Raw genomic sequence first — 115,343 nt, forward strand, 5'->3', positions numbered from 1 at the left:
CGGGTGCCGCGGTGTGGGCCCTGCTCGGCTCCGGCCTGGCCCTGCTGCTCGCCGGTGCGTTCATGACACTGGTCGCGCGCCGTCGCAGGTCCTAGTCGAAAGGTTCTGATCGACGCACCTGCCCCTGGGCCTCGTTTCCCAGGGGCAGGTGCCCTTTCATGGAAGGAGATGACGGAAAGCGGCGACGAGCAGCATCCGTTGCCGGTCGACGTCGAACCCCTCGTCGAGATCGTCGTCCGGGCGGTACTCCCTGTTGCTGTACGGCCGTCGCGGGGTGATCGACTCGATGTGCACGGAGATGTCGACGAGGTCGGACATCAGATCCACAGTGGACTCATCGGCGCGGATCGGCTTGTTCTGCGAGAACAGCTCGTAGGAGAACCTCATCCCGGCCGTGCCGTCGAACGTGGCCTGCTCGGTGGGCAGCCGCAGCGCCTGGAACACCGTGCGGTGCAGCTCGGCTCCGGTGAGGTGCAACGGCGTCATGACGACGTGCGTGACGCCGAGGTCGTGGCTGCGCACCGAGATCGCCACGGTCGGGCCGCCCGGCGCCGGCGGTACCGGTTGCGGGAACACCGGAAGCTCCGACTTGCGGTCCGCGCGCCACGTCGTGACCAGGCGGTCGGCGGCCTCCACGAGGTCGATGTGCTTGCGTGGCGCGAGCAGTGGTGGCAGCGGTTCCTCGTCGAGGCGGACGATGAACAGGAAGGCGCGGCGGCGGGTCAGCTCGCGGTTGAACGCCGCGGCCCACTCCTCGGTGACCTGCTCGCGTAGCGCGGTGTTCGCCGACCACAGCAGGACGTGGTAGTCGGAGGTGGCCAGCGCGTCGGGCACTGTCGCGTGCTCGTCGAGCCAGGCGTTGACGTTGCGGGCCTCCAGCTCGTCACGCAGCTGTTCGGCGTGCGGGCGGTCCTTGTCCGCGAACGACAGGAACACCTTGGGGCGGGTTTCGAGCGGCACTGGTTCTCCGTTCTTCCTGAGCCTTCTGCGCAGCGGGCCCGCCTTGGCGGGGAAGCCCGCGTCGCCTCCGGTGAGGGCCGAGAGGCATGGCAGGTGAGACAGGGTGTGCGTGCGGCCCAGGTGGTTGCCGGGGACGGGCAGGTCCGCCAGCGGGATTCCCGCCAGGACGTCGCTCGTCACCACCGCGATCCTCGTGACCTTCGGCGGCAGGGCGTCGAGCACCTCTTCCAGCGCGATCAGGCCGGTCAGCTCGGTGAGCAGGCTGCCGATGATCGCCGGGTCGTGTCCCGGGTTCCACGCCCTGAGCTGGTGCACCGTCCTGGTGAGCTCGCTGATGTGCACGTCGGTGGCGATGTGCGTGATCTTGCGGCCGACGATGACGTGGTGCAGCTGGTCCTGCGTGGCGTGCATCATCCACACGACCTGGTCGCGGGGAAGCTTCCTGGTCGTCCTGCGCAGCCAGCGTCGTGCGGCTTTCACGTCGGTCGACCTCGGCGGATCCGCGCCTCGGGCAGCTTCGACGGCGACCACGAGACCTGCCAGGGCCTTCTCCCCGTCGCGGTGGACACGGCGGACCGCGGCGAGGACGCGGCCGTCGGCGTGGTGGGCTTCGTTCCAGCACTGCACCGCCTGCTCTTCGTCTCCCGCGTCGGCGCACGTGTCGCCGAGTTTGCGCAGTGCCAACGCTTTGAGCTCGGTGTGGTCAGTGCGGGCGGACGCCTGGCGGAAGTGCCGGGCGGCCTGGTCGAGCCGTCCCCTCGCGTACGCGAGCTCGCCCGCGGTGAGGTGCCAGAGCGGTGAGTTTCCTTCGCCCAGCAGGCTTTCCGCCGCGGTGAGCTCGTTCTCCGCGATCAGGCGGCGGACCTGGTCGAGACGGCGGTCGGGGCTGAGCGTCTGGGTGGCGTCGGGCAGCTGCGACAGCACTTCCGGGCCTCTGGCGGCCACCAGGAGCGGGAAGAGGCGCCGGGCCGCGCCCGCCTGTCTGGTCATCACGAGCAGGACGGTCAGCTCGTGGAGGACGGCGGGCCTCAGCGCGGGCTCGATCTCGTAGCTCGTGACGCATCTCGTCATCTGCGCCAGTGCTTCTTCGTAGCGGAGATCGCGTCTGAGCGCTGTTGCCCGCTGCAGGAGCTCGGCAGGCGTGCGTGGAGCCGGATCGTCGAGCCTCGGGGCGTGGCTGGCTCTGCGCACGTCGAGGAGGAGTCGGTCGTTGCCGATGGCTTCCAGGTGCTCGGTGCGGCCCGCGCGGCGGAAGTGGCGTTCGGCGGCGTCCAGCTCGCTTTCCGCGGTGGGGTGGTCGTAGCGGTCGGCGGCGGCCAGGGCGGCAACCCGCGCCAGCACCGCCCGCTGCAGCTCCGTGAGGTCTCGCTTCCGCAGTTCGCGCACGTCCTGCGTGGCCTTGGCGTGATCGGTCGCCGCACTGCGGATCTGGGCCCTGAGAACTCTCAGGCCGGTGTCGTCCGCGGTGAGGTACTCGTCGCAGCGCTGGGCGGCTTTTCCGATCGCGCCGAGGCTGAGCAGGGTGGCGCAGTGCTCGTGGGCGATGATCCGGCTGATCCTGACGGCCGCGGTGTAGGCGTGGTCGGCCCCGTGCACGTCGCCGCGGCGGGCGGCCGCCCTGGCCGCTCGGATCGCGTGGGCGAGGGGTGTGCCGGGTTCGGCCTCCAACTCGGTCACCGTCCTTTGTGGCCAGTGATGCGGCGTGCACGTTCGTCCGTGCGTCGCAGATTAACGATCCAGACGGCCGAGCGATCGTTTGTCCATCTTCTGTCCACGAACTGCCCAAACGATCTTGTCGGTGCTCCTCGGCACACTGGACGAGGCACGACCCCGCCCGCTCACTCCAACCCCGAGGAGACCTCTGATGTGCTGGGACTGCGACCACCCCGCCAGCCGCATGGACCAACACCTGGCCACCCTGCGCCGCTGCATCGACGCGCGCGGCTGGGCCGTCCAGGCGATGGAACGCGCCCGAGCCCATCCGCCCTGGGCCTACACCGTGGGCCTGTCGCTGCGGGGACTGCCGGAACTCGTCGTCACGGGCATGCCAGTCCTGGAGGCCGGCCGCCTCCTCGACGACACCGCGGAACACGTGGCCCACAGCTGCGTGCCCTCTCCGGGCCGGCGCTTCGCCCTACCTGGCGGCCCGCTGCTGGAAGTGGTCCGCGTCGAACGCCCGTGGGCGCACCTCCTCGTGTCCGCCCGCCTGTTCGGTGAGGGCATCAAGGCCCTGCAGCTCGTCCACGCCGACGAGGCGGGCCGCTGGCCCTGGGAGCCGTCCTACGAAGGCGTGGCCGGCGGCCAGCCGGTCCTCGGTGTCAGGGCGAGCCCACCGAGCGGCTGATCCGCTCGCCCAGCCCGCGCAGGTGGTTCACGAGCTCGGGTGGTTCGTGGACGGTGAAGTCACACCCCAGCAAGGTCAGGCGGAACGCGAGGTAGTCGATCGTGTCCTCGACGCTGTGCCAGGTGCACGAGCAGTCGTCGAGGGCTGACAGGTCGCCGGCGAAGTCCGCCAGCCGGGCCCGTGCCAGCTCCACGGGCAACCGCAACGTCGCGCGAGCCCGATAGGTGGGCGCCGACTCGTACATCTTCTGCGTCACGTACTGCGTCGCGTCCCCACCTGGCGCGACCCGTGCCGCGAACCTGGCCCCGGTGGCCACCGCTTCGGAGACCCGGTCCAGCCGGAAGATCCGCCAGTCGTCCCGTTCCGCGTCGAAGGCGAGGAGGTACCAGCGCCGGCCGAGCGCTACCAACTGAACAGGCTCGACGTGCCGCTTCGACACCACACCGTCGTTGGACACGTACGCGAACCGCACCCGTTCCCTGGCGTGCACCGCTCCGGCGATCACCGTGAGCTGAGCCGGGTCGACCAGCGAGGCGAACGACGACGCGGAAGGCGCGGTGGCCGACGTGAGCGACGAGACCCGGCGCGCGAGCCGGGGCGGCAGGACCTGCTGCAGCTTCGCGAGCGCCCGCAGTGACGCCTCGGCGATGCCTGCCACGGGTTGCCTGGCAGCTGTGCGCAGCCCGACCGCGATGGCCACGGCTTCCTCGTCGTCGAGCAGCAACGGCGGCATCGCCTTGCCCGCGACCAGCCGGTACCCGCCGGACACGCCCATCGTGGCCTCGACGGGGTACCCGAGGTCGCGCAGCCTGTCGATGTCCCGCCGCACCGTCCGCGTCGTCACGCTCAGCCGCTCCGCCAGCTCGCTGCCCGGCCACTCGCGGGGTGTCTGCAACAGCGACAGCAGACGCAACAACCGGGCCGCATCACTCATGTCCGCCAACCTAGTCCAGAACTAGGACCGGAATCGTCCTATACAGGTCGTACGGTCGCTCCGACAGCGACGAAGGGAATGGACTGATGAACGTCGTGCCCGAGGGCTACCACACCGTGACCCCGTGGATCATCACGAACGGCGGCACGGCCGAGCTGATCGACTTCGTCACGGAGGTGTTCGACGCGACCGAGATCGGCCGCGTCGGCGAGGCCCCGGAGATCGGCCACGCCGAGGTCCGCATCGGCGACTCGGTGGTGATGATGTTCGACAACCCGAAGTGGCCGAAGACCCCTGCCTTCCTCCGCCTGTACGTCGCCGACGACGCGGCGACGCTCAAGAAGGCGAGCGAGCGGGGAGGCACCGTCGTCACGGAGCCGACCGAGCTGTTCTGGGGCGACCGGGTCAGCCGCTTCTTCGACCCGTTCGGCAACCTGTGGTGGGTGCACCAGCGCGTCGCGGAACCGACCCCGGAGGAGCTGAACGCCAGGATGCAGGACCCGGCGTTCATCAAGAACATGGAGTACGTGCAGGGCGCGGACCTCATTCCGCAGATGTGACCCGCTCCCGCTCAGCGGCGGTCAGCGTGGACTCCGGCGACACCTCGCGCCGGGGCCCGCGCATCGTCGCCCACACCATCTTGGGGCTGAGCAGCTTCGCCATGGGCCCGGACAGGGTGAACGCGTCGATGAACGTCCGTGTCACCGCGGCCTCAGTGGTGGCCGTCCGCACCAACCGGTCCACGTACCGCTGCAGCACCCGCCCGGCCAGCGGCAGCGGCTTGCCCACGGCTCCCGGATAAAGGATGTCCTGGTTGGTGGCCATGGCCCAGGCGCCGTCCACGACCTTGCCGATGCTGCGCTGGATCTGCTGAGTCCCGTGCCCGGCCGTCAACCCGGCGTCCAGCGCCTGAGCACTTTGAGCGGCGATCGACATGCCGTGCCCGTAGACGGGGTTGTAGGTGGCCACGGAGTCACCCAGCGCCAGCAATCCCGCGGGCCAGGACTTCAAGCGCTCGAAGAACATCCGGCGGTTGGCGGTGCTGTGCGACCCGTACACGGGCGAGATCGGCTCTGCCGAGGCGATCAGCTCACCCACGACCGGATTGCGCACCGACCGCGCGAAGGACACGAACTCCGACTCGTCGGTGGACGGCTCCCCGCCCCTGGTCCCGGACAGCGTCACGAGCCACCTGCCGTCCTCGATCGGTAGCAGGGTGGCCGTGCAGCCGGGATGCGGATCTCGGGGGTTCGCCTGCACGTTGACGATCGGGAACCCGGAAGCGGCGGCAGCGGGAGCCCGGAAGATCCTGGTGGCGTAGGCGAGCCCGGAGTCGACGCTCTCGGAGTGCACCGGCGGCAGCCCGAACTCGGTCAACCAGGCGGGCAACCGCGAACCGCGTCCGGTCGCGTCGATGACGAGGTTGGCCTCCAACGAGATCTGCTCGCGGGAGATCCGGTCCTCGACCAGCACACCGGTGACGGCGTGCCGATCACCGAGCAGCGCGACGGGTTCGGTACCGGTCAGCACGGTGATCTTGTTGTCGCGCAACGCCTGGCTGCGCACGACCCAGTCCAGCAGGCCGCGACTGCACGAGACGATGAACTGCATCTCGGGAAACCGCGGCACCCAGCCCTGGGCGCTCAGCGACACCAGGTCGTTCGGCACGCCGATGCGGTGCGCGCCGGCGGCGAACAACGCGTCCAGCGTTCCGGGCAAGAGGGACTCGATCGCACGGGCGCCACCCGACATCAGCAGGTGCGCGTGCCGGGCCTGTGGCACGCCGGACCGCGGCGAAGGCCCGTCCGGCAGCTTGTCGCGTTCCACGACGGTGACCTCGTCCACGTGTCTGACGAGGACGGACGCCGCCAGCATGCCCGCGAGTCCGCCGCCGAGAACAACGGCGTGTGTGGGTGCCATCTACTCTTTTCCCCCTGCTGCGTCCACGCGAACGGCGCCGGCGACCGCGGCGTCCACGATCGGCGAGTGCTGGTAGGCACGAGAGATCCGCACCCACCGGTCGTGCTCGGCGGCGAGGTCGGTGCCGTCGACGATCTCCGAGGCGGGACGGCGCTTGGCCGGAGTCCTGCGCCCGCCGGACCCCGCGGCCCGCAGCTGGGCGGCCTCCACGACGGCGGCGACCTCGTCCTTGGGCAGCGAGGCCTGGCGTGCGAGCGAAGTCGCGGTCTCACCGACGGACAGGTCGAAGTACGGCGTGAGTGCCCAGCGCCAGTCGTTCAGCTCGATGATCTGCCTGCGCACGCGGTGGTGCGGGTTGAGGAGCTTGCCCGGCGCCACCAGCACGATGCCGGGGTTCACGTGCACCAGAGCGCGGTGCAGCGGCCGCAGCGCGAAGTAGGTCCGCCAGCGCCGCACCCACAGCGACGGCGACGGGCGGCGCGGTCCGAAGACCGGCAGCGCCATCGCGATCACCAGCGGGATCATGCTCAGCGACGCCATCAGCGGCGCGGTCAGACTCAGGATGTCGAAGCTGCGCTCGCCGAACCAGTTCATCATCAGCACGAACAGCTTGATGACCGCGAACGCCACCGGGAAGAGCCCGGCGAAGCAGTACCACCGCAGGCCGCGCGCGAGCCACGGCCGCGCGGAGATCGCCTCGTCCCGCGCACCCTGCCAGCAGTGGTACGCCTGGCCACCGCAGCCGACCCCGGTGGCCACGAGGTAGATGAACAGGAACACGGCGACTGTCGGCTGCGTGGCGTAGAACGTGTCGAAGTCGACCTGGCGTTCTTCCTGGATCTCGGACTTGAAGAACAGCACGATCATCGCTGCGACGATCGAGGTGTAGCTGACGAGGATCAGCCGGACCCGTTGCCAGGCCTGGGCAGGCGGGTACCGCCAGTACAACACCAGTGCGAACGATGAACCCGCGAAGCCGACGACGAGGCCGTAGACCAGCAACGCGGCGAAGTTCGGCACTCCGCTGACCCAGTTGATCCAGGTGATGTTCGCGGGCGCTGCGAAGAGCACGGCGAACGCGGAGAAGAACACGGTGGCGATCAACGCCACCACCCGCGGGCTGCCCCAGCTCGACCGCAGCGCACGGATCTTGTACGCGAGCAGGAGCAGACCGACGATGCCGCACGAGAGGTAGATCAGGTTAAAGATCGCCACGACGCACCCAGCGAGATCTTCCTTCGAGAGACTCGGCCACCCGGCGCACGTGCGCGGGCTCCTCGGTGGCGGCCGTGTCGGCCCACACGCGGTGTTCCGTCAGGCGTTCCAGCAGGTGGTCGGCGAGGTTCTCGGCCTCGCGCTCCTCGTCCTCGGTGAGCGTCGTCCTGCCCGCGATGATCTGCGCCATCCGCGGCAGCAGGTGCGGCGCGAGCTTGCGCATGCCCTCGCTGCGGCTCAGCGCCACCGGCTGGTGCGCCAGCAGCACGTGCGCGAACTCGTGCAGCAGCACGTGCAGGCGGTGGTACCAGGACGGGGAGTCGGCGCAGATCACGAGGTACGTGCCGTTCTCCAGCAACGCGGTCGCACCGGTCAGGCAGACCGCGTTCGTGATCGCGGCGAAGCGGACGTCGACGGGGCGCCCGAGCCGTTCGCTCATCAGCTCGCAGACCCGGCGGCTCGCGTCCCGGTGCGTGGCGTCGGGCGGCAGGTCGAGGTCACGGGCGACCTCGTCGACCAGCTTGCGCAGTTTCCTGCGGTTCACCCGTCGCCTCCTCTCGATGTCGTCTGCAACGGTCCAGGCAGAGATCTTCACGCCGGTGTCGTCATCAAGTGTGGTCCGCGGATGTACGGCGGCTGTTCAGCGGGAACGACCAGCCCTCGCCGACTTCGAGCGCCTGTCGGAACCCTTCTACCGCAGCAGCCCTGGCCTGCGGGGACAGTTCGCCCGTACGTTCGGCCAGACGGGTGACGAACTCGACGACGCCGAGTTCGCGCAGTGCCAGGAAGTCGGTCAGCTCCGAGTCGACCCGAGCCGCGAGGTCGTCGTCGAAGAAGTAGGCGGGATCGGCGCCGAAGTGGTCGGCGAGGCCGAGGATGTGCTTGAGGCGCGGGTTGTCGCTGGTGTTGCTCAGCAGTTCGCGGATGTAGCTCGCGGAGATGCTGCCGAACTGGCCGGACGAGCTGATCGAGGCCGCGACCTCCTCCGGCGACCAGGGTCCGCGGTCGGGCGGGTGCACCGCCTCGAAGAGCGTGCTCAACGCGTTCGTGCGCCAGCCGGGCTGCTCACCGGGGTGCAGTTCACGGCGGCCGCCGAGGAACACGGCGGGGTGCACACCGAGCGCGCCGGCGAGGTCGACGATGGCCTGGCAGGTCGGGTTGTCCTTCACACCGAGCCGAAGCTGCGAGATGTAGCCGTGCCCGATGTCCCCACCCTGTGACTTCACCGCGGCGGCGAGCGCTACGTTGGTCACCTTGCCCTGGCCGTTGGGCGGGTTGTTGCACAGCTCGTTGAGCACCTCGGCGAACGGCCTCACGCCACACCTCCGCTGGAGCGACCCCTGGCCAGCGATCATTCCACTGTTGTGGAATCCGCAGAGCATATGACATCACAGGGGTTGAATCCACCGCTGTGTAGCCCTATGATCACACTCCGCCGCTTCAACTGTTGTGTCGTGTTTGATCCGAACGACGTCACCTGAGTTGAAAGCGGCAGTTCGGGCCAGTCAAAGCTGATGTCTGGGGGGACTCATGGCGACTGCGCGGATGGGGCTTCCGGTGGGCCACGGTTCTCTGCGCCTGCACGACGAGAGCGCTCCCTCGCGGTGTGGTTCGTGCGCGCAACCAGTGGGTGCGTGGGCGACGGACCGCCTCACGGGCCTGCTGGGCCGCTGGGGCTGGGACGACCAGGCACCCGCGATGTACCGCCGTGCTCAGCGCCGGTGGGAGCAGGTCGCGCTCCTCATGATCGACCTCGACCGCTTCAAGAAGATCAACGACGAGTACGGCCACCCCGCTGGAGACGTCGTGCTGAGCGACGTGGCCGGCGTCCTGAAGACGCACACGCGCTCGTCAGACCTCGTGTGCCGGTACGGCGGCGACGAGTTCCTCGTGCTGCTGCCGCGCACCACCGCGGGTGAGGCGACCGTCGTGGCCGAACGGATGCTGCGTGGGATTCGCGGGTTGCAGACCGAGATCACCACCAACGACGGCTACGGCATGACGTTGTACGGGCAGACCGCGTCGATCGGCGTCGCGGCCCACGTTCCCGTGGGTGACGACACGTTGATCGACCTCGTCCGCGACACCGACGCGGCGTTGCAGCGGGCCAAGCGTCAGGGCCGTGCCCGCGTCCAGGTGCACGATCCGAACGCGTGCGCAGCCGAGCGGAACACCGAGACCTCCGCGCTGCAGCACCTGCTCGCGTTGCAGGACCTGATGAGCAGTGATCAGCTGCCGCACGTCCTGGTCGCGCTGTCCGACGGCGCGAAGGCGTCGGAAGAGCTCGTCGCGACGCTGGGCTCGACGGTGTACAGCACCCTGGAGTCCCTGCAGGACAAGGGTTTCGTACACCGACGTGCCGCACGCTACGAGCTCACCACCGCTGCTCGCGAGTGGATCGCCGACGTGCTGCCGGCCGTGGCGGCGTGGACGAACCGCCACCACGTTCACTGACTGGCGAGCAGGCCTGCAAGGCGCTGTTCGATCTGCTCGATGTTCGCGTGTCCACGTGCGAGCGCGTATGCGTCGTTGCCGCGCACGGCGATCAGCGTCGGAAAGCCGCTCACGCCGAACCGGGCCGCCAGCTGGAAGTCGGCGTCGGGCACCGCGGTCTTGAACGCGACCACGACGGCGTCGGAGTCGAGGCCTAACTCGTCGGCGATCTTCCGGTAGGTCTTCGCGTCGGACAGGCTCAAGCCGTCGTGGAAGAACGCCTTCTGCATGGCGATCGCCAGCTCGGCGGCCCGTTCTGGCGCGGCCTGGCGCAACGCGATCAGCCCGCGGGCCGCGGCCTCGGAGTCCATGACGAACGATCCCTCGTCGAGGACCGCGTTGAAGGCATCGCCGAACCGCGCCCCGGTCTGCGCCGTGACCTGGACGTTGGCCCCCTTGATGAACCCGAACTCGCGGATCGGCACCCGCCGCTGCCCGGTGAACAGTCCACCGGAGACCACCTCGACCGGCAGGTCCGGATGGCGTGCGATGACCTCCTGCAGGGTGCCGGAGAACGCGTGCGACCAGCCGCAGTAGGCGTCGAAGACGTAGACGAGCTTCACGGTGAGAGCAAAGCACCTGGCTCCGTCAGATATTTCCCTCTGTGACGACCCGCACTCCCGTCTCAGCTGGTGAAGATCGTGACGGCCTGCCGGGCGAGCCACCGCTCGGCGTCGTCCCAGGACCAGCCGCACTCCTTGACCAGCGTCCGCCACGCCCCGAACCCGAAGCAGAACCACAGCACGTCCGTGGCCTCGTCGACGCCGGTCTGAGGAATCCCTTGTCCCGCAGGTGTTCCGCGACTTCTTTCAATGCTTGCCGTCGCTGAGCGGTCCGGACGCCGCGAGCAGGTAGTCGCGGGTGCGCAACCAGTCGGGTGCGGCAGCGGGGTCGGCCGCCACGACGCTGTCGGTGGGACCGAGCCTGGCGAGAAGCGTCGTGTGCTCGGTGAGTGAGCCCCTGCGCAGCACGATGCGCCGGGCGGGCTGGCCAATCTCCAGCCTGCGTGCCGGTTCGACCGCCTCGCCGGTGGCCGCCGAGTCCATGCCGAGCGCCGTCGTCAGGCGTCGCACGTCCTCCCGGCTCGGCAGCAGGATGCCGTTCTCAACCTTGGACACTTGGGGACCGGGTGAACCCGGCCCGACGCGCCGCCTCCACGCCCGTGAGCCCAGCCCTCTTCCGATGCGTGCGCAGCAGCGCCCCCAGATCGTCGAGGTCGTGCTGAGCGTCGTCGGAGGGGAAATCGAACTTCCTGTCGGTCGATTGGCCGCAGACGCCGAACGCCTCACGCGGTCGAGCCGACACCCCTGATCCGCCCCTCGCGGAACGCGTCCACGAACAGCCGGTGGTCCTCACGCGTCTGCCGCGCGTAGTCGAGGGCGAACGAGATGATCGAATCGGTGAAGGCCTCCGCGCGGTCGCCGATCACCCCGGCGATGGCCTCCTCGCACTGGAAGGCGACGAGGGTTTGCGCGGAGTCCTCGTCGGCCACGCAGTGCATCTTGGCGGTGGCGCGGCCCAGATAGCCGAGGACCGGGAGCAGGTCGGCGGGCTCGGTCAGGTCGGACCAGTCCAGGTCGGCCTCGTACGGGGAGAGTTCGGCGACGACGTAGCCGACGCCGTCGATCTGGGTGTGGCCGAGCCACGGGTCGGCGTGGGCCTGCAGGGCTCGTTGCGACACGGCGGTGCGGTGGCCGTGGTCGGTGAAGTAGTCGCGGATGCCCTGGTCGGAGACGATTCGGCTCGGGGCGGCGACGTTGGCCTGTTTCATGGAGAGGACGACGTCGTTCTCCAGGGCCTGGGTGCGGCCTTCCACCAGGATGTTGTAGGCGTGGAGGCCGGCTGAGCCGATGCCGAAGCCGCTGCGGCCGATCACGTCCTTGACGGTGTAGGTGCGGCTGCTGGCTCGCTTGCCGGTGGGGATGGTGTCCAGGTAGGAGGCGAAGGCCTCGGCCACGGCGGCGCGCACGGCGGGTGTCAGTTCGTGGATGCCCTCGCGGTCGCGGCGGAACCTGCGCTCGTAGTCGACGATGACGGTCTTCTCGTCCAGCAGGCCGATGCGGGTGGCCAGGCGGGCTCGTTGCAGGACGCGGTGCAGGGCGCCCTCGGTGTTGTCGAGGCGCAGGCTGAAGAGCTCGTCGTTCGGGTGGTCGGCGAACGCGCGGACCTGGGTCACGTAGGCGGAGACGTAGGTGCGGATCAGGTCGGTGATGACGCTGTCCGGCAGCGCCTTGCGCCAGCCGAGGAGGGCCATCGAGGCGGCGAAGCGACGGAGGTCCCACGTGAAGGAGCCGAGGTAGGCCTCGTCGAAGTCGTTCACGTCGAAGACGAGGGTGCCCTCGGCGTCCATGTAGGTGCCGAAGTTCTGCGCGTGCAGGTCGCCCTGGATCCAGATGCGGCTGGTGCGGTCGTCGGTCCACTCGTCGGGCAGTTCGGCCATGTCGGCGTAGAACAGGCACGCGCTGCCTCTGTAGAACGCGAACGGTTCGGCTGCCATCTTGCGGAACTTGTGCCGGAACGCGGCGGGATCGGCGGTCATCAGACCGACGAAGGCCTCCTCGAGCACGTGCACAATGCGGTCACCGCGATCGGCCATGGTGCGCTCCCTCCTGAGGACGCAAATCTCAGCACGAATTCAGGCAGGAATCGAGAAGCCGCTGACCGGAGGGCGCGCCTAGCGTCGACGGCATGTGCTTCATGTTCGGAGCCAGCAAGGAACACGTGCATCGCATGCTCGGGCTCGTCGACGAGGCGAAGCACGACGACGAGGAGGACAACGAGGAGGCACTGGTCGCGGTGGACGACTAGACAGAGCCGTTCGTGCCGGGCACGAACGGCTCCACCTCACGCGTGGCACTCCAGCAGGGTCTCGGCGGATCCGCCGTACGCGCTCGGGTCCACTTTGGAACAGTGCTGCTGGATCCACTCCTGGCGGCCCTTGTCGTCACGGCCACCACCGCGAGGACCACCGCGTTCACCGGGACTGAGCACGAACTTCAGCTTGCCGGAGCTCACCCACTCCTGCAGCTGGCCGACCGACGGCGCGTTGTCCGAACCGGAGAACCCGCCCATGCCGATCACCACCTCGTCCGAGCCCATGATGTACGGCGCGGCCGCCTGCGCCGGACCCGAGACGGCGAGCGTGATCTCGGCACCGCCGCTGTTCTCCTTGGCGTAGTTGAGGATTCGGCGTTGCTCCTCGGTCAGCTCACCGCGGTTGCCGCCCATCCCCGGCATCATGCCGATCTGCGGACGGTTCTGCCGGCCGTTCGGCTGAGCGCCGGGAGGCGGGCCACCACCCAGCGGCATCATCGGCCCGGCGGCGGGCATCACGCCGTTGCCGGTGGCCCTGGCAGCGGTCGCGGCCGACCACACCGCGGGCGTCAGCAGCACCGCGACCAGCGCGGCCACCAGGCCCGCCCGGCGCAGGCCCGCCAGCAGCCCGATGATCGCAACCACGGCGACCCCGAGCACGGCCCACCGCGTCCACCCGTGCCAGGCGGTGTCGCGGGAGACCACGGCGAACGCCCACGCTGCGGTGATCGCGACCGACAGCGGCAGCAGGAAGCGCACGCGGCTCCTGGCCCGCCAGAACATCATCAGCCCCGCGGCGCTGATCGCGGCGATCGCGGGCGCCAGCATCGTCGTGTAGTAGGGATGGAAGATGCCCCTGGCGAAGCTGAACACCGCCGCCGCGACCAGCAGCCAGCCGCCCCACATGAACCAGCCCGCCCGTTCGGGGGCGTTGCCGGGAATCCCCGCCCGCCGTCGCAGGACCCCCGCGACGGCGACAGCGGCCAGCACGAGCAGCGACAACGGCAGCAGCCACGAGATCTGCCCGCCGACCGCCGCGTCGAACATGCGGGCCGGACCGGCCTGGCCGCCGAACATCGCGCCTGGACCCGTCTCGACGCCGTTGGGCCCGTAGAACATCATCTCCGGCTGCTGGCCGCTGCCTCCTCCCCGGTTGCCGCTGCCGCCGAACACCCGGCCGAGGCCGTTGTAGCCGATGATCAGATCCCACGCGCTGCCGTCCGTGCTGCCCCCGATGTACGGCTTGGACCCCGGCCACCAGGCGTGCAGCGCCACCCACCAGAACGACGACGCCACCAGCACCGCAGCCGCGGCCAGCAGGTCGAGGATCCGCCGCTTCACCGGCGCGGACACCCCTACCAGATAAGCCAGCGCGAACGCCGGCACCACGATCCAGGCCTGCAGCATCTTGGTCAGGAACCCGCAGCCGATGAAGAACGCGCACCACAACAGCCACTTCGTCCGAGTACGACTCTCTTCGGCACGCACTGACCGCGTGAACGCATAGGCCGCGGCCACGAGCAGCAACACCAGCAACGTGTCGGGGTTGTTGTCCCGGTTGATCGCCACGGTGATCGGCGTCAGTGCCAGGATCAACGCGGCGAGCAACGCCACCTTCTCGTCGGCCCACAACCGGACCGTGCGGTGCAACAGGAACACCGCCGCCACTCCTTCGATCACCTGCGGCAGCAGCACGGCCCAGCCGTGGAACCCGAAGATCCACACGGCGACAGCCTGCGGCCACAACGCCATCGGCGGCTTGTCGACGGTCACCACACCCGCCGGGTCGAACGAGCCGAACAGGAAGTTGGTGAAACTCGTCGACATTGACTTCGCGGCAGCCGAGTAGTACGCGTTGCCGATCTGACCGGCGCCGATCGCCCACACGTACAGAACCCCTGCCACGAAGCAGATTCCTGCGAGCGCCCAGCGGGGCCAGCGAGAGGGGCGTGCGGGTTCCGGCGTGTCAGCGGGAGAGGCCACTTCTGCAGTGGCGGTCATGCGTGGTCCTTTCGGTCGTCCCGGCGGAACACCCAGCTCCGCAACAGGAAGAAACGCCCCACGGTGCCGATGGCCGACGAGCCGAGCAGCACCATCAGCTCCAGCGCGCGGGGAGGGTTGTGAGCGGCCGCGTGCAACACGAGCAGGGCGGCCGACGTGAACGCGTAGTAGAGGCCGAACACCACGAGGCCCTGCAGATGTGTCCTGCCACGGGCGGTGTTGCGGGCCGTGAAGGTGAAGCGGCGGTTGGCCTCCGTGTTGAAGAGAGTGGTGATCACCAGAGCGGCGAGGTTGGCGGTCAGCACCGGCCACCAGAGCCGGAAGACGCCGTACAGAGCCAGGTTCGCGAGCGTGGAGATCACGCCGATGACCGCGAACGACAGCATTTGCCAGGAGAGCCCGCCCTCGCTGCGGCTCAGTACGGCGTCGGGGTGGATGGCGCGGGGCTGCGGCCGGCGCGGCAGCCCGCGAACGAGCGCCGTGCCGTTGGCCTTGGCCCGCGCCACGCGGATCAGGCCCTTGATGTCGTCGATCGCGGTGCTGACGACGTCGACCCGGCTGTCCACGTCCTCCACCCAGTCCACCGGCACCTCGTGCACGCGCAAACCGTTGTGTTCGGCCAAAAGCAGCAGTTCGGTGTCGAAGAACCACGCCTCGTCGCGAGCCCGGTCGAGCAACGGCCGGACGACCTCTGTCCGCGCCGCCTTGAAGCCGCACTGGGCATCGCTGAACCGAGCTCCGTGCGTCAGCCGGATCAACGCGTTGTAGCCGCGGGAGACGAGCTCGCGCCGAGGCCCGCGAACCGTCCGCGAACCGGGCGCCAGCCGCGAGCCGATCGCGAGATCGGAGTGCCCGTTGAGCAGCGGTGCGACCAGCGGCAGCAACCCGTCCAGGCCGGTGGAGAGATCGACGTCCATGTACACGACGACGGCCGCCTCGCTGGCACCCCACGACTCCCGCAGGGCCAGTCCACGGCCCTTGCGGTCGAGGTGGTGCACGCGCACCCGCTCGTACCGCTCGGCCAGGTCCCTGGCCACCTCCAGGGTTCTGTCGATGCTGGCGTTGTCCACGACCACGATCGACCAGTCGAACGGGAACTGCTCCTCGAGAAAACCGTGCAGCACCTCGACGCAGCCGGGCAGAGCGCGTTCCTCGTTGTAGACGGGGATCATGATGTCGACCGTCCCCGTGGCCTGTGCGGTGCTCACCGCCATTGGTTCTCCGTTCCACTGTGGACGCAGCCGTGACCGCTGCACCACCGAGCGTGCTGACGCGGTCGTGAGAACGTCCTTGGCTTCTGCTGAGAGATTCGTGAGAGGCGGCGGTGTCACACAGCGGACTCACAGGCTTCGTCTCTACCGTCGTTGCCATGCGACTGCTCGTGGTGGACGACGACCCGGACGTGCGGGACAGCCTGCGGCGCAGTCTCGAGTTCGAGGGCTACGAGGTCACCACCGCCGCGGACGGGGCCGAGGCGTTGCGCCTTCTCACCGGCGTCGACCTCGCGATCCTCGACCTGATGATGCCGGGCGTCGACGGCTCGGAGGCCTGCCGGCGGCTGCGTGCGGCGGGAGAGCGGCTGCCCGTGCTGATGCTCACCGCCCGCGACGCGTTGGGCGACAGGGTCACCGGCCTGGACGCGGGCGCCGACGACTACCTGGTCAAGCCGTTCGCGCTGGAGGAGCTGCTGGCCCGCGTCCGCGCCCTGCTCAAGCAGAACCGTCAGCGGACCACCCCGGACCTGCTGCACTTCGCCGACCTGACCATGGATCCGCAGGCACGCGAGGTCACCAGGGCCGGCCGGCGGCTCGACCTGACCCCCACCGAGTTCGACCTGCTGGCGGTCTTCCTCGGCGATCCGGGGCGTCTGTTGACCAAGCAGTACCTCAAACACGCCGTGTGGGGCCACGACCAGGGCACCAACAACCTCGACGTGTACATCGGCTACCTGCGCCGCAAGACCGAGGCGGACGGCCGCTCCCGCCTGCTGCACACCGTGCGCGGCATGGGTTTCATCCTGCGCGAGCAGTCACCGTGAAGGCCCCGGTGTTGCTGCGCGGCAAACTCGCGTTGATCACCGCCTGCGTGGTGGCCGTGGCCATCGGCGGGATCAGCGTCGTCACCTGGCTCGTCACCGAGCACAACCTGCGCACCCAGCTGGACAAGTCGATGCTCGCGAGCCTGCCGGCGCCCGTCGTCGCACCACCGGCACCGGGGCTGAGACGGGAGTTCAAGCTGCGGTGCGACGTGGGCGTGCCCAGCGCGGGGTTGCAACAGGTCCTCCAGGGCATCCAGCTGCTGAAGCTGGACGGCAGCACGTGCGCACCGCCCGGCGTCGACCCGGCCGTCACCGCGCCCGGCGATGATCAGGCGAGCACGACGACGTTCCGCGACGGCCAGACCGCGTCGGGCACGCCGGTGCGGGTCCTGCTGGTACCGCTGGACAACGGCGACGTCCTGATCCTCAGCCGCAGCCTCGTCGAGATCGACGACACGCTGACCGCGCTGGCCGGCGTGCTGGTGGGCGTCGCGGTTCTCGGCACGCTGCTGGTCGCCGGGCTCGGCCTGTGGCTGACCCGCCGCGCGCTGGCCCCGATGGAGCGCCTCACCGAGACCGTCGAACACATCGCCCGCACCGAGGACCTCACCACCCCGGTCACCGTCTCCGGCCAGGACGAGGTCGGCAGACTCGGCCGCGCCTTCACGGCGATGACCCGGGCACTGGCCGAATCCCGCCGCCGCCAGCGAAATCTCGTCAACGACGCCGCCCACGAGCTCCGCACGCCGTTGACCAGCCTGCGCACCAACATCGACCTGCTGGTGCGCAGCGAACGGACGGGTCGTGAGCTGCCGCAGCGCGGCGACGTCCTCGACCGTCTGCAGGCGCAGAGCCAGGAGTTCAGCGACCTGGTCACCGAGCTCGTCGTGCTCGCCCGCGACGACCGCGAGCTCGCCCGCGAGCCCGTCGAGGTCGCCGAGGTGATCGACCGCGCGGTGAAACGCGCCCGCAGCCGTGCCCACGACCACGTCTTCGACGTCGACCGCTCGCCGTGGCGGACCACCGGCGACGCGGCCGCGCTCGAACGCAGTGTGCTGAACCTCCTGGACAACGCGGTGAAGTTCGCCCCGGCGGGTTCCACCATCACCGTCCGCTCCCGGCCGGGCTGGCTCACCGTGACCGACGAGGGTCCCGGATTGCCGGTGGAGCACCGGGAAGTGGCGTTCGAACGGTTCTGGCGTGCCCCAGATGCCCGCGGCCTTCCCGGTTCCGGTCTGGGACTCGCGATCGTGGCGGACATCGTCGCGGTGCACGGGGGTTCCGCGCGGTTCGTGCCGAACGGGCGGGGTGCCTCGGTTCGCCTCAACCTGCCGACGATCGTCGGTGGTTGACGCGGGCGGCTCTGCACCACGGTGGTGGTATGGACCGCACACACCGGCGCCCTGCCCTGCTGATCACCGCGCTGTTATCGGTCGCGATGATCACCGCCGGCAACTCAGCCGCTTCCCCTGACCAGCCAACACATCCGTGGCAGTTCGACCACTGGCCGCAGCAGCAGCCCTGGCAGCAGACCAGGGACGCGGCTCGCGTGGCGGCACTCCCCGGGTTCCCCGGCCCCGTCGACCCGCAGAACTGGGTCAACCCCGACCACATGACGTGGGAACGGGACTACAAGAAGATCCCCGGCACGAACTGGGCAGACCCGTCGGTGCGCGGTTCGGTGCGCAACTTCAAGGGCGCGCTGGTCCTTCTGGACTACCCGAACCAGCCGTTCGTCGTCACGCAGCCCAGGAACTCCACGGTGTTCGGCAACCCGAGCGCCGAGGCCAACGGTGTTCCCCGCGACCGGGTCGCGCAGTTCTACCAGGACTTCCTCAACAAGCCGAACGGCCTCAACCGCGGCCACACCGTGCACGAGTACTGGATGGAGACCTCCGGCGGGCGCTACGGCGTCGAGCTGAAGGCGTTCGGCCCGTACACGATGCCGGGCAAGGACCACGAGTACGCCATGGAGTTCCAGGGTGGCACCGGCTGCCCGGCCGGTGACTTGTGCAACCGCAACATCCGCACCGACGGCCGTGCCGCGTGGGTCGCTGATGTCGGTTCGGAAGTGCCCGCGGGCTACGACTTCATCTACTACCTGTCGGCTGGCCAGGACGAGTCCGGCACGTGGCAGGAGTTCGGGATGATGAAGTTCCGGACCAAGGAGGACGTCACCGACGACTTCGGCCCGCCGGACCCGGCGCTGCCGAACTGGTCGCGCACCCGTTACGTCGACTGGACGTCGTGGGCGGCGGGTTCGTCGATCTGGCCCAACGCGGGCGGCGGTTCGTCCACCCAGGCAGAGAGTTCGGGCCAGGGCGTGTACGCACACGAGCTGAGCCACATCCTCGGCATCGGCGACAACTACAACAACCCGTACGGCAGCCCGCCGCGCCGCGACTACAGCGGCCCGTGGGACATGCTGTCGCGCGGCTCGTTCAACGGTCCGGGCGGCCCGCACTCGCGCTGGGCGATCCCCGCCACCGGTGGCGGATCCCTGGGCGCGCAACAAACCCTGCGCAACAAGATCAAGCTCGGCATCGTCGACGAGCGCAACGTGCTGCGCCTGTCCAGGGAAGCGCTCGCCGGCTCCGGCACGGTGATCGCGAAGATCACCGCCCGCGAGGTCAACCCCGGCACGAACGGCCTGACGGGCATCAACCTGGCGTTGGGCACAGGTGACAAGTCACCCGCGTGCAACGTCACGACCAACCCGTTCTGCGACGGCGGCGGCTACAACAACTACACGCTCGAAGTCGTGGACAGGATGGGTGCCGACTCGTTCACGCCGGACGCGGGTGTGTTGCTGGCCAAGACGAAGAACCAGGACGCGGCACCGTTCACGTGGGTGATCGACGCCAACCCGCAGGACATCGGCATGACCGACTACGTCCTGCCCGACGGCACCAGGGTGCCCATCACGGTCGGCGACTACCGGCAGCTGTCGGACGCCCTGTTCCACGCGGGCACGAACTCGGGCAGCGAGTACGAGTACGTCGACGCGGCCAACCGCCTGCACTTCTACGTGCTGGACGTGCAACGCGACGCGCGCGGCATCTTGTCCTACACGGTGGCGATCCGGTCGCTCGACGGCGCGGGCCCGCAGCAGCGGGGTGTGCGGGTCGGCCCTGCCGCGGCTCGCGTCGACGGCTCCGGCGTCGCGACGTGCCGCTTCCCGCTGACCAACACCGGTCGCACCGCGCCTCCGGCGGGTCAGCACCCCGAGCCCGTCGACCAGTACCTCGACGGTGACGTGTACCGCGTGACGGCGAAGGCGGAGAACGGCTGGTCCGTCTCGGTGCCGAACTCGTTGGCCACGGCCAAGTTCGGCGGCCGCGTCGATGTTCCGGTGCACGCGCAGCGCACCGGTGGGCCGGTGATGTCGAAGGTGACTCTCACGGCCACGTCGGAGAGCAACCCGGCCAAGACCGCGACCGCCACCTGCACGGTGACCGGGCGCTAACGGTTCCGGAGGCGCACCTAGACCGACTCGTCCAGGTGCGCCTCCCACACCTCGTGGGCCTCCGTGTGCGAAGTCGTACCGACGAAGAACGCCTCGGCCAGCGCGTCGAACTCCGGGTCGTCGCAGTCCGCGTTCATGAACTTGGGCTTGTGCACCGCGAACCCGCACGGGTCGTCGGCCGTGCGGTAGGGCACTGCCAGCTGCATGCTCTGCCGGTACGGGCCGTACTGCACGGCCTCGACGATCAACGCGTCCGTCTTGCCCTGGTCGAGGTGGACGTAACCGTCGGCCACCAGCACGGCGCCGATCCAGCTGGGGTCGCCGTCCGCCAGCGCGTCCTGCCCGGCGCGGACACCTTCCGCGTAGTCGTCGTACATCAGCCGGTCCATGCCGTACTCGCCGTCGGCGTGCAGGTAGCCGATCAGCGGGACGAGCGTCTCTCCCTCTGATACGCACCAGATTCCGTGTGCGGTGAAGAACCCGGCCAGCCGGGCTGTCTCGATCATGGCGGACACGATGCCAGGCACGCACGGCCCAAGTGTCCGGAATGGAGAATTCAGCGGGACCGAGCGGGCCTGCGACGCTGCTGTCGTTGCTGTGGAACGGGTCCGGAGGTCAGCATGACGAGACACGCCAGCAGCAGGATGGCGCCGCACGCCACCCACGTCAGCGTCCTGACCGCGGAAACCGCTGCGGGCACGCCGATGCCGAGCAGCAGCAACGGCATGCCCAGCGCGTAACAGATCCCGGCCGCGAACGTTCGCCCAGACCCATTGGCGAGCAGCGGAACCGCGGCGATGCCGGCGAGCACCGCGAACGCGAGCCAGGCGTACGTCAGTCCGGTGTGCAGTGCGATGGTGACGTCCAGGCCGCCCTTCGCCCGGATCGCGAGCTCCGTCTCCGCCTCGTGGCGGAACGCCACGGCGGCCCGTGTGCCCGCGGCTGCGGCTGTGATCACCAACGACGCGCCCAGAATCGTGCGACCGCGCCGGACCGGATCGACTCGTTTCCTGGTGTCCACGCACCCAGTCTGCGGGGTTTCGCGTGCGACTTCGCGTCGCACACGCCGAGGTGCACTCAGTAGTGGTACGGGATTCGCGCCATCGGTTCCACCAGCTCACGCTCCTCATAGGACAGATGTGAGAGCAGCGTGTCCGTGAGAACGTCGACGGCGTCCTGCAGGTCCACGATCCGCTTCGGGTCGCCGACGGTGGCGACGAGCGCGGCGTCGACGCGTTCGAGGACGTCGTGGATGACGTGGTGCTCCTCGGTCAGCCGGTCGAGCACCGGGCCGAGACGCTCATCTCCCCGCCGCAGCTGGGGGTAGAGCGACCTGTCCTCGTGCGTGTGGTGGATCGTCACCAGGCGGCAGTAGCTCTCGCAGTACGCGCCCATGGTCCAGTTGTTCTGGCGCATTGTCATCGTGTTGATTTCCGAACGGGCGTCGCCCACCGCGAGCGTGCCGTCAGCGACCTGCTTCACCAGTGACCGGACCTTGTTCAGCTCCTGCCGCAGGTGGTCGTGCACGTCGATCAGCTGTCGGCCGAGCGCACGGCCGGACGCGGTGTAGACGGCGTCCGCTTCGGGTGCCGGGCCGGTCGGGCGCTTCGACTCGTCCCACGGTCGTTCGGCCGAGAGCCGGGTGCCGTCGTCCGGCGTCGGGATCACGCCGAGCCGGTCAACGGCCGGTGCTTTTGGGCCTTTGCGCTCCTCTTCGACGATCTCGCGCACGGCTGGTGCGACCTCCTCGGCGAACCTGCGCACATCGTCGTCGCTGTTGACCATCAGGATGAACCCGCTGATGCCCTCGTTCAGCGCGAGCCCGGCGAGCTGCTCGGCGGTGAACGCGTCGTCGATGTTGTAGAGCCTGCGGATGTCCCTCGGTGACCGGCCCGCCTCTGCCGCGGCCCTGTCGATGATCGCGTTCATCCCGGCCAGCTGCTCCGGCGGCGCGTACGGGCTCGACGGCAGCCACCCGTCGCCGAGACGGCCGACCAGCCGCAGCATCCGCGGCTTGTACGCGCCGACCCAGATGCCGACGTCGTGCGCGGGGAACGGTCCGGGACGGGCGCCGTTGAGCGAGTAGTGCTTGCCCTGCAGGCGGATCCCGTGACCGGGTGTCCACAGTGTCCTGATCACCGCGATGGCCTCTTCGAGCGCCTCGACCGACTCGGCCGGGGTGCGGTGCGGCCCGTCCATGGCGGCGATGGCGTCCCAGAACGCCCCGGCGCCGAGCCCGAGCTCGACGCGTCCGCCGGTGATGACGTCGAGACTCGCGGCGGCACGCGCGAGCATCGCCGGGGGCCGCAACGGCAGGTTGGCGACGTTGGGAAAGACGCGGACGTTGGTCGTGGCCGCGGCGATTACCGACAACGACGTCCACGTGTCGAGGAACGTCGCGTTGTAGGGGTGGTCCTGGATGCTGACGAGCTCCAGCCCGAGCACGTCGGCGGTCTGCGCGAGCCGCAGCGTGGCGCCGAACTGGTCGGCTGCCGGTGGCAGGAACACCCCGAACTCCAGCGAGTGGCCGTAATCTGGCATGCAGAAAGTATGCCACACAGATGTTCTGTTCTACAGACGTTCTGTCGGGGCTATCATTGGCCGGGTGACCGCCCTCGACGACGACTTCGGCTGGACCCTCGGCGTGATCTTCCGCGCCTACGTCAAGGCGACGAACGTGGCGGTCGGCGACCTGCCGGGCGGCCACCGCGGCTACCAGATCCTCACCGCCGCCACCCGTGACCAGCCCGAAAGCCAGTCCGCGCTCTGCCAGCAGCTGGGCATCGACCGCACGGTCATGACCTACCTGCTCGACGACCTCGAACGCGCCTCGCTGGTGACCCGCCGCCCCGCACCGGCCGACCGCCGCACGCGCCTGGTCGTGGCGACGGAGACCGGCCGCGCCCGCCTGGCCGACCTCGACCGGCGGCTGGCCATGGCCGAGGCGCACGTGCTGGCCGGGCTGGCTCCTGACGAGCAGGCCGCGCTGAAGTCGTTGCTCTCCAAGCTCGCCGTGCACGCCAACGCCGCCGATCCGGTGGACAACGCCTGCCAGGCCCTGCAGGACATCGCCGCCGGCACACCATGATCTCGCTCAGGAGCCTTTTGCCGGTCCTGGCGGTCGTTGCCACCTCCACGACCGCGTCGGCCTGCGGCGCCTTCTGCACCGGCACGGCACTCGAAGCCCGTCCGGCGTCCGGCACGCCGTTGACCCTGGAAGCCGTGCTGACCTCCGACGGTTCACCCGTCGCCGGCGGCCGCGTGGCGTTCTACACGCGAGCCACCGGCCCGACCGGCGGCGAGGAGGGGCGTTTGATCGCGCAGGCCACGACCGATTCGTCCGGCGTGGCACGGCACGTGGTGCAGAGCGGCGAGCAGGCCCTGGCCTACGAGGGCGCGATGCTGAACGGCTACCAGGCCACGTTCGACAACCTCGACGAGTTGAACGGCGTGCGCTACTGCTCGTCGTCGGCCGACGGAAGTCTCCGCGGCTAGCCGAGCACGGCGTTGAGCAACCCGGCACTGCCGAAGATCAGCACCAGCGTGGCGAACAGCCACCCCGCCCGGGCCCCGAGCAGGCGGGCGCTGGGCTGTTGCTGCCCGCGTGCCCTGACGGTGAGCGCATCCGCGCGCAGCACGCAGGCCAGGGCGCCGAGCCAGATCAAGAAGACCAGCAGGAACACCCGGTGGCCGAAGACGCCCGCCGCCAGCAGTCCGACGAGGATCGGTGTGAAGGCCGCGATCCACAGCCGGCGAGTACCCATGGGGCCGATCGTAGGTCCTGGTCAGGCCAGACCCTGGGGGAACGCGAACACTCGGTCCGGGTCGTACCTGCACGCGACGGCCTTGAGGCGGCCGAGGTTGCGGCCGTAGTAGGTGCGCTGCCAGTTCGGCATCTGCGGATCGAGGTAGTTGACGTAGCCGGTCTCGCCGAACATCCGGCCCAGCTCGTCGCGGGCGGTGCCCATCGCCTTGCGGGCAGCGGTTTCGCCGGCGGCGAGGGAGACCTCGACCTGGATGCTGCCGATCGCGTCGCGGTGCGGGTACGCCGTGGACGGACCGTCAGCGATGGCGCCACCCACAGCGTCGATCATGTTGTAGGAGTTGGGGGTTGCGCGGAAGAGCTCCGCCAGGGCCTGAGGGTCGGAGATCGGGCGGAACAGCATGCGCGAGGTCGCGACGTACTCACCGCGGGGCTGCCCGCCGCCACCGCCGCCCCAGCTCGGCTGGCAGGACCTGTCGGCGATGGAGCACCACGCGAACTCCTCCATCGCGGCGAGGAAGGTCTTCTCGGTCTCGCTCCGCCGCGTCGGCTGCGAGCCGACGCGGCGGACCAGGTCGTCGATCAGCGGCTTCGCGTGTGCGGCGGTGCCGATGAAGCACCCGTGGATGCTCGGCGACGAGTCCGGCCCACCGCCGACTCCGAAGCTGGTGGTCATCGCCCGCGGCGCCCGCGCCTGCCAGCGCGGCCACGCGTCCAGCAGCGCGGGCAGTGCCGCGGGGGCGAACTTGAGCCGGAACGTCGTCATGGTCCGCGCGGGCTCGGTGCGGAACGTGAACCGGGTGACGATGCCGAAGTTGCCGCCACCGCCGCCGCGCAACGCCCAGAACAGATCCGCGTGCTCCGTCGGGCTGACGACGCGGTGCACGCCGTCCGGCGTGACGATCGTGGCCTTGATCAGCCGATCACAGGTGAGACCCATCTGCCGCCCGGTCATGCCGATGCCGCCGCCGAGCGTGAGCCCGGAGATGCCGACCGTCGCGCACGTGCCCGCGGGCATCATCCGCCCGGCCGACGCGAGTGCCTGGTAGAGGTCGATGAGGAGGACTCCGGCATCCACGTCGGCGGTGCCGTCGGGGTGGATCTCGATCCGGTTGAGGCCGCGGACGTCCACGACGAGCGCGCCGTCCGCCGTGGAGTAGCCGGGGTAGCTGTGCCCGCCGCACCTGGCGACGATGCGACTGTCCGAGCGCCGGGCTTCTTCGAGACAGCGCTGGACGTCCGCCACCGAGGTCACCCTGGCGATCGCGCTCGGCCGCTGGTGGTCGTACATCGGGAAGTAGCCCAGCTTGGCCTCGGCGTAGCCGGCGTCCCCCGGCCGGATCCAGCGCACGTCCATCGGGGACATTCCGGTGAGCGTGACCGCCGACAACGTTCCAAGACCGGCTGCTTTGAAAAACGATCTACGGCGCACGTCGAATGTCCTTTCTCGGGGAATGGAACGGGAATGTAGGGCAGTGGCGCTGGAGTGAACAACCCCCCAATTCGACCGGTAGTTCAGATGTGTGAACTCCTTGACGACGCGACGCGGTTTCCGTCAAAGTCTGGCCACTCCGGCCTTCGACATATTCGGGAATTGCCATGTCTCATGTCTTCTCTCGCCGCGCCGCACTCGCCGCCGCGGCCACAATGGCGACCACCGCCGCGATCCGGCCCGCGAACGCGACACCGGCGGGGCCACTGCTGCCAACGGGAAAGCAACACCGGATCCGGTCGGGCAGGCAGAGCCTGGTCGTGGCGGAAGTGGGTGCGGCCCTGCGGTCGTGGACCGTGGACGGCCAGGAGATGCTGCTGTCCCACCCGGCCGACTCGATGGGCGACAGCCACCTGGGCAAGATCCTGCTGCCCTGGGTCGACCGGCTCGACGGCGGCAAGTACACCTTCGGCGGCACCATCCACGAAACGCCGATCAGCGAGCACTGGAGCAAGTGCGCGATCCACGGCCTGATGGGCTTCCTGCCGTGGACCGCCACCAGGCACGAACGGGACCGGCTGGTGCTGAGCTGCGTGCTCTACCCGCAGTACGGCTACCCGTTCACCCTGCGGTTCCGGGTCGAGTACGTGCTGAGCCGCGCCGGTCTGCGGGTCTCGGTGACCGCGGTCAACGCCGGGCGGCAGCCCGCGCCGCTGAGCAGTGGCTACCACCCTTACTTCCGGGTCGGCCCGACCATCGACGAGGCCTCGCTGATGCTGGCCGCCGACACCAAGCTGATCTTGGACAAGCGCCTGATCCCGATCGGCCGGGCACCGGTCGCGGGCACGCCGGACGACTTCCGGACCTCCAAGGTCCTCGGCGCCACCAAGATCGACGCCTGCTACACCGACCTGTTGCGCCCTCGGCAGGACAGCGCGGTGGCCTCGCTCACCGGGCCGGACGGCAGGCAGGTCGAGCTGTGGGTGGACGACTCGCACAGGTACCTGCTCATCTACACCGACGAGTACCCGGCAGGCCGTCCGCCGCGCACCGGCATCGCCATTGAACCGGTCACCGCCGCACCCAATGCGTTCAACAGCGGTGACGGCCTCATCGTGCTCGAACCCGGAAAGTCCTACACCGGTTTCTGGGGAGTGCGGACGAACCTGCTCTGATCCTCCAGAAATGAGGATTGCCCTTTAGTGCCGTCTCACTACGAGCAGGCAATTGTGCGAGTGCCGGGAAGAGCAATTGTCTCAATTGGTGTTGCGAGTGGTGCACACCTTCAGGACCGTCCCGCGTGCGGGCGCGGAGGTGAGGAGCGCTGACCCGTTCCGGTAGAACTCTCCCGATTCCACCGCCCTGTTTACGGCAAACGCTATGGTGCGGCGGGGGGAGTCATATGTCCGGATACGAGGTGGACATCGCCGCGCTGCGGCGGCGCGGGTGATCTCGGAGTCGACGCCCGCGCGGATTCGCGGCGCCCAGATGCTCGGCATGATGCCCGATGGCACCGAGATGTACGAGCACTGCTGGAAGAACACCGGTGAGCCCAAGGAGTTCGACTACGAGAAGGCGTACCGCGACGACTCGGGCACGCGGCCGCGGAGGAGCTCATCCGCAACGGCAACACCAACTTCCCGATGACCGGGCAGGCCTCCGTCGCGCAGCCGTGCCCGACCACCGAGAACTGGCAGAAAGCCGTTGGCGGGTACCAGGTCTGGAGCCACCGAGAGCAAGATCGACGAACTGAAGTCCGCCTACGCGCCGGAGAGCACCGGAAAGTCACCGGAGTTCGTCCAAGGGCTGCGCGCCGAGCTGCCCACCGGCACGTTCCTGACCAGCGACCGCCTCGACCAGGCCTTCAGTCACGACAAGTGGTTCGCCAAGGCCTATCTCGTCCCGGACCGCCGCGCCCTCGTGCTCGTCGCCACCGGAACCTGAGCTGACGAACGCAGCCGGGCCAGAGCAGAAGCCCTGCTGCAGCGCGCTGGTGTGCCTCATCGCCTGAACCGCCCGAAACCGCGCGGCGTTCGAACGTGCAGGATTGTTGGTCCACCTTCTGCCCTGCACCTGCGTGTCGCGTCGCGTGCCGGAAACGCTGAGGGCGCTTGCGGCCAAGAAGGGGTGTCCGTGGCGGCCGGCTCCCTTGCCTCGCCACTTCACCGCTGGAGGAACGATGAGGGTGAGGCAGCGAGATGCCTGCCGTGGAGCCGTCGCGGTCGCGTTGACCGCAGGGCTCATCGCCACGGCGACACCTGTCGCCGTCGCCGAGGAACCTTCGACGGGTTCTGGAGAACGCGACCACAGCGTCACACTGGTCACCGGTGACCGGCTGAGGGTCGACGGTGACCGGGTCGTCGGGTACGCGCCGGGGCCAGGCCGGTCGAATGTGCCGTTGCACAAATACGAGGAGAACGGTCACCAGTTCGCGATCCCCGGTGATGCGGAACCGTTGGTGTTGAGCGGGAAGCTCGATCGGCGGTTGTTCGACGTGACGTCGTTGGTGGATTTCGGTTACGACGACTCCAAGCGTGACACCGTGCCCGTGATCGTGCGTTCGGCGGCGGGCGTGCGATCGGGCGGTGTGCCGGCCATGTCCGTGCGGCAGGGCATCGAGGCGCTGGGTGCGGTCAGCGGTGATGTTCCGAAGTCGGGCAGCGCCTGGGATGCCTTGCGCCAGGGTGTCGTCGAGAAGGTGTGGCTGGATGGCAGGCGCCAGGTGTCGGTGGACCGCAGCACCAGGCAGATCGGCGCGGACAGGGCGTGGGAGGCCGGTTTCACCGGAAAGGGCGTGAAGGTCGCGGTGCTCGACACGGGGGTGGACGAGAAGCACCCCGACCTCGTCGGCAAGCAGGTCGCGGAGAGGAACTTCTCCGGCGCGCCGGACCTCACCGACGTGGATGGTCATGGCACGCACGTCGCGTCGACGATCGCGAGCAAGGGGGAGAAGTACCGCGGTGTCGCGCCGGACGCGCAGATCCTCGACGGCAAGGTGCTCGACGACAACGGGGGCGGCGCCGAGTCCTGGATCCTCGCCGGAATGCAGTGGGCGGTGGACCAGGGCGCGCACGTGATCAACATGAGCCTGGGCGGCATGGACACCCCGCAGGTCGACCCGATCGAGGAGGCGTTGGATCGGCTTTCGCGCGCGAGCGGTGCGTTGTTCGTCGTGGCGGCGGGCAACAGCGGACCGGGCGCGGGCACGATCGGTTCGCCCGGCAGCGCCGAGCAGGCGCTGACCGTCGGTGCGGTGAACCGCGATGACACCATCGCCTCGTTCTCCAGCCGAGGCCCGTCCGCGGACGGTGGGGTGAAGCCGGACGTCACCGCGCCCGGTGTCGGCATCGTCGCCGCGAAAGCCGGGACGTCCGACCACGTCGCGATGTCCGGGACGTCGATGGCGACCCCGCACGTGGCAGGTGTTGCGGCGTTGCTCAAGCAGCAGCACCCGGACTGGCCTGGGCAGCGGATCAAGGCGCAGATGGCGGCGTCGGCGAAGGCGAATCCGGACCTCGGGCTGTTCGACCAGGGCAACGGCCGGGTCGACGTGCCGAAGTCCTTGACGCAGCAGGTGATCGTCGAGCCGAGCAACCTGAACCTCGGTCTGCGGCAATGGCCGCACGACGACGACCAGAAGGTGGTCCGCCAACTCACCTACCGCAACTCGGGCGCGGCACCGGTGACATTCGACCTGAACGTGGACGTCAACGGACCCGGCGGCAAAGCACCCGAGGGCATGTTCACGCTGTCCAGCAACAAGGTCACCGTCCCGGCGGGCGGCGCGGTCGAGGTGACGCTCATCGCGGACACCGCGGTCCACGCGCCCGACGGCACCTACAGCGGCTTGGTGAGCACGTCCACCGGAACCCGCACGTTGGTCGCCATCAACCGCGAGGTCGAGAGCTACGACGCCCCGTTCACCGTGCTGGACGCAGGCGGCCAGCCGACCACCGGCTACAAGACCACCTTCATCAACACCGGTACAGGCCACAGGTACGACGCGATCGGGCAGCTCGGCACGCGGCAGCTGCGGCTGCCCAAAGGCGACTACCTGGTGCGGACTCTGATCGACATGGGTGACGAGAGGTTCGCCTACGTCGTGCGCCCGAGCTTCCAGCCCGCGGATGGGACCGCGCTCACGTTCGACGCCAGAACCGCGAAACCGGTCGTGCTGAGGACTCCGGATCCGAACGCCAAGAGCGGGACCGGCTCGATCTCGTTCGTCCGCAACCTGCCGGGCGGCAGGTACTACGACGGCTGGTTCTTCCCCTCCCTGGCCGGCCACCTGTGGACCGCTCAGCTCGGACCCGGCTCGCCGGACTTCTCCACCACGATCGCGGAGCAGTTCGCCGGTACACCCCGCGATGCGAACACGCCGGTGACCTACCGTCTCATGTGGACGGAACGGGGGCGGGTGCCGACCGGGTACGAGCGGACCGCCGAGCCGGCCGAACTGGCCGAGATGACCGTCGGCTTCCGCGACGAGGGACCCGGCAATCTCTACATCGTCGGGGCGGAGCCGATCGCGGACAACGGCGCGGGCGGTGAGGTTCTCAACACCCGGGTTCCGGCAGGCGGGCGCGCGGTCGAGCTGGTGACTGCGTCGGGTGTCCAGTGGTCCTGGAACTACGAACGCACGCACGAGCAACGTGGTTTCCAGTACTTGTCCGGCACGCCGTTCCGCACCGTGCAGGCGGGGCAGAAGTACGAGCTGACGCTGGGCACCCCCGTGCTGGGACCGTCCGTGCCGAGGGTCGAGTACCGCACATTCGCCCGTCTCGGGGACGACATGACGATCGGGGCGCCGCTCTTCACCGACAGCAACGGCGGGCGCTCCCACAGCGCGACCACGGCTGCGCGGATCACGTTGTCCAGGGACGGCACGAAGATCGGTGAGGCGACCGGGCGCAGCCGCTCGCTCTTCACCGTCCCGCCGGGTGAAGGCGCCTACCGGGCGGAGATGGAGCAGACCCGCGACGCCGAGCTGTCGTCGAAGGTCAGTGCGGTGTGGACGTTCAAGTCGCGGCGCACCACGAAGCTCACCGCGTTGGCGCAAACCGTTGTGAGGTTCCTGCCCGAACTGGACGGCAACGGCACCGCGCACGGCCGGACGTTGCTGGTGCCGCTGAAGATCGAACAGCAGGCGGGCACGCCGAAGCTGCGGCAGCTCGCGGTCGAGCTGTCGTTCGACGACGGCAGGACGTGGCGGCAGGCGCCGGTGGTCGGCGGCAAAGCGCTGGTGCGGCACGAAAAGGGCGCACAGTTCGCAACGCTGCGGGCGAGGACGACCGACGCGGCCGGCAACACCGGTGACGTGACGATCACGCGCGCGTACCGGATCGCCGGCTGACCTGGAAGACCCATGGCCTTCGGGCGGTGCGGCCGCAGGGACTGCTGACCCTGCGGCCGCGTTCGGAGGTCAGGCGGGCGGGACGCTGATCGGTTGGGGGCACTGACCGCCACGGGTCGTCAGCAACTCGAAGTGCCACATCTCGTGGGCGTATGCCTGGCACAGCCCGTAGTCCGCTCCGTGCCGGATGAGCCAGTCGGCGGCATTGGTCGGACCGATGTCGATCGCGGTCCCCGTCACGTGCTTCGACTTCTCCGGTGTCTGCACCCAGCGCCGGGCTTCCTTCTCACTGCGGTACCGGGCGACGGCGTCGTCCAGGAGACGCTGCTGGTACTGCGCGCTGCGCCACCCCGACGTCACCTTCAGCTCCACCTTCTGCGCTTGGGCGTCCACCGCGGCCTCCCGTACCGCCGCCAGCAGCGCCGGGTCGAGGTTCGCGATGGCGGCGTGCTCGTTGTCGTTCAACGAGATGCTCTCGTTGTCCGGGATGCTGCCGTCTCCGGGAACGCGCGCCGACGAGCTGACAGACGGTGCCACGCTCGGTACGGGCTCCGGCGCGCAAGCCACCGCCACGAGGACGAGCGCAGCGACGACGAGCGACCGAAGCGCTTTGCCGTCGAGATTTCGATGCATCGCTGTCACGGTTCGACAATGCAGGGGCAACGTCGTCGGATCGTGCGCGAAATGTGCGCGTTGTGCCACGAGATGTCGACAGATACAGGCCGCTACCCGTCCTGCGGCGCCAAGGCCGCGGCAAAGCGCGTCGCGACCGCCGCGACCGCGGCCCGCAGCTCGTCCCCACCCTCGACACGTACCAGCGCCCGTGGCGGACCACGACGGCCCACGGGTCCACCTCTGTCTTCCACGTGTTGCCGGTCTCGCTCCGGTACGCGATCAGCACCCGATGCCTGGCTGCGACGGCGGCGACGAGTGCGCTGGTGATGGCGGGGTCCGGGCGGGCCGAATGCGGTCGGGCGTGGCTGTGGCGTGCTCGCGCAGGGTGGCGGCCTGCCGGCCGACGTTCTCGGGCAGCGCCTGGATGACCTTGTCGAGGGCCGTGCCGACCGGGTCGTCGGCTTCGGTGGCGGACGGCTGGCCGTCGAGCACCGCCATGACCAGCCCCAGCGCCTCGGCCTGGGTGAACACGATCGGCGGCAGCCGCGTTCCGCGCCGCAGCCGGTACCCGCCGTGCGGCCCTCGGCTCGACTCGACCTTGGCGCAAGCGCCGGGCCGGGGTCAGGTGATCGCTCGTGATCAGGCGATCCCGATTCCGATTCCGCCGAGTCATGGCGGTGTGGTGTGAGCTCCGTGGTAGATCCGGTCCCGGAACCCTCGACATCGTTTCTGTCCTAATAGCGCTTCGTTATGTAGACCTGAGCTGCAGGTTCGCCGTTGGGATCGACTGGAGGCGTGCATCTTGCTCGGCTGGAGGTCGGCGCCTATCCGACTCGATCATGAAGATTGCACTCTCATGGCGCGGCAAGAGCACTCGGTGGTGCGTCCAGATGCGAGTGCCGGGCGGACGAAGTGTTCTGCCACAACCATGTTCCGCTTGGTGGTGAGCATCAACAGGTTCGGAGAAGCGAACCTCGCCGGTCCAAATGACTGCTGGATTCCTTGGCGGAGCAGCTGCTCCCCGGCATTCCTTTCGCGGTCGCGCTGCACGACGGTTGTCGGACCGTGTCGCTGTCGTGACATTTTATCGTTCTTTGTGGTGGTGTTCGGACTCCGCTGTGATCAACGATTCTGTGCACTGCACTGCACTGCACTGCGATGTGGGCGTTTCCCCATGCGGGTGACCGTGACCCGTTGAGATTAACGGGACAGACTGACACCCGTTGTGGTGGCCAGTAGGGAACGTGGGCATGCACCGCTACGTGCAGTGATGATGCTCCCGGTCTTCTGGATGAGAAGACGCCACTTTCTGGTTCGTCTGTGCTTTTCGTGTCGCAGCTGAGCGTCTCGCGACGATAGTGTCTCGCGCCGAGGCCGGGGTCCGGCCCTCGTTTCTTCTCCTTCCGAGTGTCGGTCCGGTCGTTCTTCGTGATTGCGCGTGTGCGATGACGTCCACGTTCCACGCTTATCCACCATGAAAGAGGAACTCCACCCATGCATGTCTGGGCTCGACGTGGCCTGAAGTCCGCGTTGATCACGGGCGGAATGCTGGTGCTCGGCACCGGCATCGCTTCCGCCGAGGAACAGGTCAATCCGGACCTGGCACCGTCGCCTCTGGACGGTGGTGCAAGCGTGCCGATCCGCGTCGGCAACATCGGGGTCGGTACCCCGATCGAGCAGGTGCACGTCCCGGTGATCATTGACACCGTGGTCACCACCGACGACCTCCTCCGCGACGTGAGCGGTGAGACCGCGCCGCTGCTGCGCGGCAACGTGGTGGCGCCGAACGTCTCGGTGCCGGTCGACGTCTCGGGCTGGGCCGTGGGCGCGGCCGGTGACTCGCACGTGGTGAACGAGTCGCACCAGGTGCACCAGCAGGGCGGCCCCATCACGACCAGCGGCAGTGGCGAGCCCGTCGCGGGCAACGTCGTCGCGGCGCCGATCACGGCGCCGGTGATGGTCACCGGTCTCGCGCTCGGCACGCTGTCCGACGCCACGGTGGAGAACCACGCCACGCAGGAGAGCGTCACGGGTGGCGCGATCACGACGTCAGGTGACCACACCGCGGCCTCCGGCAACATCGTCGCCGTTCAGGGCGCGGTTCCCGTCGCGGTCAACAACACCGGCGCCGGCTGGGGCGGTACCGGCACGGCGCACGGTGAGACCGTCCAGCACGCGAGCTCGCCCGGCAAGCTGACCACCGACGGCACCGAGGGTGTCGTCTCCGGCACCGCCGCGGGTGCCCCGGTGGCCTTGCCCGTCCAGGTCGACGGCACGGCGGCCGGCTGGGGCGGGATCGGGAACTCGGTGTCGCACAACACGGTTCTCGCGGATGCGGGCACCGACAACGCCGGCCGGGCCACCGACTCGTACGCGACCACTGGTGGTGAGGGCTCGGTCGTCGGCGGCACTGTGTTCACCCCGCAGGTCGCCGGTCCGGTCGCGGTGAACTGCACCTCCGGCGCGTGGGGCGGCATCACCGACGCGAAGTGCGTCAACGACCTCCAGTCCGAGGCCGGTGGCGGCGCGACCACCGACGGCGACGGTTCCCTGGCGGGGGGCTGGGTCGGTGAGGCTCCGGTCTCCACGCCGGTAAACGTCCTCGGCACCGCCGGTGCCTGGGGCGGCGAGTCCTTCGCCACCTCCGCGAACCACGTCACCTCGGCCGCGGGCGGCGACGTCGTCACTGGCGGCGACGACTCGGCGGCGGCCGGCACGGTCCTGCACCCGCAGGTCGCCGGTCCGGTCGCGGTGAACTGCACCACCGGCCCGTGGGGTGGTATCACCGGATCCGAGTGCACCAACGACTACGACTCCGTCGCCGGTGGTGGCGACAAGACCGGCGGTGCCGACTCGCTCGTCGGCGGCACCGTGGCCGACGCCCCGGTCAGCCTGCCCGCCACCGGTTTCAACACCGCGGCGGCGTGGGGCGGCCTGTCCGACTCGGTCGGTGTGAACACCGTCAAGTCCGCGGCGGGCGGTGACGTCGTCACCAGCGGCGAGAACTCGGTCGTCGGTGGCACGCTCGCGCACCCGCAGACCGCGACGCCGGTTTCCGTGCACTGCAACACCGGTGCATGGGGTGGCATCACCTCCAGCACCTGCGTCGACGAGGTCACGTCCGACTCGGGCGGCGGCGACGTCAGCAACGGTGACGGCTCGGTCGGCGGTGGCACCATCGCCAACGTGCCGGTCGGCCTGCCGGTGCAGGTCGCGCACATCGCCGGCGACTGGGGCGGCATCTCCAGGGCGACCGGTGTGAACACCGTGGACGCCGAGGCCGGCGGCAACACCTACAACCACGGTGACAACTCCGTGGTCGGTGGCAACGTCATCGGTGGCCAGGCCGCGGGTGCGGCCGACGTGCTCGGCATCGCGGCCGCGTGGGGCGGTATCCCGACCGCGATCGGCAGCAACACCGAGAAGGTCGCTTCCGGTGGCGACATCGACACCTCCGGCAACGGCGCGGTCGGCAGCGGCAACATCGTGAACCCGGTGCCGGTGGCCGTGGCCGAGGTGTACGGCATCGCGGGCGCCTGGGGCGGCATCCCCACCTCCATCTACAAGGAGGACAAGTCCGTCACCGCCGGCGGTGACAACAACACCGTCGACGACGGCGGCGTGGTCTCCAGCAACATCGTGACCGCTCCGGTGGCTCCGGTGGCGCAGGTGTTCAACATCGCCGGCGCGTGGGGCGGCCACCCGACCAGCCACGTCGACTCGCACACCGACGTCGACGCCGGCGGCGACAACCTCGCGTCCGGTGCGGTGGGCGCCGTCAGTGGCAATGTCGCCGAGGTTCCCGGCGCGCTGCCGGTGCAGGTCAACGCCATCTCCGCCACGTGGGGCGGCAACGGCGAGGCCCTGGGCCACAACCTCACCGACGTCGACGCGGGCGGCCAGACCGACACCAACGGCGACAGCGGTGCCATCAGCGGCAACGTGGCCGAGGTTCCAGTTGGCGGTGCAGGTGCGGTGACCGGCTGGGCGGTCTCGTGGATCGGCAACGTCGAGACCAAGGCCGACAACGACGTCACCTCGCACGCGGGTGGTCCGGTCAACACCTCCGGCGTCAACGGTGCCATCGCCGGCGACGTGATCGCAGCGCAGGCGCAGCCGCTGGCCCAGGTGTTCGGCAACACGATCACGGCGATGGCCAACGGCACCGCGGAGACCGAGAACGTCACCGACATCGCCGCGGGTGGCCCGATCACCACCGACGGTACGGGTGGTGCGGTGTCCGGTGACATCGTCTCCGCCGAGGCGCAGGCCATGCCGCAGATCTTCGGCCTGGCCGTCTCCGCCATCGGTTCGGCGACCAACGGGGTCGTCAACGACCTGACGGCGAAGACCGGTGGCGACGAGACCGCAGTCGGCGACGGCAGCGCCCTCAACGGCGCGATCGTGGACGTCCCCGTTGCGGCTGACCCGGAGGTCTTCGGCTGGGGCGTCGGTGCCCTGTCGCACGTGGACAACACCACTCTCAGCGTGGTGGACAGCGACGTCAGCGGCACCCCGGCCGCCGCATCGCCGCTGCAGATCCCGGTGGGTCTGGTCCCGCAGGTCAAGGACCTGACGCTGCCGGTGATGGCGACCGTGTCGAACCACGTCGCCGATGTCACCGACGTGCAGGTGGGCACGGTTCCGGCCTCGGTGATCCCGATCGACCTCGGCGGCGACGGGCCTGCCACCGCGCGGAGCAACGACTCCGCGCCGCTGATGTCCGACCCCAGCGGCATGAGCTCCCTGTCCGGTGCTGTCCCCGCGGTCGCGGGCAAGACCGCCGACGCGACCGGCAAGGTCGGCGCCACCACCGGTGGTGTCCCCGGCGTGCTCGGAGACGCCGTCGACAAGTGATGCACGTGTCCACACCGGACTTGATCCTCTGTGGACGTTGACAGGAGCGTGAGGGGATAAGAGGTTCACTTCTCACGCTCCTCCCGACCGGAAGGCCGCTCACCGATCACGGTGAGCGGCCTTCCGTCTGCATGGGGGATTCCAGTCACCCGGCTGGGGTATGGCAGAGCGGTCCGATTGCGAGCAACGGCGTCCGGTGACAGGTTGTCCGTTCATCACACTGGTGACGGTTCATCCGGTGGCGGCAGATCGCGATGGAAAGGACCGGCCGATATGGCTCATGTCCGGACGCGGACCGGCGGCCTCGCCCGGTTCGCTGCGCTCAACACCCGATGGCACAGGACCGCGCTGATCGCCTTTCTGGTGATCGTGCTGGGGCATTGGGCGGAACATGTCGCCCAGGCATTTCAGATCTACGCGCTGGGATGGCCGGTGCACGAGGCACGCGGACTGCTGGGGGTGGCTTTTCCGTGGCTGGTGCACTCCGAGGCGCTGCATTACGGCTATGCCCTCGTCATGCTGATCGGACTGATCGTCCTGCGACCCGGATTCACCGGCAGCGGCCGCAGCTGGTGGACCATTTCGCTGGGGGTCCAGGTCTGGCACCACTTCGAGCATCTGCTCCTGCTGCTCCAGGTCGTCACCGGTGTCCACCTGTCCGGCAGGTCCGCGCCCACGAGTATCGCCCAGCTCGTCGTGCCACGGGTGGAGCTTCACCTGTTCTACAACGCGATCGTCTTCCTCCCGATGGTCGTCGGGATGATGCTGCACATGTTCCCGTCCCCCGTCGACCGCGCCGCGATGCGTTGCGGCTGCGCCCTGCCCGCATGGCGCGGCATCGTTTGAGGGGAAAGAGATTGCTGTCACCACTCCGGGTGAATGTCCCGCTGCGGACGCGCGACCTCCGGACGCCTGCTGTTAGCTGTAGGCGGCCAACAGGAATGAACTTTAAAAAATAGTAGTACGAGGTTGCTTTTGATTCTTTGTGGCTGACCCGCGGGAAGTCTGCAAACGTTGTTCTGCACTGGTTTTCGCTCGCCTGGACGATCGGCATGATTGTGGCATCAATCGATTTGCCGTGCGGTCTGTCGTTTGTGGCGGGCGGCTGAGAGCAAATGGCGGTCCAGGTTGACGACGGAAATTGCAAGAGAGCGCCGAACTGCTGTCGTTCGTCCAAGGGCGGCGAGTCGCACTCGCCGGGCTCTGGTGGCGGCACTCGGTCAGGAACTCGAGCAGGTCGACTTCGGGAGGCGCCGGTTCCGGCTGCGGACCGGCTCGGCGCGCGAAACGCTGGAAGGTGCGGGTCGGTCGTTTCTCGAAGGGTTCAACGCGGCCGTGGCCTGGCCGGCCGACGACCGACTGGCCAGTGAGATCGAGCGCATCGACGTTCCACTGCGCGGCTTCGCCTACGAGGGCGCCGGCATGGCCTGCGCGGTCTTGGACATCCTGACGCTGTCCGGCGGGAGGAACACGCGAGCCCTGCTGCGGGGACCGGCGAGCGGCTATCCGCACCTGGTGCACGTGGGGGTGGGCTGGGCGTTCGCCAGGCTGCGACTGCGCCCCGGCTGGGGGCGCGCGGTCGTGAAGGATCCGTTGCTGCGCTGGCTCGCCTGGGACGGCTACGGATTTCACCAGGGCTTCTTCCACACCGATCGGGTCATCGGCGGCAAGGTCGTCGAGCGCGGGCTGACCGAGGACCAGCGAGCCGTCCGCGACCAGGGGGTCGGCAGGTCGCTGTGGTTCCAGGAGTGCGCGGATCCCGAAGCGGTCGCCCTGCGCATCAACGACTTCCCCCGAAACCGCCGGCCTGACCTGTGGAGTGGCGTCGGCCTCGCCGCGACCTACGCGGGTGGCGTGCGAGCTGACGAACTGGAGTCGCTGGCTCTGCTCGCCGGTGAGTATCGGGCCGATCTCGCGCAGGGATGTTCCTTCGCCTGCGAGGCACGCCGGATCTCCGGCGTCGTGCCCGAACACACCCGGCTGGCCGCGCCGATCTTGGCCGGTGTGACCGCCGACGTCGCCGGATCGTGGGCGAACCGTTCGCAGCACGCCCTCGGTCCTGCGAACGGTACGTCCGCGCAGTACCAGCAGTGGCGCGCCGGGATCCGGAATCTGTGGGCCGACAACATGGAAGGGCAGCCGTCGTGAAGGTGCTTTCCGCTCCGGGGTTCCGCCGGTTCGTGCCGAAGATCGCCGCAGCGCTGTGCTGCGTGCTGGCGTGGGTCCTGGCCCAGCCGCCGTCGGTCGCCGCCGAGGACCGCGCCCGTCTTGCCGCCCGCTTCGGGTTCGACCACCACGCGATCAGTCCCGCCGACCGCGACGGCGACCGCCGCATCCGGACGGTGGCACCCGCCTACGAACAGATCCGCAACTGGGTGTCCTCCGTCGGCGCAGGGGCCGGTCTGTTCGCTGTGGACGGTGGTGTCGTCTCGCACGACATCTGCCTCGTCGATCCACGCACCGACACGGTTACCGTCGAACCGGCACCCACCACCGGTGAGAGGTACGCGGCCTTCACCCTCGCACCGACCACGCTGCCGTACGCCGACTACGTCGCCCCGATGGGATGTCTTCCCGCCGACCTCAACGAGGACGGCTGGCAAGACGTGGTCGTCTACTACTGGGGCCGGTCGCCGGTGTTGTTCCTGCGAACGCCGGGCAGTGCGCCCGCGGCGGCCGGGTTCTCCGAACGCGAGCTCGTCAGTCCGCCGCAGGTGTGGAACACCAACGCCGCCACGATCGCCGACCTGGACGGGGACGGCCACCTCGACCTGTTCTTCGGCAACTACTTCCCCGACGGGGCGCGGGTGCTCGACCCCACGGCGCAGCAGCCGGAGCTGGTCATGACCGACTCGCTGTCCGACGGGTACAACGGCGGTACCCACCGCTACTTCCGCTTCGCAGGCACGACGGGTGGGAACGCACCCGACGTGCGTTACGCGGAGGCGGTCAACCCGGTCGAGGGGGACTCGCGGAACACCGGGTGGACGCTCGCGGCAGCAGCCCAGGACATCGACCAGGACGGCCTGCCCGAGCTCTACGTCGCCAACGACTTCAGCCCGGACCAGTTGCTGGTCAACGTCTCCGTACCGGGCCAGATCCGGTTCCGGGAGTCGCACGGCGAACGACACGCGCTGACACCGAAGTCCAAAGTGGTCGGCAAGGACTCCTTCAAGGGCATGGGTGCGAGCTTCGCCGACCTCAACCACGACGGCATGCCGGACATCCTGGTCAGCAACATCACCGAGCCCTACGCGCTGCAAGAAAGCAACTTCGCCTTCATCAGCACGGGCGACCGGGATGCCTTGCGGCGCGGCGTCGCCCCCTTCGACGACCGCAGCGAGGAACTCGGACTGTCCCGTTCCGGCTGGAGCTGGGACGTCAAGGCGGCCGACTTCGACAACGACGGTGCGGCGGAAGTCATGCACGCCACCGGGTTCATCCGCGGCACCACGAACCGGTGGCCGCAGATGCAGGAGGCGGCCATGTCGAACGACCTCATCCTCGGCAATCCCGCGCTGTGGCCGCGGTTCACCGAGGAGGACGGTCTGTCGGGCCACGACCCGAACACGTTCTTCACCCGGAGTGGCGGTGGGCGGTTCATCGACGTCGCCGACCTCGTCGGTGTCGGCACCGACGCGGTCAGCCGCGCCTTCGCGGTCGGTGACGTGGACGGTGACGGCCGCCTGGACTTCGTCGTGGCCAACCAGTGGGCCCAGTCGACGCTGTACCGCAACACGTCGCAGTCGGCGGGCGAGTTCGTCGGACTGAGGTTGCGCCAGCCCGCGGGCGTCGGCACGTGCGCGGAAAGCAACGAAGGCGTGAGCCGACCGGCGATCGGCGCCACCGCCGTCCTGACTGCTCCGGACGGCACGAAGCACTCCCAGCAGGTCTACCCGGCCAACGGGCACAACGGCGTCAACGCTCCCGACCTGGTCTTCGGTCTCGGAGACGTGCGAGACGGCCCGCTGCCGGTTGAGGTGTCCTGGCGGGACGGTTGCGGTCAGCGGCACGCGGCGACGGTGAACGTGACTCCCGGCTGGCACCGGATTCTGCTGCACGCGGACGGCACGACCACGGTGGAGGACAAGTGAAAACGCTGCTACGGAAGACGACGGACCAGAACGGCTCCGCGGGGCACCGCAAGCCGAAGGATCCACGCAGCGCCGCGTTGCGCCGGTTCGGGTTGTCCATCTCGGTTCTCACCGTCGTGGGTCACACGCTGCTCGGCTTCGAGCAGGCGTACCTGACCCCTGTCGTCGCGGTGCTGGTCGCCCTCGGAACCGAGGTTCTGCTGGAGTCCATCGAGGCGGCGTCGCTCGGGCGGAGACCGCGTTACCTCGGTCCGGTGGGCTCGGTGGTCGACTTCCTGCTGCCCGCCTACATCGGCGGCCTGGCGTGCGCGATGTTGTTGTACGCCAACGACAGGCTGATGCCCACCGTGCTGGCCGTGGTGATCGCGGTGGCGAGCAAGTACCTGATCCGGGTGAAGATCAACGGCCGCCTGCGGCACGTGCTCAACCCCAGCAACACCGGCATCGTCGTGGTGCTGCTGGTGTTCCCCTGGGTGAGCATCGCCCCGCCCTACCAGTTCACGGAGTGGACCAGAGGCTTTGTCGACTGGTTGATCCCCGTCATCCTGCTCGCGGCCGGCACGATGCTCAACGCGAAGCTGACGAAGAAGATCCCGCTGATCCTGGGATGGGTCGGTGGGTTCGTCCTGCAGGCCGTGCTCCGCTGTGCGTTCACCGACCTGTCGCTCGTCAGCGCGATCCTGCCGATCACCGGAACCGCGTTCATCCTGTTCACCAACTACATGATCACCGACCCGTCCACGTCGCCTTCCAAGCCGCGCAACCAGGTTCTGTTCGGACTGGCGACCGCGGCGGCGTACGGGGTGCTGATGCAGCTTCACGTGGTGTTCGGTCTGTTCTTCGCCTTGGTTGCGGTGTGCGCCTTGCGCGGCGTGGGCCTCGCCGTCCTCTCGTGGCGGCAGACCGTTGAGGTGCCCGCGCAGGCATCGCAGAAGTACGACGCGGTCGCGCGCGACCGCATCGAAGAAGTCGGCGTGCCGGTTCTCGGCGCGAACGGCCGGGTATGAACGGCGGCAGAGACAAAGGCGCCGTGTGGCGCGGCGACGACGCTGATCCGATCGCGATCGTGGGAATGGCCTGCCGTTACCCGGACGCGGACGATCCGCAGCAGCTGTGGCAGATGGTGCTGGACCAGCGCCAGGCGTTCCGGCGGATTCCGCGGGAACGCCTGGACCTCGCTGACTACTACGACGCCGACCGCACCGCCACCGACCGGATCTACAGCTCGATGGCGGCGTTGATCGAGGGCTGGGAGTTCGACCGCGCCGCGTTCCGGATTCCCGGGCCGTCGTACCGCATGACCGACCCGGCGCACTGGCTCGCGCTGGAGACGGCCGGTCGTGCGCTGGCCGACGCGGGCTGGCCCGGTGCGGAAGGCCTCGCGCGCGACAAGGTCGCGGTCGTGTTCGGCAACAGCCTGACCGGCGAGGTGACCAGGGCGACGACGATGCGGCTGCGTTGGCCTTATGTGCGGCACGTGCTCACGGCCGCGCTCGCGGAGGCGGACATCTCCGCCGAGCAGGCCGGGTTGCTGCTCGGCCGGGCCGAGGCGCACTACCTCGCGCCGTTCCCCGCCGTCGGGGACGAGACCCTCGCGGGTGCGCTGTCCAACACGATCGCGGGCCGGATCTGCAACCACTTCGACCTCCACGGCGGCGGGTACACAGTGGACGGTGCCTGCTCCTCGGCGCTGCTCGCGGTCGTGACCGCTTGCAGGTCGTTGCGGGACGGCAGTGCCGACGTGGTTCTCGCCGGCGGCGTCGACCTCAGCATCGACCCGTTCGAGCTGGTCGGTTTCGCCAAGACCGGAGCGCTGACCGCGGGGCCGATGCGGGTGTACGACGAGCGATCGGATGGCTTCATCCCCGGCGAGGGTTGCGGCGTCGTGGTGTTGATGCGCGCCGCGGACGCACGCGCCGCGGGAGTGCGGGTCTACGCCGAGATCACCGGATGGGGTCTGTCGTCCGATGGCAACGGAGGGATCACCAGACCCGAGAAGCAGGGACAGCTGCTCGCGCTGCGCCGTGCCTATGACATGGCGGGCGTCGACCCCGCCGAGGTGCGTCTGATCGAAGGACACGGCACTGGGACCGCCGTGGGTGACGAAACCGAGCTGAGCGCCCTCGCCGAACTGCGCAGAGGAGCACGTGATCAGGCTGCCGTCGGTTCGATCAAGGCCAACATCGGCCACACCAAAGCCGCGTCCGGCGTCGCGGGCCTGATCAAGGCCACTCTCAGCATCGCGTCGGGCGTGCTGCCACCCACCACCGGTTGTGAACGGCCCCATCACGTCCTCACCAGCGCGGGGTCACCGTTTCGCGCGCTGACCGAGGCGCAACCGTGGCCGGCCGGACCGAGGCTGGCCGGGGTGAGCTCCTTCGGGTTCGGCGGCATCAACGCCCACGTCGCGCTGCGCGATCCCGTCGTGTCACCGCCTCGTACCGTCTCGACGCCGATCAGGTCGCGCCCCCGTCCGACGCCGCGCACCGACGTGTTCGTCCTCGCGGGCAGCGATGCCGCCGAACTACGCGCCACCCTCGAACGGGTCGCGGAGCTGGCTCCCCGGCTCTCCGAGGCGGAGTTGCACGACCTGGCCTGTCAGTGGGGCCGCGACGTCGCGCCCGGTGAGCATCGGGTCGCCCTGGTGGCGAGCACGCCCGGGCAGCTGGCCGAACGGGCGGTGGCGGCGGCTCAGCGCGTCGGATCCGTACCACGAGGCAGGTTGACCGCCGAGGACGGAGTCTTCCTCGGCACGGCCGTCGCGGGCAGGGTCACGGTGTTGCTGCCCGGTCAGGGCGCACCGGTCAGAGCGGAGCTGGGCGCGCTCGGCCGGGACCTCGCGCTGACCGGTGGCGAGCTCAGGCTGGACGAGGAACTGGCGGGGACGCGGGGAACCGCCATCGCACAGCCGTCGATCTTCCGGGCGAGCGTGGCCGCACTGCGCTGGCTCGACCGGCTGGGTGTCCGGGCCGGTGCCGTCATCGGTCACAGCCTCGGTGAGGTCGCCGCACTGGTGTGGGCGGGCTGTTTGTCCATTGGAGACGCGGACCGGCTGGTGCGTGAGCGTGCCAGGGTGATGGAGGTTTTCGGTCCTCGGGATACTGGCATGGCGGCGGTCGTCGCCGATGTGCCGACGGCACACGGGCTGTGCGAAGGCACGGGATTGGTCGTGGCCTGCTACAACGGGCCACGCTCGCAGGTGCTCGCCGGCGCGCGAGCCGCCATCGACGAGGTCGCCGCACGCGCGGCGCGGCTGGGCGCGCAGACGGTGGTCCTGCCGGTCACCCACGGGTTCCACTCGCCCGCGATGGCGGGCGCCGCCGCCGAGTTCAAGCCGTTCCTGCAGTCGGTCGATTTCCGCGCCCCGGCCGCCAGGCTGGTCTCGACGGTGCTCGGACGCACGCTGAGCGCACAGGACGACATCGGCGAGTTGCTGGGACAGCAGTTCACCGCTCCGGTGCGGTTCTGGCAGGCGATGGACGAGGCGCTTCCGGACACCGACCTCTTCTGCGAGGCAGGCCCAGGGCGCACGCTGTCGGCTCTGGTCGCGGGAGGTTGCTCGGTACCCGTGGTCGGTGTCGACGCCGGTTCGCCGGACGACCGGCCGCTCGCCGACACGGTCGCGGCGCTCTTCGCCGCGGGTGCGTTGCACGACCTGAGCCCCGTCTTCACCGACCGGCCCGCACGACCGATCGACATCTGGCGCGACCGCCGGTTCCTGGCCAATCCCTGCTCGTCGGTGTCCAGCGTCAGGCCGATCGAGGTCCTGCCCGCCACCGTGATCACCTCCGCCGAGGTTGCTGCCCCGGCAGAGGAGTCCAGGGACCCGCGGACGGTCGTGCTCGAACTGCTCGCCGAGGCGAGTGAGCTGGACGTGGCGTCGCTCGACCCGCGAGCTCGCCTGCTCGGTGATCTGCACATGACCTCGCTCGCGGTCACCCAGCTCGTCCTCGCCGCGGTCGACGCGGCCGGCCGTGAGCGCCCCGTCGCGCCGCTGGCCATGGCCGACGCGTCGATCGCCGAGCTGATCGAGACCATCGAGAGCCTGCCCGCAGCCGAGGCGGGCGGGGAGAACGAGCCCGTCGCCGGGGTGGCGTCCTGGATCCGGTGCTTCGTCGAGAAGACCGGCCCAGCCGTCGAGCCGGACTCACCGGGCAAAACCCGTCGCTGGCGCACGCACGTGGCAGACGGACGCACGTCCGGGCTGGCCGACGAGATCCATGTGCTGTTCGGCGGATCGGATGCGGGCTCTGGAGACACCGCCGACCTGCTCTACCTGCCCGACCCGACGGCCCCTGAGGTGGTCGGCACGTTGCTCTCGGCGGTGAGCTCGGCGCTCGGCTCCGGCGAGCTGGTGGTGATCACCCACGGTTCGGGTCTGAGTGGATTCCTGCGCAGCCTGCGGATGGAACATCCAGGACTGGGCATCACGCTGCTGCGCGTACCGCCCAGTTCCGACGGAGTTCGTGCGGCCGCTCGCCACGCCGTCGTGGCGGCTGGAGAGTGGCGAGAAGTGGTGCTCGACGCCGAGGGTGTTGCCACCGAACCGAGGCATCGGCCCGTGTGGCACCTCACCGAGGGCGAACTGCCGCTGGAAGAGCAGGACGTGCTCCTGGTCAGTGGCGGTGGCAAGGGCATCGGCTACGAGTGTGCGGCGGCGCTCGCCCGGAGGTGCGGTGCCGCGCTGGCACTGGTAGGCAGAGCCGATCCGCACACCGACGAGCTGCTGCGGTCCAATGTGGACCGCTTGAGGGCGGAGGGGCTGCGGGTCGCCTACGAGTCGGTGGACGTCGCCGACCCCGTGGCGGTGGAGGCGGGCGTGCGCCGCCTGGAACAGTGCCTCGGCCCGATCACGGCCCTGATGCACGCGAGCGGGGTCAACGAACCAGTGAGGTTCGACCCACTGGACCACGCCCGGTTCGCCACCCACCTGGCGCCCAAGACGATCGGGTTGCACAACCTCCTGGCCGCGCTCGACCGCGGGCGGCTCCGGCTGCTGGTGACGTTCGGCTCTGTGATCGGCCGCCACGGGCTGGTGGGCGAGTGCCACTACGCCTTCGCCAACGGGGCGCTGCGGGCGGAGGCGGAACGACTCGCGGTCGAACTCCCGGACTGCCGCGTGCTCAACCTGGACTGGTCGGTGTGGTCAGGTGCGGGGATGGGGGAGTCGCTGGGGGTGCTCGACACCCTGCTGCGCCTGGACGTGACCCCGATCCCGGTGGCGGAAGGTGTGGATCTCTTCCTCAAGCTGTTGTGCGCCAACGATCTGCCTGCCACGGTCGCGGTGCACGGCCGGCTCGGCGGACTGCTCGCCGAGGAGGAAGCCAGGTTCGGCGGGCGTTTCCTGGAAACGGTGTCCGCGCACTGGCCCGAAGTCGAGCTGGTGGCCGACTCCCGGTTGGATCTCGGCCGCGACACGTACCTGCGCGACCACCGCATCGACGGACTGGCCGTGTTGCCAGCCGTGGTGGGGATGGAGGCGATGGCACAGGTGGCCTCCGCGTTGGCGGGCCGGCCGCTGCGGGAGATTGCCGACGTGACGCTGGAGCACCCAGTGATCGTCCCCGAGGACGGTGCTCGCATGGTGCGGGTGTGCGCCTTGCGTCAGGACGACGCCGTCCTGGTGGTGTTGCGCAGCGACGAGACACGTTGTCAGGTGGACCACTTCCGCGCGAGGTTCCCTCTCACGCGGGTCAGCGGCGCGGTTCTGCCAGAAGAGGACCTGGCGGAAGGCGAGGTTCCCCTGAGCGGAGACGAACTGTACGGCCCGCTGTTCTTCCACACCGGCAGATTTCGTCTGGTGCAACGATTTTCGGCCCTGGCCGCACGGCACTGCCGGTTCCGGCTGCACGCACCGGAGCAAGGGCTCGACGACCTGACCCTGCTGGGTGATCCAACCGGCAACGACGCGACAGTGCACGCATTGCAGGCGTGTGTGCCGCACCGGCGGCTGCTGCCGGTCGGCTGTGAGCGTTTCGCGGTCGAACCCGGCGCGGATGCGGCGGTGGAGGTGCTCGCGTCGGAACGGCACGCCGGTGGAGGCGAGTACGTCTGGGACGTGGTGGCGTTGGACTGCGACGGCAGGCGTCGGGTCAGCTGGTCGGGACTGCGGCTGCGCGACACGGGTCCGTTGCCGGCGTCCGGGCCGTGGTCCGCCGCACTGCTCGCTGTCTACTTGGAACGGTCGGTGCTCGCGCTGGTTCCCGCTCCCCGGTTGACGGTGCGGGTCGGTGCGGGCGACAGGTTCGGTGAGAACCGGTCTTGCCACGCCGGTCCCGCGGATCTGTCCGGACGGGAATGCCGCAGTTACCAGAACGGGATGGTGTTGAGCGTCTCCGCCGCTGCCCGCGTCGCGTGCGACTGGGAGGCGGTCGGGCTGAGAACCGGCGACGAGTGGCTGCGGCTGGTCGGCTCACGGTTCGAACCGTTCATCGAGCAGCTCCGCACGATGCTGACCGAACCGGTCACGCACACCGCAGCCAGGGTCTGGACCGCTGTCGAGTGTCTTTCCAAGATCGGCTATCCGCCCGGTGCGCCGCTCGTCCTCGGCGGCGTCTACGACGGGGGCTGGGTGGTGCTGCGCACCGGGGCCGTGACCGTCGTTTCCGCGGTGGTGCCGATCAGCGGCGTCGACTCACCGGTCGCCGTCGCCGTGCTGGTCGCCGCACCGGAAAGCGGTGAGCGTGGCTAGGACGTTCGACTACCGGCACGTGATCACTCTCGAGGAGACGAACCTCGTCGGGAACGTCTACTTCACGAACTACCTGCGCTGGCAGGGACATTGCCGTGAACGTTTCCTGATGGAACACGCACCTGGTGTGCTCCGCGCGCTGCGGGGAGCGTTGGCACTGGTCACGGTCTCCTGCCAGTGCGACTTCTTCGACGAGCTCTTCGCGTCGGACACGGTCGAGCTCCGCATGGCGTTGCAGGGCACCAGCGACAACAGGGTGACGATGACGTTCGACTACTACCGCACTTCGGGTCCGGTGGCGCAGCTGGTGGCCAGGGGCAGCCAGACCATCGCGTGCATGAGCAGGACCGAACAGGGGACCGTGCCGGTGAGCGTGCCCGCCGAACTGCGGGACGCGTTGTCGCACTACATCGAATGAGCCCTCGGGGTTCCGTCCGGGACCCGGTTGGAACGTGAGCAGAACCCAGAACGAAAGGTGCGTCCGCCTTGCCCATCCAGTCAGAGCCCATCGGCAGCATCCCGCGTCCCCAGCAGCTGATCGACGGAGTCTCCAAGTTCCAGACCGGCCGCATCGGTCAGGCCGAACTCGACGAGCTGTACGAGCAGGCTCTCAGCGACACCATCCGCAGGTTCGAGAAGACCGGGTCGACGGTCATCACCGACGGTGAGCAGACCAAGCCCAGCTTCGTCACCTATCCGTTGGCCGGCTTCGAGAAGCTGGCCCCCGGTGGGGTGACGATTCCGTTCGAGGACGGCCACACCCGTCAGCTTCCCGTGCTGACCGGCGGTCCGTTCCGCTACGGCACCTATGCCGCCGACTACCTGGCGAGGGCGCAGCGGCACACCGACCTGCCGATCAAGCAGGCGGTGATCGCACCGTCCGCGCTGAGCCTGCTGTACCCGGCGGACGGTGTGCCGGGCTACGTGCGGAAGGAGTTCATCGACGATCTGGTCGCGGAGTCCGCCGCGGACATCCGGCGTGCGCTCGACGGCGGTGCGGCCTCGGTGCAGCTGGACTTCACCGAGGGGCGGCTGTCACTGAAGCTCGATCCCTCGAAGGGACTGCTCCGGAGCTTCATCGACCTGAACAACCGCGTGCTCGCCCAGTTCAGCGACGCCGAGCGGCAGCGGATCGGGGTGCACACCTGCCCTGGCGGAGACCAGGACTCCGTGCACAGCCTGGACGTGGACTACCTGGAGCTGCTCCCGGACCTGTTCCGCCTGGCCGCCGGCAACTTCTACCTGCAGCTCGCCAGCGAGACCGACCAGCGCCGGGTGCTCGACATCATCAGCCGCAACGTGCAGGCCGACCAGCGGGTCTTCATCGGGGTGACCGACCCGATCAACCCCGTGGTGGAGACTCCGGAACAGGTGCGCGACCGGATCCTGGTAGCGGCCGAGTACCTCCCGCTCGATCGCATGGGCACGTGTGACGACTGCGGGTTCTCACCGTTCGGTGACGACACCTCGACCTCTCGGGACACCGCCTTCGCGAAGATCGCGGCCAGGGTGGAAGGCACCCACCTCGCCGCCGAGGCTCTGGGAGTCTGAACAACCGCCTGTGATCGATGGAGGTAGGACACGCACCTGAGCAGCTGTGAACCGGCGTTCGGTCGTGCTTCCCTCCCGCCGCCTCATCTGCCCTGGGTGGCCCGCATGCGATGGGTTTCGTGCTGTGCGGCAGCACGAAACCCATCCGCGGACCGTTGCGATGCTCAACCCATCCGCGAACTCGTCCGGTGGCTGCCGGACAGGGCACAACCGGCCGTGCGACATCGCCGATGCCCAAGGAGACCGGATACGAGCGTTGCCGGCTCCGAACCGGCCGGTGTACGACTCTCCTTTGTCCGCCAAGCCTTCCTGGCACGGCGCGGGTGGACTGTCGCCGCAATGAGGCCAAATGCTCTGATCAAGCCGTCTACGTGATTTCTCTTCGTGTTTCCGGCGCGCCTCGGCCACAGGTGTGAAACAGGGCCACTAACGGACCGCAGTCAATATTTTTCGGATGGTATCTATCGGGGGATATGGGACACCTGTTGGTGTTTCCAGTGGCGGCCCAAGTGGTAGGTCCGGGTTTGGGAGATCAGAGTTCCAGATGTCCTCAATGGTATCGCCGTCGCACCGCATGGGTGTTTCTCGAAGCGTGGCGACTAGAGAGACTGGAGAGTGTCCGAAGTGGCCAGAATGGTACGCGCTGTTGGCGTCGTATTGGTGGGGGTGGGGTTGGTCATAGGACCAGCTTTCTCGCCTGCCTACGGGGCTGAGCCTGTTGCGGTCGGTTCGGTTCCGTCGTCCGAAGTCGTGGTGTCGGAGCCCGTTGCGGAGCCTGTCGCGGAGCCCGTTGCGGAGCCCGTTGCGGAGCCTGTCGCGGAGCCCGTTGCGGAGCCTGTCGCGGAGCCTGTCGCGGAGCCCGTTGCGGAGCCTGTCGCGGAGCCCGTTGCGGAGCCCGTTGCGGAGCCCGTCGCTGAGCCCGCCGCGGAGATGGAGCGTTGCGGACCGCGTGATCTCGCCGTCCGGGAGAGTGTGCCGGCGCCGTCTTGCATGATGTGCACGCCGTGCACGACGCCTCCTGGTGGTACGACGCCTCCTGGTGGCACGACGCCTCCTGGTGGCACGACGCCTCCTGGTGGCACGACGCCTCCTGGTGGCACGACGCCTCCTGGTGGCACTGTCATCACTCAGATCACCACGATTGTGATCGACGGTGGCACGACGATCACAATCGTGCCGGGATCGGGTGCGCCTGTGCAGGTCGTTCTGCCTTCCGGCAGCGTGATCATGGTGCCTTCCGGCACGGTCATCCACTACCAGTCCACCACGATCACGGTGGTCAACCAAGTCGTCATCATCGTTGCTCCTGGTGGCACGACGCCTCCTGGTGGCACGACCCCGCCTGGTGGCACGACCCCGCCTGGTGGCACGACCCCGCCTGGTGGCACGACCCCGCCCGGTGGCACGACCCCGCCCGGTGGCACGACCCCGCCCGGTGGCACCACGCCCCCCGGAGGCACCAACCCGCCGACCTGTGGAGGCTGCGGGCTGACCACTCCGCTGGATCCCAGCAACATCCCGTCCGACCAGTCGACCAGCGACCCGGCGCCCTCCGCGCCGAGTGGTGGCTTGCTGGACGTGACCGGCCTGCTGGGCGGGCTGCTCTCGGGTGACGCCATCAGCGGCCCCAACGGCTTGCTGCCGAGCGGCATCCTCGGCGCCACGCCGTGATGTAGCTCGCGCGATGTCGCGGTCAGGTGGGGCGTGGGTCTGTTCCGTGCCCCACCTGCGGCGTTTCGATGTGGATCTTTTCGCAGGTCGCTCGAACGAATGAACTTCGGCTGTTTCCGCTGCTGAGTGGCCCGAGCTACCTTAAATTCAAGTGCGGATCCGGAAGTGGAACTGCGACAAGGCCAGATCGATCGGCGGGACGAGCTGTCGAACCGCCTCACCTCTGAGGTCATCGACGCTGTGTGCGTCTGGTATCGCCGGCGACGCCGGCCGACCGAAAAGGAAGAGTCATGCCCGATCGCTACGAGAATTTTCTGCCTCCTCTCGATCTTCCCTCAGTTCAGGACGACGACCGTCGTGGATTCCTGCGGAAGATCGGAATGGCAGGTGCCGCCATTGCGGCAGGGCCCGTTGCCGGGTCACTTCTGAACAGTCCTGCTGCATTCGGTCTCGACAAATGGGAGGAACCGTCTCCGGAAAATCGGGTTCTCCTGCCGGCCATTGGTCAGGAGATCAACTGCGATTGCAAGGCATTTGGTACCACTCTCGTGGTCAATCTGCCTCCGCCGCTGCCGACGCTCGACTTCCGAGGCCGGATCAAGATCAAGATCCTGGTCGGTGGTCCGGACTTCGTGCGTCTTCAGGTTCTCAACCACACGGTCGCGGCCACGCACCCGATGTTCGGCGAGGTCGTCATCACACTGCCGACCATCGACATCTCCCCGGCGAGCATCCTGAAGCTGGGGCCGGGTGGCTTCCTGCAGACGATGCTGCTGAGCTTCAGCATCAAGTTCCAGCGGTGTGGTGACTGCGAGGGACCCTTCTCGTTCGAGACCCTTTCGCCGGCGAAGCTCACGGCCAGCATGTTCAGCTTCCCGCCGGGGGCCCAGAGCGAGACCACCAGGCCGGACGGTACTGCGCTCGCCACCGGCGGCCAGCTCTACAAACTGGCGAGCCCGATCCAGATCGGCTCGGGCGGCACCCAGTTCGCCCAACTGCACGGAATGGACATCAACGTGGGTAAGGACCTGATGCCCATCTGACTCTGCCGGGTACGGATGACCGACACGAGCGGCCCGCCACCGAACCGGTGGCGGGCCGCTCGTCTCGTTGAGACAGCCCTCTCATGACTGTTGTGTTGGCTTGGCCAACCCGAGTACGAGCGAACACCGCCCGGCTGCGGCGGGATCTCCGGTCAGGGTCAACCGGCCTGCGGCCACCGCGCCCATCGGGTCGATCAGTCCGGCGCCGATCTGGACGAAGGTGATGGCGTCGGTGGTCGCCACCATCGCCGGCGTGGCTGCGGGACCCCGTGCGGGCAGGGCGTTCCCGTTCCGCACCTCCAGGTGGAACACCTCGTCGTCGACCCGGAACTCGTAGGCCTCGCTCAGCTCCGGCAGCCTCTTCGCGTCCGCCATGGCCGCGACGGCGAGGAAGCCCCAATGTGGACGGACGACGACATCCGCCGTCGGGTCGGTGAGCAGTCCCATGCCGAAGCGGGACAGCGCCAGCACCGAATCCCGCATCCGCTCACCTTCCGCGGTGAGGTGGTACGAGTGCGGAGCGAGACCGGCTCGCTGGACCAGGCCGAGCTCTCGCAACTTCTTCAACCGGGCGGCCAGGAGATTGGTGCCGATGCCGGGCAGGTCGGCCTGCAGCTCCACGTATCGACGCGGGCCGAGCAGCAACTCCCGCACGACGAGGAGGGTCCACCGGTCTCCCACCGCGTCCAGGGCACTCGCCAGGCCGCAGTACTGACGGTAGTTGCGTTCCCGCATGGCAGACCGGCCGGATCCCTCGGAACCCGCGTCCAGTCGCTCACTGCTCCCCATCTTCTCCAGCATAGGGCGCGGCCGGGTACGCGTGGCCAGATCGGCGGTCCAGTCAGCCATCCGGGTGGTTGACCGGACGGTTGTGCGGTCAGGTCGCTACTCGGCAGCGGAGCCGTCCGCCGTCTGCTCGGGCAGGGTCGCCTGCCAGGCGCGGATCGCCCGTTCGAGGACACCCTGGGCCAGGAACGGCAGCGCTTCGCGCTGGAAGTCGATGTCAGGTGCGAAGTCCCGGACGGTTCCCTCCAGCACCATCAGCGACAGGATGGGGAAGACGAACTGGGGATCGGCGTAAAGGCCGTACCGCCGCTGGATGTCGAACAGCTTGGTCGCGAACCGCACCAGGTCGAAGTCGGCGGCGCGGACACCGGAGACGGACTCGACGAGGCCGGACAGTTCCCGGCAGAACCCGCCGGTGTCCGCGTTCGGACCGGGCTTCGCCGTGGACAGGACGATCTCCGCGCATCGCCTGCCGTTGCCGTTGGCCATCTGGTGGAAGAACGAGGCGAACTTGTCCTGCGCCTGCGGTCGCAACTGGACCGTGAAACCGGCGTCGACGATCACGACCGAGCCGTCCTGACGCAGGTAGAGGTTGCCGGGGTGCAGATCGCAGTGGACCAACCCGTCGTGGAAGAGCATCTGGTACACCGCGTGCAGTGCCGAGAGGACGGCGCGCTCCTTGGATTCCCCGGTCATGTCCTCCGGCCGAAGCCGGCGCAGGTCTTGGAGGTACTCCATCACGACGACGTCCTCACCGCACAGGTCGCGGTGGACCGCCGGGACTCGGACATCGGGGAACTTCGCCAGGTTGACGCGCAGGCGCTCCAGGTTGTCGCACTCCGCCAACAGGTCCAGCTGGCCGTAGACCGACTCCGTCACCTGGTCGACGATGTCGACTGCGGGTACGTCGCGCAGCAACGGCACGCGGGCCACCAGTCGGGTGAGGCCGCGCATGATGGCAAGGTCGATGCCGAGCGTTCGCGCGACGTCCGGTCGCCGCACCTTGACAGCGACTTCGCGGCCATCCGGGAGAGTGGCGTGGTAAACACAGGCGATGCTGCCCGCTGCAACGGGGGCGTTGTCAGCGAGGATCGCGCGCGTATTCGCGAGGCCCAGTCGACGCTCCAGCAACGGCATCAGCTCACGTGCCGGTATCGGCCTGACATCGTCGTACAGCCCGCTGAGAGCGCGGCACACCGATGGGGGAACGAGATCGGCGCGGGTGCTCAGCATCTGAGCGGCCTTGACGAACGCGGGACCGAGGTCGGTGATCGTGTCCACCAGCCACGCGCCGCGGTAGTCCGCGGCGCTGCGTCGCCGCGCCAGTGCTCCGACAGTGGCCACGCCCAGGCTCAGCGACCGCACGGTGAGCACGCGGACGATCCTCGCCACCCGTCCGCAGAGCGCCGAAACCCCGGGTCGGGGCACTGCGGCACCGCTCGCGCGGCTCGTCGCGGTGGATCCCGTTCGGCCGATCGAACCGTCCCGTTCGGAACGGATGCTCGGTCGTCGGCCGGTGGCGTCGGTGGGCTGAGTGGTCACGACGGCTCCTGTTCGAGGCGCGTGGGGCTGGCTTGGCCTTCGTCGCAATGTAGACAGGGCGATTCGCCCACCTCGGGATGGCAGCACGCGCTTCACCGCATCGAGCGACCCTGGGTCGGTGGACAACGGTCCGGGCAGGCCGCGACATCAGGTGCTGTGCCCACGATGTGTCGCATCACCAGCGCGGTTCCGGAGACCGCAACGTCGGCATCCCGGACAAGCGTCTGCACAACGCCGGCTTCCTGATCGAAAGGCCGACGAACACCGCCTCACCCCAGTCGGCGCGATCAGAACCTTGTGTGTGCGACGCCGAGCGTGCTCTTCGTGCAGGCGCACCAACTTCACGACGCCACGGGCGTGGACGAACGTGTCGAGCGCACCCCACCCCGGTTCACACTGCATTTGCACCACAGGGAAAAGCACGGTAATCCGGGGAGGATCCACAACGGATCGTGTTGGCCGGACACAGTGATGAGGCTGTCCGTGACGTGATCGCCTCGACGATCGCGATCCTGCCGAACAGCTCAGCTGATCACTGATGGGGGATCAGGTCGGGCCGATCAGATCTCCTTCGAGGACTTGCTCGTCCAGGTCGGCGAGGTGGGCGTGACTGGCTGACGGCGGCATTCGGACATACCACGAACCTTTCGGTGTGGTCAGTAACCACAGGACGCCCACGATCAGGTGACACCGGCGAGTTGGAGTTTCGTGCGACGCGAACTGGGTCCACTGTGGAGTCATGACATCCGCGAGAATCGGAATCGGCAGTGCGCTTCTGGCGTTCGCTCTCCCGTTCACGGCAGCCGGCGTCGCCACCGCGCAACCCGACACCGCGCAGGTCGTGACCAGTCTGGTGCTTGAGGTCCGCCCTTCTGTCGGCCAACCTGGAAGTGCCGTACCGGTGTCTAGAAGTGCCGTACTGGTGTGTTATCCCTTCGTGGGCGGCACACATTCGAACGCGGAGAGCGCGTGCCGGGAGCTCGGTGCGGTAGGTGGGGCGTTCGACTCGCTGTCCGCTGACCCGCAGTCCGCTTGCCCCGCGGTCGAGGATCCCGTGGTGGCGACCGCGACCGGCGTGTGGTGTGGCAGGCAAGTCCGCTGGGAGCGTACGTTCGGCAACAGCTGTGTGTTGCGTACCACCACCGGGTCGGTTTTCGCGCTTTAGCGAGTGGGCAAGACGTCCTGCGGCTTGTCGGACGCCGCCCGCTGCTGCGCAGGTCGTGTCTGACAGTGTCAGGTGTCAACGGCGCGCGAATCTTGGATCTGGCACGGTTCCGTGACGACCGACCGATAGTTGATCATGTTGTGTGCTGATCACGGAGTCGTTCCGCGCAGCCGGATGGCCACCTCGCCGAAGTCGGCCTCGGCCTCCATGCCAGGCCGGTGTGACTGGGGCACGAACACCTCAGCCGGCCCATGCCCGGCCTCGGTCCGGATCTCCGGCTTGCGGGCCGCGACGTAGGCCCGGACCACCTGATAGGACACGTCGATCATGGTGTGTTCGTCGCTCAGCCGGGCGAAGATCCGCTTCACCGTGTGCCGCTGTTTGCGCGGCGCATCCAGGCCGGCACGCAGGATTTCGTCGATCATCGGCTTGAACGGATCCACCTTCGACGGACGCGGTGGCGGCGGCTTCTTCCGCGGCTCCGGTCAAGCCGAGGCCACCGCCTTGACCACCGTACGCAGCCCGACGCCGTACTTGCGTTTCGACGCACGCCCGGACAGCCCAGCACGGGCATCCCCGGCGGATCGCCGAGCACGAACATCCTTCCACCGCAAGCAATCCCCCGCGGGTCAAATGCCACCAACACCGGCCCCACGACCGCGCCAGGTGCGGTCACCACCGACCAACAACTGCGGTCACTTCGGGCAGGCAGAATCACGCGGTCCTGCTCGACAGTGCCGGATACGCCTTGCGGGACACGGCCGACGCCATCGTGTCCCGCTGACTGCCGTGTCCTGCGACAAGCTGCCGGTCGTGTTCGCGGATCTGGCTCGAGCGGCACCGAGAATCCACCGCTTGCTCAGCGGGGCTTGATGCGAGCACTCATCAGCTATCCCGATTGGCGCGCACACCCCAGGTGATGACCAGATCGTCGCGGATCTCAGTGATCACCGTGCACGCCCTGGCCGGGCCGCGCCGAGCGTCCAGTCCGTACTCGGCCGGCCAGAGGAGCACCGGTCTGTTGGTGAGCTTGCACACCACTTCGACTTCGGTCCAGCACTGCCAGAAGGTCGACGTGGTGTCGACGGGGTAACGCCTCGCCATCGCCGAAGGCATCGGTTGCCCGGTCGTTTCCGCATCAACGGCTATCTGGGCTCGAAACGGCGTGGCCTTCGGCAGCCACACGACCGTCCTGCCATCACTGAGGTGGGAACGAGCACCGCCGGGCGGCGCCGTGACACGTTCAAGGACATGGGTGGACAGCGGAGCGTCCCGCAGCAGGCGATCGACAGATGTCATGCGCTGCTCCCACCGTCGACGGGAATCGCTTGACCGTTGATGTCGACGCGCTCCAGCAGGAGAACCCGGACAACCGGCACGATTCCACCGGTATCGGTGAGATTACCTGTGGAGTTCGCCAGGTGACGGCCTGTATCTCGGTGCCGCCGAGCGGTGCGGACATGGCCGAGAGGAAGAAGCCGGGAGCTACACAGTTCACCAGGGCGCGCCCGCGCAACTCGCGGGCGAGGCTGCGGCAGGCCGCTTCGAGCCCGGCTTTGGCTGCCGCGTACAGGCTCAATCCGGGATGAGCGCGCTGCGCGCTGATCGATGTGAGGACGTCGGCATGACCAGGGCACCGGTGTTCCGCACCGAGGGAATCGAGCACACCCGGCGGTTCCTGAACTGGGTGCGATGCCACGAAGCCGAGATCCGGCACGTGGCCGAGGGCACCAGCACACGGGTGCGCCTGGTGGAGATCCGTCCGCAGGTCCTGGGCACAACCGTGTACCTGCGCTTGCGGTTCACCTGTGGTGACGCCATGGGGATGAACCTCGCAACGGTGGCGTGCGACCACGTCGTGCGCGAGGCGATCGAACCCGGCACCGGGGCATCGTGTGTGGCACTGTCCGGAAGCTTCTGCGTGGACAAGAAGGCCTCTGCGGTCAACATGCTGGAAGGCCGCGGCAAGCGGATCCACGCCGAGGTCACCTTGGACGCCCACCAGCTGGTCACGGTCCTGAAGACCACCGCGGTGGCCCTGTGCGAGGTCCAGTACCGCAAGAACCTGCTCGGGTCGATCATGGCCGGCGCGATGGGCGGCTTCAACGCCCACTACGCGAACATGGTGGCGGCGTGTGGCTCCCACAGGCCTGAACCTTCCCGCTACTCGACCTTGAAGTGTCAAGGGCGGGAGCGAGCGTCCGCTGGCGGTCATGCGGGTGAGTTCGCCGGCGTCGTGTCGCTGGCGGATCTGGCGGAGGAACTCGTCGGGTGATCCACGACGAGTACACCATCGAGCAGGTCGGCGAGCGGCTTGGTCAGGTTTTGCACCACGGTGCGGCCACCGCCGTCGTGCACTCGTTCCTCCCCGTGTAGGCGGATCCGCCCGTGTAGGCGGATCCGCCCCACCACGTCGCGATACTCGCCCACGATCGACCGGGTGGTCCGGCTCCCGGCGGGTTCGAGATCGGCTCGTGACCGTTCGATCGGGTCCAACTCCCGCGAGAACCATCCTGTCCCGGACCTGCCGCACCGCGCCGTCCGGTGCGCGACCGGCCCACTGCGGGTTTCCTTCGAAAGTGGGAACCTCCCTCGCGTCCAGTGGTTTGAGACGGCACTTCGACCGGACCACCTCGACACTTGTCGGCATGCAGGCAGCCGCGCGTGTTCGGAGACGGCCGTGAATGTCGCGGTAGGCGCTGCTCTGCCATCGCGAACGCTGATCACCAGGACCCGGTTCGGGTCAACTCCCAGTTCGGTCACGAAAGGGATGACGCGTGGACCTGTCGGAATACTTCCACGCCCTGCGAGCTCGCTGGCGATGGGTCGTCGCCGGACTGCTGCTGGGCCTGGGCGTGGCGGCCACGGCGGTACTGGCCACCATCCCCGTCTACCAGACGAGCACACAGCTCTTCGTCTCGACCCAGCAGAGCAAGGATGACATCGAGCTGTACTCCGGCAGCAGCTTCTCGCAGCAGAGGGTGAAGTCCTACACGCAGATCGTCACCACCCCAAGGGTCCTCCGTCCGGTGATCGAGGAGTTGGGGCTGGACACCACCCCCGACCAACTGGCTGAGCAGATCGTCGTCAGCTCCCCGTCCGACACGGTGCTGGTGGACATCGCCGTGCGCGACACCGACGCGGCTCGTGCGGCCCGGATCGCGAACGAGATCAGCGAGTCGTTCGTCGCGGTCGTCGACCAGTTGGAGCGCAGCGCCTCACAGCCGTCTCCGGTGCGGATCAGTTCGGTGCGTCAGGCGCTCGAGCCCACCGTGCCGGTGCTGCCCGCGACCACCCTGACCCTGATCATGGGCGTGGTGCTCGGTTTCGTGCTGGGCGCGATCGCCGCGCTGGTGCGGCACACGACCGATACCTACGTCCGCACGGAACGTGATCTGGGTGGCGTCGTGAACGCTCCCATCCTCGGTGAGATTCCGTTCGACCGTCAGTCCGCGGACCAGCCGTGCAGCCCGACGCTCATTGACCAGCCGCAGGGCGCAGCCGCCGAGGCGTACCGCGCGCTGCGCACCAACCTGCAGTTCGTCGAGGCGGCGGGCCAACTCAACTCCCTGGTGGTGACCTCATCCGTGGCCAGGGAGGGCAAGAGCACCACCGCGATCAACCTCGCGCTCGCGCTCGCCGACAACGGCCTGAAGGTGGTCGTGGTCGACGCCGACCTGCGTCGGCCCAAGATCGCGCACTACCTGGGGCTGATTGACACCGTGGGGCTGACCACCGTGCTGCTCGGCAAGATCGATTGGCGGGCCGCTCTGCAGAAGTGGGGCGGGCAGCTCCACGTGCTGGCCGCGGGCGATGCACCGCCGAATCCCAGCGAGCTGCTCAGCACGCAGCGCATGACCGACCTGCTGCGCCAGCTGGAGAGCGAGTTCGACCTCGTCATCCTCGACGCACCACCGCTGCTGCCGGTCACCGACGCGGCGCTGCTGTCGACCTGTGCTGGTGGCGCCGTCGTGCTCGCGAGCTCCGGCAGGGTTCGCCGGGACCAGTTGTCCAGGGCACTGCGGTCGCTGGAGATCGTCGGGGCCCGGCTGCTCGGTGTCGTGCTCAACATGCTGCCCGCATCACCCCGGACCGGTGCGACCTACTACACGAACAGCTACTACACGACGACCTATCGTCCGCGTTCCCGGTGGCGGCGTCTGTTCGGTGGTGCGCCATCAGCGCCCGCGCAGCCGGAGACGGTCGAGGATCTGCGCAGCAAGTCGGCCGCGATATCGTGACTCCTCGCCCGCGGCGTGGGGCTCAGTACGCCCCCACGCCGCGGACGACGACCCAGATGGTCTTCCACAGGATCACCAGATCGGTGGTGAACGACCAGTTCTCCACGTAGTAGAGGTCGAGTGCGAGCCCGTCGTGCCAGTTCAGGTCTGAGCGTCCGCTGATCTGCCACAGCCCGGTGAGCCCCGGCTTGACCAGCAGCCTGCGCCGGGTGTCTTTCGCATAGCTGAGCACCTCATCCGGCAGCGGGGGACGCGGGCCGACCAGGCTCATCCGGCCCGTGATCACGTTGAGCAGTTGCGGCAGCTCGTCCAGCGAGTAGAGCCGCAGGCGCCTGCCCACCCTGGTCACCCTGGGATCTGCCTGGATCTTGAACAGCGGTCCGTCGGAGTCGTTGTGCGCGGCCAGCTCGTCGCGGCGAGCCTCGGCGTCCGGCACCATCGTGCGGAACTTCCAGATGCGGAACTCCTTGCCGTGCTTGCCGATCCGCCATTGGCGGTGGAACACCGGCCCTTTCGAGTCCAGGGTGATCAACACCGCGATCGTCAGGAACACCGGGACGAGGACGACAACGCCCACCAGGGCCACCGTGAAGTCGAACGCCCGCTTGGCCACCCGCCGGGCACCGATCAGCGAGGGTTCCTCGATACACAGCAGCGGAAGCCCCGCCACCGGCCGGGTGTGCACTCTCGGGCCGGCGATCGCGGTCAGACCGGGCATGATCACCAGCTGCATGTCGGTGCCCTCGAGCAACCAGCCGAGCCGGCGCAGCACGGACGGACCGATCGCACCGCACGCGGCCACCGCGATCACCGACGCGAACTGGCGGCGCGCCATGCGCAGGATGCTGCGCGCCAGATCGGTTTCGTCGCACTCGTCGGGCACCACGTACGTGCCGACCACGGCGTATCCCACCGCCGGCAAGGCACGGAGTTGTTCGGTCAACTCCGTGACTTGGGCCGGCGCGCCGACAACGAACGTCCTGCTCGACCATTCGCCGTCCCGGCGGAGGATGTACAGCCACTGCCGCCACAGCCACCGCGTGAGCAGCAGCGCCGCCATGCCGATCGGGATCGCCTGCACGAGGTATGCCCGGACGAGCTCATTGCGGGACAGGTAGGCCAGTACGGTTACCGAGCCCGCCACGTTGATCGTCGCGGCCGCCACGCGTTTGTACTCCTCCTGGCCCACACCGAGGACGTGCTGGTCCCTGCTGGCGAACAGCGACAGCGCCATCCACCACGCCGCGGCGGCACCGATGGTGACGAGGATCTGGACACGTGGGTGTACGAGCGCCATCGGGCCTCCCACGGCCTTGGCGACGATGGGTACTGACGACACCGACCAGAGCACGACAGCCGCGTCGGACCACGTGAGAAACCGGCGGTAGCGAAGCCACCACGGCTGATCGAAGTCGATCACGGCCACCTCCACCTGCGGATCGCGGTCATTGTCGTTGAGCCGACGTCGGCGCGATGCGGCTGTCACCTCATCGTGTTAGCCGTGTTGCCATCGCGGACCGGGCTTCTACGCTCGATTCCATGGGCGACACCGGCAGTTCCCCTTCCGCTGATGCTGACATCGACGACCTGTTGGGGGCTGACGCCGACGATCACTCGACACAGTGCGAGCGCCGGCGCAGGAGCATCATCGTCGTGCAGATCGGCGTCGCCCTGGTCGCATTCTTCGTGCTGGTCGCCGTCGGTTTCATGTGGAGCGTGCAGAACTCCCTCACGTCGTCGGTGCGCACGTTGCCCATGGACGCGCTGGACAATCTGCCCTCGCGTCCTCCTCAGCAGATCGAAACGGCGACGGGAAGAGCACCCGCCACCCTGCTGTTGCTCGGGTCGGACCGCAGGAACGGCATCGACGTGGGGGGCGGTGTCACCGGCCAGCGTGCGGACGCGATCATGCTGGTCCGCTTCAGCGCGGACCGACGGCGCATCGACGTGCTGTCGATACCGCGCGACGCGTGGGTCGACATCCCGGGACGAGGCGTAGGGAAGATCAACGCTTCGTTCAACGAGGGCGCGGGTCCGGCCGTGCAGACCGTGGAAGCGCTCACCGGCATCCGTGTCGACCACGTGATCGTCATCGACTTCACCGGGGTGCGGCAGCTCACCACAGCACTCGGCGGAGTCACGGTGATCAACGAACACGGGGGCGTCGACCCGCTGACCGGTATGCATTTCGCAGCAGGGCCCATCGTGTTGTCGGGCGACCGCGCGCTCACCTTCCTCCGGTGGCGCTACAACCTGCCCGGCGGCGACTTCGGCCGCATGGCGCACCACCAGGCGTTGGTCGGTGCGGTCGCCGTGCAGTTGCGCCGCTCCATCGTGGTCACCAATCCCGTTGTGCTGCACGACATGGTGAAGATCATCGGTTCCCACCTGACCGTCGACGCGCAGCTCACCCGCGAGAAGATGAGTGAGCTGATGACAGACGTCCTGACCGTGCCGAAGGAAGGCGTCCGTTTCTACATCGCGCCGTCCGTGGGATTCGGCCGCGGCCCGGTGGGGGAGTCCTACGTGGAGCTTGACCACGCCGCGCTGCGCGCGGCGTGCGCGGCGATTCGCGACGACCAACCCGTTTCGCTTCCTCCCACGCCCATCACGCTTCCTTGAGCTAAGGGTTCACCGAGTCGGCCGCGCGCTGGGCCACCGCTGCGCCGCGAGCGGCCGCGTGCGCCAGTGGGAGCCAGCTCACGACGGTCCTCCGTGGACGCCGAACGCGTTTGGTCAGTCTTAGGGCGACAACCGCGGCCAGCAGGCTGCCCACACCGGTGGCAAGCCAGTACAGCAGCGGCACGCTGATGCCGAACAGCTGTTGCTCGGCATGGGTCAGGGGTACGAGCAGTGTGCCGGCGACGCCGATCGAGATGGAGCCGAGGAAGCAGACGCACCTGACGTTCACAAGAAGCTCCCGGTGAGTCTCAACTGTGCCGCGTACAGCAGACCGGTGACCTGATCCACGCTACGCACAATGGTCTCGGCCGTCCGATGGAGTGTGGCGGCTGGTCGTCCGACGGGATCGGGAATGTCGTGATCACCGCGCTGGACCGGCGCGGCGGCACCGCGTTCCCGGATGGTCCGGTGCACGAGCGACGCCAGTTGCCCGGCCGGATCGGTGGCGTCGCACACGCGGACGCGATCCACGCACTTGGCCAGCTCCCGCAACGTCACGGTGTAGGTCAAGGCCAGTGGCCGCATCCTGAGCGCCTCGGCCAGTTCGGCGCGGGTCATGGTCACCACGACGTCGGCCTCCTCCAACAGGGCGGGAGTCAGCGCACGAGAACGGAAGTCCGCGCAGGCCGGATCGTCGTCGGTCAGCAATCGCACGTACTCCTTCACCATCGGGCGACCGGGAATGGCGCGCACGCCGGCACTGCGCACCGAGAACAGCGGCTCCAGTCCTCGCCTGCGCAGCACGGTCTCGAAGTGCCTGTGCGCCAACGGAGAGCGACACTCGTTGGCGTTGCAGACGAACAGCACGTTCAATCGGTCGGTCACTTTGCCTCCCGCTTCACGAGATCCTCCACCCAACGTCCGTATGCGGCCACCGCGTCCCGCTCACAGAGCACGGCGTCGGCGTAGCGGCGGCCGTTCTCACCCAACCAGCGAGCGCGGACGCGATCGTCGCCCAGTTCGAGGACGGCGTCGAGCAGAGCCGACGGCTCACCGGGTGGTACCCGGACTCCGGCGCCGGACGAGGTTAGTTCCGCGTTGGCCGGGCTGTCCGGATCGGTGACGGCAACCACCGGCCGGCCCGCGGCGAAGTACGACGTGAGCTTGCTCGGTACCGACATGGTGCGCAGGCCGGGGCGTTCGTTGACCAGCAGCACGTCGGCCGCGGCGAGGAGGTCCGGGAAGCGATCCTCCGCCACTGGCGGCGACACCGACACGGTCGGCACGCCCACCGCTGCCTGCACCACGTCATGACGTTGAGCGCCGTCCCCGACCAGTACGAAGTGGATCGGAACGGATCGCTCATCCGCCAGGCGAGCGGCTCGCACCACCGAGGTGAGGTCCTGCTTGGCGCCCATGTTTCCCGCGTGCAGCACCACCAACCGGTCGTCCGGCCAGCCGAACTCGCGCCGCACCAGTGCGCGGTCGGCGGTTGGTGGCCGGATGTGCGTCCAGTTGCGGATCACCGTGATGTGGTCGGAAGCGACGTCGTGGACGTCGCGCAGTGTGCGTTCAAAGTGGTCGTGCACCGCGACAATGCCGTCGGCGCCGCGCAGCAGCGCCCCCTCCGCGCGCAGGACGGCCGAGCCCGCGCGCCCTCCGAGCGCGCCGATCTCCGCGATGCTGTTGGCGTAAATGTCCTGCACCACGACACCGAACGGTGCCCCGGCCCGCCGGGCGATCCACCGGGCCGCAGCTGTTGACAGCAACGAGGGACTCACCCCGATCACCACGTCGAAGGTGTGCCACTCTCGGCCGATCGTGCGCAGCAGCGCGTGCAGTGCGAACGACGCCTCGTGGACGATCCGGCCGGGCCCGGTGGAGCTGGACGGCACGTGGTGGCGGAGCCGGGTGATCGCCACGTTCCCGTCGGTCTCGTGGCGAACCAGCCTGCGGTAGCCTTCAGCCACCCTCCATTGTGGATAGTACGGGTATCCCGCGATCACGGTGACCCGATGACCCGCGTCCGCCAGTCCGCGGGCCACACCCGTGGTGTATGGCGCGATACCAGTGTGCTCGGGAGCGTAGTTCAGACCGACGATCAGGATCCGCTTGCCGTCACTCATCCGCGCACAGTCTCCCTGTTGTCGAGGAACCACTTGTAGGTCGCGGCGATGCCCTCGACCAGACCGATCGTCGGCCGCCAGCCGAGCGCGGTCATCCGCGACACGTCGAGCACCTTGCGGGGTGTGCCGTCCGGGCGGGACGGGTCGAAGACGATCTCACCGCGGTAGCCGGTCACCTCGGCGATCAACGAGGCCAGCTCGGCGATGCTCAGGTCGGAGCCCGTGCCGACGTTGATCGGGTCGTCGTCGTCGTAGTGCCGCAGGAGTGTCGTGCATGCGGCGGCCAGATCGTCCGCGTGCAGGAACTCGCGGCGCGGAGCACCCGACCCCCATACCGTTACCGAGGCGGCACCGGACTCGGCCGCCTCGTGGAACCTGCGGATGAGGCCGGGCAGCACGTGCGAGTGCTCGGGGTGGAAGTTGTCACCGGGGCCGTAGAGGTTGGTCGGCATCGCCGAGATCCACGCCAGCCCGTCCTGCCTGCGCACCGCGCGCACCTGGGTGATGCCCGCGATCTTCGCGACTGCGTACGCTTCGTTGGTCTGCTCGAGGGGGCCGGTGAGCAGTGTCGACTCGCGGATCGGCTGCGGGGCGTGCTTGGGATAGATGCACGACGAACCAAGGAACAGCAGCCGGGGGACACCGAGCCTGCGCGCCGCGTCCATGACCGAAACCTGGATGCGCAGGTTGTCGGACAGGAAGTCCGCCGGGTGCGCGTTGTTGGCCGCGATGCCGCCGACCCGCGCCGCCGCGAGCACGACGATCTGGGGCCGGTGCGCCGCCATGAACTCCCACGTGCGATCCGAGTCGCGCAGCTCCAGTTCGGCCGATCGAACGCCGATCACCTTCCGGAAGCCCTCTCCGCGCAGCCGCCGCGCGATGGCCGATCCGGCGAGTCCCGCGTGGCCGGCCACGAACACCGGCTGGTCATAGTCAATCGTTTTGTCGGGCACAGTACCCCTTTCAGGTGAAGCTACCCCGCATCGATGTGCAAGCGGGGCGGATCGGCATATCTACTTGGTGTCGTTACTCCAATCGAATAACTGGCTTCGAGGCTAGGTGGGCCGATGAGACGGGCTATGATTTCCGGTATCACGGGTCAGGATGGCAGCTATCTCGCGGAGCTGCTCCTGGAAAAGGGCTACGAAGTGCACGGAATCGTGCGACGCGCCAGCAACTTCAACACCGCGCGTATCGAGCACCTCTACCAGGACCCTCGGATCTCACTTACTAGGCTGAAACTGCACTACGGCGACCTTACGGACAGTTCTCGGTTGAGCGCGCTGCTCGCTGAAATCGAGCCTGATGAGGTGTACCACCTCGCGGCGCAAAGTCACGTTCGAGTGAGTTTTGACGAGCCGGTGCACACGGCGGATACAACGGCCCTCGGGACCGTGCGCTTTCTCGAAGCGATTCGCGTGGCCGAACTGCCCTGCCGTTTCTACCAGGCGTCCAGCTCGGAGATGTTCGGCGATACCCCGCCGCCGCAGAACGAGCTGTCGCCGCTGCAGCCGAGGTCTCCCTATGCCGCGTCGAAGACATTCGCCTACTGGGTAACCCGCAACTACCGCGAGGCGTACGGTGTGTACGCGGTGAATGGCATTCTGTTCAACCATGAAAGCCCACGACGTGGGCCGACTTTCGTCACCCGCAAGATCACTATGGCCGCGGCGCGAATCAGCGTCGGACTGCAGAACGTACTGTACCTCGGCAACCTGGACGCGGTGCGGGACTGGGGGTACGCGCCCGAGTACGTCGACGCGATGTGGCGCACACTGCAGCAGGACGAGCCATCCGACTACGCGGTCGCCACCGGCGTACCCTGCACGGTGCGGGAATTCCTCGGATACGCCTTCGAGCACGTCGGTCTCGACTGGCGGGAGTACGTTCGGTTCGACGAACGTCACCTGCGTCCGACCGAAGTCAACGCCTTGATCGGTGACTCGAGCAAGGCCGAGCGCGAACTCGGCTGGCGGGCCCGTGTGCACAGCGCCGAGCTGGCCAGGTTGATGACGGACGCCGACCTCGTCCTGGCGAAGGAGGAGGCCGCTCTCGCGCACGTCCGTCAGGTCACGCAGTCGAACCGCCGGTCGGCGACCGAACTGCGGCGGGCCGGGATATGACCAGGCGGATCCTGCACGCCGTGGCGAGCGCCGGTGATACCTGCGGCGGTGTGTCGGCGGCGATCGCCTCGCTCGGGGCCGTGGAAAGCGCGGCGGGCCACGACGCCACGCTGGTCACCCTCTACCGGCCCGAGCAGGGCATCACGCTGCTGTCGGGGCTTCCCCGGTGGTACGACGTAGAGCTGGTGCGGCCGGGACGGCTGGCCGGCCGGTTCCACGGTGGCAGCCGACTCACCGAGGCGCTGCGGCGGTTGGTGCCGCAGCACGATCTGGTGGTGCTGCACGGTGTGTTCGATCTGGCCTCGGTGGTCGGCGGACGTACGGCCCGCCGGTTCGGAGTGCCGTACCTGCTCTGGCCACACGGCAGCCTCGATCCGTACGACCTGCGCAAGCACAGCTGGGCAAAGCACAAGCTTGCTTTCCTGTGGCGGGAGAGCCTGGACGGCGCCGCGGCACTGATGTGCACCAGCCAGCGCGAGGCCGATCGCCTCGAGACGTTCGGGGCCACCACCCGCCGGCTGGTCCTGCCGCTGCCGCTGCCCGATGACGTGCAGCCGCTGGACCGGAGGGAGGCACGTCGGCGGTGCCAGCTCCCCGCCGATGCGCGCATCGTGCTGTTCCTCGGCCGGATCGACGCGAAGAAGGGGCTGCTCCCGCTGCTTTCCGGTTTCGCCCGTGCGGCGCAGCCGGAGGATCTGCTGGTCATCGCGGGATCGGGTAACCCGAAGCTGACCGCTCAACTGCGCAGACAGGCGGACGAGCTGCGCTGCCGAGTGATCTTCACCGGATGGGTCGACGGCGCACGCAGCCGCGAGCTGCTGGCCGCGGCCGACGTGTTCGCACTGATCAGCGACAACGAGAACTTCGCGGTAGCCGTCGCGGAGGCCGCTCAGGCCGGTGTGGCCACGTTGATCAGCGACGAGGTGTATCTCGGCGACGAGCTGGTGCCGGCGGGCGCCAGCGCGGTCTGCGGGCGCAGTCCGGACCTGGTGGCGCGGGCGCTGCGCGAACTGCTCGCGGATCCGCACCGCCGCAGACGGATGGGTGCGGCCGGGCGGGCGTGGGCACGCGCCAACCTCCAGGTCTCCGCGGTGGCCGAGACATACCTGGAGCTCGTGGGTGAGGTGATGCGGGAATGCCGGGCATCAGTGTACTGATGCCGTGCTGGAACGCGGGACCGTATCTGCGGTCGAGTGTAGACAGTGTGGTGAGTCAGTTGTCCGATCAGGACGAACTGATCGTGCAGGACGCCTGTTCCACCGACGGATCCGCCGAGGTGCTGGACGCCGCCGCGGCCGCCAACTCCGGCGTGAGCGTCCGGCACGAGCCCGACGGCGGACAGTCTGACGCGCTGAACCGAGCTTTGCGCCGGGCCCGCAACGACCTGATCTGCTGGGTCAACGCGGACGATCTGCTGCTGCCGGGTGCGCTGGACGCGGTGCGCGCCGCGATCTCCGGGCACGGCGCCGTGCCCGATCTCGTCGTCGGAGCATGGCAGATGCTCGCCCCTGACGGCCAGGTCATCCGGCGCCACCCGGCGGCCGCGCTTGAGCGCGGCCGGCTGCTGGTGTGGGGGTGCTACGCATTCTCCGGCGCGGTGCTCATCCGCCGCGACATGCTGGTCGCTTGCGGCGGGTTCACCGAGAACCTGCACTACGTCATGGACTTCGACCTGATGCTCAAGCTCGCCGACACCGCGGCCGACCAGTTGGTGATCGACCATTCGCTGGCCGCGCTGCGCTTCCACACGACAGCGAAGTCCAGCACATGCGGTACCCGGTTCCTCACCGAGGCGTTCGGTGTGCGCTGGCGCGGGCTGCGCGGACCCCGCGAGGTCGTGCGGGCCGCGGCCGGATCGGCACTGCACGCCGTCGGCGTCGCGACCCTCCTGCTCAGGTACGCCCCCACCTACTCCCGGCTCCGAAGGAAGGCCACCTCATCGTGACGCCACGAGTCCTCGCCACCACGCTGTGCTGGCTGTTGCCACCGAGCAGGATGAAGAACGCGCTGCTGCGCGCGCTGGGACACCGGGTGCACCCGAGCGCCCATCTGGGGATTTGCCTCGTCGTCAACACCGGCGAGATCGCTGTCGGTGAGGCCGCCTTCGTGGGGCACGGCAACGTCTTCCGGAGGCTGCGGGCACTGCGCATCGGTGAGGACGCCGTCATCGGACAGCTCAACTGGTTCTCCATCGCGCCGTCGCTGACTCCTGCCAAGGACGGGCTCGGCGGAATGCTGCGACTCGACGACCACGCCGTGATCACCAACAGACACTACGTGGACTGCTCGGGCGGGGTGTGGCTGGCCCGGTTCGCCTCGCTCGTCGGCGTGCGGAGCACCGTGCTGACCCACAGTCTCGACCTGCGGGCGGGCAAGCAGACCACCGCCTCGGTCGTGCTGGCCGAGCACGCGTTCGTCGGCACCAGCTCGACGATCATGCCGGGCACGCGGATGGCCTCGCGGGCGGTGCTCGCCGCGGGTGGCGTCACCGCGCTCGGCGGCCGGTACGAACCGAACACCCTCTACGGTGGCGTGCCCGCCAAGCCGATCAAGAACATCGACGGCGCGTACTTCCACCGGGCGCGGGCGTGGGTCGTGCAATGAGGCCGACGGGAGGCACGGGTGCGCGTCTGGCGCTCGGCCCTGTGCTGGCCGGCATCGGCGCCTGGCTGTTCTTCCCGGCGGTCGGCCGGATCTCGCTGATCGAGATCGCCGCGGTCGCGCTCGCGCCGTGCTGCGTGTTCGCACTGCTGCACCTGCCGAAAGGGCGTGCGGTGATGGCAACGGCCGTGTTGTGGACGATCGGGCTCGTGGTAGGCCAACTGGTACATCCCGCCAACAGCCTCGTGGCGATCAAAGCGGTCGCCGCGGCGGTCGTGCTCGCGCTCACAGTCGGTCTCGTCTGCGCGGTGCTCCTGCAGCACACGAAAACCGGCGACATGGCGACGGCACACCATCAACTCGTCATCGGGTTCGCCATCGGCCAGTTGCTCGGCATGGTCGTCACCCCGCCCGCGGTCTCGGCACTCGATCCGTGGAAGTTCGGCCTCGGTCAGTCGGCCACGCTGCTCGCACTGGTCGCGGTGGAACGGCTGCACCCGGCGGCGCGCCGGGTGGCTGTGCCGTCCGTGCTGCTGATGGCCGCGGGCCTGCACCTCGCCTTCGGCGACCGCAGCCTCGCCCTGTTCGCGGTGCTCATCGCCGTGGCCTCGATGGTGGTGTCGAAACAGGGGCACGGCCGGCTGCTGCTGTTCTGCGTCTCGGCGGTGGGCGCGGCGATGCTGCTCGCTCACCTCTACACGGCACTGGCCGCCGATGGCAGCCTCGGTCCTGCCGAGCAGCAGAAGGTGAGCTTCCAGAACGGCGACTTCGGCATCGCCGTCGGCGGACGCAAGGACGTCGTGTTCCTCATCGCCGGGGCACTGCACAGTCCGCTGATCGGCTGGGGCCCCAGCGCGCTCGTGCCGAGCGAGGTGAAAGCCGGTGCGGTGCGCTGGCTGATCGACCACGGTTACCCGATCTCGAGCTTCGACCTCGTCACCTTCGTGCGACCTGACTCGCTGTACCTGCACTCGATGATCCTCGGCTCGTGGGTTACCGGTGGCCTGCTGGCGCTGCCCTTCTGGTTGCTCGCCACCCTGCTGATCTGCCGGGGACTGCTGCGCGCCCTGCGGGCCCGCGCGATGGCCGAGTCGTACCTGCTGCTGGTCGCGTTGTGGCACGTGTTCCTGTCACCACACGGAGACACCACGAGGGGCCACATCGCGGTCGCGGTCGCGCTTGTCGTGACGGGACTTGCGGCGCACCCGAAGCCAAAGCGCGACGGTCGTGAGGGCACAGCCGATGGCATAGCCGCACGAGGCGCCGACAGCGGGAGCAGCCGGGACAGCGACAGCCCCGACCGCGATCCCACCGAGCCCGCACAGCACGCCGGCCGGAAGCACGACGCTGACGAACGTTTCCGCCCCCTCCGCCTGTAGCTGGACGACCAGTATCTGCGCGACGACTACGATGGCGGCGGCGATCAGGTAGCAGCGGACGGCGGGCACCGCGGCGGCGAACGGCGGACCCGCGACGAGCGGCACGAACGCTCCGGTGAGCGCGAACGCTCCGGCGAGCCCGGCCAGGCTCAGCGCGCCGAGCAGCCGGAGGGTGCCGATGGCGGATCGGTTCCCCGCCGCGAGAGCGGGCAGTGCAGCCGTGCTCGCCGCATTCACGAGGAACAGCAGCGGACCGAGCATCCGCGCGCCGACGGAGTACAGGCCGGCCTGCTCGGCACCCGCCACCGCGGCAACCACCGCTGCATCGAGCAGGACGAGGTTGCCCGCCACGGTCGATCCGGCGAACCGCAGCCCGTATCCGATCGTCTTGTGTAGCCGGATGCGTTCCCCTCGCCGGGCGGTGCGCAGGCTGAGCATCATCACCGCGGCCACTACCAGGGCTCCGGCGAGCAGTCCTCCGCACATGGCGACCGCGCCTCCGGCTCCGAACTGCCGCGCGATGAGCGCGACGACCAGCGCCACAGATCGTTCGGCGACCGGGCACGCCGCGCTACGGCCGCTCAAACCGAGGACCTGCCAGCACGACTGGATGATCAGCGTGGTCGCGCGCACCGCCGCGTAACCGAGAGCGAGGACGAGCGTGAGGTCACCCGTGACGAGACCGATGATCGCGATCAGCGGCAGCAGCACCAGCGGTTTCCCCACGACCACCGAACGGAGGTCGTCCGGTTGGAGTTCGCCTCGTCCACCGTCCCGCAGCACCCTGATCGACGCGCCCGCGTCGAAGAGGTGGGTTGCCGCGACGGCAACGCCGTAGCAAACAACGGCGACACCGAACTCAGCGACGCCGTCGCGAGCCACCACGAGCAGCAGCACGGTGGTGATCGCCTGTGCGGCGAGCTGTCCGCTGCCGATCGTGGTGACTGTCGCGAGGACCGAGCGCGACGCACCTCGGCGTAAGCCACCCGAAGGTGTGGTAGCGGATCGTCTGAAGCGCGACATGATCCAAGTATGTCCACAATCGACGGAGCAGGATGGTGTACGGCAGGGAAGTTCGCCGCTTCGGAGGATGTGGTTGACGTGGCAGGTGATCTCTCCCGACTGCTGCCCGGCAGGGTGAGAACCATGGTGAAACGCACCGCCAACCGGTTCGGCATCGACATCACGCGCAATCCGTTCCCCCGGCGCCTGGCGACCCTCTGCGACCTGCTCGACGTGCGCGCTGTCCTGGACGTGGGCGCGAACGCCGGTCAGTACGCCACTCTGCTCCGCGACGCGGGCTACCGGGGCGAGATCGTGTCCTGCGAACCGCTGGCCGCACCGTTCGCCGCCCTGAGTGCACGTGCCGCGAACGATTCTCGATGGCACGTCGAGCAGTTCGCCCTCGGCGCGGAGGCGGGCACGGTGCCCGTGCACGTCGCGGCCAACTCGTTTTCCTCGTCCGTGTTGCCCATGTTGGACGCACACCTCAACGCGGCTCCTGAGTCCCGGTACGTTGGCGTCGAGGAGTCCACGATGTCCACAGTGGATGAAATGCTCGCCCGACACGGTCTCGACCCCGCACGCACCTTGCTCAAGATCGACGTGCAGGGCTATGAGTGGGAGGTTCTCCGCGGCGCGGCGCGCTCGCTGTCCGGGCTGCTCGCCGTACAGGTGGAGCTGTCCACGGTCTCGCTCTACGCGGGGCAACGCCTGATGGGCGACATCGTCGACCTGCTCGTCGGCCACGAATTCGTCCAGTGGACGCTGGAACCGGGGTTCAGCGACCCCAGGAGCGGGCGGATGCTGCAGTGCGACGGCGTTTTCGTCCGATCGAGCGCTGTCGAAGAGCCGCGGTGATGGCGGTCCGCCTGCCGAGACCGTCGATCGCGGTGCACGCCGATCCCCACCCGGTTCGCCGCGTGCGGATCGCGCTGGTCCGGAGGATCGCCTCTGCGCACGCTTCGGTCACCACGGGCAGGCTGCTGATGCCCGTGCTCGCCGTACTGGATCGGCTGCTGCCGCCGAGCCCGCTTCCGGCGCTGCGCGCGGAACTCGCCCAGGGGGTGGAGATGCGGCTGGACGGCGCCGGTGCGGTGGCCAGAAGCGCCCTGATTGGAGCCGGATACGAGCACCGGGAGGTCGAACTGCTGGCCACCGCGGTTCGGCCGGGCGGCCTGTTCGTGGACGTCGGGGCGAACATCGGCTGGTTCAGCCTGCTGATCGCCCACAACCGGCCCGAGTCGGCGGTCTGGGCGATCGAGCCGATTCCGGCGACGGCCGATCTGCTGACCGAGCACGTGCGCGCCGCGGGCCTGGACACCGTCCGTGTGCTGCGGTGTGCCGTCGGCGCCACTCGAGGATCAGCACTGTTCGAGATCACGAGTGACAACGCCTACGCGCACCGCACCGAACTTCCGCATGCCGAACATCCGTGCGGCGGCAGGGTTCGTTGCGACGTCGCGCCGCTCGACGAGCTGTGGCGGGAGGCCGGATGCCCGAGGGTGGACGCGGTGAAGATCGACGTGGAGGGCGTCGAGGTCGACGTGCTGGCCGGCGCTCGCGCGCTGCTGGCCCGCGACCGGCCGATGCTGGTCGTCGAGGTGCAGTCCGACCGCGCGGCCGAGGCCGTCACGGCCGAACTCGCTCCACACGGCTATCGCCGACGGCACCACGCGGGAGTCCTGCCCTACAACGCCTGCTTCTACGCCGATTCCTGATGGGCCGGATCCTGATCATGCGAACCGGAGATGACGCGACCGGGGTTGCCTACTACCGTGGCCGCCTCGGGCACGTCGTGCAGCACCACGGTTCCCGCGCCGATCCACGCTCCCGAACCGATGTGCACATCACCGAGGACGGTGGCCCCCGCGCCGACGAAGACGTCGTCACCGAGAGTCGGGTAGGCGGGTGTTCTGCCGCGGCCGAGCCGCTCGCCCAGGGTGATCCTCTGGCAGAGAAAGGCATTGCGGCCCACCACCGCGCCCGCACCGATCACCACGCCGTTGGGATGTTCCATCCGCAGCCCCGGCCCGATCTCGCATCCGGGCACGAAGTCCGCGCCGGTGAGCACGTGCGCCAGCGACCGGACCAGCGGAGCGAACCGCGACCGCCGTCGGCCCCGGCCCATCCACTGCTGCACCCGCAGCAGCGCCACCGCGAGCACACCGGGCCTGGTCGCGAGCAGCCACAGGACACGACCGAGCGAGCACGACGGCCGGGCGGTGGCCGCGGTGAGATCGGCCCGCCACGCCGCTCGCAGCGAAAGGTGGTGCGGATCAGCCATCCCAGATCATCTCCCAACGCACAACGATCAGGAGGATAGGACGCATGACGCACGCTGACTGGCTTCGCGCGGTGGCACAACACCAAAGTGTGGCGCACGGTGCCGGACACGACCACGTGCCTGGCTCGCCGCACCTGCGGCACGCGGCGTTGCACAGTCGCGTCGTCACCGCGTGCCGCTCCGTGGTGGCAGACGTGCTGCGCGAGCGGGGCAGCTGCCGGGTGCTGGAGATCGGCGCGGGGCACGGCGTGTTCACCGACCACCTAGCCGCGCTCGGCGCCGAGGTGTGGGTGACCGAGATGAGCAGGGCCAGCGTCGACGTGCTGCGTTCGCGGTTCAGCGGTTACGAGCGGGTGCACGTGGTCCACGACGAGGACGGCACCGGCGTCGCACGCGGGCCGGAGGTCGACGTCGTGTTGTACATATCGGTGTTGCACCACATACCCGACTACCTCGGCGCGGTCACCGCCGTGCTCGACCGCGTCGCGCCCGGCGGCGCGTTCGTCAGCTTCCAGGACCCGCTGTGGTATCCAAGGCGTTCCAGAACCTCGCTGCTGGCCGACCGCGGTGCTTATCTGCTGTGGCGCCTGACCAGGGGCAACCTGCGTCGGGGCGTCGCGTCGATGGTGCGCCGAGCGCGCGGGGCCTACGACTTGAACAACCCGTCGGACACGGTCGAGTACCACGTGGTGCGCGACGGCGTCGACGAGCAGGCCCTGATGGCCGTGCTCGAACCACGGTTCGCAACGGTCGACCTGCATCGGTACTGGTCCACGCAGGCGCGCTGGCTGCAGTGGCTCGGGGAGCGGATCGCCCCGGCCAACACCTTCGGCGTCGTGGCGACCGGTGGACGCCCGTGATCGACCGCCCGGACCGGTTTGGGGTGGCGCCCATCCGCTCGGCCAGCGCATGGCGACCTGCTGATCGAAGTCGAATCGGCAGCGGATCACTCCCGCCAGCCACTGCACGGGGTTGAGGCTGGCTCCCGCGGTGAGGTGGGCCAGCACCTCGCGGACGGTGAACCGGTCACACGACGACCGAGTGACCCACTGCCGGTCGGGCAACTCCGCGAGCTGGCTAGCCTCGTCTTCCGCACATGAGAACGGGTGAGTTGATCAGGCAGGTCGATTGCCTGCCCGATCACGGGCTCTGCCAGGGTGTTCGATCGGGGATCAACCCAGTTGTCAATGGCCATTCGTTCTTGGCTCTGCACAACGGACCGCCCCGAGTCGGGTGGAGGCTCTGATACCTGGAAGGGGTGAGGAGCTATGGCGCCACCGAGGAAGTACTCGTTTGAGCTGCGGGAGCGTGCGGTTCGGATGGTCTTTGAGTTGCGTGGGCAGGGCGAGCGGACGGGTGTGATCGCTCGGGTTGCGGATCAGCTCGGGGTGCATCGGGAGGCGTTGCGGACGTGGGTCCGGCAGGCCGAGGTCGATGGCGGGAAACGGCCGGGGACGTCGACGAGTGATGCTCAGCGGATCGCCGATCTTGAACGTGAAGTGCGTGATTTGCGGCGGGTGAACGACATTCTGAAGGGCGCGTCGGCGTATTTCGCCCGTGAACTCGACCCCAGGCTGCCGCGCTAGTGCCAGTCGAGTTCATTGATATCCATCGCGAGCAGTTCGTGTGGAGCCGATCTGTGCTGTGCTGGAGTGTGCGCCGTCCACGTATTGGGCGGCGAAGAAACGGGAGTCGAGTCCGTCGGCTCGCGCGGTCCGGGATGAATGGTTGAAGAAGGAGGTCTCGAGGGGGGTGGCACGGGCCTGGGCGTGGTCTGTACGGGGGCGTTCGATACACATCCATCTGCTCTGCGGAACGACTTGACCAGATCGGCGCTGCGCGCTCGGTCGGCAGCAAAGGCGACTCGTATGACAATGCCGCCGCCGAGTCGCTCAACAGTCTCTGCAAGAAGGAGCTCATCGACTTCCGCGGAGGCTGGAAAAATGCGACGGACGTGACGCTGGCCACGATGGAATGGGTTTCCTGGTACAACTCGGAAAGGCTACGTTCTTACTGCGGGAACACTCTTCCGGCCGAGTGCGAGGAGACGTTCCACCGGGCGGCCGCCGACATCGGCGCAGCAGTCTGAAACCAACTGATCCGGCCTCCAACTTTGCCGGGGCGGTCCAGTTCACCTGGCGTGGAGTGCTGACGGGTGGCGCGGTTCTGGTCTTCGCGATCATCGCGGGCGTATTCCTGCTCGACGACTGGACGGCGTTCCTGTCCTGGGGCTCGCTGAGCCTTGTGCTGACCATCGTGGTGTTCGTCTCGCAGTGGCACTACATCCGGCGCGGACCTTCCCCCGGCTGCCCGCGAGCATGCGTGATGGCACCACCCCTCGTCTGACTCGTCCGATGACGGGTAGCCGGTGAGGATCGGTCCGCAGGTGGCTGAGTTCAAGGCGCCGCGCGCAGCGCGGCCCTGCGACGAAGTCCGATGGGTGGGTGAGGAGCCAAGATGGCCCAACATCGAGCTGAGCAGACGAAACAGGCGAGCGGCTGGTACTCACACCTTGAAGGTGTCTTCGAGTATCAGCCGCTCGCCTGTTGATGTTGCCCATGTTTTGCGTGCCCCCGGCAAGGCACCATGCAGACCTGCTCACCACTTCGGCTCAGCGTCTGACCGGCAAGTTGGTGCTTGAGAGCAGCTTCGTCGTGGACGAGCCGCGGGGTGGGCGATGAACAGCCAGGTGGGGCGCAGGGCTGGCGAACTGACTGTCGATCCTTGGTCTCTTGCTCGGCATCAGGCACCTCGCACTCGCCGGCGCCTCCGACGAGGTTCTGCGTCCAGCTCGTCGTCAGTTGATGTTCGCGAGCGCGGTCACGTTGGCGTTGAACATTGCAGACCCTATCGCCGCTGGCGAGTACGGAAAGGCGGCGTTCGACGCCGTTGGGCCCCTGTTGCTGATCGGTTGGGCAGAGGTCGGCCCAGGTGTGCTGCACGCGATCAAGGTAGCTGCTCCGTCGATTGCTGCTGGTTGTGCAGGTGCCGATTGCCAGCACGACAACCAGCAGCAGGAGGTCACGGAGTGTGGGATACAGCTGAACGAAGCCGAGCGTCTTGAGCCGGACCCGCACCAGTCGCGTGCGCGGGCGACGCACGGCTACCCGATAGAGGCGTACCTCGACGGGGCGAGAGCCGAGGATGCAGCTCATCGTGCCGCTCATCAGAAGCCGATCTCTGCTGAGAACCTGCGGGCGCGATTGCGGATCGGCGCTGCCCCTGCCCGTCAGCTGGTCAAGATCGCTCGGTCGAGTTCGCTGGGCAGAAGGTCGCCGTGGTCGGTGGCGGCAACACCGGTGTCCAGATCGCCGCCGACCTTGTGACGCACGCCGGGCTGACCTGGATGACCTGCCGACCGCCGCGGTACATGCCGGACGAGATCGACGGCAAGGCGCTGTTCGACATCGCCATCCGACGCGGCAGCGTCAGGTAACTCGGCGACATCGTGGCGGTGCCGCCAGTTCGAGAGGCGTGTGACAGCCAGCTGCTCGTGGCGACACCAATGGACACCGAGGCCCTGTCGGCAGCCGATGTCGTGATGTAGTGCACCGGGTTCCGGCCTACGCTCACGCATCTTGCGTCGCTGAAAGTGCGGAATGGCTGAACGACTCATCGACCGGCTGCTCATCATCAACGAGCGTCACCTCAAGTCAGTGCTGAACCGCCAGGTGTCCCACTACAACACCGTCGACCACACCGAGAGCGGCACCACACTCCACCGCGACCGGGTTGCCCGATCCCAGAACCCGGCTGTAGCTACGTACGTCGTCGGCGAGCGGTCGGCGGCTTGATCAACGAGTACGAGTCGGCAGCGGCTTGATGCGCAGGCCAGGCCTGTTGAGCCGTGTTTGGGTAACCACAGGTGTTCTAGGCCGACGGTTCAAGTCGCGGCGTCGCTGACCGTGGATCACCATTCTTCGGTGTGATCACGAGTAGAACTGCTTGGGTCGGGACTCCGGACAGGACATCGATGACTGGTACAGACGTCGCGGCGCGGATCGCGGAGTTGCGGGGCGCGGATGCGGTCGACGCCGCTGAGCTGGATGCGCTGTGGGACGCGTTGGCGCCGGTGTGTGCGGAGGAGATCCTCGGCCGCTGGAAGGGTGATAGCTTCGCCACCGGCCATCCGTGGCGTGTGCTGCTGGTGGCGTGCCGGTGGTACGGCAAGCACCTCAACGCTGTCGACGACGTGAAACCGCTCATCTGCCGTGCCGAGGACGGCAGCCTCTACTCCAATGTGGACCTGACTGGTGGTGAGGCGAGCCTGTGGAACGTCGAGTTCCGCGGTGAGGTGACAGCGACGGTCGTGTACGACACCATGCCGGTCCTTGATCACTTCAAGCGGGTGGACGAAGACATCCTGCTGGGTGTGATGAACGGCAAGGCCCCGGTCCTGCACAACGGGCACCACTTCTACTTTCTGTTGGAGCGGCAGGCGTGAGGACCACTACGGCTGCGTTGTCCCGTGGCTTGGCTGGTCCGTTCTCCGTCGAGCCGATCCAGGTAGCCGATCCGGTCGGCGACGAGGTGCTGGTCCGTGTCGTGGCGGTTGGCGTCTGCCACACCGACCTCACCGGTCGGCTGGCGAGCGCGCTCGGAGCGCCGGTGTTGCTCGGCCACGAGGGTGCGGGCGTCGTCGAGGAGGTCGGTCCGGACGTCACTGGTATCCGGCCGGGTGATCATGTGGTGCTTAGCTTCCGCAGTTGTGGCCGGTGTGGGAGGTGTGTGGCGGGGCGGCCCGCCTACTGCGCTGAGTGGCAGGCGCTCAATGCGTTCGGTCGTCGTGGTGACGGAAGTCCCATGGTGTGCGCGGGCGGCAGACCGGTGATGGCGGGGTTCTTCGGTCAGTCCAGTTTCGCCGGCTACGCACTGGCGCATCAGGACAACGTGGTCGTGGTGGATCCGGGAGTGGACTTGGCCGTCGCCGCCCCGTTCGGTTGCGGTTTCCAGACCGGTGCTGGTGCGGTGCTCAACGTGTTGCGGCCCGACGAATCCTCCACTGTGGTCGTGTACGGCACCGGTTCGGTCGGACTGGCCGGACTGCTGGCCGCCCACGGGTCGGGCGCACGGACCATCGCGGTCAACCCCTCCGCGCCGCGGCGGGAGCTGGCTCTGCGGCTCGGGGCCACCCACGCACTGGACCCCACCGGCATCGACGTCGCTGCCGCGATCGCCGACCTCACCGGGGGCGGCAGCACGCATGCGCTGGACACCACGGGCGTGCCTGCGGTCATCGCGTCCGCGGTCAAGGCCCTCGCTCCGACCGGGACCGCGGTCGTTGTCGGCCTGGGGCTTGCCGAGCTGACAGTGGATGTACTGGACCTGCTGTACGGCGGGAAAACCCTGCGTGGTTGTGTCGAAGGCGACGCGGTGCCCCAGACGTTCATCCCCCACCTCCTCGACCTCTACGCGGCGGGCCGGTTGCCCGTCGACCAGCTCATCACGACCTTCCCGCTGGCACAGATCAACGAAGCAGTAGCGGCCCAGCAGGCGGGCGAGGTTGTCAAAGCGGTGCTGATGCCTGAGATGCCGTGCTGATAGCGGTGCCGCCGCCAGGACGCCCGGCTGACGCGACGTGTGCTCGGGGCTAGTCGAGTGCGAGCTCGTATTCAGCAGGGGCGGGCATCCTGGCGAGCATGCGGCGGGTGTCGAGCTCGTTGCGTTTGATGTTCAGTTCCCATTCCAGGGGGTTGGCGCGTTGCGCTTGCCGGAGTGCGCGCGCAACGGTCACGGCGGCGGGAAGGGCAGGGTAGGTGAGTGTGCGGGGGAAGTTGTAGGTGTCGGCGAACTGGTCGCCGTTGAGGTGGAGGATCTGGCTGTAGATGGCCTTCCGATCGGCGGGCGGGGGAAACAGGAACTGGTCCCTGGCAAGGTCGACGAAGGCCTGCACGCTGGCGGTGATCAGGGTCCGGGTGGGCTCGCCGGGGGCCTCGTCGGTGGCGGTGAGCAGAGCCAGCAATCGCTCGGCTTGAGCGTGGTCGCTGATCTGGCCGGTGAGGGCGGGATCGATGCCGAGGACGCCGGCGATGCGCCGCCACAGCACGTAGGTGCCGGCGAGTTCGTCGGCGGTGAAGTCGAAACCGACCGCGGTGAGCGCGCGGTAGCACTGCAAGGTGAAGTCCAGCCAGGTACGGGCCAGGTCCACCTGCCCGAGCGGGGCACCCCACTGATCGGCGTCCCACCCGCCGCGCACGGCGAAAACCCGGGCCCGGGCGTGGAGCAGCCGCACGTACAAAGTAGCGATGTAGCCGTCCCTGCCGACGGCCATGGCGCCGGGCAGCATCGAGTGGAACACCCACCCGAAGGTTTCCCACAGCCGCCGCCTGGCATCGTCGACCAACCGGCGGGTATGCACCAGCACCTCGGCGATGGACGGGGAGAGATAGGTCTGCAGGACCGCCCGCGGCCCCAACCCGAGGCAGTGGAACTCCGGAGCCACGGTCAAAAAGGTGCGGGACCCGCGCGCCAGCGCCTGCGGGGTGGCCCAGTCCGGCACGGTCTCGGCCTGACGCAGCAGAGCGGCGATCGCCGGGGGCGGATTGGTCAATGACGCCAACCCGTGACGGATCCCCTGCTTGAGCTGCTCCCGCGCCGGGGCACCCAACGCGGCCAGTTCGGGGATCACGTCGTCGGCCAGGGGATCACCGATCCGCAATGCGCGGGCGAGCAACTCGGCACGGGCACCGAACTGCCGCCGGATCACCGCCGGATCACCCCGCCGCGACGGCCACGCCTGCGCTTGCCCCGGCACGGACGTGTTCCGGGCGTGGCCGGCGGGTGCGCCTCCGTGTGTGCCCAGTGCTCCCGACACGCCACCACTGTTCAACACCGCGTGTCTGCCCACATGTTCCATACCGGCATCACGCAAACCGACCGCTGATCACCATGCCCGGTTCACATCGTCCCCGCCGAGAGAGCGGTGCGGTGCTCCCGATCCCCGCGCCGATGACGACGCTGTGCGGCCTGGCACCGCCAGTCGCGGACAGCCCATGCGCAGCACACCCCGGTGTGTTGGTCCTCCTGGGCACCGACGCATCGGGGTGTGCCGCGGCCGCGCGGCGGGGTGTGTCATCACGATCACGACGATAGATCGACAGGTCTTATCCCGCCTGATACATGACCTGGACGTGGTGTCAGCCGGCCGGGACCGCCTCGCTGCACTAGCCATGCCGGGGAGACGCCATCCGATCGGGGTACACACCACGTGATGCCCCGGCCGGAAGTCGGTCACGACGTGGGCGGAACGAAACGGCCCTGGGCCGTGACGTGAGCGACCACGGTATCGGCGGAGAGACTCGGCAAGCCGTAGGAACGAGCCGACGTCGTCCACAAGTCCAGCATCTCTGACGTCAGACGCACCGGCAGATCAGATATCTTCAGTTCCACCGGCTTACCCGGCGCGCCGGGAACGACAGCGAGATCGCCCTCTGTCGCACGCCAACGGAACACCGGCTGCATGCCGGCATCAACATCGTTGACCATGTAGCGACCCGATATCTGCTCGTCCCGTACGTCGCCCGCCAACCGGGTAACCCGTACTTCGGTGGACGCGACGCGCAAGATCAAGCCACCGTCTGCGACGCCAGTGCCCTGCGTGTGAGCAGGGTTGCTGAGAGAGGGATCACCCTGGGCCGAGCGCACCGGGAACCGGATTCCCCGTCCGCCATTGCGCTCGATCAACTCAGCCGGGGCAATGGCCTCCACCGTGGCGCCACGCTGGTCCATCTCTGCCTGCGCCTGCGGAGCCCACACGATCTCGATCCATCCCCCTTCGCCCACGCCGATCGTGGTGGACGCATCAGCAGCCGCGGGCGCCATCGCCGCATGGGCCAACAACGGGGACGTCAACGCGCCACTTAGAACCGATCGCCGAGAGACACCCATCGTCAGCTGCCTTCCTTACCGAGCTACGAACAGTCCACAGGGGATCGTCCCGCTCCAACCGCTCGCTGACCCCGATGTCACCACGAAAACACTCCAACGAGGGCACTTCCCACCTGTTCGGGGACCCACAACGCCTCCGACCGACCGTAGTGACGGGCCCAGCGTCTGTCTTGGAAAGACTCGGTGCCTCGTTGAGCCGGTCTTGAGCGTTGGTTTCGATCGTGCGGAGACGCGGCCCACGCTCACCAGCCAGTGATCCCCGGGCAGCAGAACACGTGGCCGAAACCCGTGACGAGATTCGTGCTCAGCGGTCGCGGTCGACCGCGGTGGCGGCCAGTGCGGTGAGGCGGTCTCGACTGGCTGACGGGGGTAGTTCGGCGAGTGCGGCTTGAGCGCGTTCCGCGCTGGTCCGCGCTCGTTCGATCACGTCGTCGATCGCGCCGGTGCGGACCAGTATCTCTCGTGTCTGGGCGTGCGCGGTGTGCACATCGGTGTAGCCGCGGAAGATCGCTTCGAGTTGCTGACGGTCGGCGGGGCCGGCGGCGTCGTAGGCGAGCAGGACGGGCAGGTTGGGCTGCCGGTTCGCGATATCGCTGATCGCGGTCTTTCCCGCGGTGTGTTCGTCGCTGGTGTAGGGCAGCAGGTCGTCGCGGAGCTGGAACGCGACCCCCAACTGTTCGCCGTACTCCCGCAAGCACGCCACCTGATTGCCCGGTGCGTCGGCCAAGACAGCGCCTGCCTGGCAGGCAGCGCCGAACAGGGCCGCGGTCTTGCCGTGGACGACTTCCAACACGGCCGGTATCCCGCAGGACAGGTCACCGCGGATCATGGCCTCCTGGAACGCTGCCCGGCACATCTCCCTGCCGGTGTCGAACGCCACCCGCAACGCCCGCTCCATACGGTCCATCGGCATCCCCGAGTCGCGTGCGTCAAGCATCGCGCTGGCTCCGATCATCACCAGTCCGTCACCGACCAGCAGCGCTTCGTTGATCCCGAACTGTTCGGCGGTGGAGGGTTTACCTCGGCGGACCGGGTCGCGGTCGATGATGTCGTCGTGCACCAGGCTGGCCACGTGCACGCACTGCAAGCCGGCCGCGAACGGCACCATCGAGTGCACGTCACCACCCACCGCGGCGGCCGATTCCAGACACAGCACCGGCCGCAGCAGTTTTCCCGTCGGGAACAACGCGTCCATGGCCTCCACCGCCAGCGGACCGTCCTCCTTGCCGACCAACCGCCGCAGCTCGGCCTTGACCAAGTCCACCAGCGAGGGGTCGACCGCCTCGCCCACTGCCTGCTCAACGATCGACATGATGTCCTTCCAGTCCGGGGCGTGTGGTCAGCAGGGGATAGCGGAACGCCAGTACGGCAACCACACCGCCAGCGCCTCGGCGGGATTGGGGCGAATGGGCCGGTGCAGCAACGCGGGACCAGAGGCGAGCACCTCACGCACATGCAACTCGCAATACTCCCCGATCGCGCCCGCGACCGGCCAGGGCAGGAGCTGTTCCAGTTCCGCGACCAGGACAGGCATGCGACGGCGTACCCGATCAGCTTCGAAGGCCAGCAGCCCTGCCGTGCCCGAGGTCCAGTGCGCGGCCCTCAACTCCTCGGCCTGAACCCCGAACCGCGCCAGATCCTCCAACGGCAGGTACAGCCGGTCCGTACGCAGGTCGTCGGACAGGTCGCAGAGCAGGTCCACCAGCTGGGCCAGCTGCCCGAGCTCACGGAACACGGGCACGACGTTCCCGCTGACACCGAGGCGTTGCGCGATCAGCGCCAGCACGGTGAACAAGCCACCAGTCATCGCCGTCGACCACACCCGGAGTTCTTCGTAGGTGGTGAACTCGACGAACGCGGTGTCTCGCCGCATCGCCCCCACCATCTCCTCCACAATGGACGACGGCAGGTCCCACACACGCCATGTGTTCGCCGCCGCGTGCAGGACCGGGTCGGTGGAGTGCTCGTCGACGAGCGCGGTAGCCGCGGCATCAGCCCACTGGTCCAGCCGCTGTCGCCGCCCCTCGACCGAGCCCGTGTCAGCACGGTCATCAGCGGCATACCCCAACGCGATCGCCGCGGCGATGTACGGACGGAACGCGGCAGGAAGCGCCCGCAACGGGAACTTCGCGAACCCGTCATCCCGCCGAGCCACATCACGGACGCAGAACAGATAGCACTCCCGCAACACCGGATCCACGACACCCGCCGCGTCCAGCCAACGCCGCACCAACACCGCAGGCCTCCATCACTCCCCGAACCACAAAGCCTGACCAACTATCCACAACCACCACCCCGCAGCCCCGGCATCACCAGTTGATCTCACTCCACCGGGCGAGACATTCCACGCGTACGACACCAACCACATAGGTGGTACGACCAGGTCCATCACGAAGCCGCCAGCGACTGCTGACGAAACGGCAGCGCGGCTGTTCGACGTGGTCATCTGTGAGGAGATCGGTCGTGTCGGCCGACGGGCGTACATCTCCAATGAGATCGAGCGTCGCCTTGAGCAGCTCGGTGTGCGGCTGATCGCGGCCGACGAACGGTTCCAGCTCGGCGACGTCGGCCGCCGGGCCAAGACGGCGACGCAGGTGCTGACTCGACGGGTCAAGCAGGGTGTCACCGAGTGGTACGTGCTGGAGATGCTCGAAAAGAGCTGGGGCGGGTTCGAGACTCACCCTCAGCAGGGTTATGACGTCGGCAAGCTTTGCTACGGCTTCAGGGCCGACCCTGTGCCGCATCCCGTTCCCGCCAAGCGTGCCAAGGGCATCAAGAAGACCCGGTTGCTGATTCATTCTGTCGAGGGTCCCTGTGTCCAGCGGCAGTACTTGTGGCGCACGACCGAGCGTCTCGGCTACCAGGCAATCGCGGATCGTCTGAACGAAGACCTCGTGCTCAATCCACCGCCGACGCCGGTCGAGCCGGACCGTGCTGTCGGTTTGTGGACGTACTCCAGCGTCCGGGAAGTCCTGACCAACCCGAAGTACACGGGGCACATGCTCTGGAACCGCCGCGCGCGCAAGGGTGCGGGCAAGAACAAGGTCATCCGGTCGCGGAGTGGGTCTGGCCGGTCGAGCCGACGCACGAGGCCCTCATCAGCCTGGAAACGTTCGTCCAAGCCCAGCAGGTCTCGGCTCGCCGCGAGCGGTCGCGGACAAGCCCTGGCTTGAACAGTGCTCCGGAGTCGAAGCGGGTCTACCGCCTGCGGAGCTACGTGTCATGCCTGCATTGCCTCCGGCGGCTGTTTGGCAACGCCAACCACGCCGGAACCGTCTTCTACGGCTGCCAGCCCAAGAAGGCCTATCGCCCCGACGGTCATCCGCCGATGTTCCGCGTGCGCGAGGACGAGCTGCTGGTTGGTCTCAACAAGTTCCTGGTGCACGAGGGTCTTCGGCCCTTACCGTCGCAGCCTCTTCGCCGCGGGGAAGGCCGACCAGGTCAGGCCGCTGAGAAGGAGCGCGAGGACAAAGTCGCGGCGATCGGTCGCGCGCTGCGTGACAACCGAACCAGGTCGACCAACCTGCTTCGCAGCCTGGAGGCCGCCACCGAGGTGTCGCGACCGCTGTTCGAGGCGCTTCGGCTTGAGATCCACTACGACTACGAAACGAGGACTGCCGTGTGTCGAAATCACCCTGATCGGAGACACGGTCGAAACAGCAGAAAGGGCCGCAACCGAGGCGGTCGCGGCCCTTCCGAAGCAACGCTCTGCTCGTAGTGAGCAGGTCTGCGTGGTGCCCCCGGCGGGAGCACCAAAGGATGGGAACAGGGCTGACCAGCGGTTTCAGGTTGGATGCTTGGTCGTGCAGGCCAGTTTCACGTTGTAGTGGTCAGGTAGCGCTCGCGTGCGGCGGCGCGCTGCCGTTTCGGTGGTGCCACAGCACTACGTCGCGGATGACCGCCGCCTGTTGCAGTCCGAGGCGCTCAGCTTCGGCGCCGTCAACGAGGTTGATTTCGAAGACGGCGCCCACGGCTTCGTGTTGCTGCTGACGGCGGGCGCGCTGCCTGGAATCGGGAGCTGTGTTCATGCTGCGACCTGGACCTCGGCATGTCTGAGCGCTTCGCGGTCGACTTGGTCCATGCCGCCCCACACGCCGTAGCTCTCGCCAGTGGTGAGTGCCGTGATGGCACAGGTGAGGCGGACTGGGCATAGGCGACAGATCGCTTTGCAGTCCGCCGTGGCCGCGCTTCCCGGCTCGGCGTCGATCCAGTCGACTTCTCGGTCTGCGTTTCGGCATGCTGCGTGCACCTGCCACTTCAGTGCACGCAGCGCGATGTGTGTGGTCATACCGCTGGACGAAGGGGGCTGCCGAGGAGGTAGTCGGCGAGGTGGCGGGAGGCGGTGTTGAGCTGTGCCGCCACCTGGTGGCGGCTTATCCCGCGCTGCTTGGCCGCGGTTGATCGGTCTCCGTGGTCGAGGAGCACATCGGACACGAGGTCGGCTTCGTGGGGTGTGATGACACCGGACAGCATGGCTCCTGCCAGGACGAGGTCCGGGTGTCCGTCGACTGTGCGGGTGTCGATTGCGGTGTCGGTGAGTTCGGACCGGGTCATCGCTCGCCGCCTTTCGCTGTTGCAGGCTTCGTGGCCGCGCCGGAACGCCGCCCAGTAGAGCTGCCCGAAGATCTTCGGCGACCGGGCGTCGGCGACGTCGAGTGCTTGGAGGAAGCCTTCGAGGATCTCGGAGTCCAGGTCGTTGCGGTCACCGCAGAAGCGGGAACCCAGCTTTCCAGCGATGTGCTTCAGACCCGGCATCATCATCGCGGCGGCCACCGTCGTCCACGGTTCCGGCGTCGCGTATGCCCGTCGGACGAGTTCCTGCCACACAGCGTCCTTGGTCACCCAGCTCGTCTGCCGCTTGAGAAGCAATACGCGCACCTGGTCCAGGGACAGCTCCTCGTTGGGCAAACCGCATCCGAGTGCCGCGCAGTCGAGGGTAAGCGGCTGCGGGCCGGCGGTCATCGCGAGGAATCGCCGTTCGATCACGTCCAGGTGCGAAGGGGAGAGCGAGGTCATCGGGGAGGTGCCTTTCGGGGCGGGGGACCATCTCACCGCCAAATCCGCCTCCTGCGGCGTCCGGTGGCACGGATTCACCAAAACGGGTGGCGTGTCGCTTGTGCGTCGCATCGTGCAGCCCGACGTAGAACTCCCCCTTTGGTCGCCTCGGGGGCCACTCGCGAGGGTGAACTGACACATCGTTGATATAGGCCCAGACCGGATGCCGACGCGGCCTCAAGCACGTCTGTCTGTCGGTGCTGCTCCGTAGGATTCACCGTGAACAATCGTCCGAAGATCCTGGACTATGGGGGCATGCTCAGTGAGCGCAACAGGCCGCAGGCGCCAGTCCGCCAGCCCTGAACCGACGATCGTGCCGGTCTCCCGGCTCGCGGACCGTGTGCTGACCGGCGAGATCGTGCTGCCGAAATACCAGCGGGCGTTCGTGTGGGGGCCCCACCAGATCCTCCACCTCCTGGATTCGGTCCTACGCAACTACCCGATCGGCAGCCTGCTGCTGTGGGACACCACGGAGCAACTCGCCAGCGAGGAGACCGTCGCGGGCTTGGAGGTGGACCCGCCGCGTCCCGGTCGTCCGGTCAAGTACATCCTCGACGGCCAGCAGAGGCTCGCCAGCATCATCGGCGCACTGCACGGCGGTACTGGTCTCTGGGACATCGCCTTCGATCTGGAGGAGGAACGCTTCTTCCAGCGCACCCCGGAGAGCCCGACGGGACCGCACATTATCCCGATGCGGAAGGTGAGCTCTGCTGGTTCCCTCTTCGGGCAAGTAGCCGAGTTGTCCTCTGGGCTGCGCGAGCGCGCGACTGAGCTGTACGAGCAGTTCGCCAATTACCTGGTGCCAGTGGTGACCTTGGACCACATGTCAGCGGAGGAGTCCGCAGAAGTCTTCGTACGGATTAACAGCACGGGCACGACGATGAACATCGTCGACGTAGCGCGAGCCGGCACGTGGAGTCCCGATTTCGACCTCAAGGAGGAGATCGAATCACTGCTCCAGGTCCTCGACGCAAAGCGCTACGGCCGGGTCGATACTAAGACCATGCTCCGCACGATCGCGGTTGCTGCCGGATTCGGGTTCTCCACAAAGGACATCAACCGTCTGAGAGAACTCGACAAGGAACGGCTGCGGGGAGCCGTCGCCGAGGCAGCGAAGGCAGCCGAGAGGGCGGTGGACTTCCTCAGCACTCAGATCCGTACACCGAAGGCCGACGCTCTTCCCTACTATAACCAGTTCGCGGTACTCGTTGAGGTGTTCCGACAGCTACCTAAGCCCTCGTCCGCGCAGTACGACGCGTTGCGCCGCTGGTTCTGGCTGACCGCGAGTGGCGAGTACTTCAAGGGCTGGAGCGAGGCCCAGATGGGCCCGGACCTTCAGGCGATCACTGCCTTCGCCAAGAATGAGGCCCAAGAGATCGAAACCGGTGCCGCGCTCCCGCGGAGCGCTTTGTGGCGACGGAGCCCATTCTCCAAACGGAACGCACCGAGCAAGCTCCTCGCTCTCCTTCTTGCGTACGAGGACCCACTGGACCTGCTCACCGGGCAACGGATCGACGTGGGAAAGGCCTTGTCGTGGCAGAACGACAAGGAGTTCCACCACTTCTTTCCCAAGGCGTATCTGCGATCGCGCGGGGTGAGCAGTGCTGGGGCGAACGTCTGCGGCAACCTGGTCATGCTGACCTCCCACAGCAACATCTGGGTGACAGATCGGCCGCCCTCGCAGTATCTGCGGGACCTGGCCGATATCGAGGGCGAGGGAGCGCTACGTGAGCGGTTGAGCACTTGCCTGGTGGAGGAAGACGCGTACCAGGCGGCACTGCGGGACGACTACGACACGTTTCTGCGCGTGAGGTCGGAGACGTTGCACCGGCGTTTGATGCAGTTGATCGGTGGAGCGGCGGGATCGCTCAGCCCTGCCGCGAGGGGTGAGGCGGAGTCATTGCCCGATGACGAGGGGCTGGAGGAGGAAGCGGACTCCGACTCCCTTCTAGAGGAACCGATCGACCGCGATTCTGTGGACTGAGGAATGGGGTAGAGGCGAAATGCGGATAACGGATGTTCCGGTTGCTGACCGGCCTCGAGAGCGGTTGCTGGACCGAGGAGTGGAAGCGCTTTCCGACCGCGAACTCCTTGCCCTGCTGATCGGCTCAGGCACGGGCGGTTGCGATGCAGTGGAACTGGCGGGGCAGCTGATTGCTCAACACGGCGGGTTGTACGAACTCTCCCGAACGCCGGCACACGAGCTGATGGCGGGGCTAGCGGGGATGGGGCCAGCGAAGGCGACGCGCATCGCGGCCGCTTTTCAGCTGGGGCGCCGGGCAGCACCAGCCGCGGTCGAGAGTCGGCAATACGTTCGCGGATCCGCCGACTTGGCCAGCATTGCAGCACCGCTGCTGAGGGGCCTGAGGCATGAGCGGGTCGTGGTCGTGGTGTGCGACGCAGCTGGCGCGGTACTGCGGAAGACGACGCTGACCGAGGGTGCGGTTGATCGCTCTCTTCTTCATGTACGCGATGTGCTGACCCTGGTCCTGGCCACGAGTGGCACGGCCTTCGGAGTGGCCCATAACCACCCCACAGGCCGCGTGGAGCCCAGTGAGCCCGACCGCCGCACGACAGCCCGCCTGGCGGCGGGAGCGGAAGCGGTCGGGCTTCGGTTCCTGGACCATGTGGTGGTTACGGACCGGGAGTGGCGGCGGGTGGAGGCCAGCCCCAGCTGAGAACCAGCTCGGGCTAACTACAGCTGCCCCGAGAACGCGGCGTTGAGGAGGACGGGGCGGAGAGCCGCTACTTGTGCGAGTTGTTCTGCTCCAGCTTCAGTCGTCTGCCGAACGATGCTGAGTTGCCGCGCAATGCGTTGTTGCTCGGGCAGACTGGGAAGCGGGACCGTAGTAGCAAGAAGTCGATCGACGTTCACACGTTGCCGCCTGGACCCCATACCCGTTCCCTTGTCCTTGAGAGCATCGTGTAGCCCAGGCCAACGAGCGAGGTGGGACATGTACTCGACGTCGGCGACGGAAGGATCGATGTCGAACGTAGGGAATTCATGCGAGACGTGGACGCCTTCGAACTCTGCCGGAACGACGGCGAGTGAGCCCTCCCAGCCAAATAGTTTGCTGTAAACGAACTGACCTGTATGTAGTCGGTTATATCGAGCATACTTCGTGTCGCTGCCGGAAGTGACTGGACGGCGAAAAAGGCCCCGCCCGCGGTTGAGGATGCCCGCAGTCTGGTAGTCCTCTTCGGGGGCCACGTCTACGAAGTCGCTACTCGGACGCAGTGCCGCGGAAAGTGGCGCTAGTTCTTCTATAGGTCGAAGCAGTGAGTCCTGGTGCTGCTGGGCGAGTTGGCTGGAATGATTTCGCAAAGTAGAAAACTGCGCGATTCGTGACAGTGCTGCGTCAAGTTTGTTGGCAACGCGACGCTGCTCGTCTGGATCTGGCAGTTGGACAATTTGGCGCTCGAAATTCTTAATTCCCAGCGTCCTGTTTCGTCCAGCTGAACCAGGGGAAGCTTCACGGATCACCCTAAGTCCGGGGCCGCCGTAGAAGTAGTGCATAAGGTATCGAGAATCCGCTTTTTTTGCATCAACCCTGTAGGTCATGAATCGGTGGGAACCGATCTTCCCAATCTCTCGATCTGATGCTAGCGCTACGGCGCCTTCCCAGGCGAATACGTTACTAAAGAGAAGATCGCCTGGCTCAATGTGAAATACTTTCTTGGTTCCCAGCTCTTCGCCATGTACAGGTGGCTTGTGGAAGACTCCGTTGCCGAACGAGCGAAGCCCGATCTCGTGGTAGACCCCGTCAGGGTGGACATCGACTGGCCTGCGGACGAGACTCATGATCTCTGCAACGCGGTAGTCGGTGAGCTTCATACAGTGCTCCGCAGTTCATCGTAGAGCTCATCAAGAAGCCCCAGAATCTCGTTCTCTGTCTTAATGAGCTCGGTCACAAGTTCTTCCGGTGACCGGTGCGTCAGGTCCTCTGCGCTATTCGGGTTCGGGATGTCTAGGTTGAATCCGGCATTCTCGATCTCGGCGGCCGACATCTTCCACGCGTAGCCGCCTTCTTCACGACCCTCCCGTTTTGCGCCGCCCCACCACTTCACACACGGCTCGAACTCCTCGAACCGCATGGGCTTGGTCTTGGTGTAGCTGCGGCGTCCTTCGGAAAGGGAAATCTCATAGAACCAGATCTCCTTCGTCGGTCGGCCTTTCTCGAAGAACAGCAGGTTCGAGGGGATCGGGGTGTACGGCGCGAAGACTCCCTGGGGCAGGCGGACGATGGTGTGCAGGTCGCATTCCTTCATCAGCTTCTGTTTGATACGTGCACCGACGCCGCCGTCGGAAAGACTTCCGTTCGGCAGGACGATCGCGCAGCGCCCATCTTTCTTCAACTGGTCAAGGATGGCGTGGACGAAGAGCCACGAGGTCTCCTGAGTCTGGTACCCCTTCGGGAACTTCTCGACGACCGACCGTTCTTCCTCGGCGCCGAACGGTGGGTTCGTCAACACCACGTCCACCCGGTCCGCCGCTGTCGCGTCCCGCATTTGCAGCAGGGCGTTCTCTCGGACCAACCGTGGCGCACCGATGCCGTGCAGTAGCAGGTTCATACTGGCCAGCAGATACGGGAGAGATTTCTTTTCGATGCCGCGGATGTCGTCGAGCAGGCGTCTGCGCTGGGTGTCGGTCTCCACCTGCTTTACCAGGTCCTCGTACGCCTGAACCAGGAAGCCGCCGGTGCCACAGGCCGGGTCGAGGATTGACTCTCCGAGGCCGAGGAATGACTGCTGCACCATGAATCGGTTTACGGGACGAGGGGTGTAGAACTCGCCGGAGTCGCCGGCTGCGTCTCGCATCTCCTTGAGGATCGACTCGTAAAGGAACGCCATCGTGTGGATGTCGTCCGAGGAGTCGAAGTGGATCTCGTCCACTAGGTTCACCAGGTCCCGTAGGAGGGTCCCAGACTGCATGCGGTTATCGACGTCCTTGAAGATTGTCGACAGCACGTTCCGCGGATCATCGGCATCGCCGTCGGAGCCCTTCAGCCCGGCAAGATACGGGATGAGTTCGTCGTTGACGAAGGTCTTCAGTTCGTTGCCGCTGAAGTCCGGCTTCGTCGCCCAGTTCTCCCATCGGTACGGTTCCTCGATCGCCGGACGATAGTCGGGGTCAAGCAGCGGTCCTACCTGCTCGACACGCTGGTCGAACGCTTTGAGGAACAGCAGCCAGGAAAGCTGGGGGAGGCGGTCGAGATCACCATTAAGCCCGGCGTCCTTGCGCATGGTGTCGCGTGCCGACTTGATGACGGACGCGAGTCGCGCCCTTGACGTGGTGGCCACAGCCGTCTTCTTCTTGGTGGACGCCATCTCAGTCTTTCTGCTTCAGTTCGGCTTCGCTGTTGTCAGATGTCTCGCACGGCGATCCGCGCAGCACGTCGAGCGCGGCGTCGAGTCGAGAGGAGTGTCGGTGAGGCCCGCCGGAGCGTGGTGGCGTCACGATAGCGATCGGTTGCTGCGTCCCCTGAAGTGCCCGCTCGATACTGAGTTCCGCTCGCGTGCCCAGCCGCTGGCCGTGTGCAGGAGGCGTCGCCGGGTAGTCAGCCCCGCTCCAGAGCCTCGGTGACTGCGAGGTTCACTACTGCCTGGTCCACTGGCACCGCCCCGCGCTCGACGCGCCCGTAACGGTGTTGTCACGCAGTAGTGTCACGTTCCTCGATCTTGTCCGTGGTGAGTTCGACCCGCCTATTTTTACGTAGCTTCCAGCAGCCGCTTGCTGAGCTCGTCAATGGCCTCGTGAAGAGGCTTCGCGCCGCCAAAGCGGTTCGCCAGCTCGACCACCGAACCAATCTCAGTGAAGGGACGGACACCCAGGGTTTCCGGCTTGAGCTGGGGAGAGCCATGCTCGGCGAACTTCAGCAACATCTCCTCCAGCACCTGTCGAGCTTGATGCTGGAAGGAATCCAGGAAGTCCCGGTGCTCGTGCAGGAACCGGTACAGCCGTTCCTCCCGGCTGACCAGCGGCAATCCCCAGGCGACGTTGAGGAGCAGGTCAATCGGATCGACGTCTGGACTACCGAACTCTTCCGGAAGTTCCTCCGCCTCGACGTCGGCGGCGTGCAGGATGGCCATGAGTTCGCGCCGGCTCTTGGCGACGGCCCACTGGGAGCGCAGCTTGTCCGGTGCGAGGTCAAGTTCGAGTACGCGGTCGTGTACCCATTGTTGGATGGTCACCAGCCTCATCGTCCGGCCGTCCGTGTCGAGCTGGTAGCGCCGCTCGCCCCACTTGTATACATGTACTCCGTTGACCACGTAGCGCCTGCCGCGGGATTGGATGCGGTCCACCTCGTCAGGGTCGTGGACCCTGTCATCTGCCAGGCGCTCGTCGAAGCTGCCGCCGTCCGTCTGGTCGTACGCGGCCTCAGGCTCGGCCACGCTCTCCGGGTCGACCTCGTCGCCTTCAGGGGTCTCTGGTGCGCTCCCGATCAAGTGTCCTTGCTCGTCGGCTGTATCGCGTAGGACGCGGAGCGGAGGACCGTCGAACCCAGGGTCGTTGAAGAGCCGGGTTGCCTCAACGAAGTCAATGATGTCGAAGGACCCCTTGCCGATCTCCGGACACAGACGGGTACCCCGACCGATGGTCTGTTTGAACTCGGGCATCGAGCCGATACGCCGGAACAGGACGATGTTGCGCACGGCTGGCAGGTCGATGCCGGTGTTGAGCAATTTCGAAGTCACGGCGATCACTGGTTCATCGGAGTCGTCTTTGCGGAAGTCATCCAGCAGAGCTCGACCATGGGGGCCGTCGGCGTCGGTGATCCGCACGACATAGTTGTGGTGCGTCTGCACCTCCGCCGAGGCCGCGTTGAAGACAGCCGTGCGCATGCGGGCGGCGTGGTTGTTGTCTTCGCAGAACACGATGGTCTTGCCGTGCCTGCCATCCTCTGCGGTGGATCGCAGGTAGTCGATGACGTACTGCGCTGCCGCCTCCGTGCGCTCCAGGATCACCATGACCCGCTCGAAGTCCTTCGGGCCGTAGACACCCTCCGGGATCTCGTTGCCGTACTTGTCCCGCTGTCCGGGCTCAGTCTGGTAACCCTCCATGTCTACGTTGAGCCGGACCCGGCGCACTCGGTATGGCGCCAGGAAGCCGTCTTCGATGCCATCGGCCAGCGAGTAGGTGTAGACGGGCTCGCCGAAGTAGTCGAAGGTATCGGCCTCCTTCTTGCTGATCGGGGTAGCGGTCAACCCAACCTGGGTCGCAGGAGAGAAGTGCTCCAGCACACGGCGCCACTGCGAATTATCTCTGGCACTGCCTCGGTGGCACTCATCCACGATGACCAGATCGAAGTATTCGGGTTCGTAGCGACGGAAAAGTTCTTCCTCGTCACCCTTCTCCAGCGCTTGGTAGAGAGCAAAGTAGATCTTCCGTCCTCGCACTGGCTCGCCGCTGATCTTGTGGACGTCGTCCGGGCCGAAGACAGGAAGAAAGTACTTGTCCTTGGGGTCGTCGACAAGCATCGACCGGTCTGACAGGTACAGAACCCTGGGCTTGCGGCCCGAGATCCACTGAGACCTGTAGAGTTTGGCGACCGTCTGAAGGGCCACCATGGTCTTTCCCGTACCAGTGGCCAGCACGAGGAGGATCCGCTTCTGCCCTGCTGCGATGGCCGCGAGGGTGCGGGCTACCGCGACGCGCTGGTAGTAGCGGGGCCGCTTTGCGGTGTTGTCTGAATTCCGCAGCGTGTGATCATAGGGTGCGGCCAGGAGCTCGCGTCCGATGATGGAGTCCGCCTGCTGGTCGGCCAGATAGCGACTCCACAGCTCCTCTGGCGAGGGAAAACGGTCGATCTCCCGGATCGTGGGAGCAGCACCGCTGTAGTCAATCTCCACGATCTCTCGGCCGTTGGTGGCGTAAGCGAAGGACAGACCGAGCTTGGCGGCGTACCGACGAGCCTGCTCCACACCGTCGTTGGCATCGGCGCGATAGCGCTTGGCCTCGACGACCCCGATGGGGACGTCCGGTGCATACTCCAGCACATAGTCTGCAACCAGAGGGTCGCCATCGACATGGCGCTTCGGCGTAGGTGTAAGCCGCCCATTGTTGATGCGGAACTGCGGACGGATCTGATCACTAGCCCACCCGGAACCCGTGAGGGCGGGTATGACCAATGCTCGGCACGTCTCGTCCTCTGTCATCCCCTGCTCAGCTGTCACCAAACGAAGAGTAGTGCCGCTGACTGCGGCTGTCCCCACAGTTGGTGAGATCAGCCTCTCCCTGAGAGGCCGCAGACATGCCGCTCACTGGCGGCCCACTCACCAGGCCGGGCTAGTGACGGGAGTTAGGTGAGCTCTATCGGGCTTGCCTGGGCACCGGACGTAACAGCAGTCACTAACGACTCGCCGAGTGGCCACCGGAGCTCGACACTCGTCCATGAAGCGCGCGCCGTCGAAGCGGCTAACGCTGAGCCGCACCCCTGTACGAGACCGGTGGACCAGGTCTGACCTGAAGATTGGCGCCTTCGGCTCCATGCTGGCCTTTGGGGAACAGGGCTGACATGCGGAAACGCTTGATCAATATGGTGCCCCCCGGCAGGAGATGACTCTGCACCAACGGAACCCCTCATGCATGCCCTGACCTGGGGTTTCTGGGTGTCCTGGGGATTCATCTCCAACTTCATCTGGGCAGGCACCCAGGGCTCGAACCTGCGGGCTCCCGCTCAGCCGAGGCGGTGCGGCAGGTTCGCGAAACGTGGAGTCAGCCTTCTCCAGCCGTACCGTGCCCGCTGACCCGTCGACCGTGGTGAGCCGCCCGGTCTTGATCTCGTGCGTGGCGTTCCGGACGCAGATGACCGCCGGATGCCGTACTCGCGGGCGACGGCGGCGCCGTGTGCGACGGTCGGCCCGGTCTCCGTCACCAGACCGGCTGCCGTCATGAACAGCGGTGTCCAGCCTGGATCCGTGGTCGGCGCCACGCGGATCTCGCCCGGATCGATGTGCGCACCGGCCGGATCGCGGATCACCCGTGCCCCTTCCACGTCGCCACGTGATCGATCAGGTCCTGGGCTCGGAACCTGAAACGAGATCGGTGATCGTGGCCGGGTTGACGCCGCAGACGCGCAGAACGCTCCTGGCGAGCGCTTCGGTGGCGTCCGGCAGCGTCATCCTTCCCGCGTTCACCGCGTCTCCGGCGGCGTGGCCGAGTGTGACGACGGCGGTCGCGAGCCACGGGGCGGGGACGTCGGTGGTGAACTCGCCGGATCGCCGGCCTCGGGTGAGCAGCCGGTCGAGGTGGTCGACCACCGGTTGGTGGCGAGCGTGGTCCGCTTCGACGTCGGCCGTGGTGGCGATGCTCAGCAGTAGCGGGTAGCGCTGAAGTGTTCGCCAGCTCGCGTCGAGCAGGCGGAGCAACGCGTTGGCCGCCGGGCCCTCGTCCAGACGTGCGGCATCCATTTCGGCGACCGCCTCGCCGGTGATCACGTCGATCACCGCGCCGATGAGTGCCTCGCGGGTCTTGAAGTGGGCGTAGACGGTCTGCCTACTCACCCCGGCCGCAGCGGCGATGTCCTCGACGCTCCCGTGGGGTTGGGCGGCCAGGATCTCCTTCGCGGCCAACAGGATCGCGCCGGCACTGCGGTCGGCGTCGGAGCGGCGCCGCCGACGCCGGGGAGTCGCTATCTCGGACACATTGTCAAGATTAACAAAGGTGGTTATGTTTGACATCATGTCAGATTTAACCAGTAGAGTTGGTCGTCGTGATGTGCTGCGGGCGGGTGCGGTCATGGTCGCCGCGGGGACGGCCGCCGCGGCCGTGCCCCTGGGCCGGGCTGCTGCGGCCGCAGGGGAACGCGTCCTCGCGCTGACCGGTGTCACGGTGATCGACGCCACCGGGTGCCCGCCTGGGCGCGATATGACCGTGCTCGTCCACGAGGAGCGCATCGTCGCGGTCGGACGCCGCGAAGCGGTTCGGGTGCCGGCCGGTGCGACGATCTTGGACCTGCCCGGGAAGTTCGTGATCCCCGGATTGTGGGACGCGCACGTGCACAGCATTCCCGCCGAGCGGATTTCTCCGCCGCTGTACCTGGTCAACGGCATCACGGCGGTTCGGGAGATGTCCGGTTCGGCGCTGCTGCACGAGTGGCGTGACCGGGTTGATCGCGGCGAGTTGTTGGGGCCGCGGTCGGTCATCGCGAGCCGGATCGTCGACGGCGCACCGACCATCGGCGACCCGGCGGCCTTCGTCGAGGTCGCCACCGAGGCACAGTCCCGCGAGGCGGTCCGGCGAGCCAAACGGGATGGCGCGGACTTCGTGAAGGTGTACTCGCGGCTGCCCGCCAACCTGCACCGCGCGATCGCCGAGGAGGCGCGCTGGCAGCGTATCCCGTTCGCCGGGCACTGCCCGGACGCGGTCCCGCTCAGTACGGCCAGCGCGGTGGGCCAGTACAGCATCGAACACCTGTACTCGACCTGGTACGACACCTCCGCCCGCGAGAAGGAACTGCGCGCCCGGATCGCCGGGCTGACGGTCGGCCGGAGTGACTACGTCGCCTGGATGCACGAGATCCACCGGCTGGAATGGGACGCCGCCGGCAGTTACAGCCCGAGGAAGGCAGCGGCCGTGTTCGCCACGCTGGCCCGCAACCGCACCCGGATCGTCCCCACCCTCGCGGTGTACCGGGTGCTGGACCGACCGGACGAGATCGCGCTGGACGACGAACGACTGAAGTACGTGCCGGTGGCAGTGGTCGAAGGCTGGCGCTGGGCGCTGGAGAACATCGTCAAAGGCGGTTGGACACCGGAGGAAACCGCCCAGCGCCACGCCCTGCTCGATCACCGGCTGGCGTTCGTGGGCGAGCTGGCCCGAGCCGACGTGCCGGTCATCGCCGGTACCGACAGCGGCGACATGCCCTTCGTCATCCCCGGATTCAGCCTGCACGACGAACTCGCCACGCTGGTGCGCGCCGGACTCTCACCACTCGACGCGCTGCGGGCCGCGACCATCGAACCGGCACGCATGCTCGGCCTGGACGACACGCTCGGCACCGTCGAACCGGGCAAGCTCGCCGACCTGGTGGTGTTGGACGCCGACCCGCTGGCCGACATCCACAACACCACCCGCGTCCACACCGTCCTCACCCGCGGACGCGTCATCTCCCCGGAGCAACGCACCCGCATGCTCGCCGACATCGCCGCCGCAGCGGCCGAGCCAGCCACGTCCTGAGCTTTCTCCTTGCCACACAACCAAACCTGAGGAGCTTCCCATGCCGATCCGACTCGTCACCGGGCTCGCGCTGCTGTCGACCGGCCTGCTCGCGGGCGCTTTCGGCTACGGCGCGGTCAACGTGGCCACCACGTTCAACGTGGTGCCGCTCGACGTGCGCCTCACCTTCCACTCGGCACTCATGCAGATGAACGGCCCCGTCATGCAAACCACGATGGCGCTGGCCGCGCTGAGCTCGCTCGTCCTCTCCGTCCTGGCACGCGGCACACACCGGTATCTGTCCGGCGCGGCCGGCGTACTGGTCGTGGCCTCGTTCCTGATCACCCGCTTCGGCAACGTGCCGATCAACGGCCAGATCAAGGTATGGGCCGTCACCACACCGCCAGCCGACTACGCGCCGCACCTCCAGCGATGGGAGACCTTCAACATCGTGCGCACCCTTACCGCGCTCGTCGCGTTCGTGCTCGTCATCGTCATCGCCACCCTCGTGACGCGAAGCCGACAGGCCGAACGCGAGCACGCGCTTCCCGCAGCGGCGTGACAACCGAGCCGATAGTCCACTCAGACTCACCAGGAGATCGTTCGTGCGTCCAGTAAGAACTCTGGCATCCCTCTCGATCCTGGCTCTCGCCGCGGCGCTCGCCGGCGCTGGAGCTGCCGCGGCGGCACCCGCGGAAGCGGCTACCGCGGTCCGCTGGACGGCAGCGTGGTCAGCCTCGCCGCAGCGTCCGAGCGCCAACTTCACGCCCAACTGGTCCGAGCAGGGCTTCGCCAACCAGACCGTGCGCCAGTCGGCCCGAGTCAGTCTCGATGGCGTGGCCGTGCGAATCCGGCTCGCCAACACCTACGGGACCACCCAACTGACCGTCACCAGCGCCACTGTCGCGCGCAATGCGGGCGGTGCCGCCGTACGGCCCAGCTCGGTTCGTCGCCTGACCGTGGCCGGAGCCTCGACGTTCACCATCCCGACCGGCGCCGAACTCGCAAGCGATCCGGCGCTTCTGCCCGTCAAAGCGCTGGACTCGGTGACGGTCACGCTGTACTTCGCCGCCCCGACCGGACCCGCGACCTACCACGCCCAGGCGATGACGACGAGCTACCGCGCCACCGGGAACCACACCACGGACACGCGCGCCACCGCGTTCACCGAATCCACCGCGTCCTGGTACTACCTCGCCGGAGTCGACGTCATCGGCGCGGCGTGCGGCCGGGACGGGGTGGTGCTGTTCGGAGACTCGCTCACCGACGGCTACGGATCCACCCCCGGTGCGGACAACCGCTACCCCGACGAACTCGCCGAACGACTGGCCGCCACCGGACACCCGCGCGCCGTGCTCAACCAGGGCATCGGCGGCAACCGGATGACCGTCGACTCCGCCTGGCTCGGCCACAAGGCCACCACCCGATTCCCCCGCGACGTCCTCGACCGGCCCGGAGCCGGCACGGTCATCGTGCTGGCAGGCATCAACGACATCGGCATGAGCGAGGCACGCCAGCCCCTCGCCGCCCCCTACACCGAGGTGTCGGCCGCCGAGATCATCGCCGGACACCGCGAGCTGATCCGCCAAGCCCGCGCTAAGGGTCTGCGGGTCATCGGCGGCACGATGCCGCCGATGAAGGGATCGCGCTACTACACCCCGCTCAGCGAAGCCAAGCGGGACGAGGTCAACACCTGGATCCGCACCAGCGACGAGTACGACGCGGTGATCGACTTCGACCGCGCACTCGCCTGGTCCGCCGACACACACCAGCTCGACCCCGCCTTCGACAGCGGCGACCACCTGCACCTCAACGACGCGGGCTACCGCGCGATGGCGGACGCCGTCACCATCCCCGACCTCGGCTGACGCAACCGCCCACGCTGCGGGCTCAGTCAGCCCAGGCGAGGAGTAACCAGCCTGACGCGACTCGATGGAGAGAGACAGGCTGGAACGACCAGGACTTCGGGACTGGTACCCACTCGTGAAGCCAGGGGCGGGCAAGAGCTGGCACGGATTCACCAGTCTGCGGCAGCGCCCTGGTCAGGTGCGGCGCGGTGCGGGTGAGCAGCACGTGCCGCAGAGAAGGTCATCAACAACCGAAACGGCTGGTACTCACACCTGGTAGGTGTCTTCGAGTACCAGCCGCTCGGCTGTTGATGTTGCCCATGTTCTGTGTGCCCCCGGCAGGAGACGGCTCTGCACTAGCGGAACCCCTTGTGTGTGCTCTGCGCTGTGGTTTTTGTGTGTCTTTGGGGTTCATCTGGAACTTCATGTGGGCAGGTACCCACGGCTCGAACCTGTGCGCTCGCGTGGCCCGTCAGGTGTGCTGTCAGGGGATGAAGGGCCATGGACTCCGCTGCGTCCGCCACGCACTCTTGCGCCAGCTTGAGCCCGTCGAACCAACGTCTGCCACGCCGGGAGGACGTCGATCTAGGCGAAGGCAGGGTCGGTTGATGATCGTCGAGAACATTGAGTGGGCGGCAGCGCGAGGGCGAGTCCGGTGCAGGTGAGCTCGGTGAGCGAACGGAAGCGGAAATCACTTTCGCGGCGTCGCTGAACGCGCTGGTTTCAGGACCGGCCTGCTGGTTGCACGCAGATGACGACGGCACTCCCTGGCTTCTCGGTTCCCTGGATCTCCGCGATGGCCCTGTCGTTCAAGGGGACTCTGCGCTTGGGCATCCGTGGCATCCGTGGCATCCGTGGCATCCGCAGCGGCTGGAGCCCCTCGTGCCTCAATTGGGATGACGGGGTGAGAGCCGAGGAGGCCCTGATCGACTTGACGGGTCTGACGGTCTGGATTTCCCGGCGGACGGGCGTCGGTCGAGGACCTGGCCCGTGCGCTGCGGAGTGGTTCACCACGCCGAAGAAGGGACGGTGGGCCGGCAACTCCAGGTCGTGAGCGGCGCCTGGACGTCACTGCCCACGTTGTCCATGCCGCTGACCGGTAGCTCGGCCTGGAGAACGATCACCAAACGGCGTGGCACGCTGACCTGTGCAGAGCGGCGAACGTTCCCGCGCAGGCGACCGGCGAGTCGACCTGGAGTGGAAGGCCGACTACCGCGCCACCCGCCCCGAGGTCGAACGCAAGATCGGCCACCTCATGCGCCGCCGCCACGGCGGACGCCGCGCTCGCGTCCGCGGACAGCTCAAAGTCGCCGCCGACTTCTCACTCCTGGCCGCAGCCGCCAACCTCGCACGCCTCGCCGTGCTCGGAATCGCCCGCACCACAAGCGGATGTGCGACCGCCACCGCCTGACCGGCCCTCGGGCGGCTGCTCAAGGCGCGACACTCGCCCTCACCGCCGTCACACCGGCCGCGACCACGCACGGCTGCCGCAGCACTCGGAGGCGGCGTTGACCTGGGCGGCGATCACGCTGATGACCCCGCCGGCTGACCAGGACAGCCGCGCGGTCCACCACCTGGATGGCGTGAGCGTTCGGCCACCACCAGGGGCTGGACCCGGCACCCTGTCGGGTTGCACGCGGCGGTGCCAGGGCCGACGTGAATCCGGCCCTGGCACCGCGCAGGGTGGTGCGCGACGGGTCCGTCAGCCCTTCGCCGTGTTCAGGATGTAGTTCGCGTACAGGGCGGCCGTCCAGAGGACGTACTCGGAAACCCCACCCCGCTCGTTGCGGCCGTACGCGTGGATCGGGTTGGCATCCGAGTTCCTGGTGCTGCGCAGCCAGTTGAATCGGCCGCTCAGCGCGCCCCAGTTGTTCTGAAGGTCGACGATCCGGCCGTCGAGCACGAGGTCGCCACCCGTCGCGGCGGTGACCATGAAGTCCGAGATGGGCCGGAAGCGGGCCGCCTCCGAGACGAACTGCGCCAACCTCAGCACACCCAGGGCCTGGGCCTGCGCGGTGTTGTTACCGCGGGCGTTCAGGAGAGCCCAGACCGCGTCGTTCAGCGTGCTGTTGTTGAAGTGCATGCCGTACCGCGACGCGCCCGCCACGTTCTGCAGGCTGCCGTAGTCTCCGTTGAAGGCGGTGTCACGCATCCCGTAGACACCTCGGAACTCGCCGTTCTGCCAGCGGGAGGTGGGAGCCGTGTCGCCGTGCTCGACGCGGTTGTACCAGTTGTCGTTCGACCACCAGCCGACGACGTAGAGGTCGGATCGGCGGATCTGCAGCCGGACGAAGTCGTTGGGGCCGCCACCCCAGGCGTGGATGTCCACCTGGAAGTAGTACCGGTTGTACGGGTTGGTGTGGTCGACCGGCACGTTGGTGTCCGGCACGCTCCTGTCCCTGCCCTCGTCCACCGCCGCGCGGACGCCGTTGATGAAGCCCCAGTAGTCGTCTCGCGCGTGGGTGTAGTCGCCCACGCCGATCCGGAAGGTGGGGTTGCCGTCCTCGGCGTGCGCGCTCGGCGCGCTGCCGAGCGGACCGAGTAGCCCGACCGCCAGCGAGAACGCGGCCACCGCGATTGCGGCCGCGCGACGGCGTCGACGGCCGACGCGCCGTCGCGCGCCCACGTCCCGACCGTGTGTCGGCATCTGTTCGGAAACGCCCATGACAGTGGTAGTTGACATGCCTGTGACCTCGCATTAGTCGGTGTGTTTGTGCACCCGGCGTGGTCGGCCTACGCCAAGGCGCGCGGTTACCTGCCGTCGGTGGCTGCGACGGCGGGTTTCGGTCTCTGGAAGCGTCCGCGAGTGGTGCTTGTGGACGACACCGACGATGCAGGCCCGCGGTGGACCGAAACAATGGGGGACGCATTGAGTGGGGGCGGTCTCGATAAGATGGAGGTTGCTGGACCGGCTGGACGCCGGCCGACCGCCGAGGCGCGACCGGTTGAGCCGGATCGTCCGGAAAGGACGGTGGTGGCGGTGGCTGAGGTGGCTGACCAGCGTGGTGCGGCGGGCCTCGGACGAGGGTTCGCGTTCGTCGGGCGCCGCGACGAACTCGGCCGGCTGCTCACCGCCGTCCGGCAGCCACCGGCCGTAGTGATGGTCGAGGGTGACGCCGGCATGGGGAAGTCCCGGCTGGTGCGCGAGGCCACCGCGGCCCTGAGGGCCGAGGGGTGGCCGGTGATCACCGGTTTCTGCCACCCGCTACGCGAGCCCCTGCCGTACGGACCGGTGGTGGACGCGCTCGGCAAGATCGGTCCGTGGCTGGCCGGCACCAGTCTTCCGGCGTCAGCCGGCGCGCTGGCTGCGCTGCTGCCCGACCTGGCCGACCGCCTGCCGCCGGCGCCGTCCCCACCGCAGGGGCCGAGCGCGGCCCGCCATCAGCTGTTCCAGGCCGTGCGCTCGGTGGTGGCGTCGGTCGGTCGAGTGGTCATGGTCGTCGAGGACCTGCACTGGGTCGACGACGCAACCCGTGAGCTGCTCCTGCTGCTCGCCCGCGACCTGTCCGATCAGTTCGCCCTGGTGCTGACCTACCGGGCCGAGGACCTGCCTGGGGCCGCGGTCCTGGGCGCGGCCTACCGTCCGCCACCCGGTGCCAGTGGCACGGTGATCCGGCTGCCGCCGCTGACCGAGACCGAGGTGGCGGAGCTGGCCGGCGCCGCACTCGGCGGCCAGGCCACGCCTGAGCTGTGCGCGGCGCTGCACCGCCGCAGTGAGGGCTTGCCGCTGGTCGCGGAGGAAGATCTGATCACGCTGCGGGACCAGGGGCGCCGCGACGTGCACGAGCTGGAGCGGGCCGAGGCGCCCAGCAGCCTGCGGGAGGCGGTCACTGAGCGGCTGGCCTTGTTGTCGCGGGCCGGGGTGGCGATCGTGGACGCGGCGGCCGTGCTGGCCGTGCCCGCCACCGAGGCGCTGCTGGCCGATGTCGCGGGACTCGACAGCGACCAGGCCGCCGAGGGGCTGATCGACGCGTTGCGGGCGTCGGTGCTGCGTGAGATCGACGCCGGCCGATACGGCTTCCGGCACGTGCTGGCCCAGCAGGTCGCCTACCGGCACATCCTCGGGCCGCGGCGAACCCGCCTGCACCGGCGTGCCATCGACGAGCTCCAGCACCACGACCCGGTCCCGCTGGTGCAGATCGCGCACCACACGCTGGCCGCGGGCGATCGCCAGGGCTGGCTCGATCGCGTCGAGCAGGCGGCCGAGCAGGCTGTCGCGCTGGGCGACACCGGCACCGCGGCCACCCTGCTGCACCAGATCCTGGACCAGTCCGGAGTGGGCACCGAGCGGCGTTCCCGAGCCGCGCTCACGCTCGCCCGGATCGTCAACTACGGCGTCGACTACGCCGCGACCGTGCGCGAGCTGCGGGCCGTGCTGGCCGATCGCCGGTTGCCGGACACCACTCTGGGCGAGATCCGGCTGGGGCTCGGCCTCGTCATGCTCAACATCGGCGCTGACGTGGCCGGTTTCCGCGAGCTCGAACGCGCCGTCGACGAGTTGGCCACCCTGCCGGACAGGGCCTGCCGGGCGATGATCACACTGGCACTCAACGACCGGGACGGCGCCGCCGCACACGGGTGGACGTGGCTCGGCCGGGCCGAACAGGCCGTTCGGGACAGCGCCGACGAGGCGAGCCGGATGGCGGTCCACTTCACCCGGCTGCTGTTGATGGCCGTGGACGGTGATCCCGCCGTCTGGCCGCTGGTGGACCGGCTGCCGCGGCGCGGCGACGACGGCGCGGTACTGAGCCAGATCTCATACGCCCTGGGCAACCTCACCGACATAGCCATCCAGCTCGGCCACGACCGGCGGGCCCGCGATCTGCTGCGTGAAGCCCAGGACCTGCTCGATCGCTCGGACCGTGGACGGTTCGAGTACTTCATCCGCGCCGCAGGGCTGCACATCGACTGGCTGGCCGGGCGCTGGGCGAGGATTGACGACGATTACGCGGCGTTGGGGCGTGCCTACCCCGACGTGAAACAGATCGACGTCAATCGAGCCCTGTGCCAAGGACACCTCGCCCTGGCCACCGGGCGCCACTCCCAGGCCCTGGAGCACTTCACCGCCGCCGAGGCGCACAGCGGCGCCATGTGTTCGGCGGCGGTCAGCATGCGGATCGCCGCGGCCCTCACCGCGGTTCGGCTGGCCCAGGACGATCCCCACGGCGCGTGGGCGATCGCCGAACCCGCGCTGTCGACGCTGCGAGGGCTCAGGTCCTGGGCGATCACCGTGGACCTGGTCGCGGTCGCGGTCGAGGCCGCGTTGGCCAGCGGGCACCGCGCGCAGGCCGAACAACTCGTGACGGAGACCGAGTCCGGTGTGCGCGAACGCGACGCACCGGCCACCTTGGCCGAGCTGGAGCTGGCCAGGGGACTGCTGGTACGCGCCACCGAGCCGGCGCGTGCCGCCGAGCACTTCGCCGAGGCACAGCGCAGGTGGCAGGAGATCGGCCGACCCTACAAGGTGGCCAAGGCCGCCGAACGCCGGGGCGACGCCCTGGCCCGCGCCGGTCACGACCACGCGGCCGCGCACCTGACCGACGCCCTGCGCGGCTACACCGAACTCGGCGCGACCGGCGATGCCGCGCGCTGCCAGCACCGCCTGCGCGAACTCGGCGTCGAGGCGTTGCGGCGACCGGGACGCCGCGGCTACGGAAACGAGCTGTCGCCCCGTGAACAGGAGGTCGCCGAGCTGCTCGCGGGCGGCGCCACCAACCACGACATCGCCCAGACGCTGTTCCTGTCCCTGAGCACGGTGGAGAAGCACGTGGCCCGCGTCCTGACGAAACTGGGCACCGAGCGGAAGGACATCCAAGCCGGCCTGTCGAACTCCGACAGCCACGGATCTTGAGCACGGCACGCTGGTGTCGCACCGCCGCCTGGTCGGCGAACACGGGCCAGGCTGATCTTGATGTTCGCGCCTTCTTGGCGGTGCAGGCGTGTGCAAGTACCACCAACTCCTGATCATCGAGCGCACAACTACCACCAACAGGGCCGCCCGCAGCGTGGAGAGCGCTCCCACACCGCGGAGAAGTCGGGCCACCGCAGCGGGTAGACGCTCGAGCGGCGATCGTGCAGCTGCCGCTGCGATGCGGGCATTCGGAGGCTTCAGCCTGAGCGGCTGGGGCCTGTGTGGCCAGTCGGCAGCGCGAGATCAAGTAGTCAACGAGACGGCGAGTCGGAACGAGCCTGGCCGACGGTCGGCCACCACAGGGGTGCCTGGAGGGCTGGGCCACCGAGGGGGCACCTGAAGGGCCCGGGCCACCTACGTGGGTCCGGGGGCTTGCCCCGGCGTGGGGTCTGGGGGCTCGGCCCCCAGAAAACGCCCAAAGGCGACCCGGTTCGCGCCCTCCGCGAACACAGATCGCCCATCGCCTTTGGTGCCCCCGGCAGGAGACGGCTCTGCACCAGCGGAACCCCTTATGTGCGCGCTGACCTGCGTTTTCTGTGTGTCCTGGGGGTTCATCTGAAACTTCATGTGGGTAGGTACCCAGGGCTCGAACCTGTGCGCTCGCGCGGCCCGTCAGGTGCGCTGTCGGCGGATGAAGGCCATGGACTCCGCTGCGTCCACCACGCACTCTTGCGTCAGCTCGAGTCCGTCGAACCAACGTCCGTCTATGCCGCGATGCGGGTACTCGGAGGGGACCGCCGATTGCGTGGCTGTTGGCTGTCTAGGCAGCCGACGGCGCGATCACACGCTGGTCGACGAGCCGGTGAGGCGGAATGAACTCGGGCCGATGGTCGGCGATCACGAGGCAGTGCCGTCTCAACGGGCTAGGCCCGTCGGAGTGGGGGCCGACCAGCCGGATGGGTCGCCACTAGCCAAAGCGGCTGGTACTCACACCTGGTAGGTGTCTTCGAGTACCAGCCGCCCGGTTGTTGATGTTGCCCATGTTTTGTGTGCCCCCGGCAGGATTCGAACCTGCGCACCCGCCTCCGGAGGGCGGTGCTCTATCCCCTGAGCTACGGGGGCCGTAGCTACGTGGGAAGCATAGCGCACGGCGGAAACCTGGTTTCGACCGGCAGGTCCGTGTGTTCGAGAGGCAGCCGGCAGGCGCCTCACAGGCGTCTTGATCTGCGTATTCAGACTCCGTCGCCCAAGAGCGGTGGCTCTGGGCGAGCGGAGGTGCGCCGGATGGCCTCGATGCTCGTCACCCCGTCGCCAGGTGTGGTCTGCGACACAGTGGAGCATGGACGGAGTCGCACTCGACCGCATAGGACGGTGGGTTTACGTCGCCGGCGGCTCGTAACGCGTGGGCATCCGGCGTTTGCGGCGCCCCTCGGGCATCGCAGGGCCGGCGATCTTGACGAACACGAACAGGAAGGCGATCGCGAAGACGAACGTCGACAACCAGCCCAGGAAGACCTGCGATCGCACGTCCGGCGTCAGCTCCGTGCCCCGCCTCGCGGTGTGGACGGCGTACTCCTTGCCGATGTCCGAGGGTTCCAGCCAGCCGGTCACGGTCCACTTGGTGACGTTTCCGCTCGGCTGGGAGCGGACCTCGGTCTGACACCTGTAGTAGAAGCCGAATCCCCGAGGTGCCACCGGGCCGTGGCGTTCGCAGGACTTCGCCACCGCGACCAGCTTCGCCTTCGCCGGGTCGCCGGGCTCGACCTCGTCCCAGAAGTGGTTGAAGATCGTGGCGCCGAGCAGGTAGCCGAGTGCGGGAACGAGCAGGAAGGCGACGATCCGGTGGAGTGCCTTCATCAGCCCTTTTCTTCCTCTTCCTTCAGCTCGCGCCACGTCTTCCAGCCGCGGTTGTCCACGATCTTCGCGCCCTCCTTGCGGAATTCCTCGGCCATCGCGGGGCCGATGTCCTTCGGGAGGCCGGTGACTCCGTCGACGACGACCTTCTTCGCTCCCGCTCCCGCATCCTTCATCATGTCGACGAAGTTGAAGTCCTTCATCGCGCGGGCGATGTCGGCGTCCGCGCCCCGCTTGAGCACGGTCACGAAGTCGTCGCCGCGCTTGGCGAGGTTCGTGCTGGCGTTGGCGAGCACGTCGTCCAGCTTCTTGAACAGGCCGCCCGCCTTGCTGAACGCTTTGGTGAGCTTGCGGCACCACTCGATGCACTTCTGCGCGTACTTCACCGCGGTGGGCACGCACTCGGCGATGGCACCGGCGATGCCCGCGCCGAGCGCCGCGACGGCCGGGGCCCAGCGCAGGCAGATGCTGATCAGTTTGCCGATCGCCTCGGAGATCAGGTCGCGAACGATGTCGCGGACGACCTTGAGGATCGTGCGGCAGATGGTGATCAGGATTCCCATGCCGCTGGCGGCGGTGCCGATGGCGCCGTAAGTGTCCGCGCGGTCGGTGCCGAACGTGCGGTACTGCGTCGAATCGTCACCCTGCCACTGGCCCGCGTCCTTGTTGACGGTGTCCTTCAGGTCGGCCTGGACCTCGTCGAGGTAGCTTCCGACCGACTGCCAGGTCTTCGCCATGCCGTCCAGCGCGGTCTGGTCGCCGGTCAGCCAGTCGAGTGGTTCCTTGAGGAAGCTGACGTGCTCCATCAGCCAGCCGAAGCCCGCGCTGAACAGGTACGCGAGCGGGTCGGTGAGAGCGGTGGCGATGTCGCCGGCGGCGCTGGCGAGGTTGAGCAGGCCCTCCGCCCAGTTGCCGTCTGAGAAGCCCTTGACCGCTTCGGTGACGTCGTGGAACAGGCCGGCGCCCTCGGTGGCCGGGGTGTCTTCGCCCTTGCGGACCAGCGGGTTCGGGGCCGTGGCCAAGGCGGGCCCCATGCTCGGCGTGCTCAAAACGCACCTCCCTTGAAGCGGTTGGTCTGCATCTCTTCGTTGTTCTTGACGTCCTCACGCCAGTCCAGGACGCGCTTGTGGTGGTCGAGCGCGGCCTCGGCCGCCTCTTTGAGGCTGTTCATCGCCCCGTACTGCGCTGCGGCGCAGAGTGCCGCGAGCGGGATGCCGAGCAGGCCGAACGCCTCGGGGTTCGATGTCGTGTCGGCCGCGCTCATGGCGGTGTTGATGCGCCCTCCGATCTCGTTCAGCCGACCGGCGTGGCTCTGCATCTCGTCGATGTTGATGCGGTAGTTCATCGGAGGAAGCCCCCGTTGCTGAAGTCGTCGTCATCCTCGACCGGGCGGCGCCGGGGCGGCTGCGGCGGGCGGGTCGACTGCGGCGGGGGAGGGGGCGGTGGGGTGTCGTCCTCGATGGCTCCCAGACGCGGCTCGGACGAGCCGTATCCGCCACCGCCCGGCACGTACTGCGGCGGGGGCGGCGGCTGGGCGCTGCGCAGCTTGTCCATCATCAGGTGCATGGCCTCGGAGTCGGCACCCATCAACGGCGACATCGCCTCCTGAACCGTGGTCGCGACACGGCTCTGCGCGGCCTGCACGGTGCGCATGATGTCCTGCGCGACGGACGCGCTGTCCTTGCGCTGCAAGGCCTGGCCGAGTTCCAGGCCGACGAGGTTGCCCGCGTCGTTCACGGTCACGGTGATCTGCCCGTCCGGACTGCGCTCGGTGATGCGCATGTTCGCGAGGTTCTCGCGGATGGCGTCGCTCCTGGCCTGAGCCTCGGCGAGCTTGCCTTCGTACTGGCTGAGCAGCTGTTCGGGATCGAACACGCGTTCCCCCAGGATTGCATCTCGTGCTGAACGCCACCGGAGATTAGTGGATCGCGTTGCTCCGCACTGGCCAACGGGACAATCGGCTGATCAGTCGCGGCGATTGACGCGAGGCGAGGTGGCCGTGAGGTGCATCACCGCTGGCCAGACGAATTCAGGTGCACCGATTGCACTCATGCGCATGTCGCTATATGTTCCTGGCATGGGTCACGGGCACGGGCACGGAACGGCGTCGGGGAGCGGGCAGCACGCCGGCAAGCTGTGGATCGCGTTCGGCATCGGCGCGGTGTTCATGGTGGTCGAGTTCGTGGTGGGCTTTGCGACGTCGTCCCTGGCGCTGATCTCCGACGCCGCGCACATGCTCACGGACGTGCTGGGTGTGGGCATGGCGCTGGCCGCGATCATGGTGGCGCGCCGGGCCAGGGCGGGGAAGAACCGGACGTTCGGGTTCTACCGGGCCGAGGTGCTCGCGGCGTTGGCCAACGCGGTGCTGCTGTTCGGTGTCGCGGGTTACGTGATCTACGAGGCGATCGGGCGGTTCCAGGATCCGCCCGCGGTGCCGGGCTGGCCGGTGCTCATCGCGGCGGCGCTCGGCCTCGGCGCCAACCTCGTCAGCTTCAGCGTTCTCCGGGAAGGCGCCAAGGACAGCATCAACGTCAAGGGTGCGTACCTGGAGGTGCTCGCGGACCTGATCGGGTCGGTGGGCGTGCTCATCTCCGCCCTCGTCACGCTGACGCTGGGGTGGAAGTACGCGGACCCGATCATGGGTGTGCTGATCGGCGTGTGGGTGTTGCCGCGGACGTACAGCCTGGCCAAGAACGCGCTGCACATCCTGTTCCAGCACGCGCCCGAGCGGTTGGACGTGACCGAGATGCAGAAGGCGCTGACGGCGCTGCCCGGGGTTGCGGAGGCGCACGACCTGCACGTGTGGACGCTCACCAGTGGCATGGAGGTGGCTTCGGCGCACCTCACCACCGCGAAGGACGCGGATCACGAGAACGTGCTCAAGGCGGCGCAGTCGTTGCTGGCGACCAAGTACCACATCGAGCACGCCACGTTGCAGGTCGAGGGCGGCTCGTCAGCGCAGCGGTGCCGGGAGCTTTCCTGGTGAGGCAGGCAGGTCGCGGAATCCGTCCTTAGTGGACGGGGCCCCGGTTCGTGACGGAACGGCCTCGGTGCGAGGTTGCGGCACGGTCACCCAGATGCGGCCTCGCTCGAACGGCACCACAAGAGCCTCCCCAGTCACAGCGATGAATTGCCAAGATCTCATCGAAGTATGTCCGACGGGATAGATCCGTTCAGGTGAACGAGAAAAGCCGCGTCCCGTGACGGAACGCGGCCTTTCCGGTTCAAACGAAATCAGTTGCTCGCTACAGAGCAGTGCACTGTCCTGCCTTCGGCCCCTTCACCTCGTTCGGGAAGCCGTTGTTCGACGGTTCCGGGTTGTTGCCCGTGCAGGACAGCGGGCCGCCGACGCTCGAGAAGGCGACGACCGACCTGGTCCTGTTCGACGTCAGTGACACAGGGCCACCGACCGAGGTGTTCTCCAGGGCGACTTCCGACGACGTGGCGTGCGCCGTCACCGGGCCGCCGACCTTCACGCCGACCAGCACCACGGAAGCGGCGTCCGTCGCCGACAGCGGGCCCTTGATCTCGCCGCCGAACATCAGCAGCGTGGCGCCCTTGGCGACCGTGACGGGGCCGTTGATCGTGGCACCGTCCACACAGGTCACGCCCTTGGCCTGCAGGCCGCCGTCCACCGTGCCGGTCACCGTCGTGGTGCAGGCGGGCAGCGGCTTCGACATCAGCTCGAACTCCGCCAGTGCGACGTCCTCCGAGAACTCCAGGCGGTAGAAGTTGTAGCGGCCCGGCGACGCGATCTTGAACGACCGGGTGTACTGCTGCCACTGGAAGTTCTCGCCGGAGCGCTTGTCGACCGTTGCCCACGTCTTGCCGTCGTAGGAGGCCTTGAGCTCCCAGGACGACGGGGACTTGCCCGACTTCGCGTTGGTCAGCGTGTAGAACTCCGCCTTCTCCTTGGCGTCGGCCGCCTTGAAGTCGAACGTGCGGACCACCGCGGAGGTGCCGGAGTTGTTGTCCACCAGAGCAGCCGTGGACACACCCGCGGACACGTCGCGCAGCGGCGTCGGAACCGCGTCACCGGTGGTGATCGAGTCCGGCACGTCGCCTGCGCCCGTACCCCACGCCGACGGCGCCGGGCCCATGTCGAAGTCGATCGTGGCGCCGGCCGCGAGCACGTCGTGCGGCAGCGACGTCTTGTTCCACGCCTTGCCGTTGACCTTCACGCCCTGGACGTAGATGTTCTTCGCGCTGTTCTTCGGCGCGTTGATCACCAGCTTCTTGCCGTTCTCCAGCTTCACGGTCGCCTTGGTGAACAGCGGCGAACCGATCGCGTAGGCCGGCTTGCCCATCTGCAACGGGTAGAAGCCCAGCGACGAGAACAGGTGCCACGCGGACATCTCGCCGTTGTCCTCGTCACCGGCGTAGCCCTGACCCTGCTCGGAACCCACGTACAGGCGCGCCAGGATCTCGCGCACCTTCTCCGCGGTGCGGGCGGGCTTGCCGGCGTAGTTGTACATGTAGGCGATGTGGTGCGACGGCTGGTTGGAGTGGCCGTACTGGCCCATCCGGACGTCGCGCGCCTCGATCATCTCGTGGATCACGCCGCCATAGCCGCCGGGGAACTTGGCCGTTTCTGGCAGCGTGAAGAACTGGTCGAGCTTCTGCGCCAGCTTCTCCCGCCCGCCGTACAGGTTCGCGAGGCCCTGTCCGTCGTGCGGCACCGTGAAGGCCATGTTCCAGCCGTTCGTCTCGGTGTAGTCGTAGCGCCAGTCCTGCGGGTTGTACTTCGCCGGGTCCTCGACGCGCCACGAGCCGTCGATGTTGCGGCCCTGGAAGAAGCCGATCCGCTGGTCGAACGTCAGCACGTAGTTCTGGGCGCGGTTGAGGAAGTACTCGTGCTCCTCGGCGTACCGCTTCTCACCCGTCTTCTCGTGCAGCGCCTTCGCCATCGACGCGATGCCGAAGTCGTTGAGGTAGCCCTCGATCGCCCACGACCACGCCTCGTGCAGCTGGTCGTTCGCGGTGTAGCCGAGGAACACCGACCGGTCCATGCCCTTGCGGCCGACGTTGTTGCTCGGCGGCACGACGGACGCGTTCTTCACCGCGGCGTCGTAGGCGGCCTTGATGTCGAAGTTCGACACGCCCTTCAGGTACGCGTCCGCGAACGCCACGTCGGAGCTCGTGCCGGTCATCAGGTCGGCGTAACCGGGGGAGGACCAGCGCGAGATCCAGCCGCCGTCCTTGTACTGCTGGACGAAGCCCTCGGCCATCTCGCCCGCCTTGGAAGGGGTGAAGAGGCTGTAGGCGGGCCAGGTCGTGCGGTAGGTGTCCCAGAAGCCGTTGTTGACGTAGATCTTGCCGTCGACGATCTTCGCGCCGGTGCGCGTGGGCGTGTTCTCACCGACCAGAGGCGACACCGGGGACGCGTACTGGATCTTGTCGCCGACCTTCTCGTAGCCCGAGTTCGGGTACAGGTAGAGCCGGTACATGTTGGAGTACAGCGTGATCAGCTGCTCCTCGGACGCGCCCTCGACGGTGAGGATGCCGAGCACCTTGTCCCACGCGGCCTGCGCGCGGTCGCGCACCGCCTCGAACGAGTCGGACGCGCTGATCTCCTGGTCGAGGTTGGCGCGCGCCTGGTCGACCGAGATCAGCGAGGTCGCGATCTTCAGCTGGACCGTCTTGTCCGCGAACGAGAAGTAGCCGCCGACCGCGTCACGACCGGCACCGGACAAACGGCCGCTCGCCGTCACCGGCCTGTCGACCTTGCCGTAGACGAACAGGCGGGTCGCGCCGGTCGAGAGGCCGCTCTTGACGTCCGAGAAGCCCGTGACGACACCAGAAGCGGCGTCCAGGGTGAGACCACCGAGGTTGTTGACGTTGTCGAACACCAGGTTCTTCTCACCGGAGTCGGCGAACGTGAACCGGAACACCGCCGCGTGGTCCGTCGGCGCGATCTCGGTCTTCATGCCGTTCTCGAAGGTCACGCCGTAGTAGTGCGCCTTCGCGACTTCGTTGTCGTGCTTGAACGGCAGCGACCGCAGCGCGCGGTCCTGCGTCGGAGCCTTGTCCGACGGCATGACCTGGAACGTCTGGCGGTCACCCATCCACGGGCTGGGCTCGTGGGACGCGGTGAACGCCTGCAGCGTCGGCAGGTTCTGCGCGTTGTTGCGCTGCTGATACTCGTACAGCCAGCTCTGCGAACCCGCGTTGGTCATCGGGGTCCAGAAGTTGAAGCCGTGCGGCACCGCGGTCGCCGGGAAGTTGTTGCCCCGCGAGAACGAGCCGTTCGAGTTCGTGCCGCGCGTGGTCAGCACGTAGTCCGAGGGCTTCGCGTACTGCTTCGTGACGACGTCGCCGATCCTGATGTCGTCGAACCAGGCACCGAACTCCGTCGGGCCCTTGGGGCCGTCGTAGGCGACCAGGATCCGCTTGATCGTCTTGCCGGCCGCGACCGCGCCGATCGTGGACGCCACCTTGTTCCACTGGTTGGCGTACAGGAACTTGCCCGCGCCCTGGCCCTGCGGCGACAGCACCGCGCCGTGCTGGTCGACCGCCTTGAGGTCGCTCAGGTACGTGCCGTCGGAGAACGCGAGATCCACCGACGAGTACGTGCTCGGGTAGTTCAGGTTGTCGGTCACGAAGTCCGGGAAGACCATGTACGACAGCTCGGTCTTCTGCTCGACCTTGATGTCGACGTCGAAGACCTTGTTGTAGCTGTAGGCCCGGCCCTCGGTCGTGTGCCTGCCCTGGGCGCGGAACGCCTTCACGCCCGTCCAGCCGACCCGTGCCTTGGACGTGTAACCGCCCGTGGGGCCGTTGCCGACGACGCTGCGCATGTTCGGCGCCGGTGGGTTCGTGGAGCCGTCGGAGAGCTGCACCTCGGCGAGCTGCACGATGTTCGGGGAGCCGCTGTTCAGCGTGATGTCGAGCTTGTACTGGGTGAACGCCGCCGGAGCGGCGATGTCGTAGAGCTTGGTCTGGAAGCGCTCGGCGAACGTCTCGCCGGTGCGGGTGTCGAGCACGGTCCAGTCGGTGCCGTTGTTCGAGCCCTGCAGGGTCCAGTTCTTCGGGTCGCGCTCGGGGGCGTCGTTGGCCGATGAGAGCGCGTACTTCTTGATCGTCTGAGCTTGGGCGAACGTGAACTTCGCCCAGGCGGTGTTGGTGAAGACCAGCCACTTGGTGTTCACGCTGCCATCGGTGAGGTTCGCCGCGTACTCGCCGGCGTCCGCGTACTCCCCGTTGGCGGTCACCGTGGCGTGCTCGGCGACGTTGCCGGGGATGCCCGTGCCGTCCGAACCGATCACGCCCGCCGACTTCGGCTTGCCCGCCGCGTCGGTCTCGACCGTGCTGATCCACGACGGTTGGGGTTGACCGTCCTCAAAGGACGACGAAAAGCCCACGCCTGACTCCTCGGGTGCGGCGGCCGCGTAGCCGTTGGTGACGCCGCACACCAGTGTCGCAGTGATCGCAACGCTCAACAGTGCCGTTGTTCGTCTCTTCCCCAGTTGCCTCATTGCAACCCTTCCGCCGCCTTGCCTGCCCCGTTCGCGAGGGAGCGTTTCTGCAGGTGACATCGTTGTCAAGAGATCGGCCAGAAACTGTCTTCGAACTTGTCCTCTCAACAGTTGCGCGCGTGGTCCACCGCTCAAGATCTAGACTCGTTCGGTGACCGACCGCAAGCCGCCAGAGGTGGGTACACCAGCGGGCATGCGCGTGCTCAACCAACGCGCTGTGCTGGATCGGTTGCGCCGTCTGGGTGCCGCCACCCGTCCGCAGATCGCGAAGGACACCGGGCTGTCCAAGCCGACGGTCGGACAGGCTCTCGTCGATCTCGAACGGCACGGCCTGGTGCGCCCGATCGGCCGCACGACATCCGGGCCCGGACGTTCAGCCGTGGTCTACGAACCGAATCCGGCCGCGGGGTACGTGCTCGGCGTCGACATCGGGCGGGAACGGATCCGGGCGGCCGTGGCCGACCTGGGCGGATCGGTCGTGGCACGCGTGGACGAGCGCAACCGCAGCCGGTCGGCTTCGGCGCTGGTGCGCACGGTGACGGAGCTGGCCTCGCACACGGTGGCGGATGCTGGGATGGCTCTCACGGACGTCGTGGTGAAGGTGATCGGCAGCCCCGGCGTGATCGACCAGCGCTCGCGGGTCGTGCGGCACGCGCCCAACCTGCCGGGGTGGGAGTCCGCGGGCGTGCTCGACGGGCTGGAATCGTCGCTGGGGCCGGTCGTGATCGTGGAGAACGACGCCAACCTGGCCGCATTGGGCGAGCACGTCTACGGGGCGGCTCAGGACGCTCGCGTGTTCGTGTGCGTCACCGTCGGCACCGGTGTGGGCATGGGCATCGTCGTGGACGGCGTGCTGTTCCGCGGCGCGCACGGGGCGGCGGGCGAGGTCGGGTTCCTGCCGTTCGGCAAGGCCACTTCGGATGTCCAGCGTGGACAGCTGGAGGACGCCGCGGCGGCGGAATCCGTTGTGGCGCTGGCACATGAACGCGGACTGCCGGCGCGCTCGGCCCGTCAGGTGTTCGCCGCCGCGCGTTCGGGTGACGCGCAGGCGCTCGAAGTCGTGCGGATCGAGGCGGAACGGCTGGCGTTC

Annotated in this window: 101 protein-coding genes, 1 tRNA gene and 1 pseudogene (1 of these 103 running past the window's edge); 53 read left to right on the forward strand and 50 right to left on the reverse strand. The window is 68.0% G+C overall.

Going from position 1 to position 115,343, the window contains the following annotated elements; all coding sequences use genetic code 11:
• Positions 1–156 precede the first annotated feature (156 nt).
• Positions 157–2,637: a toll/interleukin-1 receptor domain-containing protein gene (locus C8D87_RS36865; protein WP_112230580.1), complete on the reverse strand. Its 2,481-nt coding sequence runs from the start codon at positions 2,635–2,637 to the stop codon at positions 157–159.
• Between the two features lie 187 nt (positions 2,638–2,824).
• On the opposite strand from C8D87_RS36865, the gene C8D87_RS36870 reads away from it, so the two are divergent.
• Positions 2,825–3,304, forward strand: a complete 480-nt coding sequence (locus tag C8D87_RS36870; protein ID WP_112230582.1) for a DUF4262 domain-containing protein — start codon at positions 2,825–2,827, stop codon at positions 3,302–3,304.
• Here the strand turns inward: C8D87_RS36870 and C8D87_RS36875 are convergent.
• The gene (locus tag C8D87_RS36875; RefSeq protein ID WP_112230584.1) at positions 3,279–4,238 is read right to left on the reverse strand and encodes a helix-turn-helix transcriptional regulator; all 960 of its coding nucleotides are present in this window, start codon (positions 4,236–4,238) and stop codon (positions 3,279–3,281) included. The two genes, C8D87_RS36870 and C8D87_RS36875, sit on opposite strands and share 26 nt — an antisense overlap.
• An 86-nt stretch (positions 4,239–4,324) precedes the next feature.
• Here C8D87_RS36875 and C8D87_RS36880 point away from each other — a divergent pair, with 86 nt between their 5' ends.
• On the forward strand, positions 4,325–4,798 hold the full coding sequence (locus C8D87_RS36880; protein ID WP_112230586.1) for a VOC family protein: 474 nt from the start codon (positions 4,325–4,327) through the stop codon (positions 4,796–4,798).
• Here C8D87_RS36880 and C8D87_RS36885 read toward each other — a convergent pair.
• From C8D87_RS36885 to C8D87_RS36900, 4 genes are all read right to left on the reverse strand, one after another.
• The gene (locus C8D87_RS36885; RefSeq protein WP_112230588.1) at positions 4,782–6,158 is read right to left on the reverse strand and encodes an NAD(P)/FAD-dependent oxidoreductase; all 1,377 of its coding nucleotides are present in this window, start codon (positions 6,156–6,158) and stop codon (positions 4,782–4,784) included. The two genes, C8D87_RS36880 and C8D87_RS36885, sit on opposite strands and share 17 nt — an antisense overlap.
• Positions 6,159–7,373 (reverse strand): MAB_1171c family putative transporter, encoded by a 1,215-nt coding sequence (locus C8D87_RS36890; RefSeq protein WP_112230590.1) that lies wholly within the window; start codon positions 7,371–7,373, stop codon positions 6,159–6,161. It lies immediately after the preceding gene.
• Positions 7,360–7,917: a hypothetical protein gene (locus C8D87_RS36895; RefSeq protein ID WP_109635036.1), complete on the reverse strand. Its 558-nt coding sequence runs from the start codon at positions 7,915–7,917 to the stop codon at positions 7,360–7,362. Before C8D87_RS36895 ends, C8D87_RS36890 begins: the two co-directional genes overlap by 14 nt.
• A 64-nt stretch (positions 7,918–7,981) precedes the next feature.
• Complete coding sequence (locus C8D87_RS36900) at positions 7,982–8,689, reverse strand: hypothetical protein (protein WP_112230593.1); 708 nt, start codon at positions 8,687–8,689, stop codon at positions 7,982–7,984.
• A 214-nt stretch (positions 8,690–8,903) separates the two neighbouring features.
• On the opposite strand from C8D87_RS36900, the gene C8D87_RS36905 reads away from it, so the two are divergent.
• Positions 8,904–9,827: a GGDEF domain-containing protein gene (locus tag C8D87_RS36905; RefSeq protein WP_112230595.1), complete on the forward strand. Its 924-nt coding sequence runs from the start codon at positions 8,904–8,906 to the stop codon at positions 9,825–9,827.
• On the opposite strand, the gene C8D87_RS36910 is transcribed toward C8D87_RS36905, so the two are convergent.
• The 6 genes from C8D87_RS36910 to C8D87_RS36935 form a co-directional block, all read right to left on the reverse strand.
• Positions 9,821–10,429, reverse strand: a complete 609-nt coding sequence (locus C8D87_RS36910; RefSeq protein ID WP_112230597.1) for a DsbA family protein — start codon at positions 10,427–10,429, stop codon at positions 9,821–9,823. The two genes, C8D87_RS36905 and C8D87_RS36910, sit on opposite strands and share 7 nt — an antisense overlap.
• Before the next feature lie 246 nt (positions 10,430–10,675).
• Positions 10,676–10,984 carry a hypothetical protein gene (locus tag C8D87_RS36915; RefSeq protein WP_112230599.1) on the reverse strand — a complete coding sequence of 103 codons (309 nt, stop codon included), beginning with the start codon at positions 10,982–10,984 and terminating at the stop codon, positions 10,676–10,678.
• A complete protein-coding gene (locus C8D87_RS49330; protein ID WP_411711526.1) occupies positions 10,971–11,222 on the reverse strand; it encodes a helix-turn-helix domain-containing protein in 252 nt (83 codons plus the stop codon). Before C8D87_RS49330 ends, C8D87_RS36915 begins: the two co-directional genes overlap by 14 nt.
• On the reverse strand, positions 11,152–12,462 hold the full coding sequence (locus tag C8D87_RS36925) for a DUF2252 domain-containing protein (RefSeq protein WP_112230603.1): 1,311 nt from the start codon (positions 12,460–12,462) through the stop codon (positions 11,152–11,154). The genes C8D87_RS49330 and C8D87_RS36925 overlap by 71 nt, the downstream gene beginning before the upstream one ends.
• Positions 12,463–12,710: 248 nt before the next feature.
• Positions 12,711–14,585, reverse strand: coding sequence for an ArnT family glycosyltransferase (locus C8D87_RS36930; RefSeq protein ID WP_325049749.1), 1,875 nt, complete (start codon positions 14,583–14,585; stop codon positions 12,711–12,713).
• Between the two features lie 92 nt (positions 14,586–14,677).
• Positions 14,678–15,895, reverse strand: coding sequence for a bifunctional glycosyltransferase family 2/GtrA family protein (locus tag C8D87_RS36935; RefSeq protein WP_112230608.1), 1,218 nt, complete (start codon positions 15,893–15,895; stop codon positions 14,678–14,680).
• Between the two features lie 155 nt (positions 15,896–16,050).
• Between C8D87_RS36935 and C8D87_RS36940 the strand changes: the two genes are divergently transcribed.
• From C8D87_RS36940 to C8D87_RS36950, 3 genes are read left to right on the forward strand one after another with little or no spacing between them, the layout of a single operon-like run.
• Positions 16,051–16,719 carry a response regulator transcription factor gene (locus C8D87_RS36940; RefSeq protein ID WP_109635018.1) on the forward strand — a complete coding sequence of 223 codons (669 nt, stop codon included), beginning with the start codon at positions 16,051–16,053 and terminating at the stop codon, positions 16,717–16,719.
• On the forward strand, positions 16,716–18,071 hold the full coding sequence (locus tag C8D87_RS36945; protein ID WP_233442471.1) for a HAMP domain-containing sensor histidine kinase: 1,356 nt from the start codon (positions 16,716–16,718) through the stop codon (positions 18,069–18,071). Before C8D87_RS36940 ends, C8D87_RS36945 begins: the two co-directional genes overlap by 4 nt.
• 29 nt (positions 18,072–18,100) lie before the next feature.
• Positions 18,101–20,185 carry a M6 family metalloprotease domain-containing protein gene (locus C8D87_RS36950; protein ID WP_112230610.1) on the forward strand — a complete coding sequence of 695 codons (2,085 nt, stop codon included), beginning with the start codon at positions 18,101–18,103 and terminating at the stop codon, positions 20,183–20,185.
• A gap of 17 nt (positions 20,186–20,202) precedes the next feature.
• On the opposite strand, the gene C8D87_RS36955 is transcribed toward C8D87_RS36950, so the two are convergent.
• From C8D87_RS36955 to C8D87_RS36965, 3 genes are read right to left on the reverse strand one after another with little or no spacing between them, the layout of a single operon-like run.
• On the reverse strand, positions 20,203–20,691 hold the full coding sequence (locus tag C8D87_RS36955; RefSeq protein WP_146771978.1) for a hypothetical protein: 489 nt from the start codon (positions 20,689–20,691) through the stop codon (positions 20,203–20,205).
• Positions 20,692–20,741: 50 nt separating this feature from the next.
• Positions 20,742–21,206 carry a hypothetical protein gene (locus C8D87_RS36960; protein ID WP_112230613.1) on the reverse strand — a complete coding sequence of 155 codons (465 nt, stop codon included), beginning with the start codon at positions 21,204–21,206 and terminating at the stop codon, positions 20,742–20,744.
• Between the two features lie 56 nt (positions 21,207–21,262).
• On the reverse strand, positions 21,263–22,726 hold the full coding sequence (locus C8D87_RS36965; RefSeq protein ID WP_109635009.1) for an LLM class flavin-dependent oxidoreductase: 1,464 nt from the start codon (positions 22,724–22,726) through the stop codon (positions 21,263–21,265).
• A 64-nt stretch (positions 22,727–22,790) separates the two neighbouring features.
• Here C8D87_RS36965 and C8D87_RS36970 point away from each other — a divergent pair, with 64 nt between their 5' ends.
• Together C8D87_RS36970 and C8D87_RS36975 are read left to right on the forward strand one after the other, a co-directional pair.
• A complete protein-coding gene (locus C8D87_RS36970) occupies positions 22,791–23,273 on the forward strand; it encodes a MarR family winged helix-turn-helix transcriptional regulator (RefSeq protein WP_233442472.1) in 483 nt (160 codons plus the stop codon).
• Entirely contained in the window at positions 23,270–23,680 is a 411-nt protein-coding gene (locus C8D87_RS36975) for a hypothetical protein (protein WP_146771979.1), read from the forward strand. The genes C8D87_RS36970 and C8D87_RS36975 overlap by 4 nt, the downstream gene beginning before the upstream one ends.
• Here the strand turns inward: C8D87_RS36975 and C8D87_RS36980 are convergent.
• A complete protein-coding gene (locus tag C8D87_RS36980) occupies positions 23,677–23,949 on the reverse strand; it encodes a hypothetical protein (RefSeq protein WP_112230619.1) in 273 nt (90 codons plus the stop codon). The two genes, C8D87_RS36975 and C8D87_RS36980, sit on opposite strands and share 4 nt — an antisense overlap.
• Positions 23,950–23,970: 21 nt before the next feature.
• Positions 23,971–25,314, reverse strand: a complete 1,344-nt coding sequence (locus C8D87_RS36985) for an FAD-binding oxidoreductase (protein WP_233442473.1) — start codon at positions 25,312–25,314, stop codon at positions 23,971–23,973.
• Between the two features lie 233 nt (positions 25,315–25,547).
• On the opposite strand from C8D87_RS36985, the gene C8D87_RS36990 reads away from it, so the two are divergent.
• The 4 genes from C8D87_RS36990 (at position 25,548) to C8D87_RS37005 (ending at position 30,733) form a co-directional block, all read left to right on the forward strand.
• Entirely contained in the window at positions 25,548–26,555 is a 1,008-nt protein-coding gene (locus C8D87_RS36990; RefSeq protein WP_112230623.1) for an aldose 1-epimerase family protein, read from the forward strand.
• A gap of 271 nt (positions 26,556–26,826) precedes the next feature.
• Positions 26,827–27,027 carry a hypothetical protein gene (locus tag C8D87_RS36995; RefSeq protein WP_112230625.1) on the forward strand — a complete coding sequence of 67 codons (201 nt, stop codon included), beginning with the start codon at positions 26,827–26,829 and terminating at the stop codon, positions 27,025–27,027.
• 57 nt (positions 27,028–27,084) lie between these two features.
• Positions 27,085–27,324, forward strand: a complete 240-nt coding sequence (locus tag C8D87_RS37000) for a hypothetical protein (protein ID WP_112230627.1) — start codon at positions 27,085–27,087, stop codon at positions 27,322–27,324.
• Between the two features lie 241 nt (positions 27,325–27,565).
• Positions 27,566–30,733, forward strand: coding sequence for a S8 family peptidase (locus C8D87_RS37005; protein WP_170166725.1), 3,168 nt, complete (start codon positions 27,566–27,568; stop codon positions 30,731–30,733).
• Positions 30,734–30,802: 69 nt separating this feature from the next.
• Here the strand turns inward: C8D87_RS37005 and C8D87_RS37010 are convergent, their stop codons facing one another.
• Positions 30,803–31,366: a M15 family metallopeptidase gene (locus C8D87_RS37010; protein WP_112230631.1), complete on the reverse strand. Its 564-nt coding sequence runs from the start codon at positions 31,364–31,366 to the stop codon at positions 30,803–30,805.
• Between the two features lie 261 nt (positions 31,367–31,627).
• Positions 31,628–31,879, reverse strand: coding sequence for a hypothetical protein (locus C8D87_RS47240; protein WP_215732597.1), 252 nt, complete (start codon positions 31,877–31,879; stop codon positions 31,628–31,630).
• 963 nt (positions 31,880–32,842) lie between these two features.
• Here C8D87_RS47240 and C8D87_RS37020 point away from each other — a divergent pair.
• From C8D87_RS37020 to C8D87_RS37065, 10 genes are all read left to right on the forward strand, one after another.
• Entirely contained in the window at positions 32,843–36,205 is a 3,363-nt protein-coding gene (locus C8D87_RS37020; protein WP_146231482.1) for a beta strand repeat-containing protein, read from the forward strand.
• A gap of 273 nt (positions 36,206–36,478) precedes the next feature.
• Positions 36,479–37,051 (forward strand): hypothetical protein, encoded by a 573-nt coding sequence (locus tag C8D87_RS37025; protein WP_112230633.1) that lies wholly within the window; start codon positions 36,479–36,481, stop codon positions 37,049–37,051.
• 360 nt (positions 37,052–37,411) lie between these two features.
• Positions 37,412–38,353, forward strand: coding sequence for a DUF1702 family protein (locus C8D87_RS37030; RefSeq protein ID WP_170154861.1), 942 nt, complete (start codon positions 37,412–37,414; stop codon positions 38,351–38,353).
• A complete protein-coding gene (locus C8D87_RS37035) occupies positions 38,350–40,299 on the forward strand; it encodes a CRTAC1 family protein (RefSeq protein WP_211337242.1) in 1,950 nt (649 codons plus the stop codon). Before C8D87_RS37030 ends, C8D87_RS37035 begins: the two co-directional genes overlap by 4 nt.
• Positions 40,296–41,306 (forward strand): enediyne biosynthesis protein UnbU, encoded by a 1,011-nt coding sequence (locus C8D87_RS37040; protein ID WP_211337241.1) that lies wholly within the window; start codon positions 40,296–40,298, stop codon positions 41,304–41,306. The genes C8D87_RS37035 and C8D87_RS37040 overlap by 4 nt, the downstream gene beginning before the upstream one ends.
• Positions 41,303–46,990 (forward strand): type I polyketide synthase, encoded by a 5,688-nt coding sequence (locus C8D87_RS37045; RefSeq protein ID WP_112230635.1) that lies wholly within the window; start codon positions 41,303–41,305, stop codon positions 46,988–46,990. The genes C8D87_RS37040 and C8D87_RS37045 overlap by 4 nt, the downstream gene beginning before the upstream one ends.
• Positions 46,983–47,408 carry an acyl-CoA thioesterase gene (locus C8D87_RS37050; RefSeq protein WP_109634974.1) on the forward strand — a complete coding sequence of 142 codons (426 nt, stop codon included), beginning with the start codon at positions 46,983–46,985 and terminating at the stop codon, positions 47,406–47,408. Before C8D87_RS37045 ends, C8D87_RS37050 begins: the two co-directional genes overlap by 8 nt.
• Before the next feature lie 68 nt (positions 47,409–47,476).
• The gene (locus tag C8D87_RS37055; RefSeq protein WP_112230636.1) at positions 47,477–48,541 is read left to right on the forward strand and encodes a cobalamin-independent methionine synthase II family protein; all 1,065 of its coding nucleotides are present in this window, start codon (positions 47,477–47,479) and stop codon (positions 48,539–48,541) included.
• A gap of 972 nt (positions 48,542–49,513) precedes the next feature.
• Positions 49,514–50,212, forward strand: a complete 699-nt coding sequence (locus C8D87_RS37060) for a hypothetical protein (protein WP_170166726.1) — start codon at positions 49,514–49,516, stop codon at positions 50,210–50,212.
• A gap of 290 nt (positions 50,213–50,502) precedes the next feature.
• Positions 50,503–51,255 carry a twin-arginine translocation signal domain-containing protein gene (locus C8D87_RS37065; RefSeq protein WP_109634970.1) on the forward strand — a complete coding sequence of 251 codons (753 nt, stop codon included), beginning with the start codon at positions 50,503–50,505 and terminating at the stop codon, positions 51,253–51,255.
• A gap of 81 nt (positions 51,256–51,336) precedes the next feature.
• Here C8D87_RS37065 and C8D87_RS37070 read toward each other — a convergent pair whose 3' ends face one another.
• Together C8D87_RS37070 and C8D87_RS37075 are read right to left on the reverse strand one after the other, a co-directional pair.
• On the reverse strand, positions 51,337–52,044 hold the full coding sequence (locus tag C8D87_RS37070; RefSeq protein WP_233439393.1) for a winged helix-turn-helix transcriptional regulator: 708 nt from the start codon (positions 52,042–52,044) through the stop codon (positions 51,337–51,339).
• Positions 52,045–52,140: 96 nt separating this feature from the next.
• On the reverse strand, positions 52,141–53,415 hold the full coding sequence (locus tag C8D87_RS37075) for an ABC1 kinase family protein (RefSeq protein WP_112230640.1): 1,275 nt from the start codon (positions 53,413–53,415) through the stop codon (positions 52,141–52,143).
• Positions 53,416–54,322: 907 nt separating this feature from the next.
• On the opposite strand from C8D87_RS37075, the gene C8D87_RS49335 reads away from it, so the two are divergent.
• Positions 54,323–54,748, forward strand: a complete 426-nt coding sequence (locus tag C8D87_RS49335; protein ID WP_112230642.1) for an SSI family serine proteinase inhibitor — start codon at positions 54,323–54,325, stop codon at positions 54,746–54,748.
• Positions 54,749–54,897: 149 nt separating this feature from the next.
• On the opposite strand, the gene C8D87_RS37085 is transcribed toward C8D87_RS49335, so the two are convergent.
• From C8D87_RS37085 to C8D87_RS49340, 3 genes are all read right to left on the reverse strand, one after another.
• Positions 54,898–55,191 (reverse strand): hypothetical protein, encoded by a 294-nt coding sequence (locus C8D87_RS37085; RefSeq protein WP_112230644.1) that lies wholly within the window; start codon positions 55,189–55,191, stop codon positions 54,898–54,900.
• Between the two features lie 442 nt (positions 55,192–55,633).
• A complete protein-coding gene (locus C8D87_RS45430; protein ID WP_146771981.1) occupies positions 55,634–56,047 on the reverse strand; it encodes a hypothetical protein in 414 nt (137 codons plus the stop codon).
• Positions 55,992–56,447 carry an SDR family oxidoreductase gene (locus C8D87_RS49340; RefSeq protein WP_411711527.1) on the reverse strand — a complete coding sequence of 152 codons (456 nt, stop codon included), beginning with the start codon at positions 56,445–56,447 and terminating at the stop codon, positions 55,992–55,994. Before C8D87_RS49340 ends, C8D87_RS45430 begins: the two co-directional genes overlap by 56 nt.
• Between C8D87_RS49340 and C8D87_RS46450 the strand changes: the two genes are divergently transcribed.
• Positions 56,334–57,023 carry a hypothetical protein gene (locus C8D87_RS46450; RefSeq protein ID WP_267899914.1) on the forward strand — a complete coding sequence of 230 codons (690 nt, stop codon included), beginning with the start codon at positions 56,334–56,336 and terminating at the stop codon, positions 57,021–57,023. The genes C8D87_RS49340 and C8D87_RS46450 overlap by 114 nt on opposite strands.
• Before the next feature lie 502 nt (positions 57,024–57,525).
• Positions 57,526–58,989: a tyrosine-protein kinase domain-containing protein gene (locus tag C8D87_RS37100; protein ID WP_109634963.1), complete on the forward strand. Its 1,464-nt coding sequence runs from the start codon at positions 57,526–57,528 to the stop codon at positions 58,987–58,989.
• Positions 58,990–59,011: 22 nt separating this feature from the next.
• Here the strand turns inward: C8D87_RS37100 and C8D87_RS37105 are convergent, their stop codons facing one another.
• Positions 59,012–60,409, reverse strand: a complete 1,398-nt coding sequence (locus C8D87_RS37105) for a sugar transferase (protein ID WP_211337239.1) — start codon at positions 60,407–60,409, stop codon at positions 59,012–59,014.
• A 119-nt stretch (positions 60,410–60,528) separates the two neighbouring features.
• Between C8D87_RS37105 and C8D87_RS37110 the strand changes: the two genes are divergently transcribed.
• Positions 60,529–61,611: an LCP family protein gene (locus C8D87_RS37110; RefSeq protein ID WP_170154857.1), complete on the forward strand. Its 1,083-nt coding sequence runs from the start codon at positions 60,529–60,531 to the stop codon at positions 61,609–61,611.
• A gap of 1 nt (position 61,612) precedes the next feature.
• Here C8D87_RS37110 and C8D87_RS37115 read toward each other — a convergent pair whose 3' ends face one another.
• From C8D87_RS37115 to C8D87_RS37130, 4 genes are read right to left on the reverse strand one after another with little or no spacing between them, the layout of a single operon-like run.
• Positions 61,613–61,900 carry a hypothetical protein gene (locus C8D87_RS37115; RefSeq protein WP_112230648.1) on the reverse strand — a complete coding sequence of 96 codons (288 nt, stop codon included), beginning with the start codon at positions 61,898–61,900 and terminating at the stop codon, positions 61,613–61,615.
• On the reverse strand, positions 61,897–62,496 hold the full coding sequence (locus C8D87_RS37120; RefSeq protein ID WP_170154856.1) for an arsenate reductase/protein-tyrosine-phosphatase family protein: 600 nt from the start codon (positions 62,494–62,496) through the stop codon (positions 61,897–61,899). The genes C8D87_RS37115 and C8D87_RS37120 overlap by 4 nt, the downstream gene beginning before the upstream one ends.
• Positions 62,493–63,737 (reverse strand): glycosyltransferase family 4 protein, encoded by a 1,245-nt coding sequence (locus C8D87_RS37125; RefSeq protein WP_170154855.1) that lies wholly within the window; start codon positions 63,735–63,737, stop codon positions 62,493–62,495. The genes C8D87_RS37120 and C8D87_RS37125 overlap by 4 nt, the downstream gene beginning before the upstream one ends.
• Positions 63,734–64,690, reverse strand: a complete 957-nt coding sequence (locus C8D87_RS37130) for a GDP-L-fucose synthase family protein (protein ID WP_233439392.1) — start codon at positions 64,688–64,690, stop codon at positions 63,734–63,736. Before C8D87_RS37130 ends, C8D87_RS37125 begins: the two co-directional genes overlap by 4 nt.
• A gap of 126 nt (positions 64,691–64,816) precedes the next feature.
• On the opposite strand from C8D87_RS37130, the gene gmd reads away from it, so the two are divergent.
• From gmd to C8D87_RS37170, 7 genes are all read left to right on the forward strand, one after another.
• The gene (gene gmd, locus C8D87_RS37135; RefSeq protein WP_233439391.1) at positions 64,817–65,860 is read left to right on the forward strand and encodes a GDP-mannose 4,6-dehydratase; all 1,044 of its coding nucleotides are present in this window, start codon (positions 64,817–64,819) and stop codon (positions 65,858–65,860) included.
• Positions 65,857–67,017, forward strand: a complete 1,161-nt coding sequence (locus C8D87_RS37140; protein WP_112230650.1) for a glycosyltransferase — start codon at positions 65,857–65,859, stop codon at positions 67,015–67,017. Before gmd ends, C8D87_RS37140 begins: the two co-directional genes overlap by 4 nt.
• Complete coding sequence (locus C8D87_RS37145) at positions 67,017–67,805, forward strand: glycosyltransferase (protein ID WP_233439411.1); 789 nt, start codon at positions 67,017–67,019, stop codon at positions 67,803–67,805. Before C8D87_RS37140 ends, C8D87_RS37145 begins: the two co-directional genes overlap by 1 nt.
• Complete coding sequence (locus C8D87_RS37150) at positions 67,802–68,464, forward strand: acyltransferase (protein WP_109634949.1); 663 nt, start codon at positions 67,802–67,804, stop codon at positions 68,462–68,464. The genes C8D87_RS37145 and C8D87_RS37150 overlap by 4 nt, the downstream gene beginning before the upstream one ends.
• Entirely contained in the window at positions 68,461–69,840 is a 1,380-nt protein-coding gene (locus C8D87_RS37155) for a hypothetical protein (RefSeq protein ID WP_146231480.1), read from the forward strand. The genes C8D87_RS37150 and C8D87_RS37155 overlap by 4 nt, the downstream gene beginning before the upstream one ends.
• Before the next feature lie 1,146 nt (positions 69,841–70,986).
• Positions 70,987–71,700, forward strand: coding sequence for an FkbM family methyltransferase (locus C8D87_RS37165; protein ID WP_170154853.1), 714 nt, complete (start codon positions 70,987–70,989; stop codon positions 71,698–71,700).
• Positions 71,700–72,560: an FkbM family methyltransferase gene (locus tag C8D87_RS37170; RefSeq protein WP_109634939.1), complete on the forward strand. Its 861-nt coding sequence runs from the start codon at positions 71,700–71,702 to the stop codon at positions 72,558–72,560. Before C8D87_RS37165 ends, C8D87_RS37170 begins: the two co-directional genes overlap by 1 nt.
• Here the strand turns inward: C8D87_RS37170 and C8D87_RS37175 are convergent.
• A complete protein-coding gene (locus C8D87_RS37175; protein WP_109634936.1) occupies positions 72,545–73,126 on the reverse strand; it encodes a serine O-acetyltransferase in 582 nt (193 codons plus the stop codon). The two genes, C8D87_RS37170 and C8D87_RS37175, sit on opposite strands and share 16 nt — an antisense overlap.
• A gap of 44 nt (positions 73,127–73,170) precedes the next feature.
• On the opposite strand from C8D87_RS37175, the gene C8D87_RS37180 reads away from it, so the two are divergent.
• From C8D87_RS37180 to C8D87_RS37195, 4 genes are all read left to right on the forward strand, one after another.
• The gene (locus C8D87_RS37180; protein ID WP_109634934.1) at positions 73,171–73,986 is read left to right on the forward strand and encodes a class I SAM-dependent methyltransferase; all 816 of its coding nucleotides are present in this window, start codon (positions 73,171–73,173) and stop codon (positions 73,984–73,986) included.
• 408 nt (positions 73,987–74,394) lie between these two features.
• Entirely contained in the window at positions 74,395–74,712 is a 318-nt protein-coding gene (locus tag C8D87_RS49345; RefSeq protein ID WP_411711528.1) for a transposase, read from the forward strand.
• Between the two features lie 242 nt (positions 74,713–74,954).
• The gene (locus C8D87_RS49350) at positions 74,955–75,215 is read left to right on the forward strand and encodes an integrase core domain-containing protein (protein WP_411711529.1); all 261 of its coding nucleotides are present in this window, start codon (positions 74,955–74,957) and stop codon (positions 75,213–75,215) included.
• Between the two features lie 56 nt (positions 75,216–75,271).
• Positions 75,272–75,472 carry a hypothetical protein gene (locus tag C8D87_RS37195; protein ID WP_112230652.1) on the forward strand — a complete coding sequence of 67 codons (201 nt, stop codon included), beginning with the start codon at positions 75,272–75,274 and terminating at the stop codon, positions 75,470–75,472.
• A gap of 185 nt (positions 75,473–75,657) precedes the next feature.
• On the opposite strand, the gene C8D87_RS45435 is transcribed toward C8D87_RS37195, so the two are convergent.
• Complete coding sequence (locus tag C8D87_RS45435; RefSeq protein WP_146771982.1) at positions 75,658–76,293, reverse strand: hypothetical protein; 636 nt, start codon at positions 76,291–76,293, stop codon at positions 75,658–75,660.
• A gap of 110 nt (positions 76,294–76,403) precedes the next feature.
• On the opposite strand from C8D87_RS45435, the gene C8D87_RS46455 reads away from it, so the two are divergent.
• From C8D87_RS46455 to C8D87_RS37210, 4 genes are all read left to right on the forward strand, one after another.
• The gene (locus C8D87_RS46455; protein ID WP_170166727.1) at positions 76,404–76,562 is read left to right on the forward strand and encodes a hypothetical protein; all 159 of its coding nucleotides are present in this window, start codon (positions 76,404–76,406) and stop codon (positions 76,560–76,562) included.
• A gap of 163 nt (positions 76,563–76,725) precedes the next feature.
• Positions 76,726–76,920, forward strand: coding sequence for a hypothetical protein (locus C8D87_RS37200; protein WP_233442474.1), 195 nt, complete (start codon positions 76,726–76,728; stop codon positions 76,918–76,920).
• A gap of 179 nt (positions 76,921–77,099) precedes the next feature.
• Positions 77,100–77,570, forward strand: coding sequence for a DUF4334 domain-containing protein (locus tag C8D87_RS37205; RefSeq protein WP_112230654.1), 471 nt, complete (start codon positions 77,100–77,102; stop codon positions 77,568–77,570).
• Positions 77,567–78,667 carry an NAD(P)-dependent alcohol dehydrogenase gene (locus C8D87_RS37210; protein WP_112230656.1) on the forward strand — a complete coding sequence of 367 codons (1,101 nt, stop codon included), beginning with the start codon at positions 77,567–77,569 and terminating at the stop codon, positions 78,665–78,667. Before C8D87_RS37205 ends, C8D87_RS37210 begins: the two co-directional genes overlap by 4 nt.
• A 49-nt stretch (positions 78,668–78,716) precedes the next feature.
• Here C8D87_RS37210 and C8D87_RS37215 read toward each other — a convergent pair whose 3' ends face one another.
• The 4 genes from C8D87_RS37215 to C8D87_RS37230 form a co-directional block, all read right to left on the reverse strand.
• On the reverse strand, positions 78,717–79,832 hold the full coding sequence (locus tag C8D87_RS37215) for an oxygenase MpaB family protein (protein WP_146771983.1): 1,116 nt from the start codon (positions 79,830–79,832) through the stop codon (positions 78,717–78,719).
• Between the two features lie 524 nt (positions 79,833–80,356).
• Positions 80,357–80,977, reverse strand: coding sequence for a hypothetical protein (locus tag C8D87_RS37220; RefSeq protein ID WP_146771984.1), 621 nt, complete (start codon positions 80,975–80,977; stop codon positions 80,357–80,359).
• 340 nt (positions 80,978–81,317) lie between these two features.
• The gene (locus C8D87_RS37225) at positions 81,318–82,325 is read right to left on the reverse strand and encodes a polyprenyl synthetase family protein (RefSeq protein WP_112230662.1); all 1,008 of its coding nucleotides are present in this window, start codon (positions 82,323–82,325) and stop codon (positions 81,318–81,320) included.
• Positions 82,326–82,352: 27 nt separating this feature from the next.
• Complete coding sequence (locus C8D87_RS37230) at positions 82,353–83,249, reverse strand: squalene/phytoene synthase family protein (protein ID WP_112230664.1); 897 nt, start codon at positions 83,247–83,249, stop codon at positions 82,353–82,355.
• A 202-nt stretch (positions 83,250–83,451) separates the two neighbouring features.
• Here C8D87_RS37230 and C8D87_RS37235 point away from each other — a divergent pair, with 202 nt between their 5' ends.
• Positions 83,452–84,186, forward strand: coding sequence for a recombinase family protein (locus tag C8D87_RS37235; RefSeq protein WP_112230666.1), 735 nt, complete (start codon positions 83,452–83,454; stop codon positions 84,184–84,186).
• Positions 84,183–84,731 carry a hypothetical protein gene (locus C8D87_RS37240; RefSeq protein ID WP_112230668.1) on the forward strand — a complete coding sequence of 183 codons (549 nt, stop codon included), beginning with the start codon at positions 84,183–84,185 and terminating at the stop codon, positions 84,729–84,731. The genes C8D87_RS37235 and C8D87_RS37240 overlap by 4 nt, the downstream gene beginning before the upstream one ends.
• A gap of 112 nt (positions 84,732–84,843) precedes the next feature.
• Here the strand turns inward: C8D87_RS37240 and C8D87_RS45440 are convergent, their stop codons facing one another.
• Genes C8D87_RS45440 through C8D87_RS37250 form a run of 3 tightly spaced genes read right to left on the reverse strand, consistent with a single transcriptional unit; the run spans position 84,844 to position 86,029 of the window.
• Positions 84,844–85,041 carry a hypothetical protein gene (locus C8D87_RS45440; protein ID WP_146771985.1) on the reverse strand — a complete coding sequence of 66 codons (198 nt, stop codon included), beginning with the start codon at positions 85,039–85,041 and terminating at the stop codon, positions 84,844–84,846.
• Positions 85,038–85,301: a WhiB family transcriptional regulator gene (locus C8D87_RS49355; protein WP_112230670.1), complete on the reverse strand. Its 264-nt coding sequence runs from the start codon at positions 85,299–85,301 to the stop codon at positions 85,038–85,040. Before C8D87_RS49355 ends, C8D87_RS45440 begins: the two co-directional genes overlap by 4 nt.
• Positions 85,298–86,029 (reverse strand): hypothetical protein, encoded by a 732-nt coding sequence (locus tag C8D87_RS37250; protein ID WP_112230672.1) that lies wholly within the window; start codon positions 86,027–86,029, stop codon positions 85,298–85,300. The genes C8D87_RS49355 and C8D87_RS37250 overlap by 4 nt, the downstream gene beginning before the upstream one ends.
• Before the next feature lie 352 nt (positions 86,030–86,381).
• Here C8D87_RS37250 and C8D87_RS37255 point away from each other — a divergent pair, with 352 nt between their 5' ends.
• Entirely contained in the window at positions 86,382–88,052 is a 1,671-nt protein-coding gene (locus tag C8D87_RS37255) for a DUF262 domain-containing protein (protein ID WP_170166728.1), read from the forward strand.
• Between the two features lie 19 nt (positions 88,053–88,071).
• Positions 88,072–88,746, forward strand: coding sequence for a JAB domain-containing protein (locus tag C8D87_RS37260; protein WP_112230676.1), 675 nt, complete (start codon positions 88,072–88,074; stop codon positions 88,744–88,746).
• Positions 88,747–88,763: 17 nt separating this feature from the next.
• Here the strand turns inward: C8D87_RS37260 and C8D87_RS37265 are convergent, their stop codons facing one another.
• From C8D87_RS37265 to C8D87_RS37285, 5 genes are all read right to left on the reverse strand, one after another.
• Positions 88,764–89,903 (reverse strand): restriction endonuclease subunit S, encoded by a 1,140-nt coding sequence (locus tag C8D87_RS37265; RefSeq protein WP_112230678.1) that lies wholly within the window; start codon positions 89,901–89,903, stop codon positions 88,764–88,766.
• Positions 89,900–91,396, reverse strand: coding sequence for a class I SAM-dependent DNA methyltransferase (locus C8D87_RS37270; protein ID WP_112230680.1), 1,497 nt, complete (start codon positions 91,394–91,396; stop codon positions 89,900–89,902). Before C8D87_RS37270 ends, C8D87_RS37265 begins: the two co-directional genes overlap by 4 nt.
• A 381-nt stretch (positions 91,397–91,777) precedes the next feature.
• Positions 91,778–94,243 carry an EcoAI/FtnUII family type I restriction enzme subunit R gene (gene hsdR, locus C8D87_RS37275; RefSeq protein ID WP_146771986.1) on the reverse strand — a complete coding sequence of 822 codons (2,466 nt, stop codon included), beginning with the start codon at positions 94,241–94,243 and terminating at the stop codon, positions 91,778–91,780.
• 503 nt (positions 94,244–94,746) lie between these two features.
• Entirely contained in the window at positions 94,747–95,049 is a 303-nt protein-coding gene (locus C8D87_RS37280) for a PEP-utilizing enzyme (protein ID WP_233442475.1), read from the reverse strand.
• Between the two features lie 31 nt (positions 95,050–95,080).
• Positions 95,081–95,713 (reverse strand): TetR/AcrR family transcriptional regulator, encoded by a 633-nt coding sequence (locus C8D87_RS37285; RefSeq protein ID WP_233442476.1) that lies wholly within the window; start codon positions 95,711–95,713, stop codon positions 95,081–95,083.
• A gap of 25 nt (positions 95,714–95,738) precedes the next feature.
• On the opposite strand from C8D87_RS37285, the gene C8D87_RS37290 reads away from it, so the two are divergent.
• The 5 genes and pseudogenes from C8D87_RS37290 to C8D87_RS49360 form a co-directional block, all read left to right on the forward strand.
• Positions 95,739–97,247: an amidohydrolase family protein gene (locus tag C8D87_RS37290; RefSeq protein WP_112230684.1), complete on the forward strand. Its 1,509-nt coding sequence runs from the start codon at positions 95,739–95,741 to the stop codon at positions 97,245–97,247.
• A gap of 40 nt (positions 97,248–97,287) precedes the next feature.
• Positions 97,288–97,788 (forward strand): DUF1772 domain-containing protein, encoded by a 501-nt coding sequence (locus tag C8D87_RS37295; RefSeq protein WP_112230686.1) that lies wholly within the window; start codon positions 97,288–97,290, stop codon positions 97,786–97,788.
• 43 nt (positions 97,789–97,831) lie between these two features.
• Positions 97,832–99,094 carry an SGNH/GDSL hydrolase family protein gene (locus C8D87_RS37300; protein ID WP_112230688.1) on the forward strand — a complete coding sequence of 421 codons (1,263 nt, stop codon included), beginning with the start codon at positions 97,832–97,834 and terminating at the stop codon, positions 99,092–99,094.
• Positions 99,095–100,220: 1,126 nt separating this feature from the next.
• Entirely contained in the window at positions 100,221–100,484 is a 264-nt protein-coding gene (locus C8D87_RS37310) for a transposase (RefSeq protein ID WP_233442477.1), read from the forward strand.
• Between the two features lie 43 nt (positions 100,485–100,527).
• Positions 100,528–100,630 (forward strand): annotated as a pseudogene (locus tag C8D87_RS49360) (IS5-like element IS4811 family transposase); the annotation flags it as partial.
• A 145-nt stretch (positions 100,631–100,775) separates the two neighbouring features.
• Here C8D87_RS49360 and C8D87_RS37320 read toward each other — a convergent pair.
• Positions 100,776–101,699, reverse strand: a complete 924-nt coding sequence (locus C8D87_RS37320; RefSeq protein ID WP_170166729.1) for a ribosome-inactivating family protein — start codon at positions 101,697–101,699, stop codon at positions 100,776–100,778.
• Positions 101,700–102,053: 354 nt separating this feature from the next.
• Between C8D87_RS37320 and C8D87_RS37325 the strand changes: the two genes are divergently transcribed.
• Positions 102,054–104,924: an ATP-binding protein gene (locus C8D87_RS37325; RefSeq protein WP_233442478.1), complete on the forward strand. Its 2,871-nt coding sequence runs from the start codon at positions 102,054–102,056 to the stop codon at positions 104,922–104,924.
• A gap of 1,050 nt (positions 104,925–105,974) precedes the next feature.
• On the opposite strand, the gene C8D87_RS37330 is transcribed toward C8D87_RS37325, so the two are convergent.
• The 5 genes from C8D87_RS37330 to C8D87_RS37350 all read right to left on the reverse strand — a co-directional run bounded on the left by C8D87_RS37330 (position 105,975) and on the right by C8D87_RS37350 (position 108,653).
• A tRNA-Arg gene (locus C8D87_RS37330) sits at positions 105,975–106,046 on the reverse strand.
• 255 nt (positions 106,047–106,301) lie between these two features.
• Positions 106,302–106,781 (reverse strand): DUF6346 domain-containing protein, encoded by a 480-nt coding sequence (locus tag C8D87_RS37335; protein ID WP_112230698.1) that lies wholly within the window; start codon positions 106,779–106,781, stop codon positions 106,302–106,304.
• On the reverse strand, positions 106,781–107,827 hold the full coding sequence (locus tag C8D87_RS37340) for a hypothetical protein (protein ID WP_146231472.1): 1,047 nt from the start codon (positions 107,825–107,827) through the stop codon (positions 106,781–106,783). Before C8D87_RS37340 ends, C8D87_RS37335 begins: the two co-directional genes overlap by 1 nt.
• Positions 107,824–108,123 carry a hypothetical protein gene (locus C8D87_RS37345; RefSeq protein ID WP_109634740.1) on the reverse strand — a complete coding sequence of 100 codons (300 nt, stop codon included), beginning with the start codon at positions 108,121–108,123 and terminating at the stop codon, positions 107,824–107,826. Before C8D87_RS37345 ends, C8D87_RS37340 begins: the two co-directional genes overlap by 4 nt.
• Positions 108,120–108,653, reverse strand: coding sequence for a YbaB/EbfC family nucleoid-associated protein (locus C8D87_RS37350; RefSeq protein ID WP_170154842.1), 534 nt, complete (start codon positions 108,651–108,653; stop codon positions 108,120–108,122). The genes C8D87_RS37345 and C8D87_RS37350 overlap by 4 nt, the downstream gene beginning before the upstream one ends.
• A gap of 202 nt (positions 108,654–108,855) precedes the next feature.
• Here C8D87_RS37350 and C8D87_RS37355 point away from each other — a divergent pair, with 202 nt between their 5' ends.
• A complete protein-coding gene (locus tag C8D87_RS37355) occupies positions 108,856–109,764 on the forward strand; it encodes a cation diffusion facilitator family transporter (protein WP_112230702.1) in 909 nt (302 codons plus the stop codon).
• A gap of 259 nt (positions 109,765–110,023) precedes the next feature.
• On the opposite strand, the gene C8D87_RS37360 is transcribed toward C8D87_RS37355, so the two are convergent.
• A complete protein-coding gene (locus tag C8D87_RS37360) occupies positions 110,024–114,253 on the reverse strand; it encodes a GH92 family glycosyl hydrolase (protein WP_112230704.1) in 4,230 nt (1,409 codons plus the stop codon).
• Between the two features lie 151 nt (positions 114,254–114,404).
• Here C8D87_RS37360 and C8D87_RS37365 point away from each other — a divergent pair, with 151 nt between their 5' ends.
• On the forward strand, positions 114,405–115,343 hold the 5' portion of the coding sequence (locus C8D87_RS37365; protein ID WP_170166730.1) for an ROK family transcriptional regulator. 231 nt of this gene lie beyond the right edge of the window; 939 of the gene's 1,170 nt are visible here — the first part of the coding sequence; its start codon is at positions 114,405–114,407; the stop codon falls past the right edge of the window.

The sequence above is a fragment of the Lentzea atacamensis genome (genome assembly GCF_003269295.1).
Taxonomy (GTDB): Bacteria; Actinomycetota; Actinomycetes; order Mycobacteriales; family Pseudonocardiaceae; genus Lentzea; species Lentzea atacamensis.

What these genes read in the sequence shown, in the direction of transcription:
- C8D87_RS37165 (WP_170154853.1), top strand. Translation starts at nt 70,987, where the DNA reads ATGGTGAAACGCACCGCCAACCGGTTCGGCATCGACATCACGCGCAAT.
- C8D87_RS49345 (WP_411711528.1), top strand. Translation starts at nt 74,395, where the DNA reads ATGGCGCCACCGAGGAAGTACTCGTTTGAGCTGCGGGAGCGTGCGGTT.
- C8D87_RS37145 (WP_233439411.1), top strand. Translation starts at nt 67,017, where the DNA reads ATGCCGTGCTGGAACGCGGGACCGTATCTGCGGTCGAGTGTAGACAGT.
- C8D87_RS37175 (WP_109634936.1), bottom strand. Translation starts at nt 73,126, where the DNA reads ATGGCTGATCCGCACCACCTTTCGCTGCGAGCGGCGTGGCGGGCCGAT.
- C8D87_RS37225 (WP_112230662.1), bottom strand. Translation starts at nt 82,325, where the DNA reads ATGTCGATCGTTGAGCAGGCAGTGGGCGAGGCGGTCGACCCCTCGCTG.
- C8D87_RS36935 (WP_112230608.1), bottom strand. Translation starts at nt 15,895, where the DNA reads ATGGCGGTGAGCACCGCACAGGCCACGGGGACGGTCGACATCATGATC.
- C8D87_RS37295 (WP_112230686.1), top strand. Translation starts at nt 97,288, where the DNA reads ATGCCGATCCGACTCGTCACCGGGCTCGCGCTGCTGTCGACCGGCCTG.
- C8D87_RS37200 (WP_233442474.1), top strand. Translation starts at nt 76,726, where the DNA reads ATGGCTGAACGACTCATCGACCGGCTGCTCATCATCAACGAGCGTCAC.
- C8D87_RS37180 (WP_109634934.1), top strand. Translation starts at nt 73,171, where the DNA reads ATGACGCACGCTGACTGGCTTCGCGCGGTGGCACAACACCAAAGTGTG.
- C8D87_RS36875 (WP_112230584.1), bottom strand. Translation starts at nt 4,238, where the DNA reads ATGAGTGATGCGGCCCGGTTGTTGCGTCTGCTGTCGCTGTTGCAGACA.
- C8D87_RS46450 (WP_267899914.1), top strand. Translation starts at nt 56,334, where the DNA reads ATGAGCGCGCTGCGCGCTGATCGATGTGAGGACGTCGGCATGACCAGG.
- C8D87_RS45435 (WP_146771982.1), bottom strand. Translation starts at nt 76,293, where the DNA reads ATGAGCGGCACGATGAGCTGCATCCTCGGCTCTCGCCCCGTCGAGGTA.
- C8D87_RS36885 (WP_112230588.1), bottom strand. Translation starts at nt 6,158, where the DNA reads ATGGCACCCACACACGCCGTTGTTCTCGGCGGCGGACTCGCGGGCATG.
- C8D87_RS36965 (WP_109635009.1), bottom strand. Translation starts at nt 22,726, where the DNA reads ATGCCAGATTACGGCCACTCGCTGGAGTTCGGGGTGTTCCTGCCACCG.
- C8D87_RS37250 (WP_112230672.1), bottom strand. Translation starts at nt 86,029, where the DNA reads ATGACCTCGCTCTCCCCTTCGCACCTGGACGTGATCGAACGGCGATTC.
- C8D87_RS36990 (WP_112230623.1), top strand. Translation starts at nt 25,548, where the DNA reads ATGTCTCATGTCTTCTCTCGCCGCGCCGCACTCGCCGCCGCGGCCACA.
- C8D87_RS37010 (WP_112230631.1), bottom strand. Translation starts at nt 31,366, where the DNA reads ATGCATCGAAATCTCGACGGCAAAGCGCTTCGGTCGCTCGTCGTCGCT.
- C8D87_RS37205 (WP_112230654.1), top strand. Translation starts at nt 77,100, where the DNA reads ATGACTGGTACAGACGTCGCGGCGCGGATCGCGGAGTTGCGGGGCGCG.
- C8D87_RS37045 (WP_112230635.1), top strand. Translation starts at nt 41,303, where the DNA reads ATGAACGGCGGCAGAGACAAAGGCGCCGTGTGGCGCGGCGACGACGCT.
- C8D87_RS37170 (WP_109634939.1), top strand. Translation starts at nt 71,700, where the DNA reads ATGGCGGTCCGCCTGCCGAGACCGTCGATCGCGGTGCACGCCGATCCC.
- C8D87_RS36925 (WP_112230603.1), bottom strand. Translation starts at nt 12,462, where the DNA reads ATGGCCGATCGCGGTGACCGCATTGTGCACGTGCTCGAGGAGGCCTTC.
- C8D87_RS37025 (WP_112230633.1), top strand. Translation starts at nt 36,479, where the DNA reads ATGGCTCATGTCCGGACGCGGACCGGCGGCCTCGCCCGGTTCGCTGCG.
- C8D87_RS36975 (WP_146771979.1), top strand. Translation starts at nt 23,270, where the DNA reads ATGATCTCGCTCAGGAGCCTTTTGCCGGTCCTGGCGGTCGTTGCCACC.
- C8D87_RS36940 (WP_109635018.1), top strand. Translation starts at nt 16,051, where the DNA reads ATGCGACTGCTCGTGGTGGACGACGACCCGGACGTGCGGGACAGCCTG.
- C8D87_RS37355 (WP_112230702.1), top strand. Translation starts at nt 108,856, where the DNA reads ATGGGTCACGGGCACGGGCACGGAACGGCGTCGGGGAGCGGGCAGCAC.
- C8D87_RS37335 (WP_112230698.1), bottom strand. Translation starts at nt 106,781, where the DNA reads ATGAAGGCACTCCACCGGATCGTCGCCTTCCTGCTCGTTCCCGCACTC.
- C8D87_RS37265 (WP_112230678.1), bottom strand. Translation starts at nt 89,903, where the DNA reads ATGAAGCTCACCGACTACCGCGTTGCAGAGATCATGAGTCTCGTCCGC.
- C8D87_RS36955 (WP_146771978.1), bottom strand. Translation starts at nt 20,691, where the DNA reads ATGATCGAGACAGCCCGGCTGGCCGGGTTCTTCACCGCACACGGAATC.
- C8D87_RS37110 (WP_170154857.1), top strand. Translation starts at nt 60,529, where the DNA reads ATGGGCGACACCGGCAGTTCCCCTTCCGCTGATGCTGACATCGACGAC.
- C8D87_RS49355 (WP_112230670.1), bottom strand. Translation starts at nt 85,301, where the DNA reads ATGACCACACACATCGCGCTGCGTGCACTGAAGTGGCAGGTGCACGCA.
- C8D87_RS36980 (WP_112230619.1), bottom strand. Translation starts at nt 23,949, where the DNA reads ATGGGTACTCGCCGGCTGTGGATCGCGGCCTTCACACCGATCCTCGTC.
- gmd (WP_233439391.1), top strand. Translation starts at nt 64,817, where the DNA reads ATGATTTCCGGTATCACGGGTCAGGATGGCAGCTATCTCGCGGAGCTG.
- C8D87_RS36880 (WP_112230586.1), top strand. Translation starts at nt 4,325, where the DNA reads ATGAACGTCGTGCCCGAGGGCTACCACACCGTGACCCCGTGGATCATC.
- C8D87_RS37155 (WP_146231480.1), top strand. Translation starts at nt 68,461, where the DNA reads ATGAGGCCGACGGGAGGCACGGGTGCGCGTCTGGCGCTCGGCCCTGTG.
- C8D87_RS45430 (WP_146771981.1), bottom strand. Translation starts at nt 56,047, where the DNA reads ATGACATCTGTCGATCGCCTGCTGCGGGACGCTCCGCTGTCCACCCAT.
- C8D87_RS37070 (WP_233439393.1), bottom strand. Translation starts at nt 52,044, where the DNA reads ATGGGGAGCAGTGAGCGACTGGACGCGGGTTCCGAGGGATCCGGCCGG.
- C8D87_RS36950 (WP_112230610.1), top strand. Translation starts at nt 18,101, where the DNA reads ATGGACCGCACACACCGGCGCCCTGCCCTGCTGATCACCGCGCTGTTA.
- C8D87_RS36985 (WP_233442473.1), bottom strand. Translation starts at nt 25,314, where the DNA reads ATGTCCCCGATGGACGTGCGCTGGATCCGGCCGGGGGACGCCGGCTAC.
- C8D87_RS37290 (WP_112230684.1), top strand. Translation starts at nt 95,739, where the DNA reads ATGTTTGACATCATGTCAGATTTAACCAGTAGAGTTGGTCGTCGTGAT.
- C8D87_RS37140 (WP_112230650.1), top strand. Translation starts at nt 65,857, where the DNA reads ATGACCAGGCGGATCCTGCACGCCGTGGCGAGCGCCGGTGATACCTGC.
- C8D87_RS37360 (WP_112230704.1), bottom strand. Translation starts at nt 114,253, where the DNA reads ATGAGGCAACTGGGGAAGAGACGAACAACGGCACTGTTGAGCGTTGCG.
- C8D87_RS37345 (WP_109634740.1), bottom strand. Translation starts at nt 108,123, where the DNA reads ATGAACTACCGCATCAACATCGACGAGATGCAGAGCCACGCCGGTCGG.
- C8D87_RS36870 (WP_112230582.1), top strand. Translation starts at nt 2,825, where the DNA reads ATGTGCTGGGACTGCGACCACCCCGCCAGCCGCATGGACCAACACCTG.
- C8D87_RS37020 (WP_146231482.1), top strand. Translation starts at nt 32,843, where the DNA reads ATGCATGTCTGGGCTCGACGTGGCCTGAAGTCCGCGTTGATCACGGGC.
- C8D87_RS37065 (WP_109634970.1), top strand. Translation starts at nt 50,503, where the DNA reads ATGCCCGATCGCTACGAGAATTTTCTGCCTCCTCTCGATCTTCCCTCA.
- C8D87_RS36905 (WP_112230595.1), top strand. Translation starts at nt 8,904, where the DNA reads ATGGCGACTGCGCGGATGGGGCTTCCGGTGGGCCACGGTTCTCTGCGC.
- C8D87_RS45440 (WP_146771985.1), bottom strand. Translation starts at nt 85,041, where the DNA reads ATGAACACAGCTCCCGATTCCAGGCAGCGCGCCCGCCGTCAGCAGCAA.
- C8D87_RS37260 (WP_112230676.1), top strand. Translation starts at nt 88,072, where the DNA reads ATGCGGATAACGGATGTTCCGGTTGCTGACCGGCCTCGAGAGCGGTTG.
- C8D87_RS37270 (WP_112230680.1), bottom strand. Translation starts at nt 91,396, where the DNA reads ATGGCGTCCACCAAGAAGAAGACGGCTGTGGCCACCACGTCAAGGGCG.
- C8D87_RS37125 (WP_170154855.1), bottom strand. Translation starts at nt 63,737, where the DNA reads ATGAGTGACGGCAAGCGGATCCTGATCGTCGGTCTGAACTACGCTCCC.
- C8D87_RS49335 (WP_112230642.1), top strand. Translation starts at nt 54,323, where the DNA reads ATGACATCCGCGAGAATCGGAATCGGCAGTGCGCTTCTGGCGTTCGCT.